81 protein-coding genes and 1 pseudogene (1 of these 82 running past the window's edge) are annotated in these 115343 nt (G+C 70.8%); 48 read left to right on the top strand and 34 right to left on the bottom strand.

Features of this window, described 5'->3' with window-relative positions; translation table 11 throughout:
• The 7 genes from N5079_RS08520 to N5079_RS08490 form a co-directional block, all read right to left on the bottom strand.
• Nucleotides 1-1718, bottom strand: partial view of a carbohydrate-binding protein gene (locus N5079_RS08520; protein ID WP_261583045.1) — the 5' portion only. It extends 766 nt beyond the left edge of the window; the window shows 1718 of its 2484 coding nt (coding positions 1-1718); its start codon is at nt 1716-1718; its stop codon lies beyond the left edge, outside the window.
• Between the two features lie 283 nt (nt 1719-2001).
• Entirely contained in the window at nt 2002-3915 is a 1914-nt protein-coding gene (locus N5079_RS08515; RefSeq protein ID WP_261583044.1) for a glycosyl hydrolase family 28 protein, read from the bottom strand.
• The gene (locus N5079_RS08510) at nt 3912-5090 is read right to left on the bottom strand and encodes a CBM35 domain-containing protein (RefSeq protein ID WP_261583043.1); all 1179 of its coding nucleotides are present in this window, start codon (nt 5088-5090) and stop codon (nt 3912-3914) included. The genes N5079_RS08515 and N5079_RS08510 overlap by 4 nt, the downstream gene beginning before the upstream one ends.
• 10 nt (nt 5091-5100) lie before the next feature.
• Nucleotides 5101-6915, bottom strand: a complete 1815-nt coding sequence (locus tag N5079_RS08505) for a glycoside hydrolase family 28 protein (protein WP_261583042.1) — start codon at nt 6913-6915, stop codon at nt 5101-5103.
• A 12-nt stretch (nt 6916-6927) separates the two neighbouring features.
• A complete protein-coding gene (locus tag N5079_RS08500) occupies nt 6928-8589 on the bottom strand; it encodes a CBM35 domain-containing protein (RefSeq protein WP_261583041.1) in 1662 nt (553 codons plus the stop codon).
• The gene (locus N5079_RS08495; protein WP_261583040.1) at nt 8586-10376 is read right to left on the bottom strand and encodes a glycosyl hydrolase family 28 protein; all 1791 of its coding nucleotides are present in this window, start codon (nt 10374-10376) and stop codon (nt 8586-8588) included. Before N5079_RS08495 ends, N5079_RS08500 begins: the two co-directional genes overlap by 4 nt.
• Nucleotides 10377-10452: 76 nt before the next feature.
• The gene (locus N5079_RS08490) at nt 10453-12921 is read right to left on the bottom strand and encodes a PQQ-dependent sugar dehydrogenase (RefSeq protein ID WP_261583039.1); all 2469 of its coding nucleotides are present in this window, start codon (nt 12919-12921) and stop codon (nt 10453-10455) included.
• A 487-nt stretch (nt 12922-13408) separates the two neighbouring features.
• Here N5079_RS08490 and N5079_RS08485 point away from each other — a divergent pair, with 487 nt between their 5' ends.
• Together N5079_RS08485 and N5079_RS08480 are read left to right on the top strand one after the other, a co-directional pair.
• Nucleotides 13409-14998: a glycoside hydrolase family 88 protein gene (locus N5079_RS08485; RefSeq protein WP_261583038.1), complete on the top strand. Its 1590-nt coding sequence runs from the start codon at nt 13409-13411 to the stop codon at nt 14996-14998.
• A gap of 229 nt (nt 14999-15227) precedes the next feature.
• Entirely contained in the window at nt 15228-16031 is an 804-nt protein-coding gene (locus tag N5079_RS08480) for a polysaccharide lyase (RefSeq protein ID WP_261583037.1), read from the top strand.
• Nucleotides 16032-16066: 35 nt separating this feature from the next.
• On the opposite strand, the gene N5079_RS08475 is transcribed toward N5079_RS08480, so the two are convergent.
• Entirely contained in the window at nt 16067-16246 is a 180-nt protein-coding gene (locus N5079_RS08475; protein WP_261583036.1) for a hypothetical protein, read from the bottom strand.
• 97 nt (nt 16247-16343) lie between these two features.
• Complete coding sequence (locus N5079_RS08470; RefSeq protein WP_261583035.1) at nt 16344-17297, bottom strand: Ppx/GppA phosphatase family protein; 954 nt, start codon at nt 17295-17297, stop codon at nt 16344-16346.
• 105 nt (nt 17298-17402) lie between these two features.
• Between N5079_RS08470 and N5079_RS08465 the strand changes: the two genes are divergently transcribed.
• The 6 genes from N5079_RS08465 (at nt 17403) to N5079_RS08430 (ending at nt 27610) form a co-directional block, all read left to right on the top strand.
• The gene (locus N5079_RS08465) at nt 17403-18641 is read left to right on the top strand and encodes a hypothetical protein (RefSeq protein WP_261583034.1); all 1239 of its coding nucleotides are present in this window, start codon (nt 17403-17405) and stop codon (nt 18639-18641) included.
• Between the two features lie 97 nt (nt 18642-18738).
• A complete protein-coding gene (locus N5079_RS08460) occupies nt 18739-20517 on the top strand; it encodes a RecQ family ATP-dependent DNA helicase (protein ID WP_261583033.1) in 1779 nt (592 codons plus the stop codon).
• 148 nt (nt 20518-20665) lie between these two features.
• The gene (locus N5079_RS08455) at nt 20666-21058 is read left to right on the top strand and encodes a hypothetical protein (protein ID WP_261583032.1); all 393 of its coding nucleotides are present in this window, start codon (nt 20666-20668) and stop codon (nt 21056-21058) included.
• Between the two features lie 401 nt (nt 21059-21459).
• Complete coding sequence (locus tag N5079_RS35315) at nt 21460-23697, top strand: glycosyl hydrolase family 18 protein (protein ID WP_315967799.1); 2238 nt, start codon at nt 21460-21462, stop codon at nt 23695-23697.
• Nucleotides 23698-24005: 308 nt separating this feature from the next.
• Nucleotides 24006-25619 carry a CBM35 domain-containing protein gene (locus N5079_RS08435; RefSeq protein ID WP_261583031.1) on the top strand — a complete coding sequence of 538 codons (1614 nt, stop codon included), beginning with the start codon at nt 24006-24008 and terminating at the stop codon, nt 25617-25619.
• 347 nt (nt 25620-25966) lie between these two features.
• A complete protein-coding gene (locus N5079_RS08430; protein WP_261583030.1) occupies nt 25967-27610 on the top strand; it encodes a CBM35 domain-containing protein in 1644 nt (547 codons plus the stop codon).
• Nucleotides 27611-27837: 227 nt separating this feature from the next.
• Here the strand turns inward: N5079_RS08430 and N5079_RS08425 are convergent, their stop codons facing one another.
• The gene (locus N5079_RS08425) at nt 27838-29754 is read right to left on the bottom strand and encodes an amino acid transporter (protein WP_261583029.1); all 1917 of its coding nucleotides are present in this window, start codon (nt 29752-29754) and stop codon (nt 27838-27840) included.
• Between the two features lie 234 nt (nt 29755-29988).
• Here N5079_RS08425 and N5079_RS08420 point away from each other — a divergent pair, with 234 nt between their 5' ends.
• Nucleotides 29989-32412 (top strand): Tex family protein, encoded by a 2424-nt coding sequence (locus N5079_RS08420; protein WP_261583028.1) that lies wholly within the window; start codon nt 29989-29991, stop codon nt 32410-32412.
• Between the two features lie 118 nt (nt 32413-32530).
• Here the strand turns inward: N5079_RS08420 and N5079_RS08415 are convergent, their stop codons facing one another.
• Complete coding sequence (locus tag N5079_RS08415) at nt 32531-32623, bottom strand: hypothetical protein (RefSeq protein ID WP_315967806.1); 93 nt, start codon at nt 32621-32623, stop codon at nt 32531-32533.
• On the opposite strand from N5079_RS08415, the gene N5079_RS08410 reads away from it, so the two are divergent.
• The 17 genes from N5079_RS08410 to N5079_RS08330 all read left to right on the top strand — a co-directional run bounded on the left by N5079_RS08410 (nt 32619) and on the right by N5079_RS08330 (nt 66119).
• Nucleotides 32619-33047 carry a sigma factor gene (locus N5079_RS08410; RefSeq protein WP_261583027.1) on the top strand — a complete coding sequence of 143 codons (429 nt, stop codon included), beginning with the start codon at nt 32619-32621 and terminating at the stop codon, nt 33045-33047. The two genes, N5079_RS08415 and N5079_RS08410, sit on opposite strands and share 5 nt — an antisense overlap.
• A gap of 506 nt (nt 33048-33553) precedes the next feature.
• Nucleotides 33554-33988 (top strand): hypothetical protein, encoded by a 435-nt coding sequence (locus N5079_RS08405; RefSeq protein ID WP_261583026.1) that lies wholly within the window; start codon nt 33554-33556, stop codon nt 33986-33988.
• Nucleotides 33989-34130: 142 nt separating this feature from the next.
• Nucleotides 34131-34718, top strand: coding sequence for a TetR/AcrR family transcriptional regulator (locus tag N5079_RS08400; RefSeq protein ID WP_261583025.1), 588 nt, complete (start codon nt 34131-34133; stop codon nt 34716-34718).
• A gap of 195 nt (nt 34719-34913) precedes the next feature.
• Nucleotides 34914-35975 (top strand): sugar ABC transporter substrate-binding protein, encoded by a 1062-nt coding sequence (locus N5079_RS08395; RefSeq protein ID WP_261583024.1) that lies wholly within the window; start codon nt 34914-34916, stop codon nt 35973-35975.
• Nucleotides 35972-37459, top strand: coding sequence for a sugar ABC transporter ATP-binding protein (locus N5079_RS08390; RefSeq protein ID WP_261583023.1), 1488 nt, complete (start codon nt 35972-35974; stop codon nt 37457-37459). The genes N5079_RS08395 and N5079_RS08390 overlap by 4 nt, the downstream gene beginning before the upstream one ends.
• A 35-nt stretch (nt 37460-37494) precedes the next feature.
• Nucleotides 37495-38496 carry an ABC transporter permease gene (locus N5079_RS08385; RefSeq protein WP_261583022.1) on the top strand — a complete coding sequence of 334 codons (1002 nt, stop codon included), beginning with the start codon at nt 37495-37497 and terminating at the stop codon, nt 38494-38496.
• 181 nt (nt 38497-38677) lie between these two features.
• Complete coding sequence (locus N5079_RS08380) at nt 38678-41761, top strand: glycosyl hydrolase family 95 catalytic domain-containing protein (protein WP_261583021.1); 3084 nt, start codon at nt 38678-38680, stop codon at nt 41759-41761.
• A gap of 268 nt (nt 41762-42029) precedes the next feature.
• On the top strand, nt 42030-45971 hold the full coding sequence (locus N5079_RS08375) for a Pls/PosA family non-ribosomal peptide synthetase (RefSeq protein WP_261583020.1): 3942 nt from the start codon (nt 42030-42032) through the stop codon (nt 45969-45971).
• A gap of 38 nt (nt 45972-46009) precedes the next feature.
• Nucleotides 46010-47299: a M1 family metallopeptidase gene (locus tag N5079_RS08370; protein ID WP_261583019.1), complete on the top strand. Its 1290-nt coding sequence runs from the start codon at nt 46010-46012 to the stop codon at nt 47297-47299.
• A 148-nt stretch (nt 47300-47447) separates the two neighbouring features.
• Entirely contained in the window at nt 47448-48605 is a 1158-nt protein-coding gene (locus tag N5079_RS08365) for a Gfo/Idh/MocA family protein (protein ID WP_261583018.1), read from the top strand.
• Complete coding sequence (locus tag N5079_RS08360; RefSeq protein WP_261583017.1) at nt 48605-49057, top strand: hypothetical protein; 453 nt, start codon at nt 48605-48607, stop codon at nt 49055-49057. Before N5079_RS08365 ends, N5079_RS08360 begins: the two co-directional genes overlap by 1 nt.
• Nucleotides 49057-50964: a glycosyltransferase gene (locus N5079_RS08355; protein ID WP_261583016.1), complete on the top strand. Its 1908-nt coding sequence runs from the start codon at nt 49057-49059 to the stop codon at nt 50962-50964. The genes N5079_RS08360 and N5079_RS08355 overlap by 1 nt, the downstream gene beginning before the upstream one ends.
• The gene (locus N5079_RS08350; RefSeq protein WP_261583015.1) at nt 50961-54035 is read left to right on the top strand and encodes an AMP-binding protein; all 3075 of its coding nucleotides are present in this window, start codon (nt 50961-50963) and stop codon (nt 54033-54035) included. Before N5079_RS08355 ends, N5079_RS08350 begins: the two co-directional genes overlap by 4 nt.
• Entirely contained in the window at nt 54025-56970 is a 2946-nt protein-coding gene (locus tag N5079_RS08345) for a non-ribosomal peptide synthetase (RefSeq protein ID WP_261583014.1), read from the top strand. The genes N5079_RS08350 and N5079_RS08345 overlap by 11 nt, the downstream gene beginning before the upstream one ends.
• Nucleotides 56967-60158 carry an amino acid adenylation domain-containing protein gene (locus tag N5079_RS08340; protein ID WP_261583013.1) on the top strand — a complete coding sequence of 1064 codons (3192 nt, stop codon included), beginning with the start codon at nt 56967-56969 and terminating at the stop codon, nt 60156-60158. The genes N5079_RS08345 and N5079_RS08340 overlap by 4 nt, the downstream gene beginning before the upstream one ends.
• 346 nt (nt 60159-60504) lie before the next feature.
• A complete protein-coding gene (locus N5079_RS08335; RefSeq protein ID WP_261583210.1) occupies nt 60505-64932 on the top strand; it encodes a HAMP domain-containing protein in 4428 nt (1475 codons plus the stop codon).
• A gap of 68 nt (nt 64933-65000) precedes the next feature.
• Entirely contained in the window at nt 65001-66119 is a 1119-nt protein-coding gene (locus N5079_RS08330) for an MBL fold metallo-hydrolase (RefSeq protein ID WP_261583012.1), read from the top strand.
• Nucleotides 66120-66131: 12 nt separating this feature from the next.
• On the opposite strand, the gene N5079_RS08325 is transcribed toward N5079_RS08330, so the two are convergent.
• Nucleotides 66132-67079: an endonuclease/exonuclease/phosphatase family protein gene (locus tag N5079_RS08325; protein WP_261583011.1), complete on the bottom strand. Its 948-nt coding sequence runs from the start codon at nt 67077-67079 to the stop codon at nt 66132-66134.
• Nucleotides 67080-67243: 164 nt separating this feature from the next.
• On the opposite strand from N5079_RS08325, the gene N5079_RS08320 reads away from it, so the two are divergent.
• Nucleotides 67244-69529, top strand: a complete 2286-nt coding sequence (locus tag N5079_RS08320; RefSeq protein WP_261583010.1) for a sialidase family protein — start codon at nt 67244-67246, stop codon at nt 69527-69529.
• A 144-nt stretch (nt 69530-69673) separates the two neighbouring features.
• Nucleotides 69674-70873: a hypothetical protein gene (locus tag N5079_RS08315; protein ID WP_261583009.1), complete on the top strand. Its 1200-nt coding sequence runs from the start codon at nt 69674-69676 to the stop codon at nt 70871-70873.
• A 79-nt stretch (nt 70874-70952) separates the two neighbouring features.
• Here N5079_RS08315 and N5079_RS08310 read toward each other — a convergent pair whose 3' ends face one another.
• On the bottom strand, nt 70953-71549 hold the full coding sequence (locus tag N5079_RS08310) for a hemerythrin domain-containing protein (protein ID WP_261583008.1): 597 nt from the start codon (nt 71547-71549) through the stop codon (nt 70953-70955).
• A gap of 149 nt (nt 71550-71698) precedes the next feature.
• Between N5079_RS08310 and N5079_RS08305 the strand changes: the two genes are divergently transcribed.
• The 3 genes from N5079_RS08305 (at nt 71699) to N5079_RS08295 (ending at nt 73881) form a co-directional block, all read left to right on the top strand.
• A complete protein-coding gene (locus tag N5079_RS08305; RefSeq protein ID WP_261583007.1) occupies nt 71699-72064 on the top strand; it encodes a hypothetical protein in 366 nt (121 codons plus the stop codon).
• A gap of 81 nt (nt 72065-72145) precedes the next feature.
• Nucleotides 72146-73174 (top strand): ROK family protein, encoded by a 1029-nt coding sequence (locus N5079_RS08300; RefSeq protein WP_261583006.1) that lies wholly within the window; start codon nt 72146-72148, stop codon nt 73172-73174.
• Between the two features lie 347 nt (nt 73175-73521).
• Nucleotides 73522-73881: a hypothetical protein gene (locus tag N5079_RS08295; protein ID WP_261583005.1), complete on the top strand. Its 360-nt coding sequence runs from the start codon at nt 73522-73524 to the stop codon at nt 73879-73881.
• 19 nt (nt 73882-73900) lie between these two features.
• Here the strand turns inward: N5079_RS08295 and N5079_RS08290 are convergent, their stop codons facing one another.
• Entirely contained in the window at nt 73901-74551 is a 651-nt protein-coding gene (locus N5079_RS08290) for an Lrp/AsnC family transcriptional regulator (protein ID WP_261583004.1), read from the bottom strand.
• A 119-nt stretch (nt 74552-74670) separates the two neighbouring features.
• Here N5079_RS08290 and N5079_RS08285 point away from each other — a divergent pair, with 119 nt between their 5' ends.
• Genes N5079_RS08285 through N5079_RS08260 form a run of 6 tightly spaced genes read left to right on the top strand, consistent with a single transcriptional unit; the run spans nt 74671 to nt 80952 of the window.
• Entirely contained in the window at nt 74671-76266 is a 1596-nt protein-coding gene (locus N5079_RS08285) for an ABC transporter substrate-binding protein (RefSeq protein ID WP_261583003.1), read from the top strand.
• Nucleotides 76241-77323: an ABC transporter permease gene (locus tag N5079_RS08280; protein WP_261583002.1), complete on the top strand. Its 1083-nt coding sequence runs from the start codon at nt 76241-76243 to the stop codon at nt 77321-77323. The genes N5079_RS08285 and N5079_RS08280 overlap by 26 nt, the downstream gene beginning before the upstream one ends.
• 53 nt (nt 77324-77376) lie before the next feature.
• On the top strand, nt 77377-78210 hold the full coding sequence (locus N5079_RS08275; protein ID WP_261583001.1) for an ABC transporter permease: 834 nt from the start codon (nt 77377-77379) through the stop codon (nt 78208-78210).
• Nucleotides 78207-79040, top strand: coding sequence for an ABC transporter ATP-binding protein (locus N5079_RS08270; RefSeq protein ID WP_261583000.1), 834 nt, complete (start codon nt 78207-78209; stop codon nt 79038-79040). Before N5079_RS08275 ends, N5079_RS08270 begins: the two co-directional genes overlap by 4 nt.
• Nucleotides 79037-79978 carry an ABC transporter ATP-binding protein gene (locus N5079_RS08265; RefSeq protein WP_261582999.1) on the top strand — a complete coding sequence of 314 codons (942 nt, stop codon included), beginning with the start codon at nt 79037-79039 and terminating at the stop codon, nt 79976-79978. The genes N5079_RS08270 and N5079_RS08265 overlap by 4 nt, the downstream gene beginning before the upstream one ends.
• Before the next feature lie 5 nt (nt 79979-79983).
• Nucleotides 79984-80952 carry a M24 family metallopeptidase gene (locus N5079_RS08260; RefSeq protein ID WP_261582998.1) on the top strand — a complete coding sequence of 323 codons (969 nt, stop codon included), beginning with the start codon at nt 79984-79986 and terminating at the stop codon, nt 80950-80952.
• Between the two features lie 416 nt (nt 80953-81368).
• On the opposite strand, the gene N5079_RS08255 is transcribed toward N5079_RS08260, so the two are convergent.
• On the bottom strand, nt 81369-81839 hold the full coding sequence (locus N5079_RS08255; RefSeq protein ID WP_261582997.1) for a hypothetical protein: 471 nt from the start codon (nt 81837-81839) through the stop codon (nt 81369-81371).
• Nucleotides 81840-82200: 361 nt separating this feature from the next.
• On the opposite strand from N5079_RS08255, the gene N5079_RS08250 reads away from it, so the two are divergent.
• Complete coding sequence (locus tag N5079_RS08250) at nt 82201-86826, top strand: cation-translocating P-type ATPase (protein ID WP_261582996.1); 4626 nt, start codon at nt 82201-82203, stop codon at nt 86824-86826.
• A 104-nt stretch (nt 86827-86930) separates the two neighbouring features.
• Complete coding sequence (locus N5079_RS08245; RefSeq protein WP_261582995.1) at nt 86931-87056, top strand: hypothetical protein; 126 nt, start codon at nt 86931-86933, stop codon at nt 87054-87056.
• Between the two features lie 100 nt (nt 87057-87156).
• Here N5079_RS08245 and N5079_RS08240 read toward each other — a convergent pair whose 3' ends face one another.
• On the bottom strand, nt 87157-87351 hold the full coding sequence (locus N5079_RS08240) for a CsbD family protein (RefSeq protein ID WP_261582994.1): 195 nt from the start codon (nt 87349-87351) through the stop codon (nt 87157-87159).
• Between the two features lie 186 nt (nt 87352-87537).
• Here N5079_RS08240 and N5079_RS08235 point away from each other — a divergent pair, with 186 nt between their 5' ends.
• Complete coding sequence (locus N5079_RS08235; RefSeq protein WP_261582993.1) at nt 87538-87993, top strand: SPW repeat protein; 456 nt, start codon at nt 87538-87540, stop codon at nt 87991-87993.
• Nucleotides 87994-88095: 102 nt separating this feature from the next.
• Here N5079_RS08235 and N5079_RS08230 read toward each other — a convergent pair whose 3' ends face one another.
• The 13 genes from N5079_RS08230 to N5079_RS08170 form a co-directional block, all read right to left on the bottom strand.
• Complete coding sequence (locus N5079_RS08230) at nt 88096-88854, bottom strand: polysaccharide deacetylase family protein (RefSeq protein WP_261582992.1); 759 nt, start codon at nt 88852-88854, stop codon at nt 88096-88098.
• Nucleotides 88851-90119 (bottom strand): YncE family protein, encoded by a 1269-nt coding sequence (locus tag N5079_RS08225; RefSeq protein WP_261582991.1) that lies wholly within the window; start codon nt 90117-90119, stop codon nt 88851-88853. Before N5079_RS08225 ends, N5079_RS08230 begins: the two co-directional genes overlap by 4 nt.
• A 181-nt stretch (nt 90120-90300) precedes the next feature.
• Nucleotides 90301-91428 (bottom strand): M20 family metallopeptidase, encoded by a 1128-nt coding sequence (locus N5079_RS08220; protein ID WP_261582990.1) that lies wholly within the window; start codon nt 91426-91428, stop codon nt 90301-90303.
• The gene (locus N5079_RS08215; RefSeq protein WP_261582989.1) at nt 91425-92576 is read right to left on the bottom strand and encodes a Glu/Leu/Phe/Val family dehydrogenase; all 1152 of its coding nucleotides are present in this window, start codon (nt 92574-92576) and stop codon (nt 91425-91427) included. The genes N5079_RS08220 and N5079_RS08215 overlap by 4 nt, the downstream gene beginning before the upstream one ends.
• Nucleotides 92573-94171: a 5-guanidino-2-oxopentanoate decarboxylase gene (locus N5079_RS08210; RefSeq protein WP_261582988.1), complete on the bottom strand. Its 1599-nt coding sequence runs from the start codon at nt 94169-94171 to the stop codon at nt 92573-92575. The genes N5079_RS08215 and N5079_RS08210 overlap by 4 nt, the downstream gene beginning before the upstream one ends.
• Nucleotides 94168-96186 (bottom strand): acetate--CoA ligase family protein, encoded by a 2019-nt coding sequence (locus tag N5079_RS08205; protein WP_261582987.1) that lies wholly within the window; start codon nt 96184-96186, stop codon nt 94168-94170. The genes N5079_RS08210 and N5079_RS08205 overlap by 4 nt, the downstream gene beginning before the upstream one ends.
• Nucleotides 96183-97364, bottom strand: coding sequence for an acyl-CoA dehydrogenase family protein (locus N5079_RS08200; RefSeq protein ID WP_261582986.1), 1182 nt, complete (start codon nt 97362-97364; stop codon nt 96183-96185). Before N5079_RS08200 ends, N5079_RS08205 begins: the two co-directional genes overlap by 4 nt.
• 13 nt (nt 97365-97377) lie before the next feature.
• Nucleotides 97378-98385 (bottom strand): ABC transporter ATP-binding protein, encoded by a 1008-nt coding sequence (locus tag N5079_RS08195; protein ID WP_261582985.1) that lies wholly within the window; start codon nt 98383-98385, stop codon nt 97378-97380.
• On the bottom strand, nt 98382-99212 hold the full coding sequence (locus tag N5079_RS08190) for an ABC transporter permease (protein ID WP_261582984.1): 831 nt from the start codon (nt 99210-99212) through the stop codon (nt 98382-98384). Before N5079_RS08190 ends, N5079_RS08195 begins: the two co-directional genes overlap by 4 nt.
• Complete coding sequence (locus N5079_RS08185) at nt 99209-100081, bottom strand: ABC transporter permease (protein WP_261582983.1); 873 nt, start codon at nt 100079-100081, stop codon at nt 99209-99211. The genes N5079_RS08190 and N5079_RS08185 overlap by 4 nt, the downstream gene beginning before the upstream one ends.
• Entirely contained in the window at nt 100078-101124 is a 1047-nt protein-coding gene (locus tag N5079_RS08180; RefSeq protein WP_261582982.1) for an ABC transporter substrate-binding protein, read from the bottom strand. The genes N5079_RS08185 and N5079_RS08180 overlap by 4 nt, the downstream gene beginning before the upstream one ends.
• A gap of 112 nt (nt 101125-101236) precedes the next feature.
• Entirely contained in the window at nt 101237-101830 is a 594-nt protein-coding gene (locus tag N5079_RS08175; RefSeq protein ID WP_261582981.1) for a TetR/AcrR family transcriptional regulator, read from the bottom strand.
• A 54-nt stretch (nt 101831-101884) separates the two neighbouring features.
• A complete protein-coding gene (locus tag N5079_RS08170; RefSeq protein WP_261582980.1) occupies nt 101885-102457 on the bottom strand; it encodes a DoxX family protein in 573 nt (190 codons plus the stop codon).
• A 256-nt stretch (nt 102458-102713) separates the two neighbouring features.
• Here N5079_RS08170 and N5079_RS08165 point away from each other — a divergent pair, with 256 nt between their 5' ends.
• Together N5079_RS08165 and N5079_RS08160 are read left to right on the top strand one after the other, a co-directional pair.
• Nucleotides 102714-103949 (top strand): cytochrome P450, encoded by a 1236-nt coding sequence (locus N5079_RS08165; RefSeq protein ID WP_261582979.1) that lies wholly within the window; start codon nt 102714-102716, stop codon nt 103947-103949.
• Nucleotides 103950-103984: 35 nt separating this feature from the next.
• The gene (locus tag N5079_RS08160) at nt 103985-105121 is read left to right on the top strand and encodes an NAD(P)/FAD-dependent oxidoreductase (RefSeq protein ID WP_261582978.1); all 1137 of its coding nucleotides are present in this window, start codon (nt 103985-103987) and stop codon (nt 105119-105121) included.
• A gap of 75 nt (nt 105122-105196) precedes the next feature.
• Here the strand turns inward: N5079_RS08160 and N5079_RS08155 are convergent, their stop codons facing one another.
• On the bottom strand, nt 105197-106444 hold the full coding sequence (locus tag N5079_RS08155; RefSeq protein WP_315967797.1) for an aminotransferase class V-fold PLP-dependent enzyme: 1248 nt from the start codon (nt 106442-106444) through the stop codon (nt 105197-105199).
• A gap of 26 nt (nt 106445-106470) precedes the next feature.
• Complete coding sequence (locus N5079_RS08150) at nt 106471-107388, bottom strand: LysR family transcriptional regulator (RefSeq protein ID WP_261582977.1); 918 nt, start codon at nt 107386-107388, stop codon at nt 106471-106473.
• 116 nt (nt 107389-107504) lie between these two features.
• Between N5079_RS08150 and N5079_RS08145 the strand changes: the two genes are divergently transcribed.
• A complete protein-coding gene (locus tag N5079_RS08145; protein WP_261582976.1) occupies nt 107505-108794 on the top strand; it encodes an MFS transporter in 1290 nt (429 codons plus the stop codon).
• Between the two features lie 3 nt (nt 108795-108797).
• Here the strand turns inward: N5079_RS08145 and N5079_RS08140 are convergent, their stop codons facing one another.
• On the bottom strand, nt 108798-109916 hold the full coding sequence (locus N5079_RS08140; protein WP_261582975.1) for a glycoside hydrolase family 88 protein: 1119 nt from the start codon (nt 109914-109916) through the stop codon (nt 108798-108800).
• A 422-nt stretch (nt 109917-110338) separates the two neighbouring features.
• On the opposite strand from N5079_RS08140, the gene N5079_RS08135 reads away from it, so the two are divergent.
• The 5 genes from N5079_RS08135 to N5079_RS08115 all read left to right on the top strand — a co-directional run bounded on the left by N5079_RS08135 (nt 110339) and on the right by N5079_RS08115 (nt 114396).
• Nucleotides 110339-110584, top strand: coding sequence for a hypothetical protein (locus N5079_RS08135; RefSeq protein WP_261582974.1), 246 nt, complete (start codon nt 110339-110341; stop codon nt 110582-110584).
• 2 nt (nt 110585-110586) lie between these two features.
• Nucleotides 110587-112029: an acyl-CoA carboxylase subunit beta gene (locus tag N5079_RS08130; protein WP_261582973.1), complete on the top strand. Its 1443-nt coding sequence runs from the start codon at nt 110587-110589 to the stop codon at nt 112027-112029.
• A 68-nt stretch (nt 112030-112097) separates the two neighbouring features.
• Nucleotides 112098-112856, top strand: coding sequence for a thioesterase II family protein (locus N5079_RS08125; protein WP_261582972.1), 759 nt, complete (start codon nt 112098-112100; stop codon nt 112854-112856).
• Complete coding sequence (locus tag N5079_RS08120; protein WP_261582971.1) at nt 112853-113695, top strand: metallophosphoesterase family protein; 843 nt, start codon at nt 112853-112855, stop codon at nt 113693-113695. The genes N5079_RS08125 and N5079_RS08120 overlap by 4 nt, the downstream gene beginning before the upstream one ends.
• Nucleotides 113692-114396: a 4'-phosphopantetheinyl transferase gene (locus N5079_RS08115; RefSeq protein ID WP_261582970.1), complete on the top strand. Its 705-nt coding sequence runs from the start codon at nt 113692-113694 to the stop codon at nt 114394-114396. The genes N5079_RS08120 and N5079_RS08115 overlap by 4 nt, the downstream gene beginning before the upstream one ends.
• 76 nt (nt 114397-114472) lie before the next feature.
• On the opposite strand, the gene N5079_RS08110 is transcribed toward N5079_RS08115, so the two are convergent.
• Both N5079_RS08110 and N5079_RS08105 read right to left on the bottom strand, forming a co-directional pair.
• Entirely contained in the window at nt 114473-114823 is a 351-nt protein-coding gene (locus N5079_RS08110) for a hypothetical protein (RefSeq protein WP_261582969.1), read from the bottom strand.
• A 305-nt stretch (nt 114824-115128) separates the two neighbouring features.
• Nucleotides 115129-115343: pseudogene (locus N5079_RS08105) on the bottom strand (hypothetical protein); the annotation flags it as partial.

The raw sequence follows: 115343 nt of genomic DNA, 5'->3' as shown, positions 1-115343 counted from the left end.
TCGTAGCGGCCCGGCGGGGGCTCGACGGGGCCGCCGGCCGCGGCGTAGGCGCCGCCGACCCAGGCCTCGTCGACCCGCCACCGCGAGATACCGTGGTGGCCGGTCTTGGTCAGCCTGACGTACCGGGCGGTCTGCCCGGACAGGTCGATGAACTGGACGCCGCGGGCGTTGGGCACGGTGCCCGTCTTGACGGCGCTGCCCCAGGTCGACCCGTCGTTGCTCAGGTAGACCGAGTAGCCCGCGATCCGCGCCGAGTCGGTCGACGGGTAGACCGTGGAGTCCTCACGCTGGTTGAACCCGATGTACTGGACCTTCTTGGCGGAGCCGAGGTCGAAGGTGAGCGAGGCCGGCTCGGCGGCGTTGCTGTCCCAGTAGGTCAGGTAGTCGCCGTCGCCGGCGGCGGAGCCTCCGTGCCCGCTGGTCGAGGAGCTCGCGCTGACCGTGACGCCGGAGTAGATGCCCTCACGGCCGCTGGAGATCACCTTGAACACCGTGTCGTACTGGTCCCAGCTGGAGATGCCCGACAGGGTCAGCGTGCCGTTCGCCTGGGTGAAGCTCACCGCGGCGCCGGTCCGCAGGTTGGTGACACTGGAGATCTTGTAGCCGTTGTCGCGGACCTGCAGCGTGCTGCCCGACGGCGCGGTGACGACGTGGATGTAGTGCTGGTTGGGGTTGGTCTTGCTGATCGTCGTCACGCCGTGGGCGCCGTTGTTCCAGAAGCCGGGCTTGAGGCCGCCGTACATGTAGCCGCCGCCCTCGGTGCCGTTCAGGGACTCCCAGATCGGGTCGAGGTAGGTGTCGGTGAAGTTGTTGAAGGTCGCCTGGTTGCTCGGGAACTTGCCGTTCACCTGCGCGGTCTCGGCCATGAGCGCCTTGACCGACGACCCGGCGTTGGTGATCAGCCGTCCGAGGGTGACCTTGTAGTCGACGGTCGAGTTGTTCCCGTCGTACCACCAGTTACCGGTGGTCGGCAACTTGAAGCAGGCCTCGATCAGCCGCGGGGCCGCCGTGTAGACCGCCTGCGGGTAGTCGTAGGCCGGCGTCATGCCGGTCTTCTGCTCGTTGCTGATCATGTCCATGATCGGCGTGTCTTCGTTGTTGTTGCTGAGCGTCATGTCCGGACGCTGCTGCTGGATCTGGCCGTACAGGTTGTGGCTCTCCCAGTACGCGTTGTCGTTGTCGATCCAGAATCCGGCCAGCTTCGGATAGCGCTGCATCTGCTCGAAGAACTGCAGGTAGCTGAACTCGCCGAACCCGTCACGAGTGGTCAGGTCCACGCTGTGGCCCACGTAGCTGGAGAAGGCCGAGGAGTTCAGCCAGTCGCCCGAGGTGAGGCCCTGGTTGTGCCACTGCGGGTCGTCGGTCATGTAATTGATGACCTTGAGGCCCTGCGCGTCGGCCGCGTTGATCAGCTCGCCCAGGAAGTCGCGCTTGGTGGCGCAGGAGCCCGGGATCTTCGACGGGTACGGCCGGGCGTAGCCGAGGCGGCTGTGGAAGGTGGCCAGCACGATGTACTGCGTGTGCAGTTTCTTGGCCTCGTTCACCCAGTAGTTCGGGTCCCAGCCGCCGTTGGTGACGTCGGTCTCCCACTGGGTGCAGCTCGTGTGCTGCGGCGAGGTGCGCTCACCCCAGTGGAGGAAGAGCCCGCCGATCGAGTTGCGCAGGAATGCCTGGCGCGGGTTCTGCAGGTCCGCCCGGGCGGGGCTGACGAGCGTCATGCTAAGGACGACGGTCGCCACCGCGACTAACGCGGCGGCGATTCGTCTCCTGGAACTGGAAACCATGGTGCGGGCTCCTTTAGGGCCTCAGGGGGTTTCGGGGGGTGTTCGGGAGTTTCGGGTTTCTGGGAGTTCTGGATTTCCGGGGAGGGTTTGAAGGGATATCGCTTGCGCCCGGCAGGTGGGGAACGCTGCGGACACCACCTGCCGGACGCGGCTCCTTCACCGGTCTAGGACCGGTTCACCTCGCGCTCGCCTGAGTCGCCGGCTCATTGGCTCGGGGTCATTGGCTCACGTCGAGGTAGTCCAGGTTCGGCCCGCCGTTGGCGGTCGTGGAGGTCAGCCGGATCGTGTTGGAACCGGCGTTGAGCGGGACGGTCAGGGTTGAGGTGTCCCAGGTGTCCCAGTTGGTCGTGGGGTTGAACGCCCTGCCCGCGGCCACCACTGTGCCGTTGACCGCGATGTCCATCGGCCGGTTCACGGTGGTGCCGTTGGCGTACCGGATGGCGATCGTGGCGTTGCCGGCCTGCGCGGCGGTGACCGAGTACTCCAGGTAGCTACCCACGATGTTGTCGAGGTTGACGTAACCCGTGCCGCTGAAGCCGGGGTGGAGGGTCTCGAAGATGCCCTGCGAGATGGTCGCGTTCTCCGCCTCGTACCTCGTGGGCGGCGGCCCGCTCGGCAGCGGCGTCGAGTTGGTCGCCTTCACCCGCAGCGCGCCGCCCGAGGTGTTCTGGCTGTTGGTGACGGCGTAGCCGGTGACGTTGCTGACTCCGACGTCATAGGGGCTGGCGCTGCCGCGCTGCGCGGTCAGGCCGTCCACGACCACGGTGGAGGCGTCGTCGGCGATGATCGCGGGCCGGTCGTCGTTGGAGCTGAACTTCAGGGTGCCGCCGTTGACCTTGACGCCGGTGGCGTGCCTGATCCAGTACCCGTACGACGGGCGGGTGCCGTAGTCGCGCGGCGGATAGCTGGTCAGGAACTCCCCGGGAACCTTGGTGGCGTCCGAGGCCGGGTGCGCGCCGGGGACGGTCAGGTTCACGTTGTTGAACGTGATGCCGGGGCCGATGTCCACCGAGGTGGTGCCGGTGACCGTGCTGGCGTAGTCGTTCGCGCCGGTCGTGCCGTCAACCACGGGGGCGTTCAGGTTCGAGCCCGTGACGTTGGTCAGCGTGATGTTCCTGATCCGGCCGGCCGGGGGCGAGCCTGGGCAGCGCTTACGGTCACCGATCTTGAAGTAGATCGGGGTGGTGGTGCGCGACAGCGTCACGTTGGTGTAGCTGATGTTCTCGATGATCGCGCCGTCCATCGAGACCATCCCGATCCCGGCCTTGCCCCCTCCGGTGATCGTGATGTTCTCGAACCGGATGTCGCGGAAGTTGCCACAGGTCTCCGAGCCGAACTCCAGCGCGTTGTTCTGGTAGGAGTACGCGGTCGTGTCGTGGACGTAGTTGTCGTGGCTCACGTAGGTGTGGCCGAGGGCGTAGTCACTCTTGAACGCGATCGCGTCGTCGTTGGAGGCGATGTTGCTGTTGGCGACCTCGACGTTCCAGCTGTTGATGATGTCGAGCGCGTCGCGGGTGGCGGACGTGTCACGGACGGTCGTCAGGTGGTCGATCAGCACGTCGTGGCAGCCGTTCATGAGCAGCGCGAAGTGGCCGCCGTGCTTGATCGTGATGCCGGAGATCGTGATGTGGTCGCACTCGGTCAGCGCGATGGCCTTGTTGGCGGCGCCGGACGGAGGCGAGCTGCTGGTCGAGAGGTTCTTGTCGCCCTCGATCGTGCCCACGCCGGTGAACCCGACGTTGCTGACGTGGTCGCCCCAGAAGAGCGAGTTGTGGAAGTGGCTGTGCCCGAAGTCCTGGTACTGGCTGTAGCTGTTGGACTCGGGGGCGTCCATGCCGCTGGCGGCGGCCTTGATGGTGGAGCCGGAGTCGAGCCGGAGCGTGACGTTGCTCTTCAGGTGGATGGTCCGCGAGCGGTAGTTCCCGGACGGGAACACGACGATGCCGCCGCCCGCCGCGTTGGCCGCGTTGATGGCCTTGTCGATGGCGTCGTCGTCGTTGGTCGACCCGTTGCCCGTCGCGCCGTAGTCGCGGACGTTGAACTCGGCGGCGGCCGAGGCCGGAGTCCATTGGACGCCGGAGAAGGCGATGCCGGCCGCCAGGACGGCGGCCAGGCCCTTCAGATATCTCATGCGACCTCGATGTAGTCGATGTTGGGGCAGCCACCCGCGGTCGTCGCGGTGAGCCGGATCGTGTTGGAGCCTGCGTTGAGCGTCACGGTCAGCGTGTCGATCGCCCAGGTGTCCCAGTTCGCCGTGGCGTTGTAGTTCCTGGTGGCGACCGTCGTGCCGTTGACCGCGATGGCCATCGGCCGGTTCGTCGTGGTCCCGTTCGAGTACCGGATCCGCAACGTCCTGCTCCCCGCGCTCGCCGCCGAGACGGCGAACTGCACGTACGCCCCGGAGACGTTGTCGGTGTTGACGTAACCGGTGCCGCTGAAGCCGGTGTGGGTCGTCTCCAGCAGGCCCTGCGAGATCGTCGCGTTCTCCGCCTCGTAGCGCGTGACGGGCGGCGGCGGTGGCGGCGTGGTCCCGCCCCCTGGGACCGCTTCGGCGTACGTCGTGGCCAGACGCGCGCTGTTCAGGTACGCGTCGGCGACGGCGTCGCCGTTCGAGCCGGAGCGGTAGACGCCCCACTTGTGGTTGATGTGGTCGCCCCACAGGGTTGCGCAGGGGTAGCGGGTCTGGCCGTTGGTGAACGTCTGCTGGACGCCGTCGACGTAGAACTCGACCCAGCCGTCGGTCCCGCGCGAGACGCGGTAGCCGATGACGAAGCTCTGCCAGGTGTTGAGACGCAGCGGCCCGTTCCAGATGTGCGGGGTCGAGCCGCCCGGCGTGGTCAGCTGGAAGTGCAGCATGCCGTCGCCGAGCGTGCGCAGCACGAACGGGCCCGACTGCGGCTGCGAGCTGGACTCGCCGGAGATGTGGCACTGGTAGAGCGCGATCCAGCTGCCCGACTTGGTCGGCATCGGGTTCCACAGGGCCCGCCAGCCCAGGTACTGCACGGCGCCGAGGTAGGCGTCGTTCAGGCGCAGCACCGACCCGTCGGGGTTGCGCAGGCCGCGGCTCTCACAGCGGGCCTTCGACCCGTCGGGGTTGCCCCACGTCTCGTACTTGAAGCAGGAGCCGTACAGGCCCTTGGGGTCGTTGACGACCGTGATCTTCCCCGGTTCGAGCTCGATCCCGTCGAAGACGTTGGTGCCGAGGGCCGGGTCGCCGGTCCACAGCGCCGAGGCCCGCGCGGGCTCGGCGAGCCACCAGGGCAGCACGGCGGCGCCCCCGAGAGCGAGCGCCGTCCTTCTCGTCATGTGCTTCATGTCATGCGACCTCGATCCAGTCGATGTTGGGGCAGCCGCCCACGGTCGTCGCGGTGAGCCGGATCGTGTTGGAGCCTGCGTTGAGCGTCACGGTCAGCGTGTCGGTCGCCCAGGTGTCCCAGTTCGCCGTGGCGTTGTAGTTCCTGGTGGCGACCGTCGTGCCGTTGACCGCGATGGCCATCGGCCGGTTCGTCGTGGTCCCGTTCGAGTACCGGATCCGCAGCGTCCTGCTGCCCGCGGTGTCGGCGGGCACCGTGAACTCGACGTACGCCCCGGCCACGTTGTCGGTGTTGACATAGCCGGTGCCGCTGAAGCCGGTGTGCGTGTTCTCGAAGACGCCCTGCGAGATGGTCGCGTTCTCGGCCTCGTACCGGTTCGCCGGCGGGGGCTGGGTGTTCGAGATGTCCTTGCCGTTGACGGTGACGCCGGTGAGCACGAGGTTGTCGACGTAGTTCACCGTCGGCGCCGCGGTCGTGATGTTGGTGAACGTGCTGTTGGTGATCGTCACGTTCTTGATGTGGTCGGCCGAGCGGCCGTCGAGGTTGAACGCCTGCGCGGCGCCGTCGATCACGATCTGGTCGGCCGTGAAGTCCTGCACCACGGGCGGCAGCGAGCCGCTGGTCTCGTAGTTGAGCGTGATGTAGAGCGCGGACCGCTCCAGGTTGCGCCCGTTGATCCGGCGGAGATGGACGTTCTCGATGAAGCCGCCCCGGTTGAAGCTCGTCTTCACGTACAGGGCGTACTTGCAGGGGTAGCGGCCGGGGAAGTCGGCGGCGTTGACCTGGCAGTCCTGCGCGAAGACGTTCCGCACGCCGCCCGACGCCTCGCTGCCGATGGTGACGCCGCCCCAGCGGCCGCTGAACTTGCAGTTCTCGATGACGATGTTCTCGCTGGGCTTGTTCACCCGGCGCCCGTCGCGGTCGCGGCCCGACTTCACCGGGATGCAGTCGTCGTTCGTGTCGAAGCGGCAGTCGTGGATATAGACGTCGGTGCAGGAGTCCGGGTCGCACCCGTCGCCCTGCGAGTTGGTGGTGCGGAAGGTGACGCCCCGCACGGTCACGTTGGTGCTGTAGACCGGGTGCAGGCTCCACATCGCCGGGTTGGTCAGCGTGACGCCCTCGACCAGGATGTTCGTGCAGTTGTAGAGCCCGATCATGTTCGGCCGCAGCTTGTGCCCGTCGCCGAACTGGCGCTGGATGACCGGCGTGTCGTTCGCGCCGTACTGGGTGAGCAGGGTGCGGTCGGTGCCGCTACTGCCGAAGGTCGACCAGTCACCGGCCGGTGCGTTGCCGTCGATCGTCCCGGTCCCGCTGATCGCGATGTTCGTCTTCCCGTTGGCGTAGATGAAGGGCGAGAAGTTGTAGCACTCGATCCCCTCGTAGCGGGTGAAGACGTTCGGCTGGTACGACCCGTGGTCCGTGCGGAACCTGATCGTGCCGTTCACCTGGAGCCGGACATTGTCCAGAAAGTGAATCTTGCCGGTGCGGAAGGTGCCCGAGGGGACGAGCACGGTGCCGCCACCGGCGGCGTTGCACGCGGCGATCGCGTTCTTGAATGCCGTGGTGCAGTCGGTGCTGTTGTTGCCCACCGCGCCGTAGGACGTGATGTCGAACGTGCGGTCCGGGAAGGTGGGCGGGACGATCCTGGCCAGGATCGCGGGCACCTGGTCCCAGGGAGACGCCGCCAGAGCGGTGGCGGAAGCGGAGGCGGAGGCGGAGGCGGCCGAGGCGGCACCGGCCAGCACGGGGGCGGGCAGCAGCGCGCCGCCCGCCACCAGCCCGGCGGCCCTCAGGAACTCACGTCGGGAAGCATGCATGTCGGGAAGCCCCTAGCCAATCGTGATCTTGTCGATGTTGGGCCCGCCGTCGGCGGTGCTGGACGTCAGCCTGATCGTGTTGGACCCCGCGTTCAGCGTGATCGGGATCGTGGCGGTCGCCCAGGTGTCCCAGTTCGTCGTGCTGTTGAAGGCACGGTTGTCCGCGACGAGGACGCCGTTGACCGTGATGTCCATCGGCCGGTTCACGGTCGTGCCGTTGGAGTAGCGGATCGTGAGCGAGCCGGTGCGGGCCGCGGTGGAGCTGACGGCCTGCTGCAGGTAGCTCCCGGCCACGTTCGTGAAGTTCACGAACCCGGTGCCGGTGAAGCCGAGGTGGTTGGACTCGACGACGCCCTGCGAGATCGTGGCGTTCTCCGCCTGGTAGTCGACCGCGGCGGGGGCGGGGGCGATCTCGATGTAGTCGGTGTTGGGGCCGCCGTTGGCCGTCACGCCCGTCGCGCGGATCAGGTTGGTGCCCGCGTTCAGGGTGGCCGTGATCGTCTTGGTCTGCCAGGTGTCCCAGTTGGCGGTCGGTGGGAAGGACAGGTTGTCGGCCACAAGGCCGCCGTTGACGGTGATGTCCTCCGGCCGGTCGACCGTCGTGCCGTTGGCGTAGCGCAGGTTGATGTTGTACTGGCCCGCGGTCGGCGCGTTCACGGCCCACTGAACGTAGCTGCCGCTCACGTTGGTGTAGTCGACGAAGCCGGTCCCGGAGTAGCCGAGGTGGTCCGACGCCACGGTGCCCTGGGAGATCGTCGCGGTCTCCGCCTCATACCGGTTGGACGGGGAGGGAGAGGGCGAAGGCGACGGGCTCGGCGACGGCGAGGGGGACGGCGAAGGCGATGGGCTCGGCGAAGGCGATGGGCTGGGAGTCGCGTTGTTGGTCCACTGGTAGCCCCGCATGTTAGTGATCAACATGTAGGTGTCCTGCAGCGAACCGGAACTGTCGCCGAGCGACCGGTAGATGCCCCACTTCGGGCGGACGCGGTCGTCGAGGAAGGTGTCGATCCCCGTCTTGGTCTTGTCGAGGATCGTCGCCCCGGCCTTCTTGATCACGAACCGCAGCGACCCGGCCGTGCCGTTGCCGATCTTCGTTTCGACCTCGACGTCGATCCAGGAGTTCTGCAGCGGCGTCAGCGGTGTCGAGCCGATGACGATGTTGTCGTTGAAGTCCTTCATCTCGATGATCTGCTGTTTGCTGCCATCGCGGGAGAGCGAGATCGTCATGATCGGCAGCGAGCCGGTGCCCGGCATCTTGAACTGCATGATGTGGGTGAAGGTCGTCGTGCCCTTCAGCGTGCTCGGGATGAACATCGAGTAGGTGAACCGCCAGCTCTGGCCGCTCAGCATCTCCAGGTACGGCCCGCCGGCCGGGGTCCGCATACCGGTGACCTCCTGGCGCTGCCGGTCGGTCATCGAGTCGCGGTCCACCATGTGCATGTTCCAGCGGAAGTTGTTGCCCTCGGTGAAGATGTGCGGCTGGCCTGCCGGGTGCGAGTCCGCCCGGTCGTCCTCGATCGTCTCGAACGCCTTCAGGCCGTCACGGCTCGCCTCGGGCGCCCACTTCAGCTCCCACCCCGGGGCGGCCTGCGCCGGGGTCTGCGCGAGCGGGACGAACGCCAGAGGGACGAGGAGCGCCGCGCCGAGGATCGCCAGAGCCCTTGTCGTTCTCATGGGCCGGTCACCTCCAGGTAGTCGAGGTTGGGGCAGCCGTTGGCCGTGGTGGCGGTGACACGGACGGTGTTGCTCCCGGCGTTGAGCGGGGCGCTGATCGTCGCGTTGGCCCACGTGTCCCAGTTGCCGGTGCCGTTGAAGGCCTTGCCCGCCGCGACGACGGTCCCGTTGACGGAGATGTCCATCGGGCGGTTGGTGGTGGTGCCGTTCGCGTAGCGCAGCAGCAGGCTCGCCGTGCCCGCTGTGGCCGCGTTGACGGTCCACTCCACGTAGCTCCCCACCGCGTTCGCGGTGTCGACGAAGCCCGTCCCCGAGTAGTTCAGGTGGTTGTTGGCCACCACGCTTCCCGTGGAGATCGTGGCGTTCTCGGCCTCGTAGCGGACGGCCGTGGGGGCGTTGCCGTACAGCGTGCCGTTGATCCTCACGTTGTTCAGGACCACGTTGTCGGCGTTGCTGATCTGGGGAGCGGCAGTGGTGATGTTCGTAAACGTGCTGTTGCTGATCGTCACGTTCTTGATGTGGCTCGCCGACGACCCGGACAGCTTGATCGCGAACGGCGACGTGTCGATGTTGAGCCCGTCCACGGTGATGTTCTGCACGACCGGGTTGACGATCGGGCCGTATCCGGGGCCGGTGAGGCTGTAGTTCATGTCGATGAAGAAGCCGCCGCGGTCGCACGGGCCGCCGGTCAGGTTACGGACGTGGATCCCGTCGACCACTCCCCCGCGCCGGTTGTTGGTCTTGATGTAGACCGCGTAGAAGGAGTGGTAGCTCGAACCGGGGAAGATCTGGTTGTCCTGCGCGAAGACGTTGCGCACGCCGCCCGACATCTCGCTGCCGACCGTGATCGCGCCCCAGCGCCCGTAGTACTTGTTGTTGCGGATGACGATGTTCTCGCTGGGGACTCCCACCCGGCGGCCGTCGATGTCACGTCCCGACTTGATCACCGTGCCGTCGTCGCCGGTGTCGAACGAGCAGCCCTCGATGAGAACGTCGGCGCAGCTCTCGGGGTCGCATCCGTCGACCATCGCGCCGCGGCTGTAGACCTTGACGTTCCGCACGGTCACGTTGCGGGACAGCACGGGGTGGATCGTCCACATCGCGGGGTTCTTGATGTTGACGTCCTCGATCAGGATGTTCGTGCAGTTGTAGAGCTGGATCATGTTCGGCTTGAGGTAGTGGCCGTCGCCGAACTGCCGCTGGTTGACCGGGACGCCGTCGACCGCCATCTGCTGCAGGGCGTCCCAGTCGGGGCCGCGCTGGTCGTCGAAGCCGAACCAGGGGCCGGCCGCGGCGTTGCCGTCGATGGTCCCGGGGCCCGTGATCGCGACGTTGGTCTGGCCGTACGCGTAGATGAAGGGCGAGTAGTTGTAGCACTCGATGCCCTGCCACCGGGTGAACACGTTCGGCAGGTAGGACCCGGCGTCGCTGCGGAACCGGATCGTCCCTCCCGCGTTGACGTGCAGGTTGACGTTGGACAGCAGGTGGATCTTGCCGGTGCGGAACGACCCCGTGCCCGGCACCAGAACGGTGCCGCCGCCCGCGGCGTTGCACGCGGCGATCGCGTTCTTGAAGGCGGCGGTGCAGTCGGTCGTGTTGTCCGGCTTGGCGCCGTACGCGGTGATGTCGAACGTGCGGTCCGGGAACGTGGGCGGCACGATCCTCGCCAGGATCGCCGGCACCTGGTCCCATGGCGACGCGGCGTACGCCGACCGGGGCGCGAGCCCCGTCAGCAGGACGCCGCCCGCCATGATGCCTGTGGTCTTGATGAAATCTCGTCTGTCCACGTGGGGGGTTCCTCCAGCGCTGGGGAGCGAGTGGCCGCGCCCCTTGGGACTTGGGGCGCGGCCACTCGCCGTTCATTTACGTGATCGTGACGCGGAAGATCCGGTCCGATCCTGGCGAAGCGTCACCGTTGTTGTCGCAGTTGGTGGTGCTGAGCCACAGTTGGTTCGCGCCGGGCACCTTGATCACCGTCCGGAGACGGCCATAGGCGCCGACGTAATACGCGGTCGCGGTGCCCACGCTTTCACCGCTACCGATGGGGATTCGCCACAGACGCTCGCCCTTCAACGCCGCCATGTAGACGACGTTCCGGACGATCGCTATCGCGCTGGGCGAGGCCGTGCCGGTCGACCACGTCTTCTTCGGGTTGGTCATCCCCGAGACGCTGCAAGTCCCCTCGCAGGTCGGCCAGCCGTAGTTGAGACCCGGCTTGATCAGGTTGAGCTCGTCGACGGCGCTGTTGCCGAACTCCGCCTCCCACAGGCGTCCCTGGGAGTCCCAGGCGATGCCCTGCGGGTTGCGGTGGCCGTAGCTGTAGACGAGGGTGCCGAACGGGTTGCCCGGCGCCGGCTGACCAGTCGTGGTCATCCGCAGGATCTTCCCGTTGAGGGAGTTGCGGTCCTGCGCGAGGTTGCCCTGCTGTGAGTCACCGGTGGTGGCGTAGAGGTAGCCGTCCGGGCCGAACGCGAGGCGTCCGCCGTTGTGGAACAGGCTCCGCCTGATGCCGGTGACGATGGGCGTCGAGGTGCTGCTGAGCGACGTGCCGTTGTAGGTCATCCGGACGATCCGGTTGTCCGTCGGCGACGTGTGGAAGAAGTAGACGAAGTGGTTGGTGGTCCAGTTCGGGTCCACCGCCGCGCCCATCAGGCCGCCCTCACCGCTGGTGGTGCCGGTGGTGGAGGCGTTCGGGACGGTTCCGACCAGCGTCTTCGTGCCGGCCAGGGTGACCTTGTAGACCCGGAACTGGCCGGACGCGACCTTGTCGTCCCGCTCGGTGACGAGCGCGGTCTGGCCGTCGGGGAGCCAGGCCATGCCCCACGGGATCGTCCAGCCGCTGGAGATCTGGGTGATGCTCGACGGCACGCCGCCGTCGGGGTCGTTGCAGGACGGGGTGGTGAACGTGACCGTGTTGCTGGGGTCCGACACGTTGCCGGCCGCGTCCTTCGCGACCACGGTCAGGCTGTACGGGCTGTTGCAGGCCAGGCCGCTGACGGTCGCCGAGGTGGCCGGCGGGTTGCCGGTCACGGTCGCGTAGACGGTCGTGCCGCTGCGGACCTCGTAGGCGACGACGCCGACGTTGTCGGTGGAGGCGCCCCACGAGAGCTGGACGCTGTTGGAGGTCAGGTTCGAGGAGGTCAGGGTGCCCGGCGTGCTCGGCTTCTGGGTGTCGGAGCTCTGCGACGTCGTGCACTCGACGATCGGGCTGGGCGGCGACACGTTGCCGGCGGCGTCCCGCGCGAACACGGTCAGGCTGTAGGTCGTGTTCGGGGTGAGCCCGGTCAGCTGCTTGGACGTGACGTTCCCGGCTTCGCTGATCTTGTTGCCGTAGTTGTAGATGTCGTAGGCGACGACGCCGACGTTGTCGGTCGAGGCGCCCCAGTTGAGGGTCAGGCCGTTCTCGCCGACGCCACTGCAGGACGGCTGGCCGGGGGTGGTCGGCCGCTCGGTGTCCGAGGGCGTCCCCACGCTGAGGCGGTCGAGGTTCGGCCCGCCGTTCGCGGTGGTGGCGGTAGCGCGGACCGTGTTGCTCCCCGCGTTCAGGGTCGCGTTGACGGCCAGGTCCGCCCAGGTGTCCCAGTTGCCGGTGCCGGGGAAGACGAGGTCGGCGGCGACGTCCACGCCGTTTACGGCGATCGTCATCGGACGGGCGACCGTGGTGCCGTTGGCGTACCGGAAGGTCAGCGAGGCCGGTCCGGCACTGGCGGCGTTCACGGTGAACTGCACGTACGACCCGGTGACGTTCGTGTAGTCCACGAAGCCGGTGCCGGTGTAGCCGAGGTGGTTGCTGAACACTCCGGCCTGGGACAGGGTGGCGTCCTCGGCCTGGTAGTCGTTCGACGGCGCGGCCACGGTGACGTCGAGGTAGTCGAGGTTCGCGTTGCCGTCGGCGCCGGTCGCGGTCACCCGGATCTTGTTGGCGCCCGCCGTCACGGGGGCGGTCAGGGTCGAGTTGGCCCAGGTGTCCCAGTTGCCGGTGCCGGGGAACGCCCGGCCGGCCGACACCACGGCGCCGTTGACCGACACATCCGATGTCCGTGTGGTGGTGGTGCCGTTGGCGTATCGCAGCACCAGGGTCGCGGTCCCGGCCGCCGGAGCGTCGAAGCTCCACTCCAGGTAGCTTCCGGCGATGTTGGTGCCGTCGACGAAGCCCGTGCCCGAATAGTTCAGGTGATTCGTCGCCACGGCTCCCTGGGAGATCGTGGCGTTCTCGGCCTCGTAGCGGGTGGCGGCGCCGGCCGGTCCGGCCATGGCGCCCACGGTCAACAGTCCTCCCATCAGCGCCGCCACGAGAACCACGGCGCGCGCTCTGGGCCTTCCAGATCTCATCGAACCTCCTCGGCGGCCTGCCCGTGTCGGCAGACTCCTGAGACGAAAGGTTGGACCTTTGGACCGTGATCCCACATTCAACGGCCGCTTGTCAACGCGAAGTTACAGATGGACCGGTGCAAGTTTGCATTCCTGTAACGCCGATATGTCGGACCGATACATCGGATGTCCTGGCGCGGTGCGTCGTCTGCGCGAATTGTCCGGGTTCAGTCGACGGGAAACGCTTTCTTTCGGGACCGTGTTCCGGTATACAGATTCTTGTTCCGATACATGGACCGTACTCGCCTCCACGGTGTATCTCTATTACGGAAAGGTAGACGCGAAAGGTTGGATCTCTTAGCGTGACCTGACAACCGATGGACACGGTCAGTGCGGTTTCTGACTCGTGCGCGTTACGGCCGTACGGCAAGCCTCTGTCCCGAGCGCAGCTCATACATAGGAGGACTTGTCGTCCCCCCTCTGTCCCCAGAGACAAGGAGATCGAAAGGTGATCCCCCACATCCGAGGTTTGCGAAGGCTCGCCGTAGCCATCGCGGTAACCGCGGTCGCCGCGGCGGGCCTTCCCGCCCTCCCCGCCACGGCGGCTTCCACCGTCTACGAGGCCGAGAACGCCACGCTGTCGCAGGCCGGTGTGTTCAGCAACCACCTCGGCTACACCGGCACCGGGTTCGTCGACTACGTCAACACCACCGGTGGCTACATCGAGTGGACGGTGAACGCCGCCGCGGCGGGGCAGCAGACCCTGACGCTCCGGTACTCGAACGGCACCACCACCGCCCGCCCGATGGACATCGCCGTCAACGGCACCGTGGTCTCCAGCGGGCTCTCCTTCGGCAGCACCGGTAACTGGGACACCTGGACCACGAAGGCCATCACGGCCACCCTCAACGCCGGGACGAACGTCATCAGGGCCACCGGCACCACCTCCAACGGCGGCCCGAACGTCGACTCGCTCACCCTGGGCGACGTGACGACGCCGCCGCCCTTCGACTGGTCGAAGGCCGTCGTCGACTCCACGATGGCCCGCTTCACCCCCAGCACGATCGGCGGCTGGAGCTACCCGGTCGCGCTCTACCTCCAGGGCCAGTACCAGGTCTACCTGCGCACGCACGACGCGCGGTACCTGCAGTACATCAAGGACTGGGGCAACCGCTTCGTCGACAGCAGCGGCAACATCAGCAACAGCTTCGGCAGCCTGGACAGCATGGAGCCCGGCAACGTCCTGCTGATCCTGGCCAAGGAGACCGGCGAGAGCAAGTGGCGCATCGCCGCGCAGAAGATCCGCACCCGGCTCAACACCTACCCCCGCACCTCCGACGGCGGCTGGTGGCACGGCAGCGGCTCCTCGCGCGAGGGCCAGCTCTGGGGCGACGGCGTCTTCATGGTGGACCCGTTCGTGATCCGCTACGGCCAGCAGTTCAACGACGCCACGTGGGGCAACGACAACGCGGCCCAGCAACTCGTCGTCTACGGCAAGCACCTCCAGCGGACGACGGGAGCGCAGGCGGGCCTGCTGTGGCACGCCTATGACGAGCCGGGCGGCGCCACCGCGAGCTGGGTGCACCCCGAGCTCGGCAACACCAACGGCGTCACCTGGTGCCGCGCCGAGGGCTGGTACGGCCTGGCCATCACCGACATCCTGGAGCTGCTGCCGGCCACCCACCCGCAGCGGGCCGCGCTCACCGACATCCTGCGCAAGCTGGTCGACGCGTTCGCCCGTTACCAGGACCCGGCCACGGGCCGCTGGTGGCAGGTCGTCGACAAGGGCACCGACCCGAGCAACTGGCTCGAGACGTCCTGCTCGGCGATGTACACCACCACGATCTCCCGGGCCGTCGAGAAGGGCTACGTCGACGCGAGCTACCAGACCTACGCCGACAAGGGCTACCACGGCGTGCTGGCCAAGACGTCGATCGGCTCCGATGGCCTGACCAACGTCAGCGACATCTGCATCGGCACCAACGCGGATGACGCGCTGAGCTTCTACTACGGCCGCCCCCGGGCCACCAACGACTTCCACGGCCTCGGGGCCTTCCTGATCATGAGCGAGCAAATGATCAAGACAGGCCGGGCGTGATCCCGGCGTCCGATTAGCTGAGCGCGAGAGCACTCATCCACCCGCTTTCGCGCTCCGGTACGGCTTCCGCCCATCAGGGTGGAAGCCGTACTTTTTTCCGAATTACGGCGGCCCGTAGCCTCAGTATGATAAGAAACCTTCCTAACAAAAGCACCCCCTTCGCCTTAACCTGCGAGCCTTAACCTGCGAGCCTCGCCCCCCGAGCCTTGACCCCCCGAGGTGAATCTCAGTGATCCGTTCTCGCGCCCTCCTGCCCGCCGTCTGCGGCGTGGCCCTGCTCGGTGGCCTGCTCGGTGGCCTGCTTGGTGGCCTGCTCACCGGCCCAACCGCGCAGGCTGCGGCCTGGCAGCTCAAGTGGTCGCCGTCGGCGGCCAAGGACGGTCTCGCCGCCTTCGAGGGCGTCGAGGACGACCGGGCGGGCTCGCACCCCGGCGTCAAGCACATCTACGTGCAGAACGGCGCCTACCGGTTCGACATGCACATGAAGGATCGGGACAGCTCCACCGACCGCCAGCGCCAGGAGGTCAAGGGGATGCGCAGCCCGGCGGGCGGGCCGTACCTGGAGTGGAAGAAGGGTGAGACCTGGCGGCTGACCTACTCCATGTACATCCCGCGCTCGCTGAAGGCCACCACGACCTTCACGCACATCATGCAGATGAAGATGCCGGGAAACGACAGCTCGCCCATTCTGACCACCTCGCTGCGCAGGTACGGCAGCACGCCCAAGATCGAGCTGAACGTCGAGAACTCCGGTGTCGTGGTCGGGTCCACCGACCTGGCCCCCCTGCAGAACAAGTGGATCGACGTCGACTTCGAGCTGAAGATCGGCGACGCCCCGAACGGTTCGGTCCACTGGGTGATCCGCGACGGCTCCACCACGGTCCTCGACGTCAAGCGCGGCGGGCTCGACACGTGGCTGAGTGACCGGGTCCGCCCGAAGTGGGGCATCTATCGCTCACTGGGCGACAAGTCCGGCTCCCTCCAGGACTGCTACCTGCTGCTGCGCAACCTGAAGGCATACAAGCTCGCCTGATCGCGCCGGGAGGACGGGACGGCCGGCGTCCGCGGTCAGGTGCGGCTCCCCGGAGCCGCACCGAACCGGACGACCCGCTCCTTCGGCTCCCGCCCGGTGGTGGCGGCCATCACCCCGAGCACGGCCAGCACGACGACGGAGATCATCAGCAGCGCCATCACCGTGAGCGCCGCCACGGCCGCCAGGGAGACGATCGCTCCCAGCAGCTCCACCATTCCGCTCTTCCCCCTTTAAGAGACGACCCCCCGGACGGACCAGGATAGAGATAGGCCCGGAAGCTCCTGACTTGCCCCGTTACCGGTGGCTCATGCCTTACTGATCGGCTATCGCGGGGCGACCGACGGGCAGGATGTCGAGGCGGCGCAGGATCATCCCCTCGCGCAGCGCCCACGGGCAGATCTCCAGGACCGGCAGCTCGAACAGGTCCATGGCGGCGTCGGCCACGACCGCTCCCGCGAGGAGCTGCGCGGCCCGGCCCGCCGACACGCCCGGCAGCTCGGCCCGCTCGGCCGCGGGCATCGCGGAGAGCCGGCCCGTCCACTCGGTCAGGTCCTCGTGCGCGAGCGTCCGCTTGACGTAGGAGCCCTCGCTGGAGGGGGCCGCGCCCGCGATCCTGGCGAGCTGCCGGAACGTCTTCGAGGTCGCCACGGCGTGGTCCGGCCTGCCGTACCTGCCGACGACGCCGACCGTGCGGGCGATCTCGGTCCGCGCGTGCCGCCGCAGGGCGCGCACCTCGTCCGGGTCCGGCGGGTCGGCGGTGAACCAGTCGCGGGTCAGCCGCCCGGCCCCCAGCGGCAGCGACACGGCGACGTCGGGCTCCTCGTCGATCCCGGAGGCGATCTCCAGCGACCCGCCGCCGATGTCGACGACCAGGAGCCGCCCGGACGACCAGCCGAACCACCGGCGGACGGCGAGGAACGTGAGACGTCCCTCGTCGTCGCCGGACAGAACCTGGATGTCCACCCGCGTGTCGGCCTTGATCTGGGCGAGGATCTCCTCCCCGTTGACCGCGTCGCGGACCGCCGAGGTGGCGAACGCGACCAGGTCCTCCACGCCCTTGTCCTCCGCGATCCGCACGGCCTCCGCCACGAAGGTCCGCAGCCGGGCGGCGCCCTCGTCGGACAGCCGGTCGCCGTTCACGAGGTGCTCGGCCAGGCGCATCTCCTCCTTGTGCGAGTACGCGGGAAGGGGGCGCGCGCCCTGGTGCGCGTCCATCACCAGGAGGTGCACCGTGTTGGAACCGACGTCCAGGACTCCAAGTCGCATGATCCGACGCTACAGCCTGCGTTTTGTCCACATTCGGTCATCCCCCGGCCAGCGGTCGCGGGGATACGTCGTGGGGGGAGGACACTCCGACGGAAGGAAACCCCCGTGGGCTCCACCAGACACCCCCTCGCCGTCATCGGCGCCCTGGCCGCCTCCCTCACGCTCCTCGCCGCCACACCCGCCTCCGCATCAACCACCGCGTCCACCACCGCGTCCACCACCGCGTCCACCACCTGGTCGGCCGTCCCGACTCCCGGTGGCGACCTCAGCCAGCTGTACGGCGTGGCCGCGACGGCTCCCGACGCCGCGTGGGCGGTGGGTTCGGCCTACGACTTCAGCCTGGGCGCCCAGCGGTCGCTGATCGCCCGCTGGAACGGCACGTCCTGGTCGCGGGTCACCAGCCCCAACGGCTCCCAGCTCTACAACGAGCTGTACGCGGTGGACGCCACATCGGCGAGCGACGCGTGGGCCGTCGGCTCGATCGAGACCGCCCACGGCCCCAACGGCGGCGGCGACGGCCCGAAGAAGGCCGCGGCCTGGCGCTGGAACGGCACGAGCTGGCGCATCGTCGATCTGCCCAGGCCCGCCAGCACCCCCACGGTCACCGGCGTCGACGCCCTCTCCTCCGGCGACGCCTGGGCGGTGGGCTGGTACTACGAGTCGCTGACCCCCACGGCGGCCGGGGCCGGCTACGCGGCGCACTGGAACGGCTCCACCTGGACGCAGGTCGAGATGCCGGCGGTCGGCGACTACCTCACACAGGTCTATACGGTGTCCGGCACCTCCTCGACCGACGTCTGGGCAGTCGGCAGCTGGCGCGACCGCGGCCCGGGCCAGCCGTACCATCCGCTCGCCCTGCACTGGGACGGCTCGGCCTGGACGCCGGTGACCGTGCCCGAGCCCGCCGGTGGCGGCTTCCTGCGCGGGGTCAAGGCGCTCTCACCGACCGACGTGTGGGCCGTCGGCGGCAGGGACTACCACACCCCGATCAGCTTCCACTGGAACGGCACGGCCTGGGCGGAGGTGCCGTTACCGGCGCTGGGCGGGACCGGGAACAACTTCCTCTACAGTGTGACCGGCACCGGCCCGGGCAAGGTCTGGGCCGTCGGCTACACCTCCGCCGGGACGAACAACCCGGAGCCCCTGGTGGAGCGCTGGAACGGCTCCTCCTGGCAGATCGAGCCCGGCACGACCACGCAGTACGGCGGGCTGCTGAACGGCGCGGCCGCGGTCGCCGGACCGAACGGAACCACCATGATCTGGGGGGCCGGCTACCGCAACGCCTTCTCCGGCACGGGCTTCACCAACAGGACGCTGGCCCTGCGCGGCTCCGACTCCGGCTGACCCTCCCCGCTGCCGGTGCCGCTGCCCTGTCTCTGGAGCCGGTTCGCCCGTCTTCCTCGGGGTAGGGCAGGACGGATCGGCGAGGAAAGCGGTGACCATGGGCGAGAGGCGAAGGGCCGGCCGGTCAGGTGGCCGGTCGGCTGGCTGGGGCGACTCGGCGGGCAACTGGAACGGGCGCTGGACCGGCGCCTGGGCGGGCGGAAGCTGGGGACGGCGCTTCGGCAGGCGGGGCAGACGGCTCCGCGCCACCGCCCGCGACACGTTCGGCTGGGAGCAGCTCCGTCCCGGCCAGCAGGAGGCGATGGAGCACCTGCTGGCCGGGCGTGACGTGCTCCTCGTCATGCCGACCGGAGGCGGCAAGTCCGCGGTCTACCAGGTGCCGGCCCTCATCCTCGACGGGCCCACGGTCGTCGTCTCCCCGCTCATCGCCCTGCAGCGCGACCAGGTCATGGGCCTGCTCAGGGCAGGCGCGGGCGGCGCGGTGGCGGTGAACTCGGCCGGATCGGTGGACGCGGGCCTCGACCAGGTCACCGCCGGCCACGCCGAGTACGTGTTCCTCTCCCCCGAGCAGCTCGCCAAGCCGGAGGTGGTCGACCGGCTGGCCGAGACGCGGCCCTCGCTCGTCGCGGTGGACGAGGCACACTGCGTGTCCGCCTGGGGTCACGACTTCCGGCCGGAATATCTGCGGCTGGGCAAGGTGATCGAACGGCTCGGCCGCCCGCCGGTGATCGCGATGACGGCGACCGCGGCCCCGACCGTACGCGAGGAGATCATTCGATCTCTCGGCATCACGGGGGCCCAGCAGATCGTCCGCGGCTTCGACCGGCCCAACCTCGATCTGGAGGTCCGCCGGTTCGTCAGGGACGAGGACAAGCGCAGGGCCCTCGCCGATCACGCCGCGGGGCTCGGCGGCGTCGGCCTCGTCTACGTGGCCACCCGCCGCCAGGCCGAGGAGTACGCCGAGCTGCTCCGGGAGCGGGGCCGCAGGGCCGAGCCGTACCACGCGGGGATGAAGGCGAGCGAGCGCCGGGAGGTCCACGAGCGCTTCCAGGGAGACGAGCTCGACGTCGTGGTGGCGACGTCGGCGTTCGGCATGGGGATCGACAAGCCCGACGTCCGGTTCGTGCTGCACGCCTCGCCCCCGGAGTCGGTCGACGCCTATTACCAGGAGATCGGCCGGGCCGGCCGTGACGGCGACCCCGCCTCGGCCGTGCTGTTCTACAGGTCCGAGGACCTCGGGCTGCGCAAGTTCTTCACCGGCGGCCGGGCCGGCGGGGAGCTCCTGGAGCGGATCGCCACAATCGTCCGCGAGCACGGAAACGGGCGCGGGGGCGAGAGCGGCGGCGGAGAGGGGGGCCGGAACGGCGACGAGGTCGCGGCCGGGGAGCTGCGGGAGCTGCTCGGCATCGGGGCGGCCAAGCTGACCTCCCAGATCAACCTGCTGGAGCGGGCCGGGGCCGTGGAGGCCGCCCACGGAGGCGGGCTGAGATACGCCGACGACGGTCCGCCGCCCCGGGAGGCCGCCGCGCGCGCCGTGGAGCTCGACAAAATGCGGCACCGCCTGGAGGAGTCGCGCCTCGACATGATGCGTGGCTACGCGGAGACGACCGGCTGCCGCCGCCGCTTCCTGCTCGAATACTTCGGCGAGCCGTACGAGCGGGCCTGCGGGGCCTGCGACACCTGCCGGTCGGGCGAGGCGAGCGCCCCCGACGCCGGTGATGGGCCGTTCCCGCTCCACGCGACCGTACGGCACGCCGAGTGGGGCCAGGGGGTCGTGATGAGCCGGGAGAGCGACCGGGTCACCGTGCTGTTCGACTCGGTGGGCTACAAGACCCTCGCGCTGCAGGCGATCGACGGGGTGCTGGAGCTGGCCTGAGCCGTACTGCGCTTGCTGAAGTGTGCTGAGGCGCCCCTGAGTCACGGCGCGGGGAGCGACGCAATCATTACTAATCGTGGCATGCCCTCCCCTTGCGGGCGTTCCGACCACACGACCACACTCGAAAAGGGCTTTGTGGAATGTGGGGGTGATCAAGGTGCGGGAGGGGTTCAGCGCCTACGAGACGTGGCCGTTCGAGTGCCTGCGGTGTCTGCTCGTCTGGGAGGAGGAGTACCTCGTCCGGCGCATGTCCGACGGACACGGCAACGACGTGGTCGTCTGGACCCGGGAGGGCACGCAGGTCCAGCCCCCGTGGTCCGGCATGACCTGTCCCGCCTGCGGCTGCGGCAGCGTGACCACCTTCCCCACCGGCTACCTCTCCCACCAGGCGGCGATCGCCCGGGCCCGCGCGGCGGCGGCCGCGACCCCCTTCGCGACCACTGGTGGCCGCGGTCACTCCCCGATCATGACGTACGCCCTGCTGGCGTTCTCACTCCTCGTGATCACGAGCGTCGAGGTCTACGAGAAGGTTCTGCGCTGACGGGCCTCCTGGGAGCCTCGGCCTGCGGCCGTCAGCCGTTCACGCATATTGACGGTGCATCGGCCTGCGGGTAAGTTCACCTCAATTTAAAAAAGAAAGCTTACTAACAATTCCTCGGGAACCCACTGGCAGGAAGCGCGCCCATGCCGCGATCGCCGCCCCCGTCCTGACAAGCCCCCGCACCCGCGAAACAGACCGCGAGCCCACCGCGAACCATCGCGAAGCCACCGCGCGACACCGCGCGACACCGCGCGACACCGCACAACCAAACACTGCGACCCACCCAGCGACCGGCCCCTCCGCCGCCTCGCACGCGTCCACCGCACCCCACCCCTCGCCATCCGCCCATTGGACGTGGAGCATTGATGAAACGCAGGATTCTTCCGACACTCTTAGCGGCAGTGGGGGCACTGCTGGTTCCTCTCGCCGTCTCGGTGCCCAGCGCGTACGGGGCGGTGGCCGTCCCGATTCGCGCCAACTCGAACGGCCCGGCCTTCACCGACGGCTCGGGGAACTCGTGGTCCGCCGACAAGGCGTACGCCAGCGGCAACTGGGGCTACGACACGTTGTACGGGGCGAGCTCGACAGCGAGTGCCATCGCCGGGACCACCGATGACGCGCTCTACCAGAACTACAACCTCTTCAGCGGCTGGACCGGCTACAAGTTCGACGTGGCCAACGGCACCTACACGGTGACGCTGAAGATGGTCGAGGACTGGGCGAACGCCGCGGGCCAGCGCAAGTTCGACGTTAAGGCCGAGGGCGCCACCGTGCTCACCGGCTTCGACATCTTCGCCTCCTGCGGCGCGCTGACCGCCTGCGACAGGTCGTTCACCACGACGGTCAGCGACGGCCAGCTCAACGTGCAGTTCAACATGAACGGCGGGGCGAACTACGCCACGGTGTCGGCGATCTCGGTCACCGGCGGCGGTGGGGGCGGCGGTGACACGACCCCGCCGAGCGCGCCCTCCAACCTCCAGGTGACCGGCACGACCACCTCCAGCGTCTCGCTGTCGTGGGGCGCCTCGACCGACAACGTCGGCGTCACCGGCTACGACGTCTACCGCGGCTCCACGCTCGTGACGAGCGTCACTGGCACGTCCTACACCGACACCGGTCTCGCGGCGAGCACCAGCTACACCTACACCGTCAAGGCCAAGGACGCCGCCGGGAACGTGTCGGCCGCCAGCAACTCCGTCACCGGCACCACACAGGGCACCGGAGGAGGCGGGGACACGACGCCACCCAGCGCGCCCTCCAACCTCCAGGTGACCGGCACGACCACCTCCAGCGTCTCGCTGTCGTGGGGCGCCTCGACCGACAACGTCGGCGTCACCGCCTACGACGTCTACCGCGGCTCCACCCTGCTGAACACCGTGAGCGGCACCACCTACACCGACACCGGTCTCGCGGCGAGCACCAGCTACACCTACACCGTCAAGGCCAAGGACGCCGCCGGGAACGTGTCGGCCGCCAGCAACTCCGTCACCGGCACCACCCAAAGCGGCGGAGGCGGCGGTGGCGGCAACAAGCTGCTCGGCTACTTCGTCGAGTGGGGCGTCTACCAGCGCAACTACCACGTCAAGAACATCGAGACCAGCGGCTCCGCCAGCAAGCTCGGGTACATCAACTACGCCTTCGGCAACGTGACCAACGGCCAGTGCGCGATCGGCGACGCCTACGCGGACTACGACAAGTTCTACGACGCGGCCTCCAGCGTGGACGGCGTCTCCGACACCTGGGACGCGGGCGCGCTGCGCGGCAACTTCAACCAGCTCCGCAAGCTGAAGGCGAAGCACCCCGGCCTGAAGATCATCTGGTCGTTCGGCGGCTGGACCTGGTCCGGCGGCTTCGGGCAGGCCGCGGCCAACCCGACCGCCTTCGCCAACTCGTGCTACAGCCTGGTCGAGGACCCGCGCTGGGCCGACGTGTTCGACGGCATCGACATCGACTGGGAGTACCCGAACGCCTGTGGCCTCAGCTGTGACACCAGTGGGGCGGCCGCCTTCAAGAACCTCATGTCCGCGCTTCGGTCCCGCTTCGGGTCGAGCTACCTCATCACCGCCGCCATCACGGCGGACGGCACGTCCGGCGGCAAGATCGACGCTGCCGACTACGGCGGCGCGGCGCAGTACGTGAACTGGTACAACGTCATGACATATGACTACTTCGGAGCCTGGGCCGCCCAGGGTCCGACCGCGCCGCACTCGCCTCTCAACTCCTACACCGGCATCCCGATCGCGAACTTCTACTCCGACGCGGCCATCCAGAAGCTGAAGAGCAAGGGCGTGCCATCGAGCAAGCTGCTGCTCGGCATCGGCTTCTACGGCCGCGGCTGGACCGGCGTGACGCAGAGCGCGCCGGGCGGCACGGCGACGGGCCCGGCGCCGGGCACCTACGAGCAGGGCATCGAGGACTACAAGGTCCTCAAGAACAGCTGCCCGTCAACCGGCACCGTCGCCGGCACGGCGTACGCCAAGTGCGGCAGCAACTGGTGGAGCTACGACACCCCGAGCACGATCGCCGGGAAGATGAGCTACTCGAAGAACCAGGGCCTCGGCGGCGCGTTCTTCTGGGAACTCACCGGCGACACCTCCAACGGCGAGCTCATCACCGCGATGAAGAACGGTCTGGGCTGACCCAGCGGGCCGGGGAGGTTCCGCACCTCCCCGGCCTTTCGTCAGCTGACATCTGTCCGGAGGCGGCGCCCGATGCCGGGCTCCGCCTCCGGGATCACCTCGCGGGCACGGCGGCAGCCTGTCGCCCCCGCTGGACCAGATAGCACAACAGAACGCCAATGGGTCAGACATGGCCCAACCGGCAACTGGGACACCTGGGCCAACGCAACACTCACCGTCTCACTAAACGCCGGGAGCACCACCGTGCGCGTCATCGCCACCACGGCCAACGGTTGCCCCAACGTCGATCACCTGGAGTTGACCGGGCCATGAGAAAGAAGTTCTTAGCCATCCTCGGCGGGGTGCTCCTCGCTCCCCTCGCGTTCGTGTCGCTGACGCAGACCCCCGCCCAGGCGGTTCCCGGCTGGGAGCTGAAATGGGCTCCCAACGCGAGCACCGACGGGCTGGCGGCCTTCGAGCTCGTCGAGGACGACCGGGCGGACTCGCACCCGGCCGGCCAGCCGCACATCTACACGGAAGGCAACAACTTCCGCTGGAACATGCACATGGTCGACCGGGACACGATGACCGACCGGCAGCGCCAGGAAGTCGCCGGCATGCGGACCCCGGCCGGCGGGCCGTACCTGCAGATGCTGCCCGGCCAGAGCTGGCGCTTCACCTACTCCATGTTCATCCCGAGCACGCTGAAGGGCACGACAACCTTCACCCACATCATGCAGTTCAAGATGCCGGGCACCGGCTCGCTGCCGATCATGACGATCTCGCTGGACCGCGACAGCAGCAACCAGCAGATCATCGAGATGCAGGACTTCAACGAGAACAACCTCATCATCGGGTCGACGCCGCTGGTGCCGTTGCAGAACTCCTGGATCGACGTGGAGGTCGAGACCAAGATCGGTGACGGCACGGCCGGGTCGCTGCGGTTCGTGATCAAGAAGGCCGGCACGACGATCCTCGACCAGACAAAGACGGGGATCGACACGTTCCTGGACGACCGCGTGCGGCCCAAGTGGGGCATCTACCGGTCGCTCGGCGACACCTCCGGGTCGCTGCAGGACACCTACATGCTCATCACGAACATGCGGGGCTACCAGTGGACCAACAACGCGACCCCGAGCCCCTCGCCGTCGCCCTCACCCACGCCGACCCCTTCCAACCGGTATGAGGCGGAGACCGCGACGATCTCCCAGGGCACCGTCGCGTCGGACCACCTCGGCTACTCCGGGACCGGCTTCGTCGACTACACCAACGTGGCCGGCAGCTACGTCCAGTGGGCCGTCAACGCGCCGACAGCCGGCCAGTACAACATCAAGCTCCGGTACGCCAACGGCACCACGGTCGACCGGCCGGAGGACGTCACCGTCAACGGCAACCTCGTCGCCAACGACCTGTCCTTCCCGCCAACCGCGAACTGGGACACCTGGGCCACCAAGACCATCACCGCCACGCTCAACGCCGGGACCAACCTCATCCGGGCGACGGGCGTCACGGCCAACGGCGGCCCCAACACCGACTACATCGAGGTCGACCCCGCCCCCGCCGCGGTCGACTACCAGGCGGAGAACGCCACGATCTCCCAGGGCGTGGTCGAGTCCAACCACCTCGGCTACACCGGCACCGGGTTCGTGAACTTCACCAACATCGCCGGCAGCTACCTGCAGCAGGCCGTCAGCTCAACCACGGCCCGCGCGACCTCGCTCACGATCCGCTACTCCAACGGCACGACCGTCAACCGGCCGATGGACATCACCGTCAACGGCGTCCTCGTCGCCAACGACCTGTCCTTCCCGCCGACCGCCGACTGGGACACCTGGGCCACCAAGACCATCACCGCCACGCTCAACGCCGGGTCCAACACGATCAAGCTGACATCCAGCACCGCCGACGGCGGACCCAACATCGACAAGCTCACAATCGGGTAGTGCCGTGACCGGAACCGATCACGGCGTGTAGCTTCCGCGCCGGTTAGATGTGCCCTGCATGTCCGATCGGCGCGGGAAGCGGTGCCACGGCAGGCCCGGTCGCGTGACCCGGCGGGCCGGGTGGCCCCCTCCTCCCCGTCGTCCCTCAGCTCACATGGATCTGGGGGCGGCGGCCGATCTCGGGCTCCGCCTTTCGGATCACCTCACTCGATCACTGGCGGCGCAACCGGCAATTGGGACATCATAATTACCAGAAGTATCCCCCCAAGCCGGAAGCACCATCGTGCGCGACGTAGCCACCAAGGCCAACGGCTGCCCCAATCTCGACTACCTGGAGTAACCGGGCCATGAAAAAGAAAAGATTCTTAGCAGTCCTCGGCGGAGCGCTGCTCGCCTCCCTCGGGGTCTTGCCGCTGACCCAGACCCCCGCCCAGGCGGCACCTGGCTGGGAGCTGAAGTGGGCCCCCACGGCCAGCACCGACGGGCTGGCGGCCTTCGAGACGGTCGAGGACGACCGGGCGGACTCGCACCCGGCCGGCCAGCCGCACATCTTCACCGAGGGCAACAACTTCCGGTGGAACATGCACATGGTCGACCGCGACAGCAGCACCGACCGGCAGCGCCAGGAGGTCTCCGGCATGCGGACCCCCGCGGGCGGCCCGTACCTGGAGATGCTGACCGGCCAGACCTGGCGGATCACCTACTCCCTGTACATCCCCAGCACGCTGAAGGGCACGACGACCTTCACCCACATCATGCAGTTCAAGATGCCGGGCACCGGATCGTCGCCGATCATGACGATCTCGCTCGAGCGGGACGGCAGCAACCAGCAGATCATCCAGATGGAGGACTTCAACGACGGCATCATCATCGGGTCGACGCCGCTGGTGCCGCTGCAGAACTCCTGGATCGACGTGGAGGTCGAGTCCAAGATCGGTGACGGCACGTCCGGCTCGCTGCGATTCGTGATCAAGAAGGCCGGGACGACGATCCTGGACAAGTCCAAGACCGGGATCGACACCTACCTCGGCGACCGCGTGCGGCCCAAGTGGGGCATCTACCGGTCGCTCGGCGACACCTCCGGGTCGCTGCAGGACACCTACATGCTGACCACCAACATGCGGGCCTACCAGTGGACCAACAACGCCACCCCCAGCCCCTCCCCCTCGCCCAGCCCGTCGCCGTCGCCGAGCCCGTCCCCGTCGCCCTCACCCACCCCGTCCAACCGGTATGAGGCGGAGACCGCGACGATCTCCCAGGGCACCGTCGCGTCGGACCACCTCGGCTACTCCGGGACCGGCTTCGTCGACTACACCAACGTGGCCGGCAGCTACGTCCAGTGGGCCGTCAACGCGCCGACAGCCGGCCAGTACAACATCAAGCTCCGGTACGCCAACGGCACCACGGTCGACCGGCCGGAGGACGTCACCGTCAACGGCAACCTCGTCGCCAACGACCTGTCCTTCCCGCCAACCGCGAACTGGGACACCTGGGCCACCAAGACCATCACCGCCACGCTCAACGCCGGGACCAACCTCATCCGGGCGACGGGCGTCACGGCCAACGGCGGCCCCAACACCGACTACATCGAGGTCGACCCGGCTCCGGCCGCAGTGGACTACCAGGCGGAGAACGCCACGATCTCCCAGGGCGTGGTCGAGTCCAACCACCTCGGCTACACCGGCACCGGGTTCGTGAACTTCACCAACATCGCCGGCAGCTACCTGCAGCAGGCCGTCAGCTCAACCACGGCCCGCGCGACCTCGCTCACGATCCGCTACTCCAACGGCACGACCGTCAACCGGCCGATGGACATCACCGTCAACGGCGTCCTCGTCGCCAACGACCTGTCCTTCCCGCCGACCGCCGACTGGGACACCTGGGCGACCAAGACCATCCCGATCACGCTGAACTCCGGGTCCAACACGATCAAGCTGACATCCAGCACCGCCGACGGCGGACCCAACATCGACAAGCTCACAATCGGGTAGTGCCGTGACCGGAACCGATCACCGCCAGTAGCCTTCCGCGCCGGTCACCCATGCCCGACGCATGTCCGATCGGCGCGGTAAGGCGCGGTGGCGGAACCGGTAAGGGAACGCTGGAGGGCCGGGAGGGAGAGCGTCTTCTCCGTCCCGGCCCTCACCGTGTCATCCGGCGTCATCCGCTCCCAGCTCACCTCCCAGCTGACGTCTCAGCTGACGTCTCAGCTGACGTCTCAGCTGACGTGCACCTGGGGGCGGCGGCCGGTCTCGGGCTCCGCCTTCCGGATGACCTCGCGGGTCAGCGGCGGCACGTCGCCCCCGCCGAAGACCAGGTAGCGCAGCAGAGCCCCGACCGGGTTGCCCTCGGCCCAGTGGAAGTACACGTGGGGCCGCTTGCCCGTCATGTCCCGCAGGTGGAAGAGGATCGCCGCGATCGTGTTGGCCACCACCGCGCTCCGGACGGACAGCACCTGATACCCGTGCCGTGTCTCCCCCGTCACCAGCAGCTCGGACTCGAACTCCGACGCGTCGCCGAGGGTGACCTCCAGGAAGATCATCGGCTCGTCGTCGGGCAGGTGATGATATTCCCGTGTCTCGCGGTCCTTCTCGGCGTACTCGGCCGAGTCCCGCGCGTCCGGCTCGTTGGCGATCAGGCGGAGCTCGCCGGGGTTGTCCATGACGATCCGGCGGGCCGCCTCGTCCAGCTCCACCTTGGTCACCCGGAGCTCCGTGGAGCGGGTGGCCCGCGAGACCAGCGACGTCACGACGATGGCCACGACGAAGAGCAGCGCGATGCTGAGGCCGTCCGGGCGCTCCCTGATGTTCTCCACGGCGGCGTAGCCGAGGACCAGCGAGATCACCGTGAATGCCGCGGCCGGGAAAGCCCGCCCCGCGCGGTACGCGCTGATCGTGACGGCGACCGCGGCCGACAGGATCAGGGCCAGCACCCCCGTGGCGTACGCGCCGCCCTGCGGCTCCACCTGCGCGCCGAACAGGAGCGTGATGGCGAACGCGATGGCGGTGAAGACCAGCACCAGCGGACGGACCGCGCGGGCCCAGTCGGGCGCCATGCCGTACCGGGGAAGGTAGCGCGGCACGATGTTGAGCAGGCCGGTCAGGGCCGACGCGCCCGCGAACCACAGGATGGCGATCGTGCTGATGTCGTACGCCGTGCCGAACCAGTCGCCGAGATGCTCGTGGGCGAGGTAGGCCAGGGCGCGGCCGCTCGCCTTGCCGCCCGTCTGGAACTCCTTCGCCGGGATCAGCATGCTCGTCGCCACGCTGCTGGTGAGGAGGAACACGCTCATGATGAGCGCGGCGGTCGTGAGAAGCCGCCGCGCGCCCTTGATCCGCTCCCGCAGTTCGCCCTGGATCTGCGGCATCACGGCCACCCCGGTCTCGAATCCGGAAAGGCCGAGCGCCAGCTTGGGCAGCACCAGCAGCGACACCCCGATCATCGCGAGGGGGCTGGAGTGCTCGGCTGTCAGCGTGTGCTGCCAGCCGTCGATGAGCTGCGGGTGGGACACGACCTCCCACAGCGCCACGGCGATGACCACGACGTTGAGCACGAGATATACGGCGACCAGCACGACCGCGAGCCCGATGGCCTCGCTGAAGCCGCGCAGGAAGATCGCGCCGAGCAGCGCGATCAGCAGCAGCGTGATGGGGACCTGCTGCCCGTCGAGGAAGCCCGGGACGAAGGGGTTCTCCAGGATGTGCGCGGTCGCGTCCGACGCCGACAGCGTGATCGTGAAGATGAACGCGGTGGCGACGAAGCCGAGCAGCACCAGCACGAGGAGCTTGCCCCACCAGTGGGGCAGCAGCCGCTCCAGCATCGCGATGGATCCCATGCCGTTGGGGCTCTGCTCGGCCACCGCGCGGTAGGTCGGCAGCGCCCCGAACAGGGTGAGCGCCACCAGGAGGGACGTCGCGATCGGCGACAGCGCCCCGGCCGCGGCGGCGGCGATGCCCGGCTGGTAGCCGAGGGTGGAGAAGTAGTCCACACCGGTCAGGCACATCACCTGCCACCAGGTGTGCTGCTTCTCCGGGCTGTCCTTGTGCGGACCGGACGGCACGCGTTCGCGGTGCAGGCCCTCCAGGAGCCACGCCCGCACCGTCCCGGACGCCTCCCGCTGCGCCGACGTGGTCACCCCGGCTCACTCTCCTTGTCACCTACGGCGTTGCTTGGCAGACAGACCATACTGGCGCATCGCGGAGAACGGCGCTCAAGGGCGTACGGGCGGGCCGGCGCTCAAGGGCGTACGGGCGGGCCAGGGTGTGGGACGCCCGCGGGGGCGGGGTGCGGGGTCCGCAGGCGAGTGAGGGCGGCCCGCATCGCCGATCCGGCACAATGAGAGCCTCCCGGAAGAAGGTGGATCAGGATTGTGACGATCTCTATTCAGCAGCGGATCGCCGAAGAGCTCGGCGTGCGCGAGAACCAGGTCACCGCGGCCGTCGACCTGCTCGACGGTGGAGCCACGGTGCCGTTCATCGCCCGCTACCGCAAGGAAGCGACCGGCATGCTCGACGACGCGCAACTGCGCACACTCGAGGAGCGACTGCGCTACCTGCGCGAGCTGGAGGAGCGCCGCGCGGCGATCCTGGAGTCCATCCGCTCACAGGGCAAGCTCGACGACGCGCTCGAAGCGCAGATCATGGCGGCCGACTCGAAGGCCCGGCTGGAGGACATCTACCTGCCCTTCAAGCCCAAGCGCCGCACCAAGGCCCAAATCGCCAGAGAGGCGGGTCTGGAGCCGCTCGCCGACAAGCTCCTGGCCGACCCGTCGCTCGACCCGGCGGCCACGGCGGAGGCCTTCGTCGGGGAGGGAGTGGCCGACACGGCGGCGGCGCTGGAAGGCGCCCGCGCGATCCTCGTCGAGCGCTTCGCGGAGGACGCCGACCTCATCGGCGACCTGCGCGAGCGGATGTGGTCCCGCGGCCGTCTGGTCGCCCAGGTCCGGGACGACAAGCAGGAAGCCGGAGCCAAGTTCTCCGACTACTTCGACTTCTCCGAGCCCTTCACCAAGCTGCCCTCGCACCGCATCCTCGCGATGTTCCGCGGCGAGAAGGAAGAGGTCCTCTCTCTCACACTCGACCCCGAGGCGGAGGAGCCGAACGACTACGAACTGCGGATCGCGCGGCGTTTCGGCGTCTCCGACCAGGGCCGTCCTGCGGACAGGTGGCTGGCGGACACCGTCCGCTGGGCGTGGCGCACCCGCATCCTCGTCCACCTCGGCATCGACCTGCGGACCCGTCTGTGGCAGGCGGCCGAGGAGGAGGCCGTCCGGGTCTTCGCCACCAACCTGCGCGACCTGCTGCTGGCCGCTCCTGCCGGCACCCGCGCGACCATGGGCCTCGACCCCGGCCTGCGGACCGGCGTGAAGGTGGCGGTGGTCGACGCGACCGGCAAGGTCGTGGCCACCGAGACGATCTACCCCCACGAGCCGAAGCGGCAGTGGGACCAGTCCCTCGCCGTCCTCGGGCGGCTCGCCGCCGAGCACGGCGTCGATCTGATCGCGATCGGGAACGGCACGGCCTCCCGCGAGACCGACAAGCTCGCCGGGGAGCTCGTCAAGCTCATGCCGAACCTCACGAAGGTCATGGTGTCCGAGGCCGGGGCCTCGGTCTACTCGGCGTCGGCCTACGCCTCCCAGGAGCTTCCCGGTCTGGACGTCTCCCTGCGTGGCGCGGTCTCCATCGCCCGCCGCCTGCAGGACCCCCTCGCCGAGCTCGTCAAGATCGATCCGAAGTCGATCGGCGTGGGGCAGTACCAGCACGACCTGTCCGAGATCAAACTGTCGCGCTCGCTCGACGCGGTGGTCGAGGACTGCGTGAACGCCGTCGGCGTGGACGTCAACACGGCCTCGGCCCCGCTGCTGACCCGCGTCTCCGGCATCGGCTCCGGGCTGGCGGAGCACATCGTGGCGCACCGCGACGCCAATGGCCCCTTCCGGTCCCGGCGCGGGCTGAAGGAGGTGCCGCGGCTCGGCCCCAAGGCGTTCGAGCAGTGCGCGGGCTTCCTCCGCATCCCCGGAGGCGAAGACCCCCTCGACGCCTCCAGCGTGCACCCCGAGGCGTACCCCGTGGTGCGCCGCATCCTCCAGACGACCAAGAGCGACCTCCGCACGCTGATCGGCAACACGGCGGCGCTGCGCTCGCTCAAGCCCGCGGAGTTCGTGGACGACACCTTCGGCCTGCCGACCGTCACCGACATCCTCAAGGAGCTGGAGAAGCCGGGCCGCGACCCCCGCCCGGCCTTCAAGACCGCGACCTTCAAGGAGGGCGTGGAGAAGATCGCGGACCTCGCGCCCGGCATGCTCCTGGAGGGCGTGGTGACCAACGTGGCGGCCTTCGGCGCGTTCGTCGACGTCGGTGTCCACCAGGACGGCCTCGTCCACGTCTCGGCCATGTCCAACACCTTCGTCAAGGACCCGCGCGACGTGGTCAAGCCGGGCGACGTCGTACGTGTGAAGGTGCTCGACGTGGACATCCCGCGCAAGCGCATCTCCCTGACGCTCCGCCTCGACGACGAGACCGCCCCCGGCAACCGCGCGGGCCAAGGCGGCGGCCGAGGCGAGGCGCAGCGAGACGGCCAACGCGGAGGTCAGCGGGGAGGCCAGCGGGAACAGCGCGACGGCGAGCGCGGGGCCTCGCAGGGGGGTCGCGGTGGCCAGCCCCGGCAGAACCAGGGCAGGGCGAGCCGTGACTCTTCCAGGGGTTCCAACCGAGGCTCTGGCGCGCCAAGCGGGGCCATGGCCGAAGCCCTGCGCCGCGCCGGCCTCACCGACCCCGGCTCCCCCACCCGCTGACAGCGGGCGTACCCCGCCCAACAGGCACAGCCGCCGGTATGGCACGCCGCTCGCCCACTCAGGACGAGCGGCGTGCCGTACGCCTTCCCAAAGCGTCGTCAGACGCCGGGCTGACTTCTCAGGTGACCACGTTGTGCAGCCGCTCGTCGGTCTCTCCGTGCTTCTTGGCCGCCGCGACCCCGGCAAAGACGCACGGGCTACAGCCGTTGATCTGGCTGGCGCGCAGGTGGACCAGCCCGACGGACTCGGTTGCCGAGGCGTTCGAGGCCCAGCGCGACCGGCTGCGCGCGGTCGCCTACCGCATGCTCGGATCGCACGCCGACGCCGAGGACGTGGTCCAGGAGACCTGGCTGCGGCTCTCCCGACAGGACACGGCGACCATCCACAACCTTGCCGGCTGGCTGACCACGGTGGTCGGCCGGATCAGCTTCGACGTCCTGCGATCGCGTCAGGCCCGTCCTGAGGCGTCCTACGACGACCGGCTGCCCGAACTCGTCGTGACGGTCGACGACAGCCCTGCGCCAGAGGACGACATGGCGCTCGCCGACTCAGTCGGGCTCGCGCTCCTGGTCGTCCTGGAGTCGCTCAGACCGACACTGCGTGGCGTGCCAGGCGGGTTGAGTATCGCCTCCTGACCGCGACTCCGGCGGCCCTCGAGCTGGATCCCTTGGTGACCCGCTGCCGCAGGCGCACGGTAGCGCGAGCACGGGGCCCGCATGCCCCGGCGCTTGATCAAAGTGCCATGGATTCCAGATCTTTCTCGGAAGGTACGCCTCTTCACGTCACCAGGCCGAGGGCCATCCACAGGTTCTGATCATTGCTCTCGAGGCGCCGGCCTTCCCAGCCATCCACCACTCAGCGTTAACAGGAACGTCGCACCTGGTGCTCACCATTTCCCATATGCCGCTGACCAGAGAAGCTTTTCACGCACGCCGCATAGGATTTGGCTGTGGGCCCGACACCGAATCCGGTATTTTCCGGATTAATCCCTCCCCGACCTACAGCGCCAGCCTCATGTCCGCTGGGATCGATTCCGACAGTGAGCGGATGCCGGGTCGTCACGCCTGGGGCACGGCTCATCCCGGGAGGTCCGGCGACGCCGCCGCCAGCGGGAAGCGTGCCGGGGTTCCTCTCGTTTCCTGTGTTCATCTGGCTTCTCGTGCTGGCTTCGCTGCTACTCCTCGCGCTTCTGTTGATCGGGATCGTTCAGGAAACACGGCTGCGAAAGCGCTTCAAGGGGGAGCGGGCGTTCGTCCGAACGCAGCGTTTCATCGTCGCCGCGGAAGTTGTGGCGTTTGTCTGGCTCGTAACCGCCGCGCTGGCCACACGCATCCAAAGGGAGCAACACGCGGAGGCGTGTGGCTGGCTTCTTCTGTGCGTCATGGCGCTGGCATACCTGACGATCTGGCTAGACCTGAATCTGGAAAAAAGCGCCATTGTGATGGTGCTGGCGGTAATGGTTTTGGCTTATCCCATCGGCCTGTTCGTCATCGATGGCACGGGATCCCCGGAAGAACTCCATCGCGACAAGGACCACGACCACGTCCGTCCCGTCGAACGGGCACGTCCGCTGTAGCCGGGTTCCGGCTGCTCCCACCCGCATGACGTTTAATCAAGCGATTAAACCTTATGATGAGGCCAAACCCAAGGATGAGTGCGCACTGAGCGGGGATGCCGTGGCCGGGAAGCAGCAATCGGGAGCCGAGACACGCGAACGGTTGATCGAGGCGGCTACCGAGACGCTCCGCACCGAGGGGTACGCCGGGACGAGCGCGCGGACGATCGCCAAGGCGGCCGGTGTCAACTCGGCGCTGGTCTTCTACCACTTCGGTGGCGTCGATCCACTGCTGCTGGCCGCCCTCGACCGCTCATCCGAGCAGCGCATGACGGCCTACCGGGAGATCGTGGCGGAAGCGAAGAGCCTGGAGGAGCTCGTCGAGGTCGCCACAGGCATCTACCGGGCGGACATCGAGGGCGGCCACATCACGCTCTTCTCGGAGCTGGTCGGCGCGAGCATCGCCCGGCCCGAGCTGCGGGAGGAGATCGTCAAGCGGGCCGAGCCGTGGATCGACTTCGTCGAGCAGACGCTTGAGCGCGTCATCGGCGGGTCCCCGCTGGCCAAGCTCTTCCCCCCGCGCGACCTCGCGTACGCCGCGATCACGTTCTATCTGGGCGTCAACCTCTTCACACACCTCGACGCGGATCGCACGCGCACCGAGGCCCTGTTCAACCTCGCCGGGCGAGTGGCGCCCCGAGCCAAGCTCCTCACCATGCGCCTCCCCCGCCGCCAAGCCGGCCGCCAGTAAGCAGGCATCGGATGTCTAGCTCGGCCCGGCAGTGCCGTACGGCATGGCCCAGCGGTTCAGCGCGCCGATCGAAGCACGCGAAGGGAACGATCATCGCATATATCGATCGCGGTCACTAATTCGTTAAGGAGGTTGACCATCGCTCACCGGCCCCGATATACATCGGATCATTAGAGCCGATACAGCGGAGGCGATATGAAATTGCGGGGTCCTGCAGGGGCGGTGGCGGGGCTGGCGATGGCGCTGTCACTGGCCGCGTGCGGCTCGGGAGACACGAGCCCCGGCACCACCGGGGGCACGACCGGTGGCGGCGCCGGAGCGGCCGGGGGCAAGGTCGGCATCGACCATCCCCGGGCGGACTCCGACTTCTGGAACTCCTATATCAAGTACGTCCCGGAGAAGGCCAAGGAGCTGGGGGTCGACCTACTCCCGGCGACCAACTCGCAGAACGACGTGCAGAAGCTCGTCGCCAACACGAACGCCCTCGTCGGGCAGGGCGCCAAGGCCATCGTCATGGCGCCGCAGGACACGGGCGCGATCGTGTCGACGCTGGAGCAGCTCGCCAACAAGAAGATCCCGGTCGTCTCCGTCGACACCCGGCCGGACAAGGGCCCCGTCTACATGGTCGTACGCGCCGACAACCGGGCGTACGGGCAGAAGGCGTGCGAGTTCCTCGGCGACAAGCTCGGCGGGAAGGGCGAGGTCGTCCAGCTCATGGGGTCGCTGTCGTCGGTGAACGGCCGCGACCGGGCGGAGGCGTTCCGCGACTGCATGAAGACCAAGTACGCCGGGATCACGGTGTACGAGGCGCCGACGGAGTGGGACGGCGGCAAGGCCGCCGCGATGCTGCAGACCCTGCTCCAGCAGCATCCCGGCATCAAGGGCATCTACATGCACGCGGGCGGCGTCCACCTCGCGCCCACGCTGCAGGTGCTCAAGGCGAAGAACCTGCTCGTGCCGCCCACGGACGCCAAGCACATCTTCGTCGTCTCCAACGACGGAATCCCGCAGGAGTTCGCCGCGATCCGGGCCGGCCAGATCGACGCGACCGTGTCGCAGCCGGCGGACCTCTACGCCAAATACGCCCTTTACTACGCGAAGGCCGCGGTCGACGGGAAGACCTTCACACCGGGACCGACCGACCACGACAGCACGATCATCCAGCTCCCCAACGGCCTGGAGGACCAGCTTCCGGCTCCGCTCGTGACCAAGGATAACGTCGACGACAAGGCGCTCTGGGGAAACCAGATCAAGTGACAGATCAACGGACAGCCGTCGAAGCGGTTGATGTCACGAAGCGTTTCGGCGCCACGGTCGCGCTCACCCGCGCCGGGATACGGATCGCGCCCGGGAGGACGCACGCCCTCGTGGGGCGCAACGGCGCCGGCAAGTCGACGATGGTCTCGATCCTGACCGGGCTCGCCCGCCCGGACGAGGGCACGGTGTCCTTCGGCGGCGAGCCCGCGCCTCCGCTCGGCGACCGGGACGGCTGGCGGCGGCGGGTCGCCTGCGTGTACCAGAGGTCGACCATCATTCCGAGCCTCAGCGTCGCGGAGAACCTGTTCCTCAACCGCCAGTCGGACGGCGGCCCGATCAGGTGGCGGGGGCTCCGCCGCCGTTCGCAGGAGATCCTCGAAAGGTACGGCGTGGCCGTCCGGGCTGACCGGCTCGCGGGTGAGCTGACGGTGGAGCAGCGCCAGCTCGTGGAGATCGCGCGGGCGCTGTCGGCCGGAGCGAGGTTCATCATCCTCGACGAGCCGACGGCGCAGCTCGACGGTCCGGCGATCCAGCGGCTGTTCGCGCGCATGCGCGCCCTGAAGGAACAGGGCGTCACGATGCTGTTCATCTCGCACCACCTGAACGAGGTCTACGAGGTGTGCGACGACGTGACGGTGTTCCGTGACGCGCGGCACGTGCTCACCACGCCTGTAGCGGAGCTGCCGCACGGTGACCTGGTCGCGGCGATGACGGGTGACGCCGTCACGCTGGGCGAGCGATCCGACCGCGCCGCACCGGCGCCGGAGGTCGTGCTACGCACGGACGAGCTGAGCCTCGGGGGGCACTACGAGGACGTCAGCCTGGAGATCCACCGGGGCGAGGTGCTGGGCCTCGCGGGGTCGGGCAGCAGCGGCAAGGTGGCGCTGGCCGAGACCCTCGCCGGGCTGCGCGGGGCCGGCCGTGGCACGGTGTCGATCGACGGCGTACGGCTCCGCCCCGGCGACGTGGCGGCCGCGCTGGAGGCGGGCCTGGGATTCGTCCCCGAGGACCGAAACAAGGAGGGGTTCGTTCCTCTGCTGTCGCTCACGGAGAACGTCACGCTGCCAGTCACGCGAAGGCTTGGCCGGTACGGCGCGGTCTCGACGGCCAGGCAGCGGGCGTACGCCTCCCGGATGATCGGGGAGCTCGACATCCGCGCGAGCGGGCCGGAGCAGCCGGTGGGCGAGCTGTCCGGCGGCAACGCGCAGAAGGCCGTGATGGCCCGGGCCCTCTCCAACGAGCCGAAGGCCCTGGTCGTGGTGGACCCGACGGCAGGGGTTGACGTCCGGGCGAAGGAGGCGCTGCTCGGCGCGATCGAGGACGCGGCACGCCGCGGCTCGGGCGTGCTCGTCGTCTCCGACGAACTCGACGACCTGCGCGTCTGCGACCGGGTGTTGGTGATGTTCCACGGCCGCGTCGTCCGGGACCTGCCGCGCGGCTGGACCGACCAGGAACTGGTCGCCCTGATGGAAGGCGTCGCATAAGTGAATCGCATAGGTGATCAGCGTGAGTGTGTGGCATGACTGAGCGGAGTGAGCGGATGAGGGTCGCGCCGGTCGCGTTGCGGCTCGGCAGGTTCAGGGATCTCACGCTGGTGCCGGTGATCCTCGTCCTGCTCGGGGCGGGCGCGGTGGTGAGCCCGACGTTCCTGACGGCCGAGAACCTCATCAACGTCATGCAGCAGCAGACGGCGCTCGCGCTGGTCGTGCTGGCCGAGGCGCTGATCCTGATCACTGGGAAGTTCGACCTCTCGCTGGAGTCGACCGTGGGCCTCGCGCCCGCGCTGGCGGTGATGCTCGTCATCCCGTCGTCGGCCGGAGGGTTCGGCATCGGGCTGCCCACGTTCCTCGCCATCCCGCTGTGCCTGCTGATCGGGGCCCTCCTCGGGACGGTCAACGGTTTTCTGATTCTGCGTTTCCAGCTCTCGGCGTTCGTCGTCACGCTGGCGATGCTGATCGTCGTGCGGGGGCTCCAACTCGGGCTCACCGGCGGCAAGAGCCTGTTCGAGCTGCCGCAGTCGTTCCTCTATCTCGGCAGCGCCACGTGGCTGGGCCTGCCCGCGTCGATCTGGATCACCGGGGCGCTGTTCGCCGTCGGCATCGTCGCGCTCGGCTACTTCCGGCTGGGCCGGTCGCTGTACGCCATCGGCGGCAACGCGGACGCGGCGCGGGCGGCGGGCGTGCGGGTGGAGCGCGTCGTGTGGGGCGTGTTCGTCATCGGCGGGGTGCTGGCGGCCCTGGCCGGGGTCCTCACCACTGGCTGGCTGGGCTCGATCAGCGCCAACCAGGGCAACGGCTGGATCTTCATGGTGTTCGCGGCGGCGGTGATCGGAGGGGTAAGCCTCGACGGCGGCAAGGGCACGGTGTTCGGCGCGCTGACCGGCGTGCTCGTCATCGGCCTGGTCGAGAACATCCTGACTCTGCGCGGAGTGCCGGGCGAGTGGAAGCAGCTCGTCTACGGCGTGATCATCCTGGTGGCCCTCATGATCAGCCGCCTCGCCGGAGGAAAGGCGCAGGACTAGGCGCTAAGGTCCGATGATTTGGGTCCTTACAGCGCAGATTCCATCCATTAATGTCCTTAACAACCAAATAGATCCGATGTGTGAGGTGCGTATGGACGATGGCAACTGCCCCACCGATGATCACTCCGCCGGCAAATACCCCGCTGACAAGTACCCCGTGTCGCGGCGAACGGTTATCGGCATGGCGGTCGGAGGCGCGGCCGTCGCGGCCCTGTCCCCCTGGGCCCCGGCGGCAGCGGCGACGGCGGGCCGTACGTCCGCCCTGCCCGAGCGGGCCCTCGCCGCGGGGGTGCCGCTCGACAACCGGATGACCACCGACACGCAGTGGGCGGACTTCCTGCGCGGGCAGGACCTGATCTGGAAGAGGCTGCCCACGGTCTGGCACGAAGGCCCCTTCCTCGGCGACGGCCGGCTCGGCTCGATGGTCTACAAGGAGCCGAACCAGAACCAGGTGCGGTTCACCGTCCAGCACGGCGAGGTTCAGGACCACCGGCCGCAGTTCGGCAGCGGCTGGGGCACCGCCCGTCTGCCGGTCGGTCATCTCACCCTGCAGCCGGTCGGCACGATCTCGTCGGTCGACTGGCGCCTCGACCTGTGGAACGCCGAACTGGTCGGCACCATCACGACCAGCTCCGGCACGCTGACGCTGCAGGTGTCCATCCACGACCAGGTCTTCGTGGCCTCGGTCACGCCGAGCGGCTCCGAAAAGGTCAAGTGGGTGTTCACGCCTGAGAAGGCGATCACCCCGCGGTCCGCGTCGGAGGCGCCGCCCTCCGGCTACACGGAGAACCCGACGTGGACGACGAAGACGACCGGCGACGTGAAGCAGGTCATCCAGCCGCTCACCGGGGGCGGCCAGACCGCCACCGCGTACCGGGAGATCGCCGGGCCGTCCTCCGGCCAGCGTCTCCTCTATCTGACGGTCGCGCACAGCTATCCGGCCACCACGGCCGAGGCCACGTCGCTCAACCGCGTGCAGACGGCGAGCGCCGTGGCGTATGCCACCTATCTGAACACCCACCGGGCCTGGTGGCACGACTTCTACAAGAAGAGCTTCGTGTCGATCCCCGACCAGCGCCTCCAGGCGTTCCACTGGATCCAGCTCTACAAGGTGGCCTCGGCCACGCGGGCGGGGGCTCCCGTGATGGCGACGACCGGGCCGTGGCTGGAGCCCACGCCGTGGCCGGCGGTGTGGTGGAACCTCAACGTGGAGCTCGAATACTGGCTGATCCACGGCTCCAACCACCTGGAGCTCGACTCACTCACCTCCACGCTCTCCGACAACAAGCAGCAGCTGATCAACAACGTGGGCAGCGCGTACCGCTCTGACTCCGCGGGCGTGGGCCGCAGCTCCGACATGTTCGCCAACCGGGGCGTGGGCACCCCGGGGTCCGGCGCGGAGGTCGGCGACCTGACCTGGGCGCTGCACAACGTGTGGCTGTCCTACCGCCACACGATGGACGACACGCTGCTGCGGGACACCCTCTTCCCGCTCCTGCGCCGGGCGATCAACTACTACCTGCACTTCCTGACGACCGGCAGCGACGGCAAGCTGCACCTGCCGTCCACGCTCTCACCGGAGTACCCGGTCGTCCCGAGCGGTGACACCAACTACGACCTCGCGCTGATCCGGTGGGGCTGCCAGACCCTGCTGGACTCGTCGGTCCGGCTGGGCATCGCCGACCCGCTGGAGAGCAAGTGGCGGCAGGTGCTCAGCCAGCTCACGCCGTACCCGACCGACTCCAACGGTTACATGATCGGCGCGGGCACGCCGTACGACCAGTCGCACCGGCACTACTCCCACCTGCTGATGATCTATCCGTTGTACCTGGTCAACTGGGACCAGCCGCAGAACTGGGCGCTGATCGAGAAGTCGGTCGTCCGCTGGCAGTCGCTCACCGGCGCGCACCGCGGCTTCAGCTACACGGGCGCCGGGTCGATGTACGCGATGATGGGCCGGGGCGACACCGCCCTGTCGTATCTCATGAAGTTCTTCGACCCCACGACGTCCTTCCCGTGCCGGGCCAACACCCACTACACCGAGGCCGGCCCGGTGATCGAGACGCCGCTGTCGGGCTCGCAGACCATTCACGACATGCTCTGCCAGAGCTGGGGCGGGGTGATCCGCGTCTTCCCCGCCATCCCGTCGGCGTGGAAGGACGTCACGCTGCACGACTTCCGCGTGCAGGGCGCGTTCCTCGTCAGCGCCGTCCGCTCCGGGGGCGTCACCAAGTTCGTACGGCTGCGCAGCCTCGCGGGCGAGCCGCTCCGGCTGAAGCACGGCCTGGCGCAGTCGACGGCGGCCACCGTGTACGAGGCGGAGAACGCGACCATCTCGCAGGGCATCCTGGAGACGCTGCACACCGGGTTCACCGGCACCGGCTACGTCAACCTCGACAACGTCACCGGCAGCTATCTGGAGTTCACCGTGAACGCGGCGACGGCCGGCCCGGTCAACCTGCGCCTTCGCTTCGCGAACGGGACCACCGCCAACCGCCCGACCGCCATCGCGGTGAACGGCACAACGGTTGCCACTCCCGACTTCCCGCCCACGGCCAACTGGGACACCTGGACGACGGTGACGATCCCGGCCACCCTCAACGCCGGGGCCAACAAGATCCGGGCCACCTCGACCACGGCGAACGGCGCCCCCAACCTCGACTCGCTGGAGGTTGAGCCGCAGAGCGTCACCACGAGTTACCAGGCCGAGAGCGCTACCATCTCCCAGGGCGTCGTCGAGTCCAATCATCTGGGCTTCACCGGGACGGGCTTCGTCAACTTCGACAACGTCACCGGCAGCTCGATCGAGTTCACCGTCAACGCGGCGGCCACTACCCGCGCCACGTTCACGTTCCGGTACGCCAACGGCACGACCGTGGAGCGCCCGATGGCCATCACGGTGAACGGCATGAACGCGGGCACCATCCTGTTCCCCGGGACGGCCAACTGGGACACCTGGCAGACCCTCTCGTTCACCGACACCCTCACCGCCGGGACCAACCTCATCAAGGCCACGGCCACGACCGTCAACGGCGGCCCCAACCTCGACCGGCTGGACGTCACGCCCCAGCAGGACTCCACGCTGACGGTCACGCTGGACGACGGCTCGCCCGCCACGTGGCGCGACGCCGGAAACGGAATCATCGAGATCGACCTGGCTAAGGACCGGGAGGTGCTCGTGTACCCTGCCGGTTCCACTCCCCCGCTGACGATCGCCCCGGTCCCCATCAGCCAGCCCGGCGCGGCGTGGGGCCTGCCCAGCTGACCGGTTGAAGCGCCCGTCCCCGGCCCGCCGACCGGCGAGCCGGGGACCAGGTCTTTCACGCCAACGCCCCACGCGGCACGAGGGCGGGCCCCGGCCGTAAGGGATAATCGGTGGAATAGGGCGATCCTGGGCGCTGTTCGCATTCAGGTCCGCCCCAGGCGGGCAGGCACGATTACGAGGGACGGCTCCACGCGCCGCGCGGCCACGCGCGCTCCCCGTGATTAGGACGACACGGCGGAACGGCTGCCGCTCGACGACAGGAGATAGCTTGCGCCCACCAACGGCCGGAACGACGGTTGGAACGGCGGACCTCCTCGCGACGGAAGGACCGTGGGAGACGCCCGCGGTGTTCCCCTCGCGCGGACAGACCCCGGTGGCCCGCACCCTGCTCGACGTGCTCGACCGGACGGCCCGCCGGCACCCCCACCAGCCCGCGCTGGACGACGGCACGGTCATCCTCGACTACGCCGGTCTGCGCGCCGAGGTGGACCGGCTCGCCACCCGGCTGCGCGACATGGGCGTCGGGCCCGGCGACCGCGTCGGCGTGCGCGTGCCGTCCGGCACCGCGGACCTCTACATCGCGATCCTCGGGGTGCTGGCGGCGGGCGCGGCCTATGTGCCGGTCGACGCCGACGACCCGGACGAGCGCGCCGCCCTGGTCTTCTCCGAGGCCGCCGTCTGCGCCTCGATCGGGGCCTCCATCGGGGCCTCCATCGGTCCGGATTCGGCCATCGCCACGCACCGCGCGCCGGCGGGCCGTACAGGAGCGCCGGGGCCGGGCGACGACGCGTGGATCATCTTCACGTCCGGGTCCACCGGCACGCCGAAGGGCGTCGCGGTGACGCACCGCAGCGCCGCCGCGTTCGTGGACGCGGAGGCGCGGCTGTTCCTCGCGGACGCGCCGATCGGACCGGGAGACCGGGTGCTCGCCGGGCTGTCCGTCGCCTTCGACGCGTCCTGCGAGGAGATGTGGCTGGCATGGCGGCACGGCGCGTGCCTGGTGCCCGCTCCGCGCGCGCTCGTGCGGACCGGCATGGACCTCGGTCCCTGGCTGGTGGACAAGCACATCACCGTCGTCTCGACCGTGCCGACCCTGGCGGCGCTGTGGCCGATGGAGACCCTCGACCGCGTCCGCCTGCTCATCTTCGGCGGCGAGGCGTGCCCGCCCGAGCTGGCCGAACGGCTGGCCGTGCCGGGACGCGAACTGTGGAACACCTACGGTCCGACCGAGGCCACCGTGGTCGCCTGCGCGGCGAGGCTGGACGGCGGCGGGCCCGTGCGGATCGGCCTGCCGCTCGACGGCTGGGACCTGGCCGTCGTGGACAAGACCGGTGAGCCGGTCGCCATGGGCGCGACCGGAGAGCTGGTCATCGGCGGAGTGGGGCTCGCCCGCTACCTCGACGAGGCGAAGGACGCCGAGAAGTACGCCCCGCTTCCCGCTCTCGGCTGGGAACGGGCCTACCGCAGCGGCGACCTCGTGCGGGCGGACCCGGAGGGGCTGGTCTTCGTCGGACGGGCGGACGAGCAGGTGAAGCTCGGCGGCCGCCGGATCGAGCTGGGCGAGGTGGACGCCGCGCTGCAGGCGCTGCCCGGTGTCGCGGGCGCGGCGGCGGCCGTGCGGACGGCCGCCGCCGGGCACCAGTTGCTCGTCGGCTACGTCGTCCCCGGCGAGGGCTTCGACCAGGCCGCCGCCAGGGCGCTGCTGCGCGAGTCGCTGCCCGCCGCGCTGGTCCCCCGCCTGGCGTCCGTGGACGCCCTGCCGACGCGGACCTCAGGAAAGATCGACCGTGACGCGCTCCCCTGGCCGCTGCCGACCTCGGCCGGCGCACCCGGTGCCGAAGGCCGGGAAGTGCCGGGACCGCAGGAACTGTCGGAAACGGAGAGATGGCTCGCCGGGCGCTGGGCCGAGATCCTGGGCGTCACGACGAGCGACCCGGACGCCGACTTCTTCACCGAGGGCGGCGGCAGCCTCGCGGCGGCGCGGCTGGTGTCGTTCCTGCGTGAGCGGTACCCCGCCGTCGCCGTCGGCGACCTCTACGACAACCCGACCCTTCGCGGGCTCGCGGCCCACCTGTCCGGGACGGACACCACTCCGATCCGGACGACCGGGCGGACCGTACGGCCGATGCCGGCGCGGGCGTCGGTCGCGCAGGCGGCGCTGATGGTGCCGCTGCTGACCGTCGGCGCCCTGCGCTGGGTGACCGTGCTGGCCACGCTCAACAACCTCTTCTCCTTCCCGTGGGCGCCCGCCGTTCCCTGGGGCTGGGTGCTCGCGGGCTGGCTGCTGTTCCTCACCCCGGCGGGCCGGATGGCCATCGCCGCCGGAGGCGCCCGCGTGCTCCTCCGCGGCGTCACGCCCGGCGCCTATCCGCGCGGCGGCGGCGTGCACCTCCGCCTGTGGGCCGCCGAGCAGCTCGCCGCCCGGCTGGGTGTCGCGGGGGTGTCCGGCGCGCCTTGGATCAACTATTACGCGCGGGCGCTCGGCGCGCAGGTCGGCGAGGACGCCGATCTGCACTCGCTGCCGCCGATCACGGGCATGCTGAACCTCGGGGCCAACTCCGCCGTCGAGCCCGAGGTGGATCTCAGCGGCCACTGGCTCGACGGAGACCTCCTGCACGTCGGCGAGATCCAGGTGGGCGCCGGCGCGACGGTCGGCTCCCGCGCGACGCTCTTCCCGGGCGCGCGGATCGGCAAGAACGCGCAGGTCGCGCCTGGGTCCGCGGTGACGGGCAGCGTCCCGGCCGGCGATCGCTGGGCCGGGGCTCCCGCCATCCGGAAGGGCAAGGCCAGGCGGCACTCCGAGCGGCCGGCGCGCTCCCGGCGGTGGGTCGCCCTGTACGGCCTGTCCGCGCTGGTTCTCAGCCTGCTCCCGGCGGTCGCGGCGCTGGCCGGGCTCGTCGTCCTCGGCCGGTTCCTGCACGGCAGCGCGACGCTGGGCGAGGCGCTGACGGCCGCGCTGTACGGCGTGCCGCTTGCGACGATCACGGGGATGGCCGCGCTGGCCTTCGCGATCCACGTGTGCGTCCGCCTGCTGGCGATCGGCCTGCGTGAGGGCAGCCACCCCGTCCACAGCCGCGTGGCCTGGCAGGCCTGGGCCACCGGCCACCTGATGGCGATGGCCCGCGTCTGGCTGTTCCCGCTGTACGCCAGCGTCCTCACGCCCGCGTGGCTGCGCGCCCTCGGGATGCGGGTGGGCCGCGACGTCGAGCTGTCGACCGTGCTGGCTCTGCCGTCCCTCACCTCCGTCGGGGACGGGGCGTTCCTCGCCGACGACACGATGGTCGCGCCGTACGAGCTGGAGGGCGGGCGGCTGCGGCTGGCCGGCGCGCGCATCGGGAAGCGCGCGTTCCTCGGCAACTCGGGCATGACCGCACCGGGCCGCAAGGTGCCGAAGGACGGCCTCGTCGGAGTGCTCTCGGCGACGCCGAAGAAGGCCAAGGCCGGCTCGTCCTACCTCGGCATGCCGCCGGTCGAGCTCCGCCGTACCGCCGAGGGCGGCGACCGGAGCCGCACCTACGACCCGCCGATCGCCCTGAAGGTGGCCCGCGCGGCCGTCGAGCTGTGCCGGCTCGTCCCGGCGATGGCTACCGTGGCCCTCGCCGTGCTGGTGGCGGCGGCCCTCGAATGGCTCGCGGCGTCGTACGGCTTCGCGGTGGCGGCGCTGCTCGGCGGGGTGACGCTGCTGGCGGCGGGCATCGCGGCGGCCGTGACCGCGAGCCTGGCGAAGTGGGCGCTGGTCGGCCGGATCCGCGCCGGCAACCGCCCGCTGTGGAGCTCGTTCGTGTGGCGCAACGAGCTGGCGGACAACTTCGTCGAGGTGCTGGCCGCGCCGTGGTTCGCCGAGGCCTGGCTGGGGACCGCGCCGCTCAATCTGTGGCTGCGGTCGCTCGGCGCGCGGATCGGGCGCGGGGTGTCGTGCCACACCTACTGGCTGCCCGAGGCGGACCTGATCGAGCTCGGTGACGGGGTGAGCGTGAACCGGGGCTGCGTGCTGCAGACCCACCTTTTCCACGACCGGGTGATGAGCATCGATACGGTGGTGCTGCGGGAGGGCGCGACGCTCGGCCCGCACGGGGTCGTCCTCCCCGCGGCGGAGGTGGGGGCGAACACCACGATCGGGCCCGCGTCCCTGGTGATGCGCGGCGAGTCCGTGCCCGCGCGGACCCGCTGGCTCGGGAACCCGATCGCGGCGTGGGCCCCGTCTGACTGACGCCGCCTGTAGTGCTGAGCAAGGGGACCTGAACGAACGTGAGCGTGGCCCACTCCTACTTTCCGAATCGAGGCGACGACGGGTATCGGGTCGAGCATTACGACCTGTCCCTCGACTACCGGATAGGGCCGAACAAGCTCACCGCCGTGGCGCGGATCTCGGCCGTGGCTACGCGACAGACCGAGTCGTTCGGGCTCGACCTGGGCGCGTTCCGCGTCGGGAAGGTCCTCGTGGGGGGTGCTCAAGCCCGGCACGCCCGCCGGGGTGACAAGCTCGTCGTCACCCCGGCCGCCGCTCTGCGGGAGGGCGAGCCGTTCGTGGCCGAGGTGCACTACGCCGGGACCCCGCGGCCGATCTCGACACGCTGGGGCGAGCTGGGCTGGGAGGAGCTCACCGACGGCGTGCTCGTCGCCAGCCAGCCGATCGGCGCACCGTCGTGGTTCCCCTGCAACGACCGCCCGGACGACAAGGCGGCCTACCGGATCTCGGTGACGACCGCCTCGCCGTACGAGGTCGTCGCGACCGGAGCCCTGGCCGCCAAGCGCCGCGCGGGATCGGCCACCACGTGGGTGTACGAGCAGCGCGAGCCGATGGCGACCTATCTGGCGAGCGTCCAGATCGGGCGATACCGCCAGGAGGTGGTGCCCGGTCCGGTGCCGCAGAGGCTCGCCTTCCCGTGGCGGGCCGCCGCCCGGGTCAGGCACGACTTCGGCCGCCAGGGGCAGATGCTGGAGGCGTTCGCGAAGCGGTTCGGGCCCTACCCGTTCGACGGCTACACCGTCGTCGTGGCGGGCGACGAGCTGGAGATCCCGATCGAGGCTCAGGGCATGTCGATCTTCGGCGTCAACCACGCGGACGGCCGCCGGGGCAGCGAGCGGCTGGTCGCCCACGAGCTGGCGCACCAGTGGTTCGGCAACAGCCTGACGATCGGCGACTGGCGGGACATCTGGCTGCACGAGGGCTTCGCCGCGTACGCGGAGTGGCTCTGGTCGGAGGACTCCGGAGGCGAGCCCGCAGAGGAGCACGCGAGGCGGGCGCACCGGAAGCTGGCCGCGCTGCCGCAGGACTTCGCCCTCGCCGACCCCGGGCTGGACCGGCTGTTCGACGACCGCGTGTACAAGCGCGGCGCGCTCGCCCTGCACGCCCTGCGCCGGACGCTCGGCGACGCGGCGTTCCACCACATGCTGCGCGAATGGACGGCCGCCCACCGATATGGGACCGTCAGCACGCGGCAGTTCACCAGCCACGCCGAGCGCTACAGCACGCGCCCCCTGGAGACGTTCTTCTGGACCTGGCTCCGCGACCCCCGGCTCCCCTTTCTCCCGTAGAGCGCCGGCCATGCGGCCGGTCGGCGAACCCAAAGATCCGATCAATGCTGATATTGACAGCCGAAACTCGCCATATCTAGCATCTGATCAGCGCGATATCCAACTTTTTCCCACATGACCCGAGATAATTCCACGTAGGGGGCGGGATGTGGTCGGAGGACTCGACGGCGAGAAGCACGGTCTGAGCAGCACGGTCGGGAGGAAAATGACCGGCGACGAGGACGACGGACGCCGTGTGGGGGTCGGGGTAATCGGGTGTGGCGACGTGTTTCCTCGCTACATCCAGGGCATGCGGAGGTTCTCGGGCCTGCACGTCGTGCGGTGCGCGGACATCGAGGGCTCCCGCGCCGAGCGGGCGGCCAAGCAAGTGGGGCTCTCCGTCTGGGGATCGGTCGAGGAACTCCTGGCCGACCCGGCGGTGGACATCGCGGTGAACATCACGCCGCCCTCGGTCCACGCGGCCGTGACGATGGCGGCGCTCGACGCGGGGAAGCACGTCTACGTCGAGAAGCCGCTGGCCGCCACGCTTCCGGACGCCGCCGAGGTGCTGGCCCGCGCCGAGGCGACGGGACGGCGGCTGGGTGTGGCTCCCGACACGTTTCTCGGCAGCGCCTGCCAGACCGCGCGCTCGGCCATCGACCAGGGGTTGATCGGCCGTCCGGTCGGAGTCACCGCCTTCCTGACCCACAACAGGGCGGAGAGCTGGCATCCCGATCCGACGTTCCTGTTCAAGCCCGGAGGCGGGCCGGTGCTGGACATGGGTCCGTACTACCTGAGCTGGCTCGTCACGTGTCTCGGCCCGGTCATGGAGGTGACCGGGGCCACGACGATCGGCTCGCGCCGGCGCCAGGTCACGACTCCGGGCCGCCTGGTGGACACGATCGACGTCGAGGTGGCCACCCACGCGTCGGCGGTGCTCCGGTTCGGCTCCGGAGCGGTCGGCACCGCGATGATGAGCTTCGACGTCTGGGACGCCCATCTGCCCTCCATCGAGATCTACGGCACGCAGGGCACGCTGTCCCTGCCCGACCCGAGCGGCTTCGACGGGGACGTCCTGCTCAAGCGCTGGGACAGCGAGGGATGGCGCCTGCTCGCACCGGTCACTCCGCCCGACGGCCCCGATGAGCAGCGATTACGCGGCCGGGGCGTCGCGGACCTCGCCGCGTCCCTCTCGACCAGTGTCCAGCGCGCCACCGGAGCCCTGGCGTACCACGTGCTGGAGGTTCTCACTGCCATCGAGACGTCGAGCCGCGAGCGCCGGGTCGTGGTGATCGAGAGCACGTGCGACCGGCCGGAGCCAGTGTGATGGGACACGCGATGGGCGCCGGGACGGCGGACGTCCGCCTGGTCTTTCCCGAGCGGGGCGCGGTCGAGCCGTGCGCCGTCGTCGACGCCACCGGCAACGCCGAGGTCTTCAGGAGCGCGCTCGCCCTCGCCGGGCGCTACGGCACGGTGGTCCTGCTCGGGGACACCGGGCATCCGGGGGCGCAGCGCCTGTCCTCCGAGGTCATGACCAAGGGCCTGACGGTCACGGCGGTCCACGACACGCACGACCGGCCCGGCTGGGACGAGCCACGACTGCTGCGCTACGTGCTCGGCATGATGGAGCGCGGGCTGCTGGACTGCTCCGGCCTGATCACGCATCGCTTCTCCTGGCGGGACGCGCCAGAGGCGTACCGCCTCGTCAACGACCGCCGCGGCGAAACGATGGGCGTCGCCTTCCTGTGGGACGGCGCGGGCAGCGGGGACGGCGCCTGATGCGGATCGCCCACGTCTGCCGCGACCTCGCCACCGATCGGGCGACGGGCACCGGCGCCCAGGTGTTCGCCACCGCGCTCGCCCAGGCGGGCCAGGGGCACGAGGTGTGCCTCGTCAGTGAGGCGCTGCCCAGCTCCCGTCTCCGGCCGCCCCTCACCTGGCTTCGGTTGAGCGCACCGCGCCCGGACCACCGCTATTTCACCGAGCCGCTCGAGTACGCCGACCGGGTCTACGACACCCTGCGCGAGCACGGCCCGTTCGACGTGATCGAGTTCTCCCACACGGGCGGCGAGGCGCTCACCGTGCTCCGCGCGCGGCGACTGCTCGGCGAGTTCGCGTCGGCCACGATCGCGGTGACGCTCACCCCCTGGCATTCAGCGACAGGGGCGGGCGCCAGGTCCGGTCCGGGAGCGCATCGGCCCGTCACCTACCACAGCATGATCGCCGAGTTCGCGGAGGGCTACTGCCGGGCGCGGGCCGATGTGGTGATCGCCGAGTCGGTGGCCGTGGCCCGCACCTCGTCCCGCCCGGTCACCCTGCGGCGGCCGTCGCCTCCCGACCTGCCCGGCAAGGGGATGTCGGAGGAGCGGACCGTGCTGCGGCTCGGCGCCCTCCACCCGGGGTCGGGGGTGGAGGCGTTCCTGCGGGCCGCCGAACGGGTGGCCGAAAAGGACCCGGATCTGCGGTTCACGCTGCGCGGCGACGACACGCCGGCCGACCCGGTGGGCCACTCCTACTGGGACCACCTGCGCCGGATGCTCCCGTCCTCACTGCGGGACAGGGTCGTCTACGGCGGCCCCGTCCGGACGGAGGACATCGGCACGCTGCCGGTTCCCGGCACGCCGTGCGTGCTCCCGGAGTCGGCCTCCGAGCCGCCGGGCACCGCCGCCCTCGCGGCGGCGCTGGGCTACCCGGTCATCGCGGCGCACGGCAGCACGGCGGCCGACCTGCTGGACGGCGTGCGCATCGTGCCTCCCGGCGATCCGGACCGGCTGGCCGGCGCGATCCTCGACGCCGTGGCCCGCCCCTCGGTGGATCCGGTGCGGCACACTCCAGACAGGCGCGCCGCCGCGGCCGTGCCGGTCCGCTCGCGGCCGGTGGCGGCGGCGCCCGCGCGCCGCGCGCCCGGCTGCCCGGTGACCGTGGTAATCCCCCTCCACGACCAGGGCCGATACGTCCGGGACGCGGTCGAGTCGGTACGGCGGAGCGACCACCCCGACGTGGAGATCCTCGTGGTCGACGACGGCTCGACCGACCCCGAGACGATCCGCGCGTTCGACTCCCTGCACGGCGTCACCAAGGTACGGCAGGCCAACGCGGGCCTGCCGGCCGCCCGGAACGCCGGGGTGGAGAAGGCCGCCGGGCGGTACATCGTGCCCCTGGACGCCGACGACCTCCTGCCTTCCGGCTTCATCGGCTCAGCCGTACGGGCCATGGAACGGCATCCCGACCTCGGCTATGTGGCCGGTTACCTGCGCTACTTCGGGCTGCTGGAGTTCACCCACGTGCCGGTGGGCCACGTGCCGGGGCTCAGCCTGGTGCTGAACACCCATCCTCGGGCGACCGGCATGTTCCGCAGGGACGCGCTGCTGGAGGTCGGCGGCTACGACGCCGCGCTGCCCGCGTACGAGGACTGGGACCTCTACATCCGCCTGCACAAGGCGGGCTACGACTCCGACATCCTGCCGATCGAGGGCCAGCTCTACCGCCGCCACGCCGAGTCGATGACGTTCAGCACGAGCAACGGGCTGCGGCTGGAGTTGCTCCAGCACCTGCTGCGCAAGCACGCCGACCTGCTGTCCCCGGACCGGTCGCTGCCCCTGGTGCTCACTCTGGCCCATCTGTGGAAAACGGGATACGAGCCCAGCGCGTCCGTCCTCCTCCAGCGGGAAGGAGGCCTGCGGTGACCCACCCGGAACCGTCGTCCCTGTCATCCACCACGCTGCCCGCTCTGCTGGCGGCCCGTGCCTCCGTGGAGCCGGACCGCGTCGCGCTCGCCGTCCCGCGCACGGGCGACCCGGCTGAGCTGACCTTCGGGGAGTGGGAGACACGGTCGCGCGCGGTGGCGGCCGGGTTGGCGGCCCGCGGGCTGCGGCGCGGCGACCGGGTCGGGCTCCTGTTCGGCGGCGAGAGCTGGATCGGCTACGCCGTCACCTTCCTCGGGGTGCTCAGGGCCGGCGGCGTCGCCGTGCCGTTGTCGGCGCGGCTGGCCCCGGCGGAGGTGAGCGACCTCATGACCCGCTGTTCGGCGGCGGGCGTCATCCACGAGCCGGGATCCGCACCGCCCGCCTCACCGGGATGGACCGCCACGCCCGAAAGCCTGGACGGTTCCCCCGGGAACCTCACTCCGGACGCCCCCGCTCCCGGCGACCTCGCGCAGATCATCTACACGTCGGGCACGACGGGCACGCCCAAGGGGGTGGCCGCGAGCCATGCCAACCTGGCGTACGGCCAGCGCCCGGACCCTCCCCAGCGGAGATACGCCCACTCCGAGCACCTGCTGCACGCCTTCCCGATCGGGACCAACGCGGCTCAGATGATGCTGGTGGACGCGCTCGTCGCGCATCCGGCGGTGCTCGCCGTCCCCCGGTTCGAGGCGGAGCTGTTCGGCCGCCTGATCGAGGCGTACGGCGTGGGCACGGTTTTCGTGGTGCCCTCGATGGCGATCGACCTGCTGAACGCGGGCGTCCATGACCGGCGTGACCTGTCGAGCGTGCAGTTGCTCAGCTCGTCGGCGGCCGCCCTCCCCGCGCCGGTCGCCCTCGCGCTGGCCGACGCCTTCCCGAACGCGACGATCGTCAACTACTACACGTCGACGGAGGCTGTGCCCGCGCAGACGACCATGATCGTCGACTTGGACCGGCCCGCCTCGGTCGGCCGGCCGGCCGACGGAGAGCTCATGATCGCCGACGAGGAGGGCAGGCGCCTGCCGGCCGGGGAGACCGGGGAGGTGTGGCTGCGCTCGCCGGGAGCCCCGCGCTCCTACTTCGGCGACCCGCGGGCCGGCGCCGAGGTCTTCAGGAACGGCTGGGTCCGGATGGGCGACCTCGGCCACCTCGATGAGGAGGGCTACCTCTTCCTCGTCGACCGGGAGAGCGACGTCATCAAGTCGGGCGGCCTGAAGGTGTCGACGCTCCAGGTGGAGACCGCGCTCTACGAACATCCCGCCGTCGCGGAGGCCGCCGTCGTGGGCGTCCCGCACCCGGTCATGGGCATGGTGCCCGCCGCCGCGGTCGTGGCGCGGGAGCCGGTCTCCCAGGCCGGGCTGCGCGGTTTCCTCACCGGCAGGCTGGCGCGGCACGAGGTGCCCGCGCGGGTGCTCGTCGTGGAGTCGCTTCCCCGCAACGACAACGGCAAGGTGGTCAAGCGCGAGGTGCGTGCCTTGTTCACGGACCCTGTCACCGAGCGGGGACGCCCCCTCTCGACGCCGGACGAGGTGACGTTGGCGGAGATCTGGGCCACCCTGCTCGGCGCCCGTGACGTGACGGCCGACGACGACTTCTTCGCCCTCGGCGGCGACTCGATGAAGGCCACCCAGCTCGCCTCGCTGGCATCCGACGTGTTCGGCGCCGAGCTGGGGCCGTCGCTCGCCTTCGACGCCCCGGTCCTCGCCGGCCAGGCCCTACGCGTGCGCGCGGCGGCGTCGTCGCCCCGGAAAGGCGACGCCAGGCAGGAGGCGCGGACCACGGCTGCTTCCGGAGGCGCGGCACCGCTGAGCTCGCTCCAGGCGTACTTCCTGCGGTGGATGTACGAGACGCCGGAGCCCCGGGCGGTGTCGGCGGTGAACGTCGCCCTCAGGGTCCGGGACGCCCTGGACATGCGCGCGCTGCGCCGGGCGCTGGACCTGCTCGTGGCCCGGCACGAATCGTTGCGCACGGTCTTTCCCGGCTCCCCCGGCTTTCCCGCCTCCCCCACGCCCCCAGTCGTGCTTTCGGAGTGCCCACCCGACCTGGTGGAGCTCTGGGCGGGGGACGAGGCCGAGGCCAAGGTGGCGGCCGTACGCGAGCTGGAGCGGCCCTTCGACGTGACGACGGGACCGCTGACCCGGCTGGTGGTCGTGCATCTCGGCCCCACCCCGATCGAGACCGAGGACCATACCGAGGACCACACCGAGGACCACGTGGTGGTTTTGGCGGTCCATCACCTCGTGTCGGACGGGTGGTCGATGGCCGTGCTGCTCCGCGAGCTGGGGCTGGCCTACTCGGGCTCGCCGCTTCCGCCTCAGGCGACGACCTGCGCGGACGTCTACGCACGGGCGTCGGCCCGCTGGCCGGAGGCCAGGCCGTACTGGCACAGGGTCCTCGGCGGAGCGCCGCCCGCGCTCACCGCTCCGCGCCGCCCGGCGGACCGCTTCACCGGCACGTCGATCCCCGTGCGCCTCCCGGCCGGCCTGCCGGTACGGCTGGCCGCACGGGCCCGCCGGGACGGCGCGTCGGTGTCGATGGCGCTCCTCGCGGCCTGGGCGGAGGTGCTTCGCGAGTGGACCGGCTCGGACGATCTCGTGTTCCTCTCACCCGTTCCCGGGCGCGTCCGGCCCGAGGACGAGGTCCTGGTGGGCTGCCTCGTCCAGTCGCTGCTGCTGCGGGTCGACGCGAGCGGGCGCCCGCCGTACGGCGAGCTGCTGCGACGGGTGCGTGCGGCCGTGCTCGACGCGGCCGAGCACCAGTTCTATCCCTACGAGGAGTTCAGCCGCCTGATCCCGCACCCGGCCTGGTTCCGCTTCGAGAGCTGGGGCGGCCCCGCCCACTTCCCCGGCCTGGAGTCGGGCCCCTTCGAGCTTCCCCGCGAGCTGATGTTCGACTGGGCGCTGCCGCCCGGCGAGGCCGATCTCAGCGTGCCGGAGCTCGCGGTCAGCGAGGGACCGGACGGCTCGCTGTCCGGGTGGCTGGTCTACAACCGGCACGCCTACGACCGGCCGGAGGTCGAGCGCCTCGCCGAGAACCTCCTGGCCCGGCTGGAGCACATCGATGACGCCTGAGTCCACACCCGTCCCCATATCCCTCGAACCCACGCCGCTGTCCCCCGCGCAGAACGGGATCTGGTTCAACGAGCAGCTCGGCGGCACGGGCGCGGTCTACCACATGCCCTTCTCCGTCTCGTTCGACGGCGACCTCGACGCCGAGGCGCTGACGGACGCCTGCCGGGCCGTGGCGGAGCGGCATCCGGTGCTCGTGTCGGCCGTGGCGGAGCGAGACGGCACGCCGCACCTCGTCCCGGCGCGAGAAGTGCCGCCCATGCCCGCGATCGTCGAGATCGACGAGGACGCGGGTAAGCTGGCCGCCGCCCTGGACAGGGAGATCCTCCGGCCCTTCGACCTGCGGCGCGGGCCGCTCGGCCGGTGGACCCTGTTCCGGCTGGGGCCGCGCCGCCACGTGCTGCTCGTCGTGGTGCACCACCTGGCGTTCGACGGCCAGTCGACCGACATCTACGTCCGCGACCTGGCGGCGCTCTACTCCGGCCGCGCCCTTCCGGCGCTCCCGCCAGAGGAGGAGACCCCGCTTCCGGTGGCCGAGGCGCGCGAGTTCTGGGCTCGGAACGCCTTCGCCCAGCCGCCCGACGTGCTCCTCCCCGGGTTGTCCGGCCCGGTCCCGCAGGTGGACGAGGGCGGATCGGTGGAGTTCTCCCTGCCGTCCGAGCTGCGCAAACGGATCGCCGTCGCGGCGGAGGACATGGAGGTCAGCCGCTTCGAGCTGCTGCTGGGCTCGCTGCACGCCCTCCTCTTCCGGTACGGCAACGCCGGCCCGGTCATCGCCGTCGACCTCGGCACGCGGAACGCCTCGGCGCGCGACCGCATCGGCGTCCACGTCAACGAGGTCCCGATCGGCACCCGGCCGGCGGCGGAGACGACCTTCCGCTCGTTCGCCCGGGAGCTGCGCCGCGACCTGCGCGCCATGTACCCCTACCGCGCGGTCCCGCTCGCGCGCGTCGTCGGCGGCCTGCGGCCCGCGGTGGGGCTCGCCCCCGTCACGCTGACCTACCGCAGGCGCGAACCGGCCCCCGAGTTCGCCGGCGTCTCGGCCTCGGTCGACTGGGTCATCTTCAACCACACCGCCCGGAACGCGCTGCGGATCCACCTCGTCGAGGGCCCGGACGACCTCGGGGTCATCCTGCAGTACGGCACCGGCTCGCTGGATCGGGACAGCGTCGAACGAGTCCGGAGACACTGGCTCACCCTCCTCGAAGCGGCGACGGCGCACCCGGACACTCCTCTCGCGGAGCTTCCGCTGCTCGGCGAGGCCGAACGGCGGGCGGTGTGCGGGAAGGCCGTCAATTACGGCGACGCGACCGTTGCCTCCCTTTTCGCGGCGCAGGCGGCCGCCACGCCCGACGCGGAGGCGCTGGTGTTCGGCGCCGAACGGCTCACCTACCGCGAACTGGCCGCCGCCGTGACCTCGGCGGCCGGGGGCATCACGCCGGGCACGCTGGTGCCCATCAGGTCGCGGCGATCGGTGGAGATGGTGGTGACCATGCTGGCCGCGCTCGCGGCGGGCGCGGCCTACCTGCCGATCGACCCCGAGCACCCCGCCGACCGGCAGGCGTTCATCCTGGAGGACGCCCAGCGGCCCGCCGAGCCGTCCGACCGGGACGGCCTGGCCTACGTCATCTACACCTCGGGGTCGACCGGCCGCCCCAAGGGCGTGGAGGTGACCGGCCCCGCGCTCGTCAACCTGCTGCTCGCCATGCGCGACGAACTCGGCATCGGCCCCCACACCGCCGGTGGGACGACCTGGCTGGCGCACACCTCTGTGTCGTTCGACATCGCGAACCTCGAGATCCTGCTGCCGCTGATCACAGGCGGCCGGGTGGTCGTGGCCGAGGACGCCAGGGATCCCCAGGAGCTGCTCCGGCTGATCCGCGCCCACCCGGTCACCCACGTCCAGGCGACCCCGTCGGGATGGCGGATGCTGCTGGACGCCGGGTTCGACGAGCGTGCCGTACACGCCCTGACCGGCGGGGAGGCGCTGCCGCTGCCTCTCGCGCGGGAGCTGCGGGCCAGGACCGGACGGCTGTGGAACGTCTACGGTCCCACGGAGACCACCATCTGGTCCACGATCTGGGAGGTCCCGGAGGAGCCCGCGCACGTCTCGATCGGGCGGCCGATCGCCAACACCGAGATCCGGGTGCTCGACGAGCGGCTCCAGCCGGTGCCGGCCGGCCTGCCGGGCGAGCTGCACATCGGCGGCGGCGGCCTCGCGCGTGGCTACCGCGGCCGTCCCGAGCTGACGGCGGAGCGGTTCGTCCGCGACCCGGAGAGCGGGGCGCGGCTCTACAGGACGGGAGACCGCGCGCGGTGGCTTCCGGACGGGACCGTCGAGTTCCTCGGCCGGATGGACGATCAGGTCAAGATCCGCGGCCACCGGATCGAGCCGGGTGAGATCGAGGCCCGGCTGATGGCCCATCCCCGCGTGTCGCAGGCGGCGGTGACCGTGCTCGACGGAGACCGCCTCGTCGCCTACGTCAGCCCGGAGGCCGCCCCCGACCTGCGCGAGCACCTGGCGAAGTGGCTGCCGCCGATCATGATCCCGGCCGCGTTCGTGGCTCTCGACCGGCTGCCGCTGACCCCGAACGGCAAGCTCGACCGCAGGTCGCTCCCCAAGCCGCCGCCCTCCTCCGGCCGGCCGTACGGGGAGGACCCGTACAGGGAGAAGGAGACGCCGGACGAGCTGAGGGAGCTGGTCACCGCGATCTGGCGGGAGGTCCTGAAGCGCGACGACTTCGGGCCGGACGACAGCCTGTTCGACCTCGGCGGCCACTCGCTGACGATCACCCAGATCGCCTCACGGGTCCGGAGGCGGCTCCAGGTCCACCTGCCGCTGCACGTCTACTACGACAACCCCACCCTCGCCGGGCTGGTCGAGGCCATCAGGCCGGCCCACGAAGGCAGAGAGCGCGGGGAGGGCGGCGGCACGTGACGGACGATCCGCCCGTCGGGCCGCGCCCGGCCGGCATGGAGATCCCGCTGTCGCCGGGCCAGGAGCGGCTGTGGTTCCTCGACCGGCTCGACCCCGGCGATCCGGCGTACAACATGGTGCTCGTCGAACGGCTGCGCGGCCGGCTCGACGCGGGGGCGCTGGAACGGGCGCTCAACGGGATCGTCGCCAGGCACGAGATCCTGCGGACCCGTTTCCCGGCCGTGGACGGCCATCCGGTGCAAATCGTGGCGCCCGAGCAGTGGATCGAGATCGAGCGCGCCGGCCCGGTGACGGACAAGCGGGCCCGCGAGCTCGTCGCCGAGCGCACCAACGCGCCGTTCGACCTGGCGGCCGGGCCCATGCTGCGGGCGACCCTGCTGGAGCTGGACGACCGCGACCACGTGCTGTGCGTCGTCCTGCACCACATCGTGGCCGACGGGTGGTCGTTCGGCGTGCTGTTCGACGAGTTGGAGGCGGGCTATGAGGGGACGCCCGTGGACGGGCCGCCCATCCAGTACGGCGACTACGCCGTGTGGCAGCGCGACCGGCTGACGGACGAGGTGATCGCGGAACAGCTGGCCTACTGGAAGGACCGGCTGGCCGGGGCGACGCCCATCGACCTCCCCCTCGACCATCCCCGCCCGCCCGTCAAGACGACCAACGGCGCGTTCGCCGACCGGCCGATCCCGGAGCGGCTCTGGGACGGCGTCGTACGGCTGGCCCGCGAGGAGCGCTGCACGCCGTACATGACGCTGCTGGCGGCCTTCCAGGTGCTCCTCGCCCGCTACTCGGGCCAGGACGACGTCTGTGTGGGGTCGCCGGTCTCCGGCCGCGATCGGGAGGAGCTGGAGGGCCTGGTCGGATTCCTCGTCAACACGCTGGTCCTGCGGGGCGACCTGTCGGGCGACCCGAGCTTCCGCGAGGTGATGGGCCGGACCAGGCGGACCGCGCTGGAGGCCTACGAGCATCAGGACATCCCGTTCGAGCACCTGCTGGCCGAGCTGGGCGTCGACCGCGACCTCGGGCGGAACCCGCTGTTCGAGACGCTGTTCAACCTCTACCCGCCCTCGACGGGGCTGCGGCTCGCCGGGCTGGAGGCGGAGCCGTTCGACTCCGGGCACACCAGCGCGAAGTTCGACCTGATGCTGGAGATCCACCCGGGGGAGCGCGCCGCGCGCGCCTCGTTCAACTACAACACCGACCTCTTCGACGCCGCGACCGTCGACCAACTGGCCGGGCACTTCATCGACGTGCTGGAGGCGGTCGCCGCCGACTCGGACATCCGCCTGTCGCGCCTCTACCGGCGCCTCGGGCTTCCGGCCACGGATGTCGCCGCCGATGAGGCGCCGGATGCGCCTCCTGACCGGCAGGCGGCCCCGCCGTGCACGCGGATTCCGCTGTTCGAGCCGAGTCGCCACGAGGGCGTCGCGCTCGTGAGCCATGGCGAACCCGGTGCGGGCGGTTGGGGCGAGGAGGGCCAGGTCACCTATGCGGAGCTGGCCGAACGGGCCGACAGGCTGGCGGGGGCGCTGCGCGCTCGGGGCGTCGGCCCCGGGTCGCTGGTCGGCGTGTGCCTGGAACGCGGCCCGGAGGCGGTGACCGCTCTGCTGGCCGTCTGGCGGGCCGGGGCGGCCTACCTGCCGCTCGACCCGGCGTATCCGCCCGCGCGCCTGGCCTACATGCTCTCCGACAGCGGCGCCGGGCTGGTGGTCACCACGGAACGGCTCCTCGGGAGGCTGCCCGACGTCCCGGCCCTGTGTCTGGAAAGCCTGTGCTCGGAGAGCCCGTGCCCCGGCGGGCCGGTCTCGGCCGGTGAGCCCGCGCCCGGTGACCTCGCGTATGTGATTTACACCTCGGGGTCCACGGGCCTGCCGAAGGCGGTGGCCGTGGAGCACGGCGCGCTGGCGAGCCGCGTGGCGTGGATGCGCGATCACTACGGGCTGCGGCCCGGCGACCGCGTCCTGCAGTTCGCGTCGCTCAGCTTCGACACGCACGCCGAGGAGATCTACCCCTGTCTCGCCGCCGGGGCGACGCTGGTGATGACCGGCGAGCCGCTCCCCGACTTCCTCTCCGGCCCGTACGGCGGCGCCCTCACGGTGCTGGACCTCCCGACGTCGTACTGGCACGAGCTGGTGGCGGCATCGGTGGCCTGGCCGACCTCGCTCCGACTGATGATCATCGGGGCGGAGCAGGCGGATCCGGCGGCAGTGACCCGATGGCACGAGATCGCCGGAGAGGGTGTGCGGCTGGTCAACACGTACGGCCCGACGGAGACGACGATCGTGGCGACGGCGGCCGAGCTGACGGGCACCCGTGGGCCGCGCCGTCCGCCGATCGGGCGCCCGCTGCCGGGGACGACGGCGCACGTGCTGGACAGATGGCTCAACCCGGTGCCACTGGGCGTCCCCGGCGAGCTGCACCTCGGCGGCGCGGGACTGGCGCGGGGCTACCTGGGCCGTCCGGGGCTGACGGCTGAGCGGTTCGTCCCCGACCCGTTCGGCCCTCCCGGAGCGCGGCTCTACCGCACGGGCGACCGGGTGCGCCACCGCCGCGACGGGCAACTCGAGTTCATCGGCCGTCTCGACGACCAGGTGAAGGTCCGGGGGTACCGGATCGAGCCTGGTGAGATCGAGGCGCAGATCACGGCCCACCCGGCGGTACGCCAGGCGCGGGTGGTGGTCCGGGACGACTCCCCCGGGCTGCTGGTGGCCTACGTCGCGGCGGACGCCGGGACCGTCTCCGGCCTGAAGGCACACCTGGCCGAGCGGCTGCCCGAGCACATGATCCCGGCGGCGTTCGTGCCGCTCGACCGGCTCCCGCTGACGCCCGGCGGGAAGCTGGACCTGGCCGCGCTCCCCGCCCCGGAGTGGCGCTCCGCGTCCTACGTCGCGCCGCGCACGGAGGCGGAGGAGCTCGTCGCGGCGGTCTGGGCCGAGGTGCTGGGCCTCGATCGCGTCGGTGCGCTCGACGATTTCTTCGACCTGGGCGGCCACTCCCTGCTCGCCACCCGGGTCATCGCGAGGATCGGGCGGAACGTCCAGCTCGACGTGCCGCTGCGGACGGCCTTCACCCACCGCACGGTCGAACGGCTCGCGGCGGCGGTGGAGAAGCTGGTGGTGGCCGACCTCGAACGGCTGTCCGACGAGGAGGCCACCCGCCTGCTCTCCGGCGAAGCCTGGCCGAGCTGAGCACAAGCCGGTCGGACGGTAGACTTCGGCCGCCGGATCGGGACGAAAGGGTCCCTCCGTCCGGCAGACCACTTCCCCGGCCCCACGGGTCGGCCTAACGTGGTCTTTCAGTGCAACAGATGGTCCCTGAACCCCGACCGCTGCCTGCCTTACGGAACCGATCAGATCATTGATTTTTCCGGCCACCGGTGAAGAGGGTCGCGTCGCGCGCTCCAGCCCCTGGCCTCGACCGAGGAGCGCGGAACAACATATGGGTGATGGCGTGGACACGACCGTGAAGCGTGGGAATTCTTCGACGGCCGTGGAGGAGGTCGACCTCCGCCAGCTCCTGGCCGGTCTGACGGCGGTGCGCGACGGCGACTTCGGCACGCGGCTCCCCGACGAGGGCGACGGGCTGCTGAAGGAGATCGCCACCGTCTTCAACGGCATGGTGGACCAGTTGTCGCTGTTCACCTCGGAGGTGACCCGCGTGGCGCGGGAGGTGGGCACGGAGGGCCAGCTCGGCGGCCAGGCCGACGTGCCCGGCGTGTCGGGCACCTGGAAGGATTTGACCGACTCCGTGAACGCGATGGCCGGCAACCTCACCGACCAGGTGCGTGACATCGCCCAGGTCGCGACGGCCGTCGCCACCGGCGACCTGTCGCAGAAGATCACCGTGGACGTCCGGGGCGAGATCCTGGAGCTGAAGAACACGCTCAACACGATGGTGGACCAGCTGTCGTCCTTCGCCGACGAGGTGACCCGAGTCGCCCGGGAGGTCGGCACCGACGGGCGGCTGGGCGGCCAGGCGGAGGTGACCGGCGTGGCGGGCACCTGGCGCGACCTCACCGACTCGGTCAACTTCATGGCCGGCAACCTCACCGACCAGGTCCGCAGCATCGCGCAGGTGACCACGGCGGTCGCCCAGGGCGACCTGTCGCAGAAGATCACCGTGGACGCGCGCGGCGAGATCCTGGAGCTGAAGAACACCATCAACACCATGGTCGACCAGCTCTCGTCCTTCGCCGACGAGGTGACCCGGGTCGCCCGCGAGGTCGGCACCGACGGGCGGCTGGGAGGCCAGGCCGACGTGAAGGGCGTCTCCGGCACCTGGCGCGACCTCACCGACTCCGTGAACTACATGGCCGGCAACCTCACGGACCAGGTCCGGAACATCTCTCAGGTGGCCACGGCCGTGGCGCGGGGCGACCTGTCCCAGAAGATCACCGTCTCGGCGCGCGGCGAGATCCTGGAGCTGAAGAACACTCTCAACACCATGGTGGACCAGCTCTCGTCCTTCGCCGACGAGGTGACCCGGGTCGCCCGCGAGGTCGGCACCGAGGGACGCCTCGGCGGCCAGGCCGACGTGAAGGGCGTCTCCGGCACCTGGAAGGCGCTGACCGAGTCGGTGAACGTCATGGCCGACAACCTCACCGCGCAGGTCCGCAGCATCGCCGAGGTGACCACCGCCGTGGCGAAGGGCGACCTGTCGCAGAAAATCCGGGTCGACGCCCGTGGCGAGATCATGGAGCTGAAGGAGACCATCAACACGATGGTGGACCAGCTCTCGGCCTTCGCCGACGAGGTCACCCGAGTCGCCCGGGAGGTCGGCACCGAAGGCAACCTGGGCGGCCAGGCCACCGTCCGCGGCGTGTCGGGAACCTGGAAGGACCTCACCGACAACGTGAACGTGATGGCCTCCAACCTGACCAGCCAGGTGCGGTCGATCGCGCAGGTGGCCACGGCCGTCGCCCGGGGCGACCTGTCCCAGAAGATCACCGTCGAGGCCAAGGGCGAGGTCGCCGCGCTCGCGCAGACCATCAACACCATGGTGGACACGCTGTCCGCCTTCGCCGACGAGGTCACCCGAGTCGCCCGGGAGGTCGGCACCGAGGGCCAGCTGGGCGGCCAGGCCCGGGTGCCCAACGTGGCCGGCACCTGGAAGGACCTCACCGACAACGTCAACTCCATGGCGAACAACCTGACGAGCCAGGTCCGCAACATCGCGCAGGTCACCACGGCGGTCGCCCAGGGCGACCTGACCAAGAAGATCGACGTCGACGCGCGCGGTGAGATCCTGGAGCTCAAGACCACCATCAACACCATGGTCGACCAGCTCTCCAGCTTCGCGGCCGAGGTGACCCGGGTCGCCCGGGAGGTCGGCAGCGAGGGACGCCTGGGCGGCCAGGCCGAGGTAGAGGGCGTCTCCGGCACCTGGAAGCGGCTGACGGAGAACGTCAACGAGCTGGCCGGCAACCTCACCCGGCAGGTTCGCGCGATCGCCGAGGTGACCAGCGCCGTGACCTCGGGCGACCTGACCCGGTCGATCACCGTGGACGCCTCGGGAGAGGTCGCCGAGCTCAAGGACAACATCAACTCGATGGTGAAGTCCCTGCGTGAGACCACCCTGGCCAACCAGGAGCAGGACTGGCTGAAGTCCAACCTGGCCCGGATCTCCGGCCTGATGCAGGGCCACCGGGACCTGGCCGTCGTGGCCGAGCTGGTCATGAACGAGCTCGCCCCGCTCGTCTCGGCGCAGCAGGGCACGTTCCTGCTGGCCGAGGAGACCGCCAGCGGGGTCGAGCTGCGCGTCGTCGGCAGCTACGGCCACCGCGACACCTCCCGCAGCTTCGCCCTCGGCGACTCACTGGTGGGCCAGGCGGCGCTGGCCAAGCGGACCATCCTCGTCGAGGACATCCCCAACGGCTACCTCACCGTGTCCTCCAGCCTCGGGGTGGCCGACCCGGTGAGCCTGATCGTGCTCCCCATCGTGGTCGAGGACCAGGCGCTCGGGGTCATCGAGCTGGCCAGCCTCAGCAGGTTCACCCAGGTGCACCAGAACTTCCTGGACCAGCTCGTGGAGACGATCGGCGTCAACGTCAACACCATCGTCGCCAACGCCCGGACCGACGCCCTGCTGACGGAGTCGCAGCGGCTGGCCACCGAGCTCCAGGTCGGACAGGAGGAGCTCCAGCGCTCCAACGCCGAGCTGGAGGAGAAGGCCGAGCTGCTGGCCCGGCAGAACCGCGACATCGAGACCAAGAACAGCGAGATCGAGCAGGCCCGTCAGGAGCTGGAGGACCGCGCCCAGCAGCTCGCGCTGGCCTCGAAGTACAAGAGCGAGTTCCTCGCCAACATGAGCCACGAGCTGCGCACACCGCTCAACTCGCTGCTCATCCTCGCCCAGCTCCTGGCGCAGAACCCGACCCGCAACCTCACCGCCAAGCAGGTCGAGTACGCCAATGTCATCCACTCGGCCGGCACCGACCTGCTTCAGCTCATCAACGACATCCTCGACCTGTCCAAGATCGAGGCCGGAAAGATGAACATCACGCTGGAGCCGCTGAGCATCCGCCAGCTCCTCGACTACGTGGAGGCGACGTTCCGCCCGCTGACCACGGAGAAGGGGCTGCGCTTCGAGGTCACCGTCGCGCCCGATGTCCCGACCTCGCTGCTCATGGACGAGCAGCGGCTGCGGCAGGTGCTGCGCAACCTGCTGTCCAACGCCGTGAAGTTCACCGAGCGCGGCTCCGTGGAGCTGCGCATCGAGCGCGTGGACGCGCTGGATCTGCCGCAGGGTGCGGTAGCGCAGGAGGCGATCGCCTTCCACGTGATCGACACCGGCATCGGGATCACCGAGAAGAACCTCTCGCAGATCTTCGACGCCTTCCAGCAGGCCGACGGCACGACGAGCCGCAAGTACGGCGGGACCGGTCTCGGCCTGTCCATCAGCCGTGAGATCGCCACGCTGCTGAACGGCGAGATCCGTGCCTCCAGCGTCTTCGGCGAAGGCAGCACCTTCAGCCTCCACCTCCCGGTGACCCCGGTCGACCCCGACAGGGTTTACGACCCGGCCTCCGGTGAGCAGCCGCCGCGGGTGGCGCCGGTCTCGCTCAGCCCTGCCGTACCGGCCGTGAGGCCGAGAGCCGTGGACAGGGCGGTGACCGGAGACGGGCGCCGCCTGCTCGTCCTGGAGTCGCGCCCGAACGGCCTGCTGTCCCAACTCGCCGAGAACGTGGCCGCCGACCTCAGCGAGACGCACGGCACGGTATGGGTGTCCACCGCCAACAGCCCGGACGCCGCGCTGGAGGCGCTGGTCGGTGACGACTACCACTGCATCGTGCTGGATCTCGGCATGCCGCACAACGCGGCCGCCGACTTCCTGAGCAGGCTGGACGACAACCCGGCCCTCCGCGAGCTGCCCGTGCTGGCCCACCACTCCCGCACGCTGACCCGGCCCCAGGAGAACCTGCTCCAGGGCCGCGCGAGCACCCAGCCCCTGGAGCGGCTGCCCAGCCTCGACGAGCTCCGGGAGCGCATCACCCTGCACCTGTCGGCCGAGGGGCCGGGCGCCGTGCTTCCGCTCGTCCAGGCCAGCCCCGACGAGCGGCCGCGAGCGACCGCCCAGGTGGACACCGGGCTGACCGGCCGCAAGGTGCTGGTGATCGACGACGACGTCCGCAACGTCTTCGCGCTCACCAACATCCTGGAACTGCACGGCATGCAGGTCCTCTACGCCGAGAACGGCCGCAAGGGCATCGAGGTGCTGAGCCGGAACGACGATGTGGATCTTGTCCTGATGGACATCATGATGCCGGAGATGGACGGATACGCCGCGACCGCCGCCATCCGCAAGATGCCGCGCTTCGCGAATCTGCCCATCATCGCGGTCACGGCCAAGGCCATGCACGGGGACCGGGAGAAGACGCTGTCGGCCGGGGCCAGCGACTACGTCACCAAGCCCGTCGACGCGGAGGACCTGATCAGCCGCATGCAGCAGTGGCTCGAACTCTGAGCGCCCAACACGGCCTAGGCTGATCAGAGGATTCCCGGCAAGGAGGGGGCGTTTCATGGCAGGTCGGCATGGCTGACGCTCGGATGTGGCGGTTCGCCGCGGGCGCGCTGGCGCTCGCGGCGGTCGGATGGGCGGTGCGCGACGTTCCGGCCGCCCTCGGCGCGCGGCCGTCGGGCGAGCGGGCCCGCCGGGTGCGGCGGTCGCGGCAGTTCCGCGGATCGGCGTTCCAGAACGCGACGCCGAGCCCGGTGCTGCCTCCGGGGACGGCCGGCAGGATGGCCCGCGAGTTCCTGTTCGGGCGGCAGAGGCGCACACCGCGCCTGCCGGTGCCGCTGGTGACTCCCACCCCCAATAACGCCCCCAATAACGCCGCCGGCAGCGACCTCGACGTCGTCTGGTACGGCCACTCGTCGGCGCTGGTGGAGATCGAGGGCCGCCGCGTGCTGTTCGACCCGGTGTGGAGCGAGCGCTGCTCGCCGTCCTCGCTGGTCGGCCCGCGCCGCCTGCACCCCCCGCCGGTGGCGCTGCACGAACTGCCCGAGGTCGACGCGATCGTGATCTCGCACGACCACTACGACCACCTCGACATGGCGACCGTTCGCACCCTTGTCCGCACGCAGTCGGCGCCGTTCCTGGTGCCGCTGGGGGTCGGCGCCCATCTGGAGCGGTGGCGGGTGCCCGCGTCCCGGATCGTCGAGCTGGACTGGGAGGAGGAGGCGTCTATCGCCGGGCTGCGCTTCGTCGCGACGGCGGCGCACCACTTCTCGGGCCGCCTCTTCGTCCGCAACCCCACCCTGTGGACCTCCTGGGTGATCGCGGGCGAGCGCCGGCGGGTCTTCTACACCGGCGACTCCGGCTACTTCGACGGCTACGCCGCCATCGGTGAGGCGCACGGACCGTTCGACCTCGCCCTGATCCAGATCGGCGCCTACAGCCCCGGCTGGCCGGACATCCACATGACGCCGGAGGAGGCGATCCTCGCCCACCTCGATGTCCGCGCCCGCCTGCTGCTGCCCGTGCACTGGGGGACGTTCAACCTGGCGCTCCACGCCTGGGGCGAGCCGGTGGACCGGCTGTGGCGGGAGGCCAAGGCGCGCGACGTCCACCTGGTGGTGCCGCGCCCCGGCGAGCGGTTCAGCGTCGACGACCCGCCGCCGGTCGACGGCTGGTGGCAGACGATCGCCTGACGGGCCCCATGCCTACAGCGACAGTGTGGCGACAACCGGGGCGTGGTCGGAGTCGGCCGCGTCCCGGCGCGCCGTGGGCTGGTCGCCCACGGACGGCAGCCCGTGGGCGACGACCGAGCGGACCGACTCGACCCGGTCGAGCAGCGCGCGGCTGACCAGGATGTGGTCGATCAGCTCCCTGCGGTCGTGGTAGACGCGGGAGTACCGCTCCGCCTCCGGGATCAGCGGCGCCAGGTTCCACAGCCGCGACCCGTCGCCGCTGTCGGGGCGGCGCTCTCCCACCGTGCCGATCTCCGAGCCGGGCGGCCCGAGGAGGATCTGCGTGGTGGCGGCCTGCGGCTCATCGTTGAGGTCGCCGAGCACGACGACGTTCCTGGTCCGGCCGTGCCCGTCCAGCAACCGGTCAGCCAGGCCGCGGACGGTGACGGCCTCGGCGCTGCGCCGGTAGAGCGCGTAGGCGCCGAACCGGGCCCGCTCCCCCTCGTCGCGCGGCTGGAACCGCTTGCCGGGGAAGCTCAGCAGCTTGGACTTGAGGTGGCAGACCACCACGTCCAGGGCCGCGCCGGGGGCCGGCTCGGCCCGTACGGCGAGCACGCCCCGGCTGGTCTGCGCGGACGTGGCTCCCGTGTCGTCCGCCTGGATCGCGGCGAGCGGCGGGGAGAAGGCGCTCACATCGTGGAGCACGGTCAGCGGGAGCCTGCTGACGACGCCGACGCGGATGCCGCGCGCGTCGGGGTGTCCGGAGAGGGCGACGTGCCACTCGCCGTCGAGGAGCGCGACCAGGTCATCGAGGGCGGCGGGGTCCCCCACCTCCTCGACGCCGAGGACGTCCGGCCCGACCTGGGCGATCGTGCCACTCAGCGCCTTCAGCTTCGCCTCGTAGGCCGCCATGTCGCGCGGGCCGTACTCGCCGCCCGGGCGGTACAGGTTCTCGAGGTTCCACGTGCCGACAACAACCATGACCGCCACCCAAAGAGCGCCTAAGCATGAAATATCAGTTCCGCGTCCACTATGAACCGGTCGAAGGGTCTTGACGAGCGGATTTGCGTGATCTTCGTACATATCGTTTTAATGTCGGTTGTGCGGCTTGCGCCGCTATATGCCGGTCCTGTTCGCTGTGACGCATGAGCCCGACCACGGACGGCGCCCGCGCCAAATCCTGGCCCGACGCCGACGCCTTCGGGACGGGCGTCGGCGACCCCGTCACCGTGTACGGCACGGCCGACAGGGACGCCAGGGGCGAGCTGCGGCATGAGGGCAACCGGGTGCCCGACATCGTGGCGCTCGACCCTCTGCGTCTGGTCGCCGGCTGGCGAGCGGGTGTGGCCGACCCGCTCGACCCCACCCCCACCGACCAGGGATCGATCATGTTCGCGCGGTCCGGCGACGGCGGCCGGACGTGGACGACCGGCACGCTGGCGGCGGCCACCGCGACGCACCGCTACCACTACGTGATCTTTCTCCGTGACGGCGGCACACTGTACGCCCTCCTGGGCCGGATCACGATCAGCGAGGACCGGGAGCCGGGCGGCGGCGTCGACGGCTTCCCGGTGCGGATGGTGGCCAAGCGGAGCACCGACGGCGGCCTCACCTGGGCCGACTTCCCCATCGCCGTCGACGTGCCCGACAACGGCAGGGGCGTGGTCGTCGCCGGGAAGCCGCTGCGGCACGGCGGTCACTGGCTTGTGCCGTACTGGCGGAGGGTGGGAACGGCGACGCGGGCGGGCGTGCTGCGCTCGGCGGACCTGGCCACCTGGACGTCCGGTGGCCTGGCCGGGAACCCGCGGGACATCGCGATCGAGGAGCCGCAGGTCGTGGTCTCCCACGACGACCCCGGCACGCTGCTGATGGTGACCCGGACGCTCGACCTGAGAGGCGGGACGTCGCCCGAGCAGAAGGACGCCTACTACCGGACGCACGCGACCTACGCCGCCACGGCGACCAGCGCCGACGGCGGCCTCACCTGGTCGCCCCTGGAACTCGACCCGGACCTGCCGAATTACTACGTCAAGGCCTTCCTCACCAGGGACTCCGCAGGCCGGTATCTGACGATCTACAACACGCTCGCCGGGCCGTTCAGCGGGTCAGGCGCGGACAAGCCGGACCAATACCGCGAGGTGCTGCACTACAAGGTGAAGCGGCCGGGCGACCCGTGGGGGCCGGGGCGGCTGTTCGCCGACTGCGCCCGGCAGACGGCGGGCGCGGGCCGGGGCTGGGACGTCTACGCGAGCGCCGACGAATACGAGCCGGGGAAGTTCTTCGTGGTCTGGGAGCACAACCAGATCGAGATCAAGGTGGCGAGACTCGACGTGTCGGCCGGGTTCACCGGGGTCGGCGCCGGCTGGGGCGGCCCGTGGAACCTCACCGGGACGGCGGAGATCACGTCGTCGGGGCGGCTCCGGCTCGCCAGTGCGGGATCGAGAGACGGCGCCGGTAGTGGGACTCCCGGCGCCGGCCGGCCGTACGGACCGTCCGGGGCGTTCGTCGCGACGCTGAAGGGGCATGTCACGTCGCCTTCGACGCTCGACCGGAGGACGGGGGCGGGGGCGGGCCTGGCGCTGAAGGTGTCCACGGGGGCGCGGCGGCTCATGCTGGCCGTCCAGCCCGACGGCGTCCACTCGATGATCGAGGGCGGGACGGAGTGGAGCCGTGTCCACGCCGCCACACTGGACACGACGGCCGCCCATCTGTGGCGGGTCACCGTCGACGCCAGGGGGAACGCGGCGCTGTTCGCCGACTCGGCCGACACGGGTGCGCGCTGGGTCGTCGCCGCCGCTCCCGACGCCCCCGAGGTGTCGGTCTGGGCCTCGGGAACCCCCGGCCGACCGGCCGAGGCCCTGCTGGACTCCCTGGAGGTCGCCGAAACCGTCGCCGCCACCACGTGGGACGCCTGGGGCGACTGGAGGCCCGACCCGGGCGGCGGCGTGGCCGAGCTGTCCGGGGGCCGCCTCCGTCTCAGGAGCGCCACCGGGAAGGCCGCCCAAGCGACCATCGCCCTCGACATATCGAGGAGCGGCGACTTCACATTGGAGTTCCGGGGGCGGGTCGACGACGACAGCGCCCTGAACCCGGTCACCGGGCACGGCGTCAGCCTCGGCACCAAGGTCGCCAACGGCGCCAGGCGGCTCATGCTGGCGATCCAGCGCAACGGAGTCTGGACGATCAAGAAGGGCGCGACCGCCTGGGAGAGGGTCCACTCCCTCAACGGCGCGGGAGCCCTGGCGACGTGGAAGGTGACGGTCGACAGCGCCGGGGTGGCCCGGCTCTACCGCGACGGCGCCGGCACCGGGGCCACCTGGGTGACGCAGGACAGCCGGGAGAGCCCGCAGGTGACGCACTGGGTGGCCGGCACGCCGGGCGGCAACGCCGCGGAGGCCCGCGTGGAGTGGACCTGCGTCACCTGCCCCTGACCGGTTGACGCGACGGTGGAGGCGTGCGACTGAAGCGGCAAGAGTGGCCCTGGCCTGCGGCGATGACCATGGCGGTGGAGATTGTCTCCCCCGGCGGCTGGGTACGTGGACGGTTCCAGCCCAACCGCGGGAAGGAGCCGGACGATGACCTTCAACCCGTTGGAGGAACGCGGGATCCCACTGGACCGGCAGGTGCGCAACTGGCGCGAGCTCGACGTGATGCCGATCGATCCCGACCATGCCGATCCGTACACGAGGTGCCGGATCATCACGATGAACGGCATCGAGGTCGAGGCGATCCTGTTCAGTCACCACTTCGCACGGCACTGCACGATCCCTGAGGTCAGGCAGCAGCTCGCCGAGACGCGTTACATCGAGGCCCAGCAGCAGAAGGTCGTCAACTGGCTGCTGCCGGGGCTCGCGTCGGTGCTGGAGACCACGATCGCCTACGAGCAGGTGGCGGTGGACCTCACAGCCTGGGTGGCCCGGATGGAGCCCGATCCGTATTTGAAGCAGGCCTACCAGTTCGGCGTGCTCGAGGACTTCGACCACCTCTACCGGTACGCGAACCTGTTCGAGCTGATCGAGCACCGCCGCGCCGAGAAGGTCGTCGACCAGCTCACCGAGGTGATGCCGGGACGGCCGACGATGCTGCAGCACCGGCATCCGATCGACAACCTGCGCGAGCCGTACGACAAGAACACGACCGCGCCGCTGTCCAAGCTGCACGCGCTGACGATCATGTCGACCGAGCAGCAGACGATGAACTTCTACATGAACGTCGGCCCGGAGTACATGGAGCCGATCGCACGCCAGCTCTACCAGGAGATCGGCCTCATCGAGGAGGAGCACGTCACGCACTACGAGTCGCTGGTGGACCCGGGCGAGACGTGGTGGGAGCAGCTCGTGAACCACGAGTACAACGAGTGCTACATGTACTACTCGTTCCTGGAGACCGAGTCGGACCGGAGGGTGCGGTCGATCTGGGAACTACACCTCAACATGGAGCTGGAGCACCTGCGCATCGCCGCCGAGCTCATGCGGCGCCACGACGGCCGCGACCCGAAGGAGATCCTCCCGCCGCGGTTCCCGGCCCCCGTGAGGTTCGAGCCCAACAAGGAGTATCTGCGGGAGCTGATCGCCACCCAGGTCGACTACACGACCCTGGGGACGGGGTACGTGCAGGAGGCGCACGAGCGGTTCCAGCGCTGGCAGGAGCAGATCCACGACGACGAGCGGGCGCCCAGCGAGCGCGTCATCGACGAGAACCGGGCCAAGGCCGGCGAGGAGTACCGGCTGGAGACGGAGGGCGTGCATCCCCTCCCGAGTCTCCGGCGGCACTGATCCCCGGCGGGCTAGAGCTCGTACGGCTCGCGCCTCCCATCTGGACGGAAGGCGCGAGCCGTACGACATGGATGTCCTGTCAGCCGCCGCCCCTGCCTATGGCGCCCAGGGTGTTGCGGATGATGTCGCGGGCGCGGTCGAGGACGGCGACCGGCGGCCCGAGCAGCAGGTTCCTGGTCGCCGACTCCACGCCGGGATGAGGGTGGGTCGGCCCGAGCGCCTGGGCCGCCCTCACGGCCACGGCCATCGCCCTGCGCTCCGCCGAGGTCGTGTGCGCCCGCAGCTGGGTGAATTCGTAACGCTCCTCGGCACGGGCGTGCGACAGCACCGCCACGCGGAGCAGGTCGAGGATGCCCGGGAACTCCGGGTCCATGGGGCCCTTGCGCTCCAGCCAGGAGAGCAGCCGCTTGGCCTCGTTCTCCTCCTTCAGCCGGTCGGCGACGACCGCGCCGCCGCCCTCGAACTTGCGGCGGGCGTACGGGTGGACGAATTCCTCTTCGGCCGTCTCGTGGACGGCCAGGAGGCGCACCAGCCTCCGGAACGGTTCACGCCGCCGCTCCGGGGCCGCGCGCTCCACCTCGTCGAACAGGTCCCTGATCATGGCGTGCTGGTGCAGGAGGAGGTCGATGACGTCGCCCTCCCGCATCACCTCCGGAACCTGGCGGGCTTGGGCCATGGGGCTCTCCCTTCGAAGATCGGTTGGCTGCACCGGTTCGCAGGTCCATACCCGCCCAAACTATGGCAAATCGCCCATAAGACGCCGACGGGGAGTAAAGAATGAATCCGAGCGGGCGGGTAGGGACGTCGCCTGGAGGTGTGAGACCGATGACCGTGACCAAGTTCCACGATTTCCCGCTCGCCGATCGGGAGCACGACTGGGACGGCGACGCCGCCGAGAAGAGGGTGCGCGACTGGGCGGGCGCGGAGGACGGCCCCAACGCCAAGTACCGCGACGCGCACGTCTGGTACGACGGGGACCGGCCGGACAAGTTCGGGAGCTACAAGCTGCTGATCGCCGACGTGATCGGCGGCAAGCTGAAGGCCGTCCCCCGCGCGGTGATGGCCGCCGGGGCCGTCATGCAGGGCGCACGTGGCGGCGTCGACCTGCCCAAGGAGGACATCGAGCGGGTCAAGTCCCACCTGGCGAAGTACTACGCCAAGATGGGCGAGGCGCCGCCCTGGGAGCGCTGACCGAGACTGCCGGCGTGTGCCTTGGGAGCCATCATCTCGTAGTCTTCGCTCTGACACGCGCGGACACAAAGGAACTCCCCCATGGCATATGAAGGGTCCTGGGTCGTCGTCGGCCTGGACAACGGCGGCACCAGCAACAACACGACTGTCCTCGACGCGTCGGGGCGGTTCCTGGTGGACCGGCTGGTAGAGACCCCCAGCCTGGTGAAGGAGGGCCCCGAGGTGGCCGTCGAGCGGCTCGTCCACGCGCTCGGCAACGTGCTGGAACTGACCGGCACGCCGCTGTCCCAGGTGCGCGCCGTGGGGCTGGACACACCCGGTCCCGCGAGCGCGGACGGCGTGATCTCCTCGAAGGGCGCCACGAACTTCGTCGATCCCGGCTGGTACGGCTTCGACTTCCGGGGCGCGCTGGAGGCCCGGCTGGAACTGCCGGTGATCTACAACAACGACGGCAACGCCGCCGCGCTCTACGCCCACCACGTGCACTTCGGCCCGGACTCCTGGCAGCACTCCTCCGTGTCCGCGATCGTCGGCACCGGGCTCGGCGGTGGCGTGATCGAAGCCGGGCAGGTGGTCAAGGGCGCGGCCGGGATGGCGGGCGAGCTCGGCCACGTCCACATCCCGCTGCACGGCCTCCTGGAGGAGGGGCAGCCGCTGCCCGAGTGCAACTGCGGCTTCATCGGCGACGCCGAGAGCGTCGCCTCCCTGACGGGCATCGAGAAGAACCTGCTGCCCTACTGGCTGACCCGCTTCCCCGATCACGAGCTGGCCCGGGCCGAGTCCGTCGGTAAGGCCGCGAAGCTGCTGCGCGGCTACGGCGAGAACGGCGACCCCCTCGCGCTCAAGGTCTTCGAGCAGCAGGCGATGGCGATCGGCCGGCTGTTCACGATCGCGGCCAACTTCACCGACCCCAGCGCGTACTTCCTGGGCGGCGGCGTGGTCGAGGCGGCGCCGCACTTCCGGGAGTGGTTCCTGGAAACGGTCCGCGAGCACACGCTGCTCCGCGAGGAGCAGCGGCGCGTGGCCACTGTGGCGCTCGTGCGAGACCTCGACATGGCCGGAGCACGAGGCGCCGCCCTCGCCGCGCTCTCCCAAATCGTCGGCCGCTGACCTCACAGTTTCCCCCGCCTTCAGGGCGTCCACCCAGCACCCTCCCACACAGTGGGCTACCGCGATGTCACGTAACGCGGTCAGTGCGGCATGACCATGCGGCCTTTCTCGTGCCCGCGAGTCCCGGAGACAGGATGAGCTCGAGTAGCACGCCCAGCAGCACCGCGCCGAGCCCGCCCAGCGCCCAGACCCGCCATCGCGAACGCGCTCTCCTGCCTGGCGGGCCTGCTCCTTCCCGCCTCGTACGGCTGAGCCTTCCTGGACGTATCACTACGCCTGACAGTGATTGTGAGAGAAACGTCCAGCCCGAGTTGCGCTCTCGCGGAAGACCGGCACGATGCGGTGTCGTGAACGACGTCGTAAATGACAAGGACCTCCTCAACGGCCGCAGATTCGTCATGGTCAGCTCGACGGCGAGCTCCGTCGACCCGGTCGATCCCACCCGGTTCGAATACGAGGAGTCCGGTGGGGTCATCTGGGGAAGCTACGCCGGCGACACCGTGATACACGGCCACTTCGTCGGCACCCGAGACGCCGACCGGATCGAGCTTTCCTACGTCCACCTGCTCAAGAACGGCCAGCGCGCGGGCGGGCAGAGCAGCAGCCGCATCGAGACCCTGGCCGACGGCGGTCTGCGGCTGGTCGAGGAGTTCCAGTTCGCCGGCGACGACGCCACGCACGTCAGCGTGTGCGCCGAGATCCGCTGACCAGCGAGATCCCCTGTTCTCAGGGCTCCTTTCGCAGGGAGGCGCGGCCCTCGGCGGCGCCGACGAAGCGGGTCATGCCTAGCGGCACCGGATCCTGCGCGGGCTCGGGGACGGGCCGGCGGGGCGGCTGGCCGGGGCCCCGGTCCTTGGGCAGGTCGCTGGGCAGGACATAGGGCCGCCTGAGCACCTCGTCGAGGATGAACACCGTCTCGGTGGCCTTGACCGCCGGGATGCCGGCGAGCCTCTCGGTGACCATGGTGTGCACGGCGGACACGTCCGCCACCCTGACCTGGATCATGGCGTCGTGCTGGCCGGTGGTGATCGCGCAGTACTCCACCTCGGGCATCTGGGCGAGCTGGGCGCGGAACTGCCGCCACATCTGCTGCCGGACGGTCACGAAGATCAGCGCGGTGATGCCGAGCCCGGCGCGGGCGTGGTCGATCTCGGCGGTGAACCGCCTGATCGCGCCGTCGGCGCGGAGCGCCTCGAAGCGCGTGTACGCGTTGGCCCGGGAGATGCCGACCCGCTCGGCGAGCGCCGCCACCGAGATCCGCCCGTTCTCCCGGAGCACTTCGAGGATCTTCAGGTGGGTGTCGTCGAGCTCGAGGCCGATGCCGATCCGTCCAGGCCTGCCACCATCCTGGCCCGAGTTCCTTGACATTTCGGTCATCATCAAATCCTCCATGTGAGTTTCGTCTCGGCTTGGCCTTATGAGCTGGACTTTCTGCCGGACAATCCTGGACGATCGGCGACCAAACGTCTACATGGCCCATTTTCGGAGGACACAGAATGGCGACCCGTTCGCGGCAGGCAGCCCTGCTGCCGGTGGTGCTCACCGGCTTCCTCGCCCTTGCCGCCTGCTCCGGTGGCGGCTCGTCCAGCAGTCAGAGCTCCCCGGGCGGCGGCGCGGGCAAGACGCTCGTGATCGACACCTCCTTCAACCTCAAGACCGCGGACCCGGGGCGGACCTACGAGCCGACCGGCCTGATCGTCGGCAAGGCGGCCTATGACACGCTGCTGACCTTCAACGGCGGCGATCTGACCAAGCCGGTGCCGGACCTCGCCGAGTCCTACGACATGTCGTCCGACGGCACCAAGCTGACGCTCAAGCTGCGGCAGGGCGCCACCTTCGCCGACGGCTCCCCCGTCACCGCCGACGACGTGGTCTTCTCGCTGACCCGCGTGCGCGACATGAAGGGCACGCCGTCGTTCCTGCTCGACGGGGTGGAGATCGCCAAGACCGACGAGACGACGATCACGCTCACGTCGAAGACCCCCAACCCCGCGCTGCCGTTCATCCTGCCGAACCCCGCGCTCGGCATCCTCAACTCCAAGGTCGCCAAGGAGCACGGGGCCACCACGGACACGGCCGACAAGGCCGAGCAGTACCTGAACTCCGCGTCCGCGGGCTCGGGGCCGTACACGATCGAGTCGCTCAACGTGAGCAGCGAGGTCGTGCTGAAGCGGAACGCGAAGTACTGGGGCGCCCGCAAGCCGGTCTACGACAAGGTCGTCATCCGCAACGTTCAGGCGGCGACGCAGAAGCTCAACGTCCAGCGCGGGGACAGCCAGGTCGCGCTGGACCTGTCGGGCGACCAGCTCGCCGGCATCTCGGGCGGCCTCCAGGTCACCAAGACGGCCTCGGCCAACGTGGTGTTCCTGCTGGCGAACCAGGACCCGTCGGTCAGCAAGGTCACCTCCAGCCCCAAGTTCGCGGAGGCGGTCCGCAAGGGCCTCGACTACCCGGGCCTGCTGGAACTCGCGGGCGAGGGCTCGGTGCAGGCGCCCGGCGTGATCCCGTCGATGCTGCTCGGCGCGCTGCCGGCGGACCAGGTCGTCAAGCGCGACGTCGAGGGCGCCAAGGCCGCGCTCAAGGAGAGCGGCGCGGCGAACCCGACGGTCAAGTTGGAGTACCCGAGCGAGCTGACCGTGAACGGGCTGTCCCTGCAGCCCGTCGCCGAGCGGATCCAGGCCAACCTCAAGGAGGTCGGCATCACCGTGGAGCTGGCGCCTTCTCCGGTCACGACGGCGCTGGACAACTACCGCAACGGCAAGGAGCAGCTCGGCCTGTGGTACTGGGGCCCGGACTACCCGGACCCGAGCGACTACCTGGCCTTCCTGCCCGGCAAGCTGGTCGGCCTGCGGGCCGGGTGGAAGGCCGGGGCGGACAAGGAGCTGGAGGCGGCCGGTGAGAAGGCGGCCACCACGGTGGGCGACGACGCCCGCAAGCAGGCCTACGTCGACATCCAGACGAAGCTCAACGCCTCCGGCCCGTTCATCCCGCTCATCCAGCCGAGCCAGAACATCGTGACGGCGGCCTCCGTCACGGGCCTCACGTACAACCCGGTGTGGACCGTCGATGTCGCCGACCTCGGCACCAAGTAAAACGGGCAAGGCACCCAGTAGGGCTTCGCGCAAGAGGAGCCCGCTGGCCCGGTTCCTGGTCCGCAGGGTCGTCACCGCGCTGCTGCTGGCGCTCGGGATCACGCTGGTCACGTTCGTGCTGACCAACCTGGTCCCGGGCGACCCGGTGTCGGCCAACCTCGGCCAGCGGGCGCTCGGGGACCCGGCGATCGTGGCCCAGTGGCGGGCGGACCACGGCCTCGACAAGCCGCTCCCGCAGCAGTACCTGCTGTATCTCGGCGGCCTGGTCCACGGCGACCTCGGGGAGAGCCAGCAGAGCCACCGCCCGGTCAGCGAGGACCTGGCCGACTTCGTGCCGGCCACGCTCGAGCTGGCGGGGGCCGCGATCCTGGTCTCCCTCGTGCTGGGCGTGGCGTTCGGCGTGTTCGCGGCGCTGCGCCGGGACCGGCTACCCGACCACGTGCTGCGCGTCCTGAGCCTGGTGGGCATCTCGGTGCCGACGTTCTGGCTGGCGCTGGTGGCGTTCTACATCTTCTTCTACCGGCTGCAGGTCACGCCGGGCAGCGGCCGGATCGACCCGGGCATGACCGCTCCGCCGCACGTCACGGGCCTTTACACGATCGACTCCGCGCTCGCGGGCCAGTGGGACGTGTTCTCGTCCGCCATCGGGCACCTGATCGCTCCGGCGCTCGTGCTGGCCCTCTACACGATCGGCCTGCTCACCCGCTTCACCCGATCGGCGGTGCTGGAGGTGCTCGGGCAGGACTACGTGCGCGCGGCCCGCGCGAAGGGCCTGCCGGGACGGGTGATCCTGTTCCGGTACGTCGTGCGCCCGGCGCTCGTGCCGATCATCACGGTGGCCGGTCTCGCGTTCGGCAGCCTGCTGTCCGGCACGGTCCTCGTCGAGGCGGTCTTCGCGTGGCCCGGCGTCGGCCAGTACGCCTACAAGAGCGCCACGACCCTCGACCTGCCCGCCGTCATGGGCGTCGGCCTGGTGGTGGGCGGGGTCTACCTGATCATCAACCTCGTCGTCGACGTCCTGTACGGCGTCATCGACCCGAGAGTGAGGGTCTCGTGAAACGACGTGCGGGTCTCCGTGGGAGTCTGACAGGTGGGAGCCTGACCGCGCGATTGCCGGAGGCATGGCGGCAGCCCCTCGCGGTCGCCGGGGGCGTCGTGGCGGTCGCCTGGATCGTGGTCGCGCTCGCCGCTCCCCTGCTGGCGCCGCACGATCCGCTCGCCCAGGACCTGCCGCGGCTCGCGCCGCCGGGCTCCGGGCACTGGTTCGGCACCGACCAGCTCGGCCGGGACGTCCTCAGCAGGGTGATGTACGGCGCGCGGGTCTCGATCCCGCTCACGCTGCTCCTCGTGGTGCTGTCGGTCCTGATCGGGGGCCTGCTGGGAGCCGTCGCCGGATATTTCGGTAAGTGGGCGGATGAGACGATCATGCGGCTGGCCGACCTCGTGTTCGCCTTCCCCACCGTGATCCTCGCCATGGTCGTGGCGGCCGCCCTGGGGGCGAGTCTGACCAACGCCGTGCTCGCCGTGCTGGTCGTCGCCTGGCCCGCCTACGCCCGCGTGACCCGCGGGCTCGTGCTGGGCGTGCGGGGGCGCGAGTTCGTGGTGAGCGGCCGGCTTCTCGGGTTCTCCGCGTGGCGGTCCCTGCGGGTCGACGTCCTGCCCAACGTCACGGGCCCCGTCCTGGTGCTCGCGACCCTCGACATCGGCACCGCGCTGCTGCTGCTGTCCGGCCTGTCGTTCCTCGGCCTCGGCGCGAAGCCCCCCTCCCCGGAATGGGGCGCGATGGTCGCCTCGGGCGTGGAGGTGTTCGACAGCTGGTGGGTCGCGACGTTCCCCGGCCTGGCCATTCTGACCGTGGTCCTGGCGTTCAACTTCCTCGGCGACACGCTGCGGGACGCGCTCGACCCCCGGACCGCCCGCGCCATCAAGGAGCGTGCGCTGTGACGCTCACGATCAGTGCCCTCAAGGTCTCCATCGGCGGCTCCGAGATCCTGCACGGCGTCGACCTGGAAGTCCGGGCCGGCCGCGTGCACGGCCTGGCCGGCGAGAGCGGCTCGGGCAAGACCATGACCGGCCTCGCCGTGCTGGGCCTGCTCCCCCACGGATCCCGTACGGCCGGCCGGATCGAGCTGGCGGGCCGCGACCTGCTGGGCCTGTCCACCAAGGAGCTCAACGTCGTGCGCGGCGCGGAGATCGCCATGGTGTTCCAGGACCCGGCGACCAGCCTCCACCCGATGCTGACCGTCGGCCGCCAGCTCACCGAGCACATGCGCCACCACCTCGGCCTCGGCGCGAAGGAGGCGCGGGCCAGGGCCCTCGAACTGCTCGCCAAGGTGCGGATCCCCGGCCCGGAGGCGGCGATCGACCGCTACCCGCACCAGTTCTCCGGCGGCATGCGGCAGCGGATCGCGATCGCGATCGCGCTGGCCTGCGAGCCGAAGGTGCTCATCGCCGACGAGCCCACGACCGCGCTCGACGTGACCGTGCAGGCGGGCGTCCTCCGGCTGCTCCGCGGTCTCTGCGACGACCTCGGCCTGGCCGTGCTGCTCGTCACGCACGACCTGGGCGTGATGTCGGCGGTCGCGGACGAGGTGAGCGTGATGAAGGACGGTCTGGTCGTGGAGACGGGGCCGCGCGGGCAGGTGCTGCGCGAGCCCCGCCACCCCTACACCCGCGCCCTGCTGGACGCCCTCCCCGGCGAGACCGTCGGGACCGGGACGCCGGGCCGCGAAACGCCGGGCCAGGATCTGACTCTTGGGGGGGAGCCGCGATGACGCTGTTGACCGTGGACGATCTGGTCGTCGAGCACCGCGCGCCCGGCCGTCCCCATGTGCGTGCCGTCGCGGGGGCCAGCCTGACCGTCGAGGCCGGGGAGGTGGTCGGTCTCGTCGGCGAGTCCGGATGCGGCAAGTCGACCCTGGCCCGCGCGGTCTGCGGCCTCCACCCGGCCGCCTCCGGGAAGATCGAGGTCGGCGGCCACCTCGTCACCCCGCTCGGCCTGCGCCGCCGGGACCGGACGCTGACCGGGGTCCAGATGGTCTTCCAGGACCCCTACGCCTCGCTCAACCCGCGCCGCCGGGTGGGAGCCCAGATCGCCGACGGGCTCCGTACGGCGGGTGACACGGCGACCACCCCGGCCGACCTGCTGGAACGGGTGGGGCTGCCGCGCGACTTCGCCCGGCGGTTCCCGCACGAGTTCTCCGGCGGCCAGCGGCAGCGGATCGCGATCGCCAGGGCTCTGGCGGCCGGGCCGTCCCTGCTGATCGGGGACGAGCCGATCTCCGCGCTCGACGCCTCGGCCCAGTCGCAGGTGGCGAGGCTCATGCGCGACCTGGCCGTGGAGTCCGGCGCGGGCCTGCTGTTCATCAGCCACGACCTGTCCGTGGTGCGGCTGATCGCGGACCGGATCGCGGTGATGTATCTCGGGAAGATCGTGGAGACCGGGCCGACGGCCGAGGTCTGGGCCGATCCGAGACATCCGTACACCCGGGCCCTGCTCGGCGCGATCCCCGCCCCGGACGGCGCGGGCGTGCTCCCGGCGGAGCTGCCGGGAGACGTTCCGGACCCGGCCGATCCGCCCTCGGGCTGCCGGTTCCACCCGCGCTGCCCGCTCGTGATGGACATCTGCCGGGATCGGGAGCCCGAGTTCGGCCCGGTCGCCTGCTGGCTGCACGAACCCACGACGAGGCCGGCGACGACCGGACCGGCCTGAACGGCATGATCGAGGATGTGCGGGCGGGAATGGCCGAGGCGGGGGCCGATGCCCTGGTGCTGCGCCCCTCCCCCGATTTCCGCTATCTGGGCGGCCGTGGGGGCGGCTACCTGGTCCTAACCCCCGACGGGCCGCTCAGCACGGTGGCCGCTCCCGCCGAGGCGGCGGCGCTCATCCCCTCGTCGGCCCGCCGTGTGGCCGTCGATCCCGAGATGCGGGCGTCGGAGCTGTTCGCGCTGGGGCTGGACACCGAGCTGATGCTGGCGTCGGCCGTGCTGGCCCCGCTGCGGCTGCGGAAGCGGCCGGAGGAGGTGGCCGCGATGCGGCGTGCGGCCTCGGCGGCGGACGCGGTGCTGCTGTCCGCTCGCGAGCTTGCGTGGTTCGGCGCGACCGAGCGGGCGATGGCCTTCCGGCTCCGGGCCGTGCTCGCGGAGACCGGCTGCGAGGACGTGATCTCCGTCGTCGTCGCGGCCGGCGAGCACACGGCCGTCGCCGCGCACACGCCCTGCGACCGGGTGATCAATCCGGGGGACGCGCTGCTCGTCTCGGTGTGCGGCCGGTGGGACGGCTACTGCGCGGAGGTCGCCCGGGTCTTCGCGGTGGCCGAGCCGCCCGACGACTTCGAGGCGATGTACTCCGTGGTCCTCTCCGCACAGCACGCCGCGCTGGAGGCCGTACGGCCCGGCGTCCCGGCCGCCGAGCCCGCCAGGATCGCCAGGGAGGTGATCGACGGCAGCGGTTACGGGCACTACGCCGCCGGACGGCAGGCGCGCGGCATCGGGCTCAGCCCCGAGGAGGGCCCCCGGCCCGCGTCGGACGAGGTCTTCTCGCCCGGTATGACGGTGTGCCTGGAACCGGGCATCTTCCTGCCCGAGCTGTTCGGCGCCAGGGTGGCGGACGTCGTGGTGTGCGGCTCTCGGGGGCCGGAACCCCTGAGCCTGAGCTCGCCGTCCCTCCATGTCATGGATCGCTGAGGCGCCTGCCCCAGACCACGATGGATCCTGCAAAAGTGGGCAAATAACACCTGTAAGCAGCAGAAACCCCTGATATCACGACGGAGGATGGATAGGTCGTTCTCACTCGTGGACCTCACGGGTGGCTAGACCAGCCCCACCGTCACATCGGGGAGTTCCCTCGGGGGAGGAACCATGACAGTGACCCAGACGACACGTCCGTCCCGCGCGCGTACGGCGCCCGAACCGCCCCGGCCCGCGATGGCGGAGGACACGAGTCACCAGTTCAACCTGAACCTGCCCTTCCTGCGCATCCAGGTAAGGCCGCCGGAGCTGCATCTGCCGCATGTGGAGCTGCCGCATGTCAGCCGGCGCGAGATGGGGCAGGCCATGGACATCGCGCGCACCTTCCTGCCTCCGCCCGAGCGGGTGGTCTACTACGGCGGGCTCGGCGCGCTCGCGGTCCTCGGCTTGATCGACTGGCCGGTGGCGGCCGCTATCGGCGCGGGGACGATGATCGCGCAGCGCACCCGCGAGCAGCGCTGGTCCCCTCTGCGCGGGCAGAGGGACACCACGCCTCCGAGGACCACGCGGACCGCCGAGCGTCCGGCCGAACAGGCGGCCGAGGGCGCCGGCGCGGAGGCGCGGCCGAGGACGGCTACGAGAGCGGGCGCGGCCTCAAGAACCGCGAAGCCCAGAACGCGGGCGACGCCGGGAGCCGGCACGACGTCCCGAGCAGGCACAGCGTCCAGAGCCGGGACGGCGTCCAGGGCCGGGACGACCTCGGGAGCGGGGACCACGTCCAGAGCGAGGACGTCCCGGACCGAGACGGCGTCAGGGACAGAGCCGAGGACAGAGACCGGGAGGCAGCCGAGGAGCACCGCGACCGCACGCTCCGGCACATCCACCAGGTAACGGCACGCAGGCCACGCCCACCCCGTCATGACAGGTCGCGGCGGGGCGTGGCTTCCCGCATGCCAGACGTATGCACGGACGTACGCGCCGTCAAGCACTCGCCGCGGACGCACTTGCCGGCGCGGACGCGCAGTGGCTTATCCACCGTGGGGAACGCCGCGCGGGCGAATGCCATATGACGAACGCCATGTGAGGGCACGCGTACGGCGGACGCCGGGTGAGGGATGTGCTCGCCGGCTCGCCCCGCCCAGCCGTGGCCCGGCAGGAGTCGCCCTGCGTCTCTGATGGGCATTCGTGTAGGCCGGACCGATCACCCGTGGCCGGTCCGAGGATCCCGTCGCGCCTTCCAAACCTTTGACCACCGGAGACGACATGTGGCCGTTCGGCTCGCTGTCCGCTGAATCGCTGCCGGCACTGGTGCGCGGCCAGGTGCTCAGTTTGATGCCCGACCCCGTTCTGAGCCTGATCCCACTTGCTCGCCGTACGCGGGCCTGCGCGGGCGGAGTGCGCATCGCCCTGAACGCGATCGGCGGCCCGGGCACCGAGCAGGCCGCCCGCTGTCTCGAAGACCGGCTCCTGGCGGCGGGGATGGCGCGGGCGGAGGTCAACGGCGCGCTCGGCTGCGTCTTCGTCGCCTGCGAGGCGGCCACCGTCGACATGGCCAAGCTGCTGGCCATCGTGGAGGAACTCGACGCCGACGCCGACGCCGAACTCGATGACGATGACGATGACGATGACGATGACGAACTGTACGGCGACGCGGACGACACGGACGACACGGACGACACGGACGACACGGACGACGCCGACGGCCCATCCGATACAGGCGATGCCGAGCCTTCGGGGAACGCGGCGGCGGCTCAAGGTGAGACTGACGAGGGGGCCTGGGCGCGGGACGCTCGCGAACATCACGCACGGGCCGCGCTGAGCCTCGCCGGCAGCCTCGCCGGGACCGGCCTGGCCCTCGCGGGCCGCGTCACGCACGTCTGGCGGCTGCCCCCTACTCTTCCCACACTCGTCCAGCTCGCGGAGCACACCCCGAGGGTGCGCCGGGGACTGGAGCGCCGCATCGGCGTGCACGCCGCTGACCTGCTGTTCGCCACCACGCGGCTCGTCACCCAGACGCTGGGCCAGCGGCCGACGGGGCTGCTGGTGGACGCTCTGGCGGCGGCCGGGCGGTACGCCGAGGCCCGTGCGGGGCTCGACGCCTGGTCGCGGCGGGAGGCGGAGTTCGCCGGTCGCGCGGGCGGCTACCGCCATGTCCGACCGGCGAAGGCGCCGCGGCCCGCGCCTGTGCCCCGCGGAGCGATCGAGCGGTACTGCGACATGGCGAGCCCGGTCTCGCTGGCGGCCCACGGCCTGACGCTCGTCGCGAGCCGGAGCCATTCGCGGGCGCTGTCCGTGCTCATCACAGGGACGCCGAAGTCGGCGCGCGCCGGCCGGGACGCCTTCACGAGCGCCGTGGGCCGGGCGCTGGCGAGACGCGGCGGCCTCGTCCTCAGCCGGCACGCCCTGCGCCGCATGGACCGCGTGGACACGGTCGTGCTGGACGCGGCGGCGCTGACCACCGGAGCATGGACGATCGAGGCGGTGGTCCCCCTCGTCCGCGAACCGGACCTTGAGGAGCTCCATGCCCGGCTCTACACGCTGCTCGATCTGACCGACCCCACGGCCCGGCGGGAGTATGACGGCTGGGAGGCGGAGCCGTACGCCGGGAAGGACCGGCCCGCGCAGTTGGCGCACTGGCGTGAGCTGGGCATCCGCCCGGTCGCGGTGGGGCGGGACGGTTCCGTGGTGGCCCTGGTGGGGCTGGCTCCCGAGCTCCACCCGCTGGCCGGGAGTCTGGTGGACGCGCCGAGGAGCACGTGCCAGGTGCTGATCGCCGGTGGGGAGCCCTGGCTCGGCCGGAGGCTGGCCGCCGACCAGGTCGCGGGCGGCCGGCGCCTCGCGGAGACCGTCCGGACCCTGCAGGCGGAAGGGCATGGCGTGGCCCTGGTGGCGAAGCGGTCGCGGGACGCGCTCCGCCAGGCCGACCTCGGCATCGGCCTGCTCGGACGCCACGTGGCCCGCGACCCCGTGCCCGCGGACCCCTCGCCCAGCCCCCCGGTCGGAGATTCCGTGCCGTGGGACGCGGATGTCCTGGCCGATCTCGACACGGCGCACGTGCTGCTCCGCTGTCTGCCCTCGGCCAGGGCGGTGAGCGAGCTCAGCGTGCGGCTTGCCGCGGCGGCGGCGGTCATCGGGGGCGGCCTCGCGGTGCTGGGCCCCGAGCGCACCGCCGTACGGCGGGCGCATCTCGTGGCCGACGGCACCTCGCTCGCCTCCCTGGCGATGGGGACGTGGTCGGGACGGCGGGCCGGGAACGGCGAGGCGCCGATCACGGCCGACGGCACGCCATGGCATGCGATGACGACGAGAGACGTCCTGACCCGGCTGAACTCCTCCGCCAACGGGTTGAGCGAGGCGGAGGCCGTACAGCGGAGGACCCTGTCCACGCGGCTCGGCGACGCGGGGCCGCAGTCCCTGGCGCGCGCCTCCGTGGAGGAGCTCGCCAACCCGCTGACCCCGGTGCTCGCGGCGGGCGCGGGAGTGTCGGCGGTGATCGGCTCGGTCCTGGACGCCGTGCTGATCGCCGGGGTGATGGTGGTCAACGCCGTGGTCGGCGGGGCGCAGCGGCGCGACGCCGGCCGGGTGCTTCGGACGCTTTCCGAGGCCACCGCCGTGCGGGTACGGCTGCGCCGCCCGGACTGGGACGACGGCGGCAAGGGCGGGGACGGCGGCTGCGCGGCCACCGCCGGGGATCTGGTCGCGGGCGACGTGATCGAGCTGCGCGCGGGCGACGCCGTACCGGCGGACGGCAGGCTGCTCAAGGCGGTCGGCCTGGAGATCGACGAGTCCACGCTGACCGGGGAGTCGCAGCTCGTGGGCAAGGGCACGGCCCCCACCGCCGCGCCCGCGGTGGCCGACCGGAGCTCCATGGTGTACGAGGGCAGCTCGGTGGCCGCGGGGCACGGCCTCGCGGTGGTCGTGGCCACGGGCGAGGAGACCGAGGCGGGCCGGACCGCCAGGCTGGGCCGAGGGGGTCCCCCTCCGAGCGGCGTGGAGATACGGTTGCGGGAGCTGAGCCGCCGCATCCTCCCGGCGGCGATCGGCTCGGGGGTCGTCCTGATGGCCGTCGAGCTGATGCGCGGCTCGTCGCTGTCACGGGCGCTCGGTCCCGCGATCAGTCTGGCGGTCGCGGCCGTTCCGGAGGGTTTGCCCTTCGTCGCGACGCTCGCGGAGCTGGCGGCCGCCAAGAGGCTCTCCGCGCGGAAGGCGCTGGTCCGCAACCCCTCGACGATCGAGGCGCTCGGGCGGGTCGACGTCCTGTGCTTCGACAAGACCGGGACGCTGACCGAAGGGCACATCAGCCTGCGCCGGGTCTCCGACGGCGAGGCCGCGGGCATGGCCGACGGCGTGATGACGCCGCGGCTCCGGCGGGTGGTGGCGGCGGCGCTGCGGGCCGGGCCGAAGTCGGGAGGCGGGCGGGCCCTGGCCCACCCGACCGACCGGGCGGTGGTGGGCGGGGCGGAGAGCCTCGGCGTGACGCCGCAGGAAGGGCTGGCGGAGTGGCGGCGGGTCGACGAGATGCCGTTCGAGCCGGCCCGGGGCTACCACGCCGTCCTCGGCCTGTCGGAATCCGGCCATGTGCTCAGCGTCAAGGGCGCCCCGGAGGTCGTGCTGACCCGGTGCGCGACCCGGCTCCGCGACGGGCGGGAGGTGGAGCTCGACGAGGCGGGCAGGCGGATGCTCGAGGCGGAGGTCGAACGGCTCGCGCTGCGGGGCTACCGGGTGCTCGCCGTGGCCGAGCGGGCCGCCTCAAGCCGCGCCGACCTGGACGAGTCGCGGGTCGACCGGCTGTGCTTCCTCGGGTTCCTCGGTCTCGCCGACCCTGTGCGGCCCACCGCGGCCCGGAGCGTCGAGGGCCTGATGAAGGCCGGTGTCCGCGTCGTCATGCTCACCGGCGACCATCCGAGCACGGCCGAGGCGATCGCCGCCGAGATCAACGCGGTCAACGGGCTGCGGGTCATGACCGGTCCGGAGCTCGACGGGATGGGCGACGACGAGCTGGTGGCGGTGCTGCCGGAGGTGTCGGTCTTCGCGCGCGTCACGCCCACCCACAAGGCGCGGATCGTCTCCGCGCTGCGCCGGTCCGGGAAGGTCGTCGCGGTCACCGGTGACGGGGCCAACGACGTCCCCGCGATCCGCCTCGCCGACGTGGGCGTGGCCCTCGGGTCTCGCGCCACCCCGGCAGCACGGGCCGCCGCCGACATCGTGGTGACCGACGACCGCATCGAGACGATCATCGACGCGATCGCCGAGGGCAGGGCGATGTGGGGCTCGGTCCGCGACGCGCTCGGCATCCTGCTCGGCGGCAACATCGGAGAGATCGTCTTCACCGTCGGGTCGAGCGTGCTGACCGGGCGGAGCGCGCTGAACGCCCGGCAGTTGCTCCTGGTCAACCTGCTCACCGACATGCTGCCCGCCATGGCGGTCGCCGTACGGGCGCCGGACGCCGCCGGCCCGGAGAAGAGCGCCGAGAAGAGCGCCGAGAGGCTGCTGGCCGAGGGGCCGGAAGCGTCGCTGGGGTCGGCCCTGACCCGGGACATCAACGTGCGGGCCGTGACGACGGCCGCCGCGGCGAGCGCCGCGTGGCTGCTCGGCCGGATGACGGGCACCCGCGGCCGGGCGGACACGATCGGGCTGATCGGCCTCGTGTCGGCGCAGCTGCTGCGGACCCTGACGGCGGGAGGAAGGGACCGCACGGTCACCATCGCCGCGTTGTCCTCGATGGGCGCCCTCGCGCTGATCGTCTCGACGCCCGGCCTCAGCCACTTCTTCGGGTCCCGCCCGGTCGGCCCCTTCGGATGGGCCATCGGGCTCGGCTCGGCCGGGGCGGCAGGCCTGCTCGGCCGGATGATCGAGAAGACGTACCCGTAACGGCCACCGATCGTTCACCGAACGGTAACCTGAGCTATGCCGTTTTAGGTATGTTTATGGGACACTATGCCCTGGAACGTAATTTTGTCCCAATGAGGTATCAAGTGTCTGAATTCCTCGCCGCCATCCTCGCCAAGGCGGCTCTGATGCTCCTGGAGGCGCTCCTCATGCGCCTCGTGCAGTCCCTCGTCACGTCCGGGTTCCGCGTCACCTTCCCCCAAGCCGCCTGAGCCCCGCCTCCAGGGAATCACGGCCCCGGGGACGAGCGGACGCGGCACGCGACGATGCCGAGATCTCCAGCCGTCCCTCGTCCCCACGCCTGCCACTTGATCAATCCTTGAAGGCGTCCTTGACCTTGCCGGCGGCGTCCTTGACCTTCTCGCCGGCCTGCTTGACGTGGCTCTTGCTCTGGTCGGCCCGGCCCTCGGCCTCGAGACTCTCGTCGTCGGTGACCTTGCCGAGGCCCTCCTTCGCCTTTCCGGCGAACTCTTCGGCCTTGTTGTTGAACTTGTCCTCGGTCCCCATAGGTTCGCTCCCTCGCGGGTCTCACGGATTCGTGGCGTTCCCCTTTCCCCTGGTGAGGGGCCTAAACACGGGCCCCTCCCAGTAGTGACGCACGTCACCGCCATCCCGAATCAGGATTAAACGGACGAATCAGGCGTAAGGTAGGAAAGAGGGAATCTTCCACGCCTCAGAAGGGTGGTGTGCCAGATGACGCACCCCGCAGACATCGGGACGCATCCGGACATCGTGCAGATGCGCGCACGCTACGAGGCCGCCGCGGCGAATCCGAGGGCGCAGCTGGCCGACGGCCTCACACTGCTGGCGGGCACGTATCTCGCGCTCTCGCCCTGGATCGTCGGGTTCCATAGATTGAGCCCGTTCACCGTCAACAACCTGATCACGGGCATCCTGGTCGCGCTCTTGGCACTCGGGTTCAGCTCGGCGTTTGGCCGCACCTACGGCATCTCCTGGGTCGCACCCGCCATCGGCGTGTGGACCATCGTCGCGCCGTGGGTCATCCGCGGACACGCGACCACGGGGACGGTCGTGAACAACGTGATCACGGGCGCGATCATCCTGCTCCTGGGCCTGGCCACCATGCGGTTCGGCATGGCCGAGCGCGGCCGGCCGGGCGGCGGCGGTTTCCGCAGGCCGACGCCCTAGCGGACACGTCATCCGCGGATCGGCGCTCCTCGCCGCGTCAACCGGCCGGGAGCGCCACCACTCTCTGCGCCACCAGGCTCCGACCGAGGTTGAAACCGAGGTTCACGGTGCCAGGAGCGCTGTCACGGTGACGGGCCGCAGCGCCTTGTGCTTGAGGCCGTCCAGCATCGCGGGCAGGGCGGCAGCCGTACCGGGATGGCCGAGGTGCAGGCTGATGATCGAGCCGGGCCGTACGGCGCTGAGGACGTTGGCCGTCACGGCGGCCGGGCCGGGGTCGGTGTAGTCGAGCGAGTCGACGTCATACGAGAGGCAGGTGCGATAGCCGGCGTCGGCCGACAGCCGGCGGATGAGCGGCGTGGCGACCCGGCTCGCCGACGGCCGGAACCACGAACCGGCCGATCCGGTGAGCGCCCGCAGGCGCGCGGCGCACTCCTCGATCTCCTCGCGAGCGGCGGACGCGTCCATCGTCGAGATGTCGAGGTGATGCTGGGTGTGGTTGCCGAGGTCATGGCCGCCGTCGAGGATGCGCCGGGCGATCGCGGGATACTGGTCGAGCCAGGTGCCGACCGCGAGGATCGTCGCCGCTCCCCCAGTCCGCTCGATCGCCGCGAGGACCTGCTCGGCGAGCCGGCGGGGTCCGGCGCCGTGGAAGGTCAGGGCCACGAGCGGCCGGTTCCGCGGCCCGTGCTCGACCTCGGGCGGGAGCCGGCGGGGCACCGGTCCAGGGGTGGGCACCGGCTTCGTGGCCGGAGCCGGCTCCGGCCGCGCGGCGAGGCCCGGCGCCTGTCCCGAGCAGCCGGACGCCGCCGTCCACAGACCGGCCAGGAGCAGGAACCCGCGCCGCCTCATCGGCGCCTTCATCGGAAGATTCCGGTGTGGCCGAGTGAGTAGCGGCCGGGCTGCGGGTAGACGCACAGTCCGTGCGGCCCGCTGCCCACATGGATCTTGTGGATGAGCCTGCCGGTCACGGTAGAGAACACGTAGACGACACCGTCATAGCGGCCGCTCAGCCAGAGCCTCCGGCCGTCGGCCGACAGGCCGCCCATGTCGGGCGAGCCGCCACCCGGTATGTGCCAGGTGCCGACCACCTCGCGTCTCGCGAACGAGACGACGGAGACCGATCCGGCTCCCCGGTTGGAGACGTAAAGATCTCGGGAGTCGCGGCTGACGTACAGGCCGTGCGCTCCCGCGCCTGTCCTCATGAACCCGATCTTTTTGAAGGTGGCGGCGTCGATAAGCCAGAGCCCGTCCCGGCTCATGTCGGCCACGTAGAACACCGTGCCGTCGGGCGAGAGCTTCACGTCCTGCGGCATGCTCCGTTGGCTCAATTCGATCACGTGCCGCACCCGCGGCCGCTTCCAGTCGATGGCGACGAGCTCGCCGGAGAACTCGCAGCTGGCGAGGAAGACGGAGCCGTCGGCGGTGAAGTCGCCGTGGTTGATCCCGCGGCAGGGCAGTGGCAGCGAATGCTCCAGGCGCATGGTGTGCGGGTCGCGGAGGTCGAGCTCGTTGTTACGCTCCGCCATGACGAGCGCGTAGCGGCCGTCCGGCGTGAAGTACAGGTTGTAGGGATCCTCAACCTGCACAGGCTTGCCGGGTTCACCGGTCCGCGGGTCTATCGGGGTGAGGGAGTTGCCCGTGTTGTTGTTGACCCACAGCGTCTTCAGGTCCCAGGAGGGCACGACGTGCTGCGGGCGGCCGCCGACCGGGAAGTGCCGGATGATCTTGTAGGTCTTCGGGTCGATGACGTCGACGGTGTCGCTCTCGCTGTTGGGAACGTAGACGAGCGAGGGGAAGCCCGCGGCCATCGGGCTGATCATTCCCGGCTTGTCGGCCGCGTAGACGTGGAGCGGCTCGGGCGACGGCGGAGGCGCCGACGGCCTCGCGGCGTGCGGGGGCGGTGTCACGATGGCGGCCGGGGACGTCGGCGGCTCGGGAGCACAGGCCCCGAGCACCACGAGCACCCCGAGCACCCCCGACGCCCCAAGGGCCCCCAGCGCCCCGAGCGCCAAGACGGGCGCCACCGCGAGGGCGCGTCCGCCCATGACGTTCCGCACGACCACGCGCACGCCGACCCCCGTCTCCACCGAGCGGCTCCCGGCGCACGCCCGGACCCGCGTTTCCACGATCACGACGTGCGTGAGCGGCGGGCCAGTGGAACGCTAGCGCTCCAGCCACCTTTCAAGGAGCGCTTTACCTGCGGTTTTCCGCCTTCGATGGCGAACTTGATGCGCGGAACGGGGATGATGGGCCGCACGTCACTCGCGGGGGTCCCGGAGGAGCCGCCCCTGTCGGCCCCCCGTAAGGTCACGCTCGCCCGGGGCCGGGCCCGGTCTCGGGGGCCGGGGCGGCCAGGTCCGCGACCGACCAGGCCAGGGCCCGCGCGGCCGCCAGCATGGCGCGCTCGGCCTCGGGCGTGCCGGCCGCCGCCGTGAAGCCGGGATGGTGGTTGGCCACCGCCCGCCCGATCGAGAAGATCGGGTGCAGGGCGGGCAGCACCTGCGAGACGTTGCCGAAGTCCGTGGACCCGAAGACCTCGCCGCGCGGCGGCAGCGGCCCCGGCCAGTTGTCCTCGTACCGCCGGGCCAGCTCCGCGTCCGACCGCAACTCGGCGTAGACCACGGCATCGGGCGAGACGGTCACCTGGGCGCCGGTCGCCAGCGCCCCGGCCTCGAAGCAGGCGCTCACCCGGTCCGTCAGGGCCGACAGCCGGGCGAGGTCGGGGGCGCGGACGTTGTAGACGGCCGAGGCGAGGTCGGGGACCACGTTCGGGGCCGACCCCGCCGCCGTGGTCACGCCGTGCACGAACTCGCCCGGCCCCATGTGCTGACGCAGCAGGCCGATGGCCACCTGGGCCACGGTCAGCGCGTCGGCGGCGTTCACCCCGTCGTGGGGGTTGAGCGCGGCGTGCGCCGCCCGGCCCTGATATCGCACGGTCAGCCCACCGCAGGCGACGAACCGCGGCCGCACGCAGTCGTAGGGCCCCGGATGCGCCATCAGCACGACGTCGCTCCCGTCGAACGCCCCGCGCGACAGCATCAGGACCTTGCCGCCGCCGGTCTCCTCGGCCGGGGTGCCGAGGACCCGCACGGTGATCCCGAGGTCGTCGGCGAGCGGCGCCAGGGCCAGTGCGGCGGCCACGGCGACTCCCGCGATCAGGTTGTGCCCGCAGGCGTGCCCGATGTCCGGCAGCGCGTCGTACTCGGCGCAGAGCGTGATCACCCGCTCGCCCGTGCCGTACGTCGCGAGGAGCGAGGTGGGCAGGGAGAACGCGCCGACGGACACGTCGAACCCGGCGTCGGCGAGCGGCTCCGCCGTCCACGCCGCCGCCCGGTGCTCCTCGAAGCCCAGCTCCGGATGGCCGTGGATGAGGCGGCTCAGCCGTACGGCGTGGGGGGCGGCGGCGTCGAGGCGGGCGGCCAGGGCGTCCTTCACGCGTACCTCGACGCGATCGCGGAGGCGTTCCGCTCGGCGAGGTCGAGCGCGGCGGCGCGCAGGGGGACTCCCCTTCCGGCGGCGTCGTCCCAGACCGTGCCGAGCAGGCGGCGCGTCGTCCGGGAGATCTTGGCGAACGACTCGGGGGCCGTCGGGGCGATGTCCCCGAAGACGACCCACCACCACCAGGCGTTCGTCATGACGTTGGCCAGGAAGTCCGGCACGACGGGGACGCCGCGGGCGAACAGGTCCGCCTCGGCCGAGGGCAGCGTCGGCATGTTGGCCCCCTCGACCACGACCCGGGCCCGCACGGGAGCCGCGTCGGGGAGCACGTAGGACATGGCGCACGGCACGAGGATGTCGGCGGGGACGTCGAGCCAGTCGCCGCCGGTCCGCGCGCCGGACGGCAGGCTGGAGCGGTCGATCACCCCGGAGCGGTCGCGGGCCGCGAGCATGGCCTCGACGTCGAGGCCCTCGGGATCGCTCACCAGACCAAGCCGGTCGGCCACGGCGACGACCCGCACGCCCGCCTGCGACAGGTAGCGCGCCGCCGCGCCGCCGATCGTGCCGAACCCCTGCACCACGGCGGTGGCGTCCTTGGCCTCGATGCCGAGCCGCTCCGCCGCCACGACGCAGGCGTCCGCCACTCCGAAGCCGCCCACCAGGTCGGCCAGCGGCACCCCGTCGACCATGACCGCGAACGCCTCGCGCAGCCGTTCCCGCGCCGCGTCGGCGTCGTCGAGCAGGGCGAACACGGGCTCGATCGTGGACGGCAGGCCGAGCTCGGCCATGAGCCGGTCGAGCAGGTCCTGGCTGAGGCCGAAGTCCTCGCCCGTGTTCCACTGGGCGCGCAGGACGGGCAGCACGGCGGTCAGGAACCGGCCCAGCACGGCGGGCGCCTCAGGGTCGTCCGAGCCGATGTCGATGCCGCCCTTGGCGCCGCCGAGCGGGATGTAGCGGTCGGCCGGGTCGTAGACCAGGGCCTCCTTGAGCGCCATGCCCCTGGCCAGCCCGGCGACCTCGTCGAGCGTGCAGCCCGCCCGGAGTCGCAACCCACCGCTCGCGATGCCGCGGACCAGGCTGTGGATCACCACGTAGCCCCGTCGCTCGGTGACCGGGTCGGTCCAGGTGATCTCCAGCAGGTTCACCGCACCTCCAAATTCATCGTCGGAACATGGATCAGGGTCGGGCGGTCCGCAGCGAACGCGTCCGTCACCGCGTCCGCGAGCTTCCCCGCCGTGGTGCGGACGCCCCGGCAGCCGAGGGCCTCCGCGAGCGCCGCGAAGTCGGGCGACGGCAGCTCGACCGCCTGGACGGGATCGCCGCGCCCGACCATCTCGTCGCGGATCTCGCCGTAGCCCCCGTTGTCCACGACGACCACGGGAAGCGGCAGGCCGAGCGACGCGGCCGCCGCGAGCTCGGCCACGGTGAACATCACGCCGCCGTCGCCGAGCAGCGCGAGGACCGGCGTGTCCGGGCTGCCGATCTTGGCGCCCACGGCCGCCGGCAGGCCGTAGCCGAGCGTGCCGTACCCCGTGGGGTAGAGGAACGCGCCGGGGCGGTAGGCGGGCAGGTTGGCCAGCGCGCCGTAATAGCAGACCATGGCGCTGTCGGCGGCCACGACGGCGTCCCGGGGCAGGGCGGAGGCCAGGGCGTCGACGATCTCCAGCCAGGCCCGGCCCTCGGCCCGGGACTCGGCCCGCTTGCGCCGCCGCCACTCCCCGCAGTCCTGTGCCTCGTCACGCGGGTCGAGCCGGTCGAACAGGCCCCGCAGGGCCAGGGCCGCGTCCCCGACGATCGCGATCTCCGGGGCCGCGTTCGTGACGATCTGCGCCGGGTCCACGTCGATCCGGACCAGCCGGCCCTCCAGGGGCAGGGGGCCGTTCCACAGGTCGGACGGCGCCAGCTCGCTGCCGACGACCAGGACGGCGTCGGCCTGTTCCACCAGGTCGGCGACGGCGCGCAGGTGGAGGCCCGCGCCGAGCGCCAGGGGGTGGTTGTCCCACAGCACGCCCTTGCCGTTGGCGGTCGTGGCCACGGGAGCGCCGAGCCGCTCGGCCACCGCGCGCAGCTCGCGCGAGGCGCCCCGCGCGCCGCCTCCCGCCAGGATCACCGGACGGCGCGCCGCCGCGAGCCGCCGCGCCGCCGCGTCCAGGTCCGCGTCCCTCGGGGTGGGTGTGGCGATGCCGAGCGGGCCCACGGGCGGAGCGGCGTCCAGCTCCTCCAGCACGTCCAGCGGGACCTCGATGTGGACCGGGCGGGGCCGTCCCGAGGTCATCGCGGCGAACGCCTGCGCCACCGCGACCGGGATCTCGGCCACGCTCGTGACCCGGTGGCTGTAGGCGGCGATCGCGTCCATCGCGGCCCGCTGGTCCTTGGTCTCGTGCAGCACGCCGCGTCCCCGGCCGGGGTTGCGCAGCGGCATCCCAGGCGACAGCAGCAGGACCGGCACCGAGTCGGAGTACGCCTGCCCGATCGCGGCGGCCGCGTTCAGCGTGGCGGGCCCGGAGGTGACCAGGCAGACGCCCGGCCGCCCGGTGAGCCTGGCGTAGCCGTCGGCGGCGTATCCGGCGCCCTGCTCGTGCCGCATGCCCACATGCCGCATGCCGTACGCCGGGAGGTGCCGGTAGATCGGCAGGTTGTGGGTGCCGGGGATGCCGAAGACCGTGTCGACGCCGTGCTCGGCCAGCGCCCGGGCCAGGGCCTCTCCGCCGGTCACCACGTCCTTCTTCGAATCGTTCATCGGGACACCACCAGCGCGTCCACGGCCAGGGCCCCGCCGGGGCCGACCCGCAAGGGATTGATCTCGCACTCCTCGATGCCTGGCCGCTGGGCGACCAGCCGCGAGACCGCGGCCACCACCGCCGCGGCGCCTTCCAGGGACACCGCCGGGCGTCCTCGCCAGCCGGTGAGCAGGGGCAGGATACGCAACCGCCGGAGCATGTCCATCGCCACCTCCTCCGTGACGGGGGCCAGCTCCACCGCGACGTCCCGGTAGACCTCGGCGTTGACGCCCCCCGCGCCCACCATGACGACGGGGCCGAAGGACGGGTCCCGCCGGGCGCCCACGATGAGCTCGGCCACGTGCGGCCGGTTGTCCATCTCCTCCAGGACGTACTCCCCGGCTCCCAGCCGGGCGGTCATCGCGCCGAGGGCTTCGGCGGCCTCGGCCGCCCCGGCCAGGCCCACGACGACTCCGGCCGCCTCGGTCTTGTGCTCCAGCCAGGCGGCCTTGAGCACGTACGGCGGGCGCAGGGGGGCGGCGAGCACGTCGTCGCGGTCGCGGACGGCGACCGCGGCGGGGTAGGCCACGCCGTACTCGCCGAGGAGCGCCCGCGCCGCCAGATAACCGCTGGGCGCGCCCTCTGTCACCTGCGGCGGGGTCCCCATGAGGCGCGGCGCGCGGAGGGCGAGCTCGGTGGCGAGGCCGAGCGACCGGCCGGCCGCGTCGATCGTGTGGTAGGTCGGCATGCCCTGCTCGCGCAGCGCCGTCACGGCGGGGTTGTCCAGGCCCATGGTGTGCACCACCACGGGGAGCCCGGCCGCCCGCCCGGCGTCGCCGAGCATCCCGATCACCCGGTGCTCGGCGGCGGCCAGGCTGGGGGCGTCCTGGCCGTACGAGCCGAAGTAGCCGGTCAGCAGCACGGCGTCCACCTCGCCGCTGGCGAGCAGCGTGGAGACGAGCGTCGCGTAGCTGGTCAGGTCGCGCTCGCCCGCCCCGGCGAGATCGACGGGGTTGCGGGCTCCCGCGCCCTCGGGGAGCGTGCGGCCGAGCGCGGCGACCGTGGCGTCCGAGAGCCGCGGGACCTCCAGCCCCGCCCGGGCCAGCGTGTCGGCGGCCAGGGCGCCCTGGCCGCCGCTGTCCCCCACGACCGCGACCCGCCTGCCGACGGGACGGGCTCCGTCGAGCAGCATCTGCGCGAGGTCCACCGCCTGCGCCGGCGTCTCGGCGAGGATCGCCCCGGCGGCCCGGCACGCGGCCTCCACCACGTCGGACGACGCGGTCAGCGCCCCGGTGTGGGAGCGCGCCGCGGCCCGGCTCGCCTCGCTCGCCCCGACGGTGAGGACCACGACCGGCTTGCCGCGCTCCCGCAGCGTCTGGAGCGTTCCCAGCAGGGCCCGGCCCGCTGTAGAGGACCCGCCGAAGCTCTCCAGATAGACGACCACGACCCTGGTGAGGTCGTGGGACGCCAGGTCGGCCAGGATCTCCGCCGCGGAGACGTCGGCCTGGTTTCCGACCGACACGAACCGGGAGACCCCGATGCCGGCCTCGCCCGCCAGACCGGCCAGCTCCAGCCCGAGCTGCCCGGACTGGGAGACGATGCCGAGCGAGCCGGGGGTGAAGTTGCCCCAGGCCAGCTCCAGCGCGGTCGCGGCGTCGTAGATGCCGAGGCAGTTGGGCCCGACGAGGCGCGCGCCCGCCGCCTGGACCCGGGCCGCCAGCCTGGCATCCTCGGTTCCGGCGGTGATGGCGAGAAAGCCCCGCACGCCGAGCTCCAGCCCCTCCCCCATGACCTGCTCGATCGAGGAGGGCGGCACGCAGAGCACGGCCAGCTCGGGCGTGTCCGGCAGGTCGCTCAGGCTGGGCCGGCTCGCGACGCCGTCCACGACCGCGCCCGACCGGCTCACCAGGTGGACCGTACGGCGGTGCGCCCCGCGGAGCGCTCCCCTGGCCAGCCAGTGACCCCACTTGGCCGGGTCGGCCGAGGCGCCGATCACCGCGACGGACCGCGGGTCGGCGAAGACCCCGAGACTCATGCGGACCCGGCCATTGAGCGGGCCAGCGAGCGGGAGATGATGAGCCGCTGGATGTCCGAGGTGCCCTCCTCGATCTCCTCCAGCTTGGCGTCCCGCATCCACTTCTCGACAAGGAACTCGCGGGAGTAGCCCCAGCCGCCGTGCGTCTGGACGGCTGCCCAGGTGCACCACATGGCGTTGTCCGAGGCCGTGAGCTTGGCGATCGCCGCCTCCTCCGTGGCGGGCTCGCCCGAGTCGTGCAGGGCGGCGGCGCGCATGGTGAGCAGGTGCGACGCGTCGACCTTGGCGGCCATCTCGGCGAGCCGGAACGCGACCGCCTGGTGCTCGATGATCGGCACGCCGAACTGGCGGCGCTCCCTGGCGTAGGCGAGGGCGGTGTCCAGCGCGGCCCGCGCGAGCCCGGTCGCCGCCGCGCCGATCAGGATGCGGGAGGCGTCGAAGGTCCGCATCATGCCGTAGAAGCCCTGACCCTCCTCGCCCAGCCGGTTCTCGGCGGGGACCCGGACCTGGTCGAGGACTACCTCGGCGCTGACGATCGCCCGCTGGCCCATCTTCGGGATCGGCCGCCCGACCGACAGGCCGGGGGTGTCGCGGTCGACGACGAAGGCGGTGACGCCGCGCGAGCGCAGGGAGGGGTCGACCGTCGCGAACACGACGAACCACTTGGCGTAGGGCGCGTTCGAGATCCACGTCTTGGTGCCGCTCAGCACGTACTCGTCGCCGTCTCGGACGGCCCGGGTCTGGAGGGCGGCGGCGTCCGAGCCGACGTCGGGCTCGGTCACCGCGAGCGCCGTCAGCGGCGGCTCCTCGCCGCACAGCGGGGTTAGCCAGCGCCGGCGCTGTTCCTCGGTGCCGAGCGCCTCCACCGGCCCGGCGAAGAACCCGTTCGAGGTCAGCAGGTTGCCGATGCCGATGTCGCCGTAGCACAGCTCCTCGGTCACCAGCGCCTGGGTCACCAGGTCGGTCACTCCTCCGCCGCCATACTCGGAGGGCAGCATGAACGAGGTGAAGCCCATCTTGGCCGCCCTCGCCCACAGGTCCAGGGGCGACTCGTGGTCGGCCTCGTCGACGTCGCGCGCCCTCGGGCGGATCTCGCGCATCGCGAACTCGCGGGCCAGCTCGACGAAGTCCAGCTGGTCGGACGTGAGCTGCAGGGCGTCACGGACGGGACGCGGCATGCGGTACTCCCTCTCATTCATCATCGGACACCACGACGGACGTCTCGGGATGCCAGTGCACGATCGCGGAATCCCCGGGCTTGGGGACGTGCGGCCCGCGCGCCGCCGTGCGGGCCACGACGCGCTGACCGGAGCGCAGCTCGACCTCGACCCGCAGGCCGCTGCCGAGATAGACGACCTCGCGGACGTCGCAGTCGTACGCCTCGTGGTCCTGGGGCAGGCTCTCGCCCTGCGGGAGGACCCCGAGGTGCTCGGGCCTTACGACCAGGACGGTGCCGGCGTCGCGGCCGGGGAAGAGGTTGGACTCGCCGAGGAACTCGGCGGTGTAGCGGCTGGAGGGCCGCTCGTACAGCTCCTCGGGGGTGCCGGCCTGCACGATCCGGCCGTCTCGCAGCAGCGCGATCCGGTCGGACATGGTGAGGGCCTCCTCCTGGTCGTGCGTCACGAAGACGAACGTGATGCCGAGCTCCCGGTGCAGTCTTTTCATCTCCAACTGCAACTGCTCGCGCAGCCGCTTGTCCAGCGCGCTGAGCGGCTCGTCCATGAGCAGCACCCGCGGCCGGAACACGATGGCCCTGGCCAGCGCGACCCGCTGCTGCTGCCCTCCGGACAGCTGCGCCGGGAGCCTCTTGGCCAGCGCCCCGAGCCCGACGACCTCGAGCGCCTGCTCGACGCGGGTGCGCAGCTCGTCGCCCCGCACGCGCCTGCGGCGCAGCGGGAAGGCCACGTTGTCCCACACCGTCATGTGCGGGAACAGCGCGTAGTGCTGGAACACCATGCCGAGGCCGCGCCGGTACGGCGGGACCTTGGTGATGTCCCGGCCGTCCACGGCCACGCTGCCCGAGGTCGGCTCGGTGAACCCGGCGATCACGCCGAGGAGGGTCGACTTGCCCGAGCCGCTCGCGCCGAGCAGGGTGACGAACTCGCCGCCCGGCACGTGCAGCGTCACGTCGTCGAGGGCGAGGGTGTCCCTGTAGCGCTTGACGACGCCCCGGACGTCGACCGATCCGCCGTCACTCAACTGCTTCTCCGTTCTTTCGCGCCGCCGGCTCTCACGCGGCGGGCCAGGCGGGCCAGCCCGGCCACGGCGAACAGGGCCAGCGTGACGAGCAACAACATGCTCGACACGGCCGCCACCGTCGGGTCGATGCGGACCCGCACGCCCGACCACATCTGGACGGGCAGGGTCGTGAAGTCGGGCCCGGACAGGAAGACGCTCGTGACCACCTCGTCGAAGGAGGTGACGAACGCGAACACCGCGCCGCTGAGGACGCTCGGCAGGATCACCGGCAGCGTCACCCGGGCGAACGTGACGATCGGCCCGGCGCCGAGGCTCATCGCCGCGTTCTCCAGCCGCCGGTCGAAGGACATCAGCGCCGACGACACCGTGATCACGACGTACGGCACGGCCAGCGCGGTGTGCACCAGCACGAAGCCGAGCAGCGTCTCGGTCAGCCCGAGGTCCAGGAAGACAGCGTAGACGGCCAGGCCGATGATGACGTACGGCACCAGCACGGGAGCCATCACCAGAGCGGAGACGAGGGCCTTCAGCGGGTAGCGGCCGCGGATCATGCCGAGCGCCGCGGCCGTGCCGAGGACGACGGCGCACAGGGTGACGAGCACGCCCACCTGAACGCTGGACACCAGGCTGGAGACCCAGGTCTCGTCTCCCAGGAAGTTCTCGTACCACCGCCACGACCACGCCTTGGGCGGGAACTCCAGGAACGCGCTGTCGGAGAACGACATCGGGATCACGATGAAGACCGGCAGCACGAGGTAGAGACCGGTGAGCACGGCAAGGGCCCCGAGGGACGCCCGCACGAGCCGCCTGCTCGCCATGCCGCTCATCGCGCGCCTCCGAGCAGCCGCCGGAGATCGACCAGACGCGACATCAGCATGAGCAGCCCGCCCGTGACCACCAGCAGGATGACCGCGAGCGCGGAGGCGAAGCCCCACCGCAGCACGCCGGAGAGCTGCTGCACGATGAGCTCGCCGATCATGATGTTCTTGGGGCCGCCGAGCAGCGCGGGCGTCACGTAGAAGCCGAGGCTGGAGACGAAGACCAGCAGGGCCGAGGCCGCGACGCCGGGCACGGCCAGCGGCGCGTAGATCCGCCAGAACGCGAACGCCGGGCGGGCGCCGAGGCCCTCGGCCGCCTGCAGCAGGCGGCGGTCGATGCCGCGCATGGCCGCGTACATCGGGAGCACCGCGAACGGCAGCATGACCTGGACCATGCCGATCAGCACGCCGGGCAGGTTCCGCAGCAGCGGCACGGGCGGGCCGGGGAGCAACTCGTTGACGACGCCGGTGTCGCGCAGGATCAGCACCCACGCGAAGGTGCGCACGAGCAGGCTCGTCCAGAACGGCACCAGCACCGCGAGCATGAGCACCCCCCGCCAGAACGGCGAGGCCAGCGTCATCAGGTAGGAGTAGGGGAAGCCGAGCAGCAGCGTGACGAGCGTGACCAGCCCGGCCGTGACGAACGTGTTGACCAGCACGTCGAGGTAGACCGGGGAGTGGAAGAACGCGAGGTAGTTCTCCACGCCGGGCTCGGGATCGGTGAAGCTGCGCAGCAGGACGGCCGTGAGCGGCCACACGAGCACCGCGAGCAGGAATCCCACCAGAGGCAGGACCAGCAGCCCCCACCGGTCGAGGCGCGGGAGTCCGCGCCGGACCGCCGGGGCCGCGGGTTCCGCGGTCGCCGCCTCGGCGGTCACTGGGCCATCCACTCGTTCAGCCGCTCGCTGACCTTGTCGTAGTTGTCGGCCCAGTACGAGTAGTCGATGATCGCGGCACGCTTCGGCGCGTTCTCCGGGCTCGTGGGGATCTCCTTGCGGACATCGGGGTTCACGTAGTCCAGCGCCGCGTCGCTGGCGGGGGCGTAGGCGCTGTGGTTGGTATAGATCGCCTGCGCCTTGGGGTTGTTGAGGAACCAGTTCAGCCACTGCTGGGCGAGGTCGGCCCGCTTGTATCCGGCGGGGATGACCAGCTGGTCGTAGGACAGCAGGTGCTGGTTCCACTCGTTGGCGACCGGCTTGCCCTCCTTGGCCGCCGCGAAGATCCGGCCGTTCCATGCCTGGATCAGCGGGGTCTCGCCGCTGGAGACGAGTTGCTGCTGCTGCTCGCCGGTCTCGTAGAAGACGATGTCCTTCTTGATCGTGTCGAGCTTGCGGAAGGCGCGGTCGATGTCGAGCGGGTACAGCTTGTCGGCCGGGACGCCGTCCGCGAGGAGCGCGGCCTCGAACATGGCCCCCGTGGCGTACTTCCAGAAGCCGCGCTTGCCGGGGAAGCGCTTGGTGTCGAAGAACTCGGCCCAGGTCTTCGGGTGGTTCTGGGCGCTGAACACCGTCGTGTTGTAGCCGATGGTGAAGGCGTACTGCAGGGTCGGCACCGCGCAGTCGCCCACGAGCTTCTGGTCGAGCTTCGACGTGTCGATCTTGGCTTTGTCGATCTTGAGCGCCCAGCCGCTCTTGCAGGCGGTGACGGCGAAGTTGGGCTCGACCTCGACGACGCCCCAGCTCACCTTCTTGGCCTCGACCTGCGCGCGGAACTTCGCGTAGTCGGTGGGGGAATCCTGCTTGATCTTGACGCCCTGCTCCTTGCCCCACGGCTCGACGTAGGCCGAGACCGCCTTCTGCTGGTCGTCGCCACCCCACATGACGACGGTGAGTTCCTTCGCGTCGCCGCCGGAACCGCCGCAGCCGGCCAGCGCGATCAGCGCGCACGCGGACACGGCCGCTCGTCCCCTACCTGCCCACATGCCGCCTCCATAATTGACTGGCGGGTCAGTTATTTATGGGAGTGTGGCGTGCGCCACTCGCGGCTGTCAACGGTTAAGGGCGACCGAATTAGGGTGAAACGGAAGGTTGCCGTCAGGCGGTTTCGAGCTCGCGGACGAACGCGTCGACGACGGCGCGCATGCGTCCGGCGGGCATGTTCCGCGAGCCGAGCATGACCTGGATGGCGAGCCCGTCGATCATGCCGATGAGCACGTTGGCGATGGTGACGGGATCGCCTCCGTGGAGCTGGCCCCGGTCCTGGCCGTCGCGGACGATCCCCGCGACGACCCGGCGCCAGTCGCCGTACACGCGTTCGTTGAGCTCCTGCAGGTCCGGGTCGCGCAGGGCCTCTCCCCACAGCTCGATCCAGACCCGCCAGGCCTGCCGGGTCTCCGCGTCCTCCGGCAGGTAGGAGCCGAGAAAGGCGCGGAGCCGCTCACGGGGATCCTCATGGGCGGTCAGGATGGGCCGCCGCCGCTCGATCGAGCACTCGAAGTTGAACTCGAACGCGGCGTTGACGAGGTCGCGCTTGGTGGCGAAGTAGTAATGCACCGTGCCGTGGCTCATGCCGGCCTCCTTGGCCACGTCGGCGACCCGGAGCGAGCGGAGCCCCTTGTCGGCGATGACCGCGCACGCGCCCCGCAGGATCTGCTCCCGGCGCTCGACCTCCACACTGGGACGCGGCATGTCCGGCTCCTCCCCTGTGGCTGGCCCCCGTGCGATTTTCGACCGGCCAGCCAGTTATTCTGGCAGATCTTCGCGCCGCCCGGAGGACGAGCCCCCGGCCGATCCGCTCACCGGCACCGCGGCTCCCCGCTCCGGCAGCCCCTCCGGCGAGCCGGCGTCGGGCAGGCTCTCCGGAGACCCCGCACCAGGCATGCCCGAACCGGACGGCCCCGCCGTGGCGGCCGCGCGCCGCCGCCAGAGGCCATCGACGGCGAGGGCCCCGCCGCCACTGAAGGCGAGCATGACACACGCCCCCGCCAGCGCCAGGACGTACTCGTAACCGCCGCCCTGGTTGCTGAACCCGTGGGAGCCGTGCACGAACACGATCGCGCCGACCATGGTGAGCGCGAGCAGGCCGCCGAACAGCGGCAGCGCCGCGCCGACGATGAGGGCGGGCCCTCCCACCAGTTCCAGGATCGCGATCCCTGGCCCGGCGACCCCGGCCGCCGGGATCCCGGCGGCCTGGAAGTGCGCCGACACCCCCGGCAGCCCGGTGCTGGTGACCTTCGTCCAGCCGTGGACGATGAAGATCACCCCAACGATGACCCGGCCCACCAGCACCGAGACACCCCGCGCCTGATCGAGCATGACGACTCCCCCGAAATCGTGTGTGGCGGCATGACCCCGAGTGGCCATACCGAGTTCAATACCGACAGCCATGCCGCACTGACCTGCTTGTGACCTGCGAGAACATGGCGAATCCATTGAACGTGCCGGAGCCGCCGGTCCCCCGCGCGAAACGCCGTAGGGGTGGCCGATCACCGAAAACCGGCCCTGAGACACCCGTCGCGCGGGGCTGCCGTTTCGTACAGCATGGAGAGATCTTCGAAACGGAGGCGATGCCATGGATCGCGCACCCGAGGATCAGGCGCGGCGGGACGCCCTGCGCCGCGACCCCTACCCCGCCTACGCGAGAGCGCGGGAGACGCCGGGGCTGACGTTCGTCCCCGAGCTCGACGCCTGGCTGGTCAGCCGCGACGCCGACGTCCGTGAGGTGCTGCGCAGGCCGGAGGACTTCTCCTCGGCGAACGCGCTGCCGATCGAGATCCCCCCGGCGCCGGCCGTGCTGGCCGAGCTGTCCGCGGGCATCGGCGGCTTCCCCACCGTGGTGACCTCGGACGGCGAGGCGCACCAGCGGTACCGGGCGCCGCTCACACGCGGCCTGTCCCCCTCCCGCGTGGCCGCCGCGATCCCGTTCGTCACCGAGCGCGCCGAGGCGCTCGTCGAGTCGTTCGCGTCCGAGGGCCGGGTCGAGCTGATGGGCGCGTACGCCAGGAGGCTGCCGGGCGAGGTCATCGGCCACCTGCTCGGCCTGGCGACCGGCGACGTGCCCACCGCGATCGACGCCGGTTACCGCGCGGAGGAGCTGCTGTTCCGCCCGCTCGGCGCGGAAGAGCAAATCGCGGCGGCCCGTGACGTGGTGGCCCTGCAGCACATGATCGACGGATACGTCCGGCGGCGCGCGGCGGACCCGCGCGACGACCTGACCGGCGAGATGGTGCGGGGGCTCGCCCCCGGCTCGCCCGAGCCGTCCCGGGAGCTGAGCATGGACCAGCGGCGGGAGCTGGTGTCGAACCTCCAGAACCTGCTTCTCGCCGGGCATCTGACGACCACCGCCCTGATCGGGACGGCCGTGCTCCACCTGCTGCGCGACCGGGCGCAGTGGGAGCTGCTCTGCGAGCGTCCCGGCCTCATCCCGGCCGCCGTGGAGGAGGCCGCCCGGTTCGACGCTGCGGTTCAGGCGTTCCGCCGCGTGACCACCCGCCCCGTCGCGCTCGCCGGGACCGACCTCCCCCAGGGCACCACCGTCCTGGTCGCGTACGGCTCGGCCAACCGCGACGGGCGGCGGCACGAGCGGCCCGACGAGTTCGACATCACCCGGCAGCCGTCCCGGCATGTGGCGTTCGGGCACGGGGTCCACGCCTGCCCCGGCGCGCAGCTCGCCCGCGAGCAGGTGCGGATCACGCTGGAGGTCCTCACGCGGCGGCTGCCGGGCCTGCGCCTCGACACAGCGCAGCCGGTCGTCATGCTGCCCACGCTCATCCACCGCTCTCCGGAGACCCTGCCACTGGTCTGGTAGGGACCGGCCAAATCAAAGATTGGGACGATTCAGGCATGCACTCGACACCCGCGTCCGGGGACCATCGCGCCGTCGTGATCGGGAGCGGCATCGTCGGAGCGAGCGCCGCCTACCACCTGAGCCTCCGGGGCGTCGCCGTGACCGTCGTCGACGGAGCGGACACCGGGCAGGCGACCGGCGCCGGAGCCGGGATCATCTGCCCGTGGGTCGACCACGAGGGAGCCGACGACTGGTACCGGCTGGCGCTCGAGGGCGCCCGCTACTACCCGCCGCTCCTGGAACTGCTGGGCGCGGACGGCGAGCACGACGTCAGCCACGCCCGCGTCGGCGCGCTGCTCGTGGCCGACGACCCGGCCGAGCTGGCCCCGGTGGAGACGCTGCTGAAGAGCAGGCGGGCGGCCGCGCCCGATATGGGGACGATCTCCCCGGTCGACCGGCCCGCCGAGCTGTTCCCGCCGCTCCGCCCCGACGTGGCCGCCCTCCACCTCGACGGTCCCGCCCGGGTCGACGGGCGCGTGGTCCGCGACGCCCTGCTGCGCGCCGCCGTACGGCACGGCACGCGAGTGCTCTCGGGTACGGCCGCCTTCACGCCCCCGGGCGGGCTGCTGGTCGACGACTCGCCGCTCGGCGCGGACGTGGTCGTGGTGGCGGCCGGGGCGTGGACGGGCGAGCTGTGCCGCCCGCTCGGGCTCGAGGTGCCGGTCGTGCCCCGGCGCGGCCAGATCGCGCACGCCGAGCTGGCTGGGGCCGAGACCGCGGGCTGGCCGATCGTGCTGCCCCGGCGCGGGCCGTACCTGCTGGGTTTCCCGGGGTCGCGGGTGGTGCTCGGAGCGACCGTGGAGGACGCCGGGTTCGACGCGCGGGTGACGGCCGGCGGCCTCGGCGAGGTGCTGGCGACCGGCGTGGCGCTCGCCCCCGGCCTGGCCTCCGCCGCCCTGGTCGAGACGCGGGTGGGCTTCCGTCCCGTGACCGCGGACGGCCTGCCGCTGATCGGCCACCTCGCCGACAGGGTGGTCGTCGCCACGGGACTCAGCGCGTACGGCCTGACCGCCGGGCCGTACACGGGCCTGATCGCCGCTCGGCTGGCTCTCGGGGAGACGCCGCCTCTGGACGCCGGGCCGTTCTTCCCAAACCGCGGGGGGACGCCGGAGGCGACGGGGCCGCCTGCGTGACGCTGAGCGAGATGCTGCCCGGCCGGACGACCTGTGGCTGACCGGTGAGGACGGCGCCCGGACCTCCGAGATCCGCTACGCGGTCTTCGGGAGCGCGGCGCAGAGCCGGTCCAGCTCGTCCTCGGTGTTGTAGTAGTGGACCGAGGCGCGCACCAGTGAGGGCAGCCCCCGCGACTCGAAGTCCCAGCGCGCGGAGGAGGCGCTGGAGACCGACACGTTGATTCCCTCGGCGGCGAGCCGCCCGGCGATCTCCTGGCTGTCGTGACCGGCGACCGTGAACGTGACGATCCCGCACCGCCGCGCTCCCGTGTCGTGGACGGTCACGCCGGGCAGCGCGGCGAGCCGCCGCCGCAGCTCCTCACCGAGCCCGGTGACACGCTCCTCGATGGAGTCCAGGCCCAGGTCGAGGGCGTAGTCCGCGGCCACCCCGAGGCCGATCTTGCCGGCCTGGTAGGTCTCCCAGTTTTCGAAGCGCCGCGCGTCGTCCCTGATGCTGTAGGAGTCCGCGGAGTCCCAGGTGGCGGAGTGCATGTCCAGGAAGGGCGGCTCCAGGCTCCGCAGGACGCGGCGGGAGCAGTAGAGGAACCCGGTGCCGCGCGGGCCGCGGAGAAACTTGCGCCCGGTCGCGGAAAGCAGGTCGCAGCCGATCTCGCCCACGTCGACGCGCAGCTGGCCGACCGACTGGCAGGCGTCCAGCAGATAGGTCACCCCGGCCTCGCGGGCGACCTTCCCGATCTCGGCGGCCGGGTTGACGAGGCCGCCCTGGGTCGGCACGTGGGTCACGGCGATCAGCTTCACCGTCTCGTCCAGCATCCGCCGCAGCGCGTCGACGGATAACTGGCCCGTCTCGTCGTCGGGCACGACGTCGACCCGCACGCCGTGGCGGCGGGCGATCTGCAGGAACGGGATGACGTTGCTGGCGTACTCGGCACGGGCCGTGAGGATGCGGTCTCCCGGCCGCCACGGCAGGGAGTAGAAGGCCATGTCCCACGCGACGGTGGCGTTCTCCACCACGGCGATCTCGTCGCGGCCGGCGCCGATCAGGCGGGCGAGCGCGTCGTAGGCGTGCTCGATCAGGTCGCGCCGCGCGGCGGCCGCCTCGTATCCCCCCATCCGCTCTTCCAGCCGGAGGTGCTCCACGACGGCATCGGTGACCTGGCGGGGCGGCAGCGAGGAGCCCGCGTTGTTGAAGTGGGCGACGTGTTCGCATCCGGCCGTGTCGGCCCGCACCCGCTCGACGTCGATCCCCGCGCCCGCCGCCACGCCCACCCCTCCCACGCCCAGCCCTCCCACGCCCAGCCCTCCCACGCCCAGCCCTCCCACGTCCAAATCCAAGTCGCACCGGGCGTCTATTGTGCCGCGTATTGTCCTGCTGCTGCCGTCATGACCACATGATGGTCCACCCCTTCCAGCAGCGCGCGGACGGCCGCACTCGGCCGCCTCGTCGAGGAGGTCGCCACGCACAGCGACCACGTCAGCGTGGCGTCGGAGGTCCAGAGCACGGCGAGGCCCGGATCCTGGGGCGCGATGAAGTCCGGCAGGAAGGCCACACCGAGGCCGTGCCGTACGAACCCGGACGCGCTGGCGAGGTCAGTGACCTCCAGCGTCACGCGGCGCTCCAACCCGGCCATGGCGAACGCGCGGTCCACCACGGTGCGGTTGCCGTAGCCGGGCGGGAAGTCGATGAACTCCTCCTCGGCCAGCCGGGCGAGCGGCACGTCCCGCTCCCCGGCGAGGGGGTGGTCGGCGCGCACCACGAGCACGACCGGGACCGACGCGAGCTCCCGTACGGTCAGGCCGGCGGGCCGCGGGCCGGGGAGCGACAGGAACGCCACGTCGAGCTCACCCACGGCGAGGGCCTGGGCGAGCCCGGACGAGCCGCTGGGGGCGACGCGCAGGCGAATCGTCACCCCAGGATGGTCGGCGTGGAAACGGCCGAGCATCCCGGGCAGGTCGACGATGCCGGCCGAGGTCATCGTCCCGATGGAGATCGTGCCGCGCAGGCCACCGTCCGCGACCTGGACCGCCTCGCGGGCTGCCCGCGCCGCGTCAAGGGTGGCGCGGGCCTCGGGCAGGAGGGCCGCGCCGGCGTCCGAGAGCGCCACCCGCTGGGAGGTGCGGTCGAACAGCGTGACGCCCAATTCCCGCTCCAAGGAGCGGATGGCCGCCGACACCCCGGACTGCACGACGTGCAGTCGCCGGGACGCCCGGGTGAAGTTCAGCTCCTCCGCTACCGCAACGAAATACTCCAGATGGCGCAGCTCCATAGGCCCGATTATCACCGATGACGATTGAGGCCAGCACGAACGGTCGTTGGACGTGATCGGTCTCCGGGGATCACGCTGGGACTGAAGAAATCTGCGCCACCACGATCGGATCAGTCGTGCCTCCTGTTTCCCCCGCCGCCTCCCCCACTGTCTCCCCCGCTGTCTCCCCCGCTGTCTCCCTCGCCGCCGGTCCGCCGGACTCCCGCCGGGCGCGCGCCTCCCATCGCACCGGCTTCTGGTTCGCCGCCGTGGCGTTCACCGCGCAGATGGGGTTCGGCACGGCCCCCACTCCCCTGTGGCCGCTCTACGGCGCCCGCGACGGCTTCGGCCCGACGACCGGCACGGTGGCCTTCGCGCTGCTCGTCGTCGGCGCGGCGGCGAGCTTCCTCGGCCTGGGACACCTGTCGGACCGCCACGGGCGGCGCCGCGTCATCGTGCCGGCCCTGCTGACGGCCATCCTCGCCGCGCTCGTGCTGATCGCCTGGCCGGACCTGCCCGGCCTGCTCGCCGGACGGCTGCTGACCGGTGTGGGAGTCGGCCTGATGGCGTCCACCGCGACGACCTACCTGTCCGACCTGTACGGCAGGGCCAACCCGCGCGAGGAGGGGCGGCCGGTCTCTCCCGTGCCGGGGATCGTCGCGACCGCCGCCAACCTGGGCGGCTTGGCTCTCGGCCCCCTGGTGGCCGGGATCATCGCCCAGTGGGCGCCCCAGCCGTTGGTCCTCACCCAGGTGGCCTTCGCCGCCGCCATGGCCGTCTCCCTGGTACTGGTGCTGGCCAGTCCGGAGACCGTGGACGCCGGGGCGCGGAACCTCGCCCGGCCCGCCCGGTTCCTCGTTCGGCCGGGAGGTGGCGGCGTCTTCGCCGCCGCCGGTGGTCTGGGGTTCGCCGTGTTCGCGGGGTTCGCCCTGGTCGCGTCGCTCGGGGCCGTGATGATCCGGGGCCGGCTCGGCATAACGTCGCCGTTCGTGAGCGGCTTCGCGGGGTTTCTGATGTTCGGCGCCGCCGCGGCGGCACAGATCTCCATGGGCCGGGCCCCGACTCGCCGGATCCTGGCGGCCGGCACGGCTCTCTTCCCCCTCGGCCTGGCCCTGATCGCCGTCTCGCTCTCCCACCCCGCCCTGTGGCTGTACCTGGTCTCGACGGCCGTGACCGGCGCGGGCGGGGGGCTGCTGTTCAAGGGCGGCGTCGGCCACGCCTCCTGGGTAGCCGTCCCCGCCTCGCGGGCGGGTGTGCTGGCGGTGTTCTTCGTCGTCGCCTACGTCGGGATGGGCCTGCCGGTCATCCTGTTCAGCGTCGTAGCCGATCACGTAGGTCTCCAGCCCACGCTGATCGGTTTCGCCGCGCTGCTGTCGGCGGGCGCCGCCCTGTGCGTCGTGACGGTACGGCGCGGCGCCCGCGACTGAACATCAGACGGCGAGGGCGGCGACCTCCGTGCCGGCCAGGAGGAAGGCGCCCACCCCGTAGGAGTAGGTGCTCGTGGCCGACCAGGGATAGTTGTCGCTCGGCTTCGCGCCCGGTCCCTGGACGTAACCGAGCAGGCCGTCACTGCGCAGCGCGATGGACACCAGGCCCTGCCAGGCCCGCTCCACCACGGGCAGGTAGGTTGCGGCGTCCAGCAGCCCGCGGTTGATCCCGTAGGCCAGGCCGTACGTGAAGAAGGCGGTGCCGCTGGTCTCGGGGCCGGCGTAGTTGACCGGGTCGGTCAGGCTGGCGTTCCAGAAGCCGTCCGCGCGCTGGAGCGGCTTGAGCGCCGCCGCCATGCTCTTCAGGTTGTCGGCGTACTCGCTGTAGTGGGCCGCGGTGGACGGGAGGGCGGCGAGGACCTTGGCGTGGGCGGCGATAGACCAGCCGTTGCCCCGCGACCAGTAGGTCGAACTGCGGACGTAGTTGTTGTCACGCCACCACAGGCGCTGGTTCGGGTTCCAGAGCCCGGTGCGCTTGCTGGTCTGCGACTTGGTGTAGGTGTAGCTGGAGTACAGGTAGTCGAGGTGCTGCGTGCTGTTCTTCAGGACGCCGAGCCGGGCGAAGACCGGCATGGCCATGTGCAGCGCGTCCACCCACCACCAGTAGTCGGTTCTGCCGCTGGCGATCTGGGCGCTGATCCGGCTGACGGTCGCGTCGATGAACTGCGGCTGCGGGTCCAGCGCGTACAGGTCCAGGTAGACCTGCCCGGCCGCCTCGTGGTCGGCGTGGAACGGCGCGGTGCTGCTGTCCGCCATCAGCTGGTAGTTGTGGAACTCGGCCCACGCCTTGCTGAAGTCGCGGTACTTCGCGTCCTGGGTCAGCTTGAAGAGCGCCATGTTTCCGCTGTGGAACGTAGCGTTTTGCCAGTTGTTGTCGTTGTTGTACTGAGGCGTCCGGGTCAGCCAGTAGTCGGCGGCCCGGCGGGTGTCGGCGATCACCTGCGTCCTCGACAGGCTGGTGGTGCGGGCCGCCGCGGCGGTCGCTCGTCCTCCGAGGACCGCGGCTCCAGCGACCAGGCCGGTGGTCGCGAGGAAACCGCGTCGCGTGGGTCGGATGCTCAATGTGCTCAGTCTCCTAGTGGTGCTCGTTCTCTCCAGGAGTGCCCCGGCTCCCAAAGTGCACGGTGGTCACGATCGATAGATAGGATCCTTAACAAATAGAGAGATCGTCAAGGGGGCGGTTCCCGGCGGTCGTCAGCCCTAAAGGTCGGACCACTTGACATCGGAACGGTCGCGGCCACCGGTCGTCGGCGCCGCCACCCCCGGAGGGGGCAAATACCCTCTAAATCGGTAGGCATTGTTGACAATCCCCGCTGTGGCCCTTCAATTTGTTCTATGGGCACATATCGTCTCGGGAACGGGCGGCGTCGTACGGGAGCCGCGCTGTCCGTGCTGACCAACCCGGAGCGCGAGATCGCGCCCTCGGCCGCAAGACGACTGTTTTGAAGGTGAGCCACGCCTTCCACTCGCCCCAGACTGACGGGATGCCGGACGCCTTCCACGCCGTCGCGCAGACCGTCACCGCCCTCGCCACCCAGACCCTGCCGACCGGCCGTTCCACCATCGCCACCCGGCCACGCCACCGGCCACAAGCCCCCACCCCCCTCAGCGTCGTCACCGGCGCCCACGCCCACGGCCTGACCTCGGCACCCAGGCGGCGGACCGGCTCGGCGCTGCGGGTGAAGCACCTGCGCACGCACCTGACCGGCGACATCCAGAACGGGAGCTGACGATGACCCCGACCACCCCCACGATCACGACGACACCGGCCCGGGAGCCGGAGGAGGCCGATCACCGCTCGCCTCTGGTACGGCTCTCGCAGCTCCTCGACGAAGGCACCCTGGTCGCCCTGCACGTGCCGGACGGCAGCGGCGTCACCGCCGTGCGCGGCCGGATCGGCGGCGAGCGGGTGGTGGCCTACTGCACCGACGCGACCTCCATGGGAGGGGCGCTCGGCGCGCGGGGCAGCCTCCACATCGTGGAGGCCATCGACCTGGCGGTCCGGCGGCGCTGCCCGGTGGTCGGCCTGTGGCACTCGGGCGGGGCGCGACTGGCGGACGGCGTGGAGTCGATGGACGGCGTCGGCAGGATGTTCGCCGCCATGATCCGCGCCTCGGGCCGGATCCCGCAGATCTCCGTCGTTCTCGGCCCGGCCGCGGGCGCGGCGGCCTACGGGCCCGCGCTCACCGACGTCGTGATCATGTCCGAGGCCGGGCGGGTCTTCGTCACCGGACCCGACGTGGTGCGTGCGGTGACGGGCGAGCAGATCGACATGGAGGGCCTGGGCGGGGCCGAGGTGCACTCCCGGAAGTCCGGGGTCGTCCACGTGGTGACGGCCACGGAGGCCGAGGCGTACCTGCGGGCCCGCCGCATCACCGGCCTGCTGGCCCGCCAGGGGTCGTTCGACCTCGCCGCCTGCCGGGACGACGATCCGGACATCCGCACATTGCTTCCCGAGCAGCCGCGACGCGCCTACGACGTGCGGCCGCTGATCCGCCGGGTCCTCGACCCGGGGGGCGACGCGTTCGAGGAGTTCCAGCCGAAGTGGGCGCCGAACATGGTGATCGGGCTGGGGCGGCTCGCCGGCCGGTCCGTCGGGGTGCTGGCGAACAACCCACTGCGCAAGGGCGGCTGCCTCGACTCCCTCAGCGCCGAGAAGGCGGCCCGTTTCGTCCGGATGTGCGACTCATTCGGAGTTCCGCTGCTCGTGATCGTGGACGTCCCGGGATATCTGCCCGGCGTCGGCCAGGAGTGGGACGGTGTCGTACGGCGAGGCGCCAAGCTGCTGCACGCGTTCGGTGAGGCGGTCGTGCCCCGGGTCACACTCGTCACCCGCAAGTCGTACGGCGGGGCGTACATCGCCATGAACTCCCGGTCGCTGGGCGCGACGACGGTCCTGGCGTGGCCGGAGGCCGAGGTCGCGGTGATGGCCGCGGAGGCGGCGGTCGGGGTGCTGCACCGCAAGAAGCTGGCGGCGGCTCCCGAGGAGGAACGCGAGACGTTGCGGGCGGCGCTGATCGAGGAGCATCGGCGGCTCGCGGGCGGCGTCGGGCGCGGGCTGGCGCTCGGCGTCATCGACGAGGTCATCGATCCCCCGTCCACCCGGCGACGGCTGGTGGAGGCCTTCCACTCCGCTCCGCCGGCGCGCGGGATCCATGGCAACATCCCGCTCTGAGTGGGCAGTAGTCGTACCGGACCGTCAGCCCGGACGGTCAACGTCAGCACGAGCAGGAGGAACCCGCGGTGACCACGCTTGCCGACGTCTGGATCCGGCGCTTCCACCCCGCGCGGGAGGGCGCGGCGCGGCTGGTGTGCTTTCCGCACGCCGGAGGATCGGCCAGCGCCTACTACTCCCTGTCGGCCGCGCTGTCGCCCCACGTGGAGGTGCTGGCACTCCAGTATCCGGGCCGCCAGGACCGCCGCAAGGAACCACTGGTCACGGACCTCGCGACGCTGTGCGGCCAGGCGGCGGAGGCCCTGCGGCATCTCTCACCCTCAGGGCCTGACGCGTCTCAGGGGTTGCCTGTGGCGTTCTTCGGGCACAGCATGGGAGCGATCGTGGCGTTCGAGATCGCCCGGCGGTTCGACGGCGTGACGGCGCTGTTCGCCTCCGGGAGGCGGGCGCCGTCCAGGACGCGGCACGAGGACGTTCACCTGCGGGCCGACGCCCAGGTGATGAAGGAGCTCAACGCGCTGCAGGGCACCGAGAGCGCCGTGCTGATGGATGAGGAGATGCTGGAGTTGATCCTGCCGGCTGTGCGCGCCGACTACACGGCGATCGAGACCTACAGGTACGCCGAGGGGCCGGGACTCACCTGCCCCATCGTCGCCCTCGTGGGCGACGCCGACCCGCTCACCACGCTCGAGGAGGCGCGCGCCTGGCGGGAGCACACGACCGGCCCGTTCGACCTGCGCGTCTTCCCCGGCGGCCACTTCTTCCTGGGCGACCACGAGACCGCCGTCAGGGACGTGATCCGCACGTCTCTCCGGGCCGGTTCATGAGCACGCTGTACGGCATCAGCGACCTGCACGTCGGCTACCGGGAGAACCGCGAGATCGTCTCCAAGCTGGAGCCCGACGAGGCCGGCGACTGGCTGATCGTCGCGGGCGACGTCGCGGAGACGCCGGCCGCCGTCGAGTGGGCGCTCGGCACCCTCGCGGAGCGCTACGCGAAGGTCATCTGGTCGCCCGGCAACCACGAGCTGTGGACCACGGCGGACGACCCGGTGCGCCTGCGCGGCGTGGCGCGGTACGAGCATCTCGTGCGGATCTGCCGCGATCTGGGCGTGGCGACGCCCGAGGATCCCTACCCGGTATGGGACGGACCGGACGGGCCGGTCGCCGTCGCCCCGCTGTTCCTCCTGTACGACTACAGCTTCCTTCCGCAGGGCAGCTCCACGAAGGAGGAGGGCCTGGAGTACGCGCACGGCACGGGGATCGTGTGCTCGGACGAGTTCGTCCTGCACCCGGACCCGTACCCGTCCCGGGAGGCGTGGTGCGAGGCGAGAGTCGCGCAGACCGAGCGTCGCCTCGCCGCCCTCGAAATGCCCACCGTGCTGGTCAACCACTATCCCCTCGTACGCGAGCCGACGCGGATCCTCCGTCACCCCGAGTTCGCCATGTGGTGCGGCACCGAGCGCACCGCCGACTGGCACATTCGCTTCCGCGCGGCGGCGGTCGTCTACGGGCACCTGCACATCCCGAGGACGACGTGGCACGACGGCGTCCGGTTCGAGGAGGTGTCCCTCGGCTACCCCAGGGAGTGGCGCATCCGCCAGGCCGGGCCGTCCAAGCCGCGTGCCGTACTGTCCCCTCGCCGGGACGCCCGGGGCGAGGCGTGATCGAGAAGATCCTTCCGTCCTGGGTGGTGACGGCGGAGGAGTTCGGCGACGTGCCGGACGCGACGCTGTTCCCCGAAGAGGAGGAGTTGATCGCGAACGCGGTGGCGGTCCGGCGCGGGGAGTTCGTCACCGGGCGGCACTGCGCGCGGCGGGCCCTGGCCCGCCTCGGGGTGTCTCCGGGGCCGATCCCGCGGGGCGAGCGCGGAGCGCCGCTTTGGCCTCCGGGCACGATCGGCAGCATCACGCACTGCGCCGGTTATCGCGCGGCCGCCGTCGCGGCGGAGCGGGACGCGGCCACTTTGGGCATCGACGCGGAGCCCCACGGGCCGCTGCCGTCCGGCGTGCTGGAGGCGATCGCCCGCCCCGAGGAGATCGTCGCCCTGCGCCTGCTCCAAAACGCGGAGCCGGGGGTGTGCTGGGACAGGATCCTGTTCAGCGCCAAGGAGTCGGTCTACAAGGCGTGGTTCCCGGTCACGGGGCGGTGGCTCGAGTTCTCCGAGGCATCGGTGGACATCGGCACCTCGGGCCGGTTCACCGCCCGGCTCCTGGTGACCGACGCCCGCATGGGCACGGACCTGCTCGCCGGCCGCTGGCTGGTCGCCGACGGACTGCTCGCCACCGCCATCGCCCGTGCCCGCCAAGACGTGGATCCAGACGGGCGGCGGCGTCCCCCTCAGTCAGGGGCCGGCCCGCTGACGTGAGGGCCGGCGCCTCGCCTTGGGCTCTCTTCCTTGCGCCGTCGCAGCGGTTGGGGGTTCGTTGCGCCGTCGCCAGTGGTCAGGCGTGCGTCCGGGCGGCCAGCCAGGAAAGGAGCTCCTCGGCGGTGGCTCCGCCGTTCGTGTGGGTCGTCTGGTGGGGCTCCTGTCCCGGTCCCTCGCGCCGTTCGATTTCATAGGTGTCGTCTTCGCGTAGTGACACCGAGACAGACCAAGGCGGGTCATCGCCGTCCGGTTGAACCGCCATAAACGTATTGTCGGTATGGTTTAATTCGCTGATCAATACGACGAGCGCCTCCGGCGAGGGATCGTCGAGATGGTAGCCGTCGTCGGTGTCGGCGCAATAATGCTGAGCGGCCATGACCGCCCCTTTCTCGTCTGCTGACCAGCGGAATCTCGGCATGTCCAGCATGGCAGGTCCCTCGGCACCCGCGCCGGGTGTCACAACTTTTTGTGGCACCCAAACGTAAATTCACGGCCCGCGCGCTCCTTGTGGGGTACGGCTTACGGCGATTTGGATTAATTCGAACCATTAAGGCACCGGGCTATCTCTCAACACTTAATCGCAGTGTTTCCTGCCGCCACGCCCGCGCAGTAAGACCCACACTGCAAGACTGGGGCAGCGCGTCCGGGCGACGGAACCTGCTGCCCAGTGCCCGGTCCGTCCGGAAGTTCGGCACGACGGACAGGACGCAGCGCCCGGCATCGGGCGAGGCATCAGAAGGGCGGCACATCGAGCGTGGTGTCATCAGGCGGGGGTTGGTCGGCATACGGCGGCTGTTCGCCCGATAGCTGTCCGGCCGACGGCTGTCCGGCGGGCGTCGGCTGCGGTGCTCCCTCCTCCATCCAGACCGGTGCGTGTTCGAACGTGCTGGGCAGCGGGAGATCAGCATCAAGCTCCGCCGGCGGAGTGGCCGGGGTAGTGGGAGTGC

This window comes from Planotetraspora sp. A-T 1434, from assembly GCF_025420585.1.
GTDB lineage: Bacteria > Actinomycetota > Actinomycetes > Streptosporangiales > Streptosporangiaceae > JAOEGB01.
Note: the sequence above shows the minus strand (reverse complement) of the source record. Positions and strands in the feature narration are given on the sequence as shown.

Coding starts and splice junctions, on each gene's coding strand:
- N5079_RS08380 (WP_261583021.1), top strand. CDS start 38,678: ATGGCGGTCGGAGGCGCGGCCGTCGCGGCCCTGTCCCCCTGGGCCCCG.
- N5079_RS08330 (WP_261583012.1), top strand. CDS start 65,001: ATGGCTGACGCTCGGATGTGGCGGTTCGCCGCGGGCGCGCTGGCGCTC.
- N5079_RS08280 (WP_261583002.1), top strand. CDS start 76,241: ATGTCGCCGACCTCGGCACCAAGTAAAACGGGCAAGGCACCCAGTAGG.
- N5079_RS08190 (WP_261582984.1), bottom strand. CDS start 99,212: ATGAGCGGCATGGCGAGCAGGCGGCTCGTGCGGGCGTCCCTCGGGGCC.
- N5079_RS08305 (WP_261583007.1), top strand. CDS start 71,699: ATGACCGTGACCAAGTTCCACGATTTCCCGCTCGCCGATCGGGAGCAC.
- N5079_RS08470 (WP_261583035.1), bottom strand. CDS start 17,297: ATGCGACTTGGAGTCCTGGACGTCGGTTCCAACACGGTGCACCTCCTG.
- N5079_RS08300 (WP_261583006.1), top strand. CDS start 72,146: ATGGCATATGAAGGGTCCTGGGTCGTCGTCGGCCTGGACAACGGCGGC.
- N5079_RS08360 (WP_261583017.1), top strand. CDS start 48,605: ATGGGACACGCGATGGGCGCCGGGACGGCGGACGTCCGCCTGGTCTTT.
- N5079_RS08130 (WP_261582973.1), top strand. CDS start 110,587: ATGACCCCGACCACCCCCACGATCACGACGACACCGGCCCGGGAGCCG.
- N5079_RS08260 (WP_261582998.1), top strand. CDS start 79,984: ATGATCGAGGATGTGCGGGCGGGAATGGCCGAGGCGGGGGCCGATGCC.
- N5079_RS08265 (WP_261582999.1), top strand. CDS start 79,037: ATGACGCTGTTGACCGTGGACGATCTGGTCGTCGAGCACCGCGCGCCC.
- N5079_RS08310 (WP_261583008.1), bottom strand. CDS start 71,549: ATGGCCCAAGCCCGCCAGGTTCCGGAGGTGATGCGGGAGGGCGACGTC.
- N5079_RS08210 (WP_261582988.1), bottom strand. CDS start 94,171: ATGAACGATTCGAAGAAGGACGTGGTGACCGGCGGAGAGGCCCTGGCC.
- N5079_RS08345 (WP_261583014.1), top strand. CDS start 54,025: ATGACGCCTGAGTCCACACCCGTCCCCATATCCCTCGAACCCACGCCG.
- N5079_RS08515 (WP_261583044.1), bottom strand. CDS start 3,915: ATGAGATATCTGAAGGGCCTGGCCGCCGTCCTGGCGGCCGGCATCGCC.
- N5079_RS08165 (WP_261582979.1), top strand. CDS start 102,714: ATGGATCGCGCACCCGAGGATCAGGCGCGGCGGGACGCCCTGCGCCGC.
- N5079_RS08160 (WP_261582978.1), top strand. CDS start 103,985: ATGCACTCGACACCCGCGTCCGGGGACCATCGCGCCGTCGTGATCGGG.
- N5079_RS08395 (WP_261583024.1), top strand. CDS start 34,914: ATGAAATTGCGGGGTCCTGCAGGGGCGGTGGCGGGGCTGGCGATGGCG.
- N5079_RS08110 (WP_261582969.1), bottom strand. CDS start 114,823: ATGCTGGACATGCCGAGATTCCGCTGGTCAGCAGACGAGAAAGGGGCG.
- N5079_RS08150 (WP_261582977.1), bottom strand. CDS start 107,388: ATGGAGCTGCGCCATCTGGAGTATTTCGTTGCGGTAGCGGAGGAGCTG.
- N5079_RS08475 (WP_261583036.1), bottom strand. CDS start 16,246: ATGGTGGAGCTGCTGGGAGCGATCGTCTCCCTGGCGGCCGTGGCGGCG.
- N5079_RS08355 (WP_261583016.1), top strand. CDS start 49,057: ATGCGGATCGCCCACGTCTGCCGCGACCTCGCCACCGATCGGGCGACG.
- N5079_RS08170 (WP_261582980.1), bottom strand. CDS start 102,457: ATGCTCGATCAGGCGCGGGGTGTCTCGGTGCTGGTGGGCCGGGTCATC.
- N5079_RS08230 (WP_261582992.1), bottom strand. CDS start 88,854: ATGAAGGCGCCGATGAGGCGGCGCGGGTTCCTGCTCCTGGCCGGTCTG.
- N5079_RS08120 (WP_261582971.1), top strand. CDS start 112,853: ATGAGCACGCTGTACGGCATCAGCGACCTGCACGTCGGCTACCGGGAG.
- N5079_RS08205 (WP_261582987.1), bottom strand. CDS start 96,186: ATGAGTCTCGGGGTCTTCGCCGACCCGCGGTCCGTCGCGGTGATCGGC.
- N5079_RS08320 (WP_261583010.1), top strand. CDS start 67,244: ATGAGCCCGACCACGGACGGCGCCCGCGCCAAATCCTGGCCCGACGCC.
- N5079_RS08385 (WP_261583022.1), top strand. CDS start 37,495: ATGACTGAGCGGAGTGAGCGGATGAGGGTCGCGCCGGTCGCGTTGCGG.
- N5079_RS08490 (WP_261583039.1), bottom strand. CDS start 12,921: ATGAGATCTGGAAGGCCCAGAGCGCGCGCCGTGGTTCTCGTGGCGGCG.
- N5079_RS08235 (WP_261582993.1), top strand. CDS start 87,538: ATGACGCACCCCGCAGACATCGGGACGCATCCGGACATCGTGCAGATG.
- N5079_RS08135 (WP_261582974.1), top strand. CDS start 110,339: ATGCCGGACGCCTTCCACGCCGTCGCGCAGACCGTCACCGCCCTCGCC.
- N5079_RS08315 (WP_261583009.1), top strand. CDS start 69,674: ATGACCTTCAACCCGTTGGAGGAACGCGGGATCCCACTGGACCGGCAG.
- N5079_RS08435 (WP_261583031.1), top strand. CDS start 24,006: ATGAGAAAGAAGTTCTTAGCCATCCTCGGCGGGGTGCTCCTCGCTCCC.
- N5079_RS08285 (WP_261583003.1), top strand. CDS start 74,671: ATGGCGACCCGTTCGCGGCAGGCAGCCCTGCTGCCGGTGGTGCTCACC.
- N5079_RS08430 (WP_261583030.1), top strand. CDS start 25,967: ATGAAAAAGAAAAGATTCTTAGCAGTCCTCGGCGGAGCGCTGCTCGCC.
- N5079_RS08240 (WP_261582994.1), bottom strand. CDS start 87,351: ATGGGGACCGAGGACAAGTTCAACAACAAGGCCGAAGAGTTCGCCGGA.
- N5079_RS08500 (WP_261583041.1), bottom strand. CDS start 8,589: ATGAGAACGACAAGGGCTCTGGCGATCCTCGGCGCGGCGCTCCTCGTC.
- N5079_RS08325 (WP_261583011.1), bottom strand. CDS start 67,079: ATGGTTGTTGTCGGCACGTGGAACCTCGAGAACCTGTACCGCCCGGGC.
- N5079_RS08200 (WP_261582986.1), bottom strand. CDS start 97,364: ATGCCGCGTCCCGTCCGTGACGCCCTGCAGCTCACGTCCGACCAGCTG.
- N5079_RS08290 (WP_261583004.1), bottom strand. CDS start 74,551: ATGACCGAAATGTCAAGGAACTCGGGCCAGGATGGTGGCAGGCCTGGA.
- N5079_RS08180 (WP_261582982.1), bottom strand. CDS start 101,124: ATGTGGGCAGGTAGGGGACGAGCGGCCGTGTCCGCGTGCGCGCTGATC.
- N5079_RS08510 (WP_261583043.1), bottom strand. CDS start 5,090: ATGACGAGAAGGACGGCGCTCGCTCTCGGGGGCGCCGCCGTGCTGCCC.
- N5079_RS08460 (WP_261583033.1), top strand. CDS start 18,739: ATGGGCGAGAGGCGAAGGGCCGGCCGGTCAGGTGGCCGGTCGGCTGGC.
- N5079_RS08505 (WP_261583042.1), bottom strand. CDS start 6,915: ATGCATGCTTCCCGACGTGAGTTCCTGAGGGCCGCCGGGCTGGTGGCG.
- N5079_RS08175 (WP_261582981.1), bottom strand. CDS start 101,830: ATGCCGCGTCCCAGTGTGGAGGTCGAGCGCCGGGAGCAGATCCTGCGG.